The 113,427-nt window shown below is 72.5% G+C and carries 109 protein-coding genes, 3 tRNA genes and 1 other RNA gene (2 of these 113 cut by a window edge); 46 read left to right on the plus strand and 67 right to left on the minus strand.

The genetic code is table 11. The features are described 5' to 3' along the window. Positions 1-103 carry the start of a type IIA DNA topoisomerase subunit B gene (locus tag Cus16_RS02645; RefSeq protein WP_069711028.1) on the minus strand. Its footprint begins 2,015 nt before the window's first position, so 103 of the gene's 2,118 nt are visible here — the first part of the coding sequence; it begins with the start codon at positions 101-103; its stop codon lies beyond the left edge, outside the window. A 179-nt stretch (positions 104-282) separates the two neighbouring features. Here Cus16_RS02645 and Cus16_RS02650 point away from each other — a divergent pair, with 179 nt between their 5' ends. Continuing rightward, a complete protein-coding gene (locus tag Cus16_RS02650) occupies positions 283-507 on the plus strand; it encodes a hypothetical protein (RefSeq protein WP_069711029.1) in 225 nt (74 codons plus the stop codon). Positions 508-592: 85 nt separating this feature from the next. On the opposite strand, the gene Cus16_RS02655 is transcribed toward Cus16_RS02650, so the two are convergent. The 5 genes from Cus16_RS02655 to Cus16_RS02675 form a co-directional block, all read right to left on the minus strand. Further along, positions 593-1,366: a type 1 glutamine amidotransferase gene (locus tag Cus16_RS02655; RefSeq protein ID WP_069711030.1), complete on the minus strand. Its 774-nt coding sequence runs from the start codon at positions 1,364-1,366 to the stop codon at positions 593-595. After that, a complete protein-coding gene (locus tag Cus16_RS02660) occupies positions 1,363-2,622 on the minus strand; it encodes a MurT ligase domain-containing protein (RefSeq protein ID WP_069711031.1) in 1,260 nt (419 codons plus the stop codon). The genes Cus16_RS02655 and Cus16_RS02660 overlap by 4 nt, the downstream gene beginning before the upstream one ends. A 6-nt stretch (positions 2,623-2,628) precedes the next feature. After that, complete coding sequence (locus Cus16_RS02665; protein WP_069711032.1) at positions 2,629-3,936, minus strand: RNA polymerase sigma factor; 1,308 nt, start codon at positions 3,934-3,936, stop codon at positions 2,629-2,631. A 191-nt stretch (positions 3,937-4,127) separates the two neighbouring features. Then, positions 4,128-5,453, minus strand: a complete 1,326-nt coding sequence (locus Cus16_RS02670) for an MFS transporter (RefSeq protein ID WP_069711033.1) — start codon at positions 5,451-5,453, stop codon at positions 4,128-4,130. A gap of 113 nt (positions 5,454-5,566) precedes the next feature. After that, positions 5,567-6,490, minus strand: a complete 924-nt coding sequence (locus Cus16_RS02675; RefSeq protein WP_069711034.1) for a proteasome assembly chaperone family protein — start codon at positions 6,488-6,490, stop codon at positions 5,567-5,569. An 83-nt stretch (positions 6,491-6,573) separates the two neighbouring features. Here Cus16_RS02675 and Cus16_RS02680 point away from each other — a divergent pair, with 83 nt between their 5' ends. From Cus16_RS02680 to sucB, 3 genes are all read left to right on the plus strand, one after another. Further along, positions 6,574-8,055, plus strand: a complete 1,482-nt coding sequence (locus Cus16_RS02680; protein WP_069711035.1) for a leucyl aminopeptidase — start codon at positions 6,574-6,576, stop codon at positions 8,053-8,055. Between the two features lie 152 nt (positions 8,056-8,207). Beyond that, on the plus strand, positions 8,208-9,581 hold the full coding sequence (gene lpdA, locus Cus16_RS02685; protein ID WP_069711036.1) for a dihydrolipoyl dehydrogenase: 1,374 nt from the start codon (positions 8,208-8,210) through the stop codon (positions 9,579-9,581). Positions 9,582-9,654: 73 nt separating this feature from the next. Then, a complete protein-coding gene (gene sucB / locus Cus16_RS02690) occupies positions 9,655-11,175 on the plus strand; it encodes a 2-oxoglutarate dehydrogenase, E2 component, dihydrolipoamide succinyltransferase (protein ID WP_069711037.1) in 1,521 nt (506 codons plus the stop codon). A gap of 102 nt (positions 11,176-11,277) precedes the next feature. Here the strand turns inward: sucB and Cus16_RS02695 are convergent, their stop codons facing one another. Beyond that, positions 11,278-12,177: a hypothetical protein gene (locus Cus16_RS02695; protein ID WP_141718772.1), complete on the minus strand. Its 900-nt coding sequence runs from the start codon at positions 12,175-12,177 to the stop codon at positions 11,278-11,280. 127 nt (positions 12,178-12,304) lie between these two features. Between Cus16_RS02695 and Cus16_RS02700 the strand changes: the two genes are divergently transcribed. After that, positions 12,305-13,018 carry a DUF4191 domain-containing protein gene (locus tag Cus16_RS02700; RefSeq protein ID WP_069711039.1) on the plus strand — a complete coding sequence of 238 codons (714 nt, stop codon included), beginning with the start codon at positions 12,305-12,307 and terminating at the stop codon, positions 13,016-13,018. A 380-nt stretch (positions 13,019-13,398) separates the two neighbouring features. Here the strand turns inward: Cus16_RS02700 and Cus16_RS02705 are convergent, their stop codons facing one another. After that, the gene (locus Cus16_RS02705) at positions 13,399-13,869 is read right to left on the minus strand and encodes an RDD family protein (protein ID WP_069711040.1); all 471 of its coding nucleotides are present in this window, start codon (positions 13,867-13,869) and stop codon (positions 13,399-13,401) included. Between the two features lie 143 nt (positions 13,870-14,012). Here Cus16_RS02705 and glnA (Cus16_RS02710) point away from each other — a divergent pair, with 143 nt between their 5' ends. Beyond that, entirely contained in the window at positions 14,013-15,437 is a 1,425-nt protein-coding gene (gene glnA, locus Cus16_RS02710) for a type I glutamate--ammonia ligase (protein ID WP_069711041.1), read from the plus strand. A 402-nt stretch (positions 15,438-15,839) separates the two neighbouring features. On the opposite strand, the gene Cus16_RS02715 is transcribed toward glnA (Cus16_RS02710), so the two are convergent. The 6 genes from Cus16_RS02715 to Cus16_RS02740 form a co-directional block, all read right to left on the minus strand. Next, positions 15,840-17,261, minus strand: coding sequence for a UDP-glucose dehydrogenase family protein (locus Cus16_RS02715; RefSeq protein WP_069711042.1), 1,422 nt, complete (start codon positions 17,259-17,261; stop codon positions 15,840-15,842). Continuing rightward, positions 17,258-18,838, minus strand: a complete 1,581-nt coding sequence (locus Cus16_RS02720) for a glycoside hydrolase family 26 protein (RefSeq protein WP_069711043.1) — start codon at positions 18,836-18,838, stop codon at positions 17,258-17,260. Before Cus16_RS02720 ends, Cus16_RS02715 begins: the two co-directional genes overlap by 4 nt. Continuing rightward, the gene (locus tag Cus16_RS02725; protein ID WP_069711044.1) at positions 18,831-20,402 is read right to left on the minus strand and encodes a glycosyltransferase family 2 protein; all 1,572 of its coding nucleotides are present in this window, start codon (positions 20,400-20,402) and stop codon (positions 18,831-18,833) included. The genes Cus16_RS02720 and Cus16_RS02725 overlap by 8 nt, the downstream gene beginning before the upstream one ends. A 526-nt stretch (positions 20,403-20,928) precedes the next feature. After that, a complete protein-coding gene (locus Cus16_RS02730; protein ID WP_069711045.1) occupies positions 20,929-23,901 on the minus strand; it encodes a bifunctional [glutamine synthetase] adenylyltransferase/[glutamine synthetase]-adenylyl-L-tyrosine phosphorylase in 2,973 nt (990 codons plus the stop codon). A gap of 22 nt (positions 23,902-23,923) precedes the next feature. Beyond that, complete coding sequence (gene glnA / locus Cus16_RS02735) at positions 23,924-25,261, minus strand: type I glutamate--ammonia ligase (protein ID WP_069711046.1); 1,338 nt, start codon at positions 25,259-25,261, stop codon at positions 23,924-23,926. Between the two features lie 36 nt (positions 25,262-25,297). Beyond that, positions 25,298-25,477 (minus strand): SPOR domain-containing protein, encoded by a 180-nt coding sequence (locus Cus16_RS02740; protein ID WP_069711047.1) that lies wholly within the window; start codon positions 25,475-25,477, stop codon positions 25,298-25,300. A gap of 282 nt (positions 25,478-25,759) precedes the next feature. On the opposite strand from Cus16_RS02740, the gene map reads away from it, so the two are divergent. From map to rnpB, 3 genes are all read left to right on the plus strand, one after another. Further along, positions 25,760-26,623 carry a type I methionyl aminopeptidase gene (gene map / locus Cus16_RS02745; RefSeq protein ID WP_069711408.1) on the plus strand — a complete coding sequence of 288 codons (864 nt, stop codon included), beginning with the start codon at positions 25,760-25,762 and terminating at the stop codon, positions 26,621-26,623. Positions 26,624-26,652: 29 nt separating this feature from the next. Next, positions 26,653-27,402, plus strand: coding sequence for a polyphosphate--glucose phosphotransferase (ppgK, locus tag Cus16_RS02750; RefSeq protein ID WP_069711048.1), 750 nt, complete (start codon positions 26,653-26,655; stop codon positions 27,400-27,402). Between the two features lie 157 nt (positions 27,403-27,559). Further along, positions 27,560-27,914: RNase P RNA component class A (rnpB, locus tag Cus16_RS02755), an RNA gene on the plus strand. Positions 27,915-28,060: 146 nt separating this feature from the next. On the opposite strand, the gene Cus16_RS02760 is transcribed toward rnpB, so the two are convergent. The 10 genes from Cus16_RS02760 to Cus16_RS02805 form a co-directional block, all read right to left on the minus strand. Continuing rightward, positions 28,061-28,795 carry a zinc ribbon domain-containing protein gene (locus Cus16_RS02760; RefSeq protein WP_069711049.1) on the minus strand — a complete coding sequence of 245 codons (735 nt, stop codon included), beginning with the start codon at positions 28,793-28,795 and terminating at the stop codon, positions 28,061-28,063. After that, the gene (locus Cus16_RS02765) at positions 28,792-29,679 is read right to left on the minus strand and encodes a Nif3-like dinuclear metal center hexameric protein (RefSeq protein ID WP_069711050.1); all 888 of its coding nucleotides are present in this window, start codon (positions 29,677-29,679) and stop codon (positions 28,792-28,794) included. Before Cus16_RS02765 ends, Cus16_RS02760 begins: the two co-directional genes overlap by 4 nt. 68 nt (positions 29,680-29,747) lie before the next feature. After that, the gene (locus Cus16_RS16965) at positions 29,748-30,779 is read right to left on the minus strand and encodes a hypothetical protein (RefSeq protein ID WP_069711051.1); all 1,032 of its coding nucleotides are present in this window, start codon (positions 30,777-30,779) and stop codon (positions 29,748-29,750) included. 106 nt (positions 30,780-30,885) lie between these two features. After that, positions 30,886-31,452 carry an RBBP9/YdeN family alpha/beta hydrolase gene (locus Cus16_RS02775; protein WP_069711052.1) on the minus strand — a complete coding sequence of 189 codons (567 nt, stop codon included), beginning with the start codon at positions 31,450-31,452 and terminating at the stop codon, positions 30,886-30,888. Between the two features lie 28 nt (positions 31,453-31,480). After that, entirely contained in the window at positions 31,481-32,446 is a 966-nt protein-coding gene (locus Cus16_RS02780) for a helix-turn-helix transcriptional regulator (RefSeq protein WP_141718773.1), read from the minus strand. A gap of 126 nt (positions 32,447-32,572) precedes the next feature. Then, a complete protein-coding gene (locus Cus16_RS02785; protein WP_083263638.1) occupies positions 32,573-32,986 on the minus strand; it encodes an ATP-binding protein in 414 nt (137 codons plus the stop codon). Further along, complete coding sequence (locus Cus16_RS02790) at positions 32,983-33,321, minus strand: STAS domain-containing protein (protein WP_069711054.1); 339 nt, start codon at positions 33,319-33,321, stop codon at positions 32,983-32,985. The genes Cus16_RS02785 and Cus16_RS02790 overlap by 4 nt, the downstream gene beginning before the upstream one ends. Positions 33,322-33,378: 57 nt before the next feature. Beyond that, entirely contained in the window at positions 33,379-34,593 is a 1,215-nt protein-coding gene (locus Cus16_RS02795) for a multidrug effflux MFS transporter (RefSeq protein ID WP_223246495.1), read from the minus strand. A gap of 150 nt (positions 34,594-34,743) precedes the next feature. Then, on the minus strand, positions 34,744-37,395 hold the full coding sequence (locus Cus16_RS02800; protein ID WP_069711055.1) for a phosphoenolpyruvate carboxylase: 2,652 nt from the start codon (positions 37,393-37,395) through the stop codon (positions 34,744-34,746). A 187-nt stretch (positions 37,396-37,582) separates the two neighbouring features. After that, on the minus strand, positions 37,583-38,281 hold the full coding sequence (locus Cus16_RS02805; RefSeq protein ID WP_069711056.1) for a heme oxygenase (biliverdin-producing): 699 nt from the start codon (positions 38,279-38,281) through the stop codon (positions 37,583-37,585). A gap of 58 nt (positions 38,282-38,339) precedes the next feature. On the opposite strand from Cus16_RS02805, the gene Cus16_RS02810 reads away from it, so the two are divergent. After that, on the plus strand, positions 38,340-39,185 hold the full coding sequence (locus tag Cus16_RS02810; RefSeq protein WP_069711057.1) for a siderophore-interacting protein: 846 nt from the start codon (positions 38,340-38,342) through the stop codon (positions 39,183-39,185). A gap of 50 nt (positions 39,186-39,235) precedes the next feature. Next, the gene (locus Cus16_RS02815) at positions 39,236-39,817 is read left to right on the plus strand and encodes a GIY-YIG nuclease family protein (protein ID WP_069711058.1); all 582 of its coding nucleotides are present in this window, start codon (positions 39,236-39,238) and stop codon (positions 39,815-39,817) included. Positions 39,818-39,874: 57 nt separating this feature from the next. Here the strand turns inward: Cus16_RS02815 and Cus16_RS02820 are convergent, their stop codons facing one another. The 5 genes from Cus16_RS02820 to Cus16_RS02840 form a co-directional block, all read right to left on the minus strand. Next, positions 39,875-41,464: a GMC family oxidoreductase gene (locus Cus16_RS02820; protein ID WP_069711059.1), complete on the minus strand. Its 1,590-nt coding sequence runs from the start codon at positions 41,462-41,464 to the stop codon at positions 39,875-39,877. Beyond that, on the minus strand, positions 41,461-42,801 hold the full coding sequence (locus Cus16_RS02825) for an alpha/beta fold hydrolase (RefSeq protein WP_069711060.1): 1,341 nt from the start codon (positions 42,799-42,801) through the stop codon (positions 41,461-41,463). The genes Cus16_RS02820 and Cus16_RS02825 overlap by 4 nt, the downstream gene beginning before the upstream one ends. Before the next feature lie 73 nt (positions 42,802-42,874). Then, on the minus strand, positions 42,875-43,888 hold the full coding sequence (locus tag Cus16_RS02830) for a zinc-ribbon domain-containing protein (protein WP_069711061.1): 1,014 nt from the start codon (positions 43,886-43,888) through the stop codon (positions 42,875-42,877). A 44-nt stretch (positions 43,889-43,932) separates the two neighbouring features. Continuing rightward, positions 43,933-44,184: a DUF4287 domain-containing protein gene (locus tag Cus16_RS02835; protein WP_069711062.1), complete on the minus strand. Its 252-nt coding sequence runs from the start codon at positions 44,182-44,184 to the stop codon at positions 43,933-43,935. A 27-nt stretch (positions 44,185-44,211) separates the two neighbouring features. After that, a complete protein-coding gene (locus Cus16_RS02840) occupies positions 44,212-45,696 on the minus strand; it encodes a reverse transcriptase family protein (protein ID WP_083263639.1) in 1,485 nt (494 codons plus the stop codon). A 292-nt stretch (positions 45,697-45,988) separates the two neighbouring features. On the opposite strand from Cus16_RS02840, the gene Cus16_RS02845 reads away from it, so the two are divergent. Beyond that, positions 45,989-46,513: a heme-degrading domain-containing protein gene (locus tag Cus16_RS02845; protein WP_069711063.1), complete on the plus strand. Its 525-nt coding sequence runs from the start codon at positions 45,989-45,991 to the stop codon at positions 46,511-46,513. Between the two features lie 77 nt (positions 46,514-46,590). Here the strand turns inward: Cus16_RS02845 and Cus16_RS02850 are convergent, their stop codons facing one another. Further along, positions 46,591-47,553 carry an SDR family NAD(P)-dependent oxidoreductase gene (locus Cus16_RS02850; RefSeq protein ID WP_069711064.1) on the minus strand — a complete coding sequence of 321 codons (963 nt, stop codon included), beginning with the start codon at positions 47,551-47,553 and terminating at the stop codon, positions 46,591-46,593. Positions 47,554-47,706: 153 nt separating this feature from the next. On the opposite strand from Cus16_RS02850, the gene Cus16_RS16515 reads away from it, so the two are divergent. From Cus16_RS16515 to Cus16_RS02865, 3 genes are all read left to right on the plus strand, one after another. After that, positions 47,707-47,970 carry a hypothetical protein gene (locus tag Cus16_RS16515; RefSeq protein WP_069711065.1) on the plus strand — a complete coding sequence of 88 codons (264 nt, stop codon included), beginning with the start codon at positions 47,707-47,709 and terminating at the stop codon, positions 47,968-47,970. A gap of 136 nt (positions 47,971-48,106) precedes the next feature. Then, positions 48,107-49,417, plus strand: a complete 1,311-nt coding sequence (locus Cus16_RS02860) for a PP2C family protein-serine/threonine phosphatase (protein WP_069711066.1) — start codon at positions 48,107-48,109, stop codon at positions 49,415-49,417. A 104-nt stretch (positions 49,418-49,521) separates the two neighbouring features. Then, the gene (locus tag Cus16_RS02865; RefSeq protein ID WP_069711067.1) at positions 49,522-50,409 is read left to right on the plus strand and encodes a family 16 glycosylhydrolase; all 888 of its coding nucleotides are present in this window, start codon (positions 49,522-49,524) and stop codon (positions 50,407-50,409) included. Positions 50,410-50,460: 51 nt separating this feature from the next. On the opposite strand, the gene Cus16_RS02870 is transcribed toward Cus16_RS02865, so the two are convergent. Further along, complete coding sequence (locus tag Cus16_RS02870; protein WP_141718774.1) at positions 50,461-50,670, minus strand: hypothetical protein; 210 nt, start codon at positions 50,668-50,670, stop codon at positions 50,461-50,463. A gap of 42 nt (positions 50,671-50,712) precedes the next feature. Continuing rightward, on the minus strand, positions 50,713-51,054 hold the full coding sequence (locus tag Cus16_RS02875; protein ID WP_069711069.1) for a DUF3140 domain-containing protein: 342 nt from the start codon (positions 51,052-51,054) through the stop codon (positions 50,713-50,715). A 150-nt stretch (positions 51,055-51,204) separates the two neighbouring features. Between Cus16_RS02875 and Cus16_RS02880 the strand changes: the two genes are divergently transcribed. The 3 genes from Cus16_RS02880 to Cus16_RS16520 all read left to right on the plus strand — a co-directional run bounded on the left by Cus16_RS02880 (position 51,205) and on the right by Cus16_RS16520 (position 53,535). Further along, complete coding sequence (locus Cus16_RS02880; RefSeq protein ID WP_069711070.1) at positions 51,205-52,428, plus strand: zinc-dependent alcohol dehydrogenase; 1,224 nt, start codon at positions 51,205-51,207, stop codon at positions 52,426-52,428. Next, positions 52,425-53,333, plus strand: coding sequence for an SDR family oxidoreductase (locus tag Cus16_RS02885; protein ID WP_069711071.1), 909 nt, complete (start codon positions 52,425-52,427; stop codon positions 53,331-53,333). Before Cus16_RS02880 ends, Cus16_RS02885 begins: the two co-directional genes overlap by 4 nt. A 61-nt stretch (positions 53,334-53,394) precedes the next feature. Beyond that, positions 53,395-53,535 carry a hypothetical protein gene (locus Cus16_RS16520; protein WP_189319506.1) on the plus strand — a complete coding sequence of 47 codons (141 nt, stop codon included), beginning with the start codon at positions 53,395-53,397 and terminating at the stop codon, positions 53,533-53,535. A gap of 89 nt (positions 53,536-53,624) precedes the next feature. Here the strand turns inward: Cus16_RS16520 and Cus16_RS02890 are convergent, their stop codons facing one another. After that, positions 53,625-54,041 carry a VOC family protein gene (locus tag Cus16_RS02890; protein ID WP_069711412.1) on the minus strand — a complete coding sequence of 139 codons (417 nt, stop codon included), beginning with the start codon at positions 54,039-54,041 and terminating at the stop codon, positions 53,625-53,627. Between the two features lie 273 nt (positions 54,042-54,314). On the opposite strand from Cus16_RS02890, the gene Cus16_RS16525 reads away from it, so the two are divergent. Continuing rightward, positions 54,315-54,470, plus strand: coding sequence for a hypothetical protein (locus tag Cus16_RS16525; RefSeq protein ID WP_189319507.1), 156 nt, complete (start codon positions 54,315-54,317; stop codon positions 54,468-54,470). Positions 54,471-54,480: 10 nt separating this feature from the next. Here Cus16_RS16525 and Cus16_RS16970 read toward each other — a convergent pair whose 3' ends face one another. After that, positions 54,481-54,609, minus strand: coding sequence for a hypothetical protein (locus tag Cus16_RS16970; RefSeq protein WP_262982030.1), 129 nt, complete (start codon positions 54,607-54,609; stop codon positions 54,481-54,483). Positions 54,610-54,861: 252 nt separating this feature from the next. Between Cus16_RS16970 and Cus16_RS02895 the strand changes: the two genes are divergently transcribed. The 3 genes from Cus16_RS02895 to Cus16_RS02905 are packed head-to-tail and all read left to right on the plus strand — an operon-like array spanning position 54,862 to position 55,765. After that, positions 54,862-55,089 carry an RNA polymerase sigma factor gene (locus tag Cus16_RS02895; protein WP_069711072.1) on the plus strand — a complete coding sequence of 76 codons (228 nt, stop codon included), beginning with the start codon at positions 54,862-54,864 and terminating at the stop codon, positions 55,087-55,089. Then, a complete protein-coding gene (locus Cus16_RS02900) occupies positions 55,047-55,352 on the plus strand; it encodes an Asp23/Gls24 family envelope stress response protein (protein ID WP_141718775.1) in 306 nt (101 codons plus the stop codon). The genes Cus16_RS02895 and Cus16_RS02900 overlap by 43 nt, the downstream gene beginning before the upstream one ends. 59 nt (positions 55,353-55,411) lie before the next feature. Continuing rightward, entirely contained in the window at positions 55,412-55,765 is a 354-nt protein-coding gene (locus Cus16_RS02905) for a hypothetical protein (RefSeq protein ID WP_069711074.1), read from the plus strand. A gap of 335 nt (positions 55,766-56,100) precedes the next feature. Here Cus16_RS02905 and Cus16_RS02910 read toward each other — a convergent pair whose 3' ends face one another. Together Cus16_RS02910 and Cus16_RS02915 are read right to left on the minus strand one after the other, a co-directional pair. Continuing rightward, on the minus strand, positions 56,101-56,505 hold the full coding sequence (locus tag Cus16_RS02910) for a hypothetical protein (protein ID WP_069711075.1): 405 nt from the start codon (positions 56,503-56,505) through the stop codon (positions 56,101-56,103). Positions 56,506-56,699: 194 nt separating this feature from the next. Next, the gene (locus tag Cus16_RS02915; RefSeq protein WP_069711076.1) at positions 56,700-57,089 is read right to left on the minus strand and encodes a MerR family transcriptional regulator; all 390 of its coding nucleotides are present in this window, start codon (positions 57,087-57,089) and stop codon (positions 56,700-56,702) included. Between the two features lie 242 nt (positions 57,090-57,331). Between Cus16_RS02915 and Cus16_RS02920 the strand changes: the two genes are divergently transcribed. The 3 genes from Cus16_RS02920 to Cus16_RS15880 all read left to right on the plus strand — a co-directional run bounded on the left by Cus16_RS02920 (position 57,332) and on the right by Cus16_RS15880 (position 60,826). Next, the gene (locus tag Cus16_RS02920; protein WP_069711077.1) at positions 57,332-58,852 is read left to right on the plus strand and encodes a SulP family inorganic anion transporter; all 1,521 of its coding nucleotides are present in this window, start codon (positions 57,332-57,334) and stop codon (positions 58,850-58,852) included. A 720-nt stretch (positions 58,853-59,572) separates the two neighbouring features. Next, the gene (locus Cus16_RS16170) at positions 59,573-60,322 is read left to right on the plus strand and encodes a hypothetical protein (protein WP_141718776.1); all 750 of its coding nucleotides are present in this window, start codon (positions 59,573-59,575) and stop codon (positions 60,320-60,322) included. Between the two features lie 219 nt (positions 60,323-60,541). After that, the gene (locus Cus16_RS15880) at positions 60,542-60,826 is read left to right on the plus strand and encodes a tyrosine-type recombinase/integrase (protein WP_083263641.1); all 285 of its coding nucleotides are present in this window, start codon (positions 60,542-60,544) and stop codon (positions 60,824-60,826) included. Positions 60,827-60,872: 46 nt separating this feature from the next. Here Cus16_RS15880 and Cus16_RS02925 read toward each other — a convergent pair. Further along, positions 60,873-60,945, minus strand: a tRNA-Val gene (locus Cus16_RS02925). A gap of 94 nt (positions 60,946-61,039) precedes the next feature. Here Cus16_RS02925 and Cus16_RS02930 point away from each other — a divergent pair. Then, entirely contained in the window at positions 61,040-61,372 is a 333-nt protein-coding gene (locus Cus16_RS02930; RefSeq protein WP_069711078.1) for a hypothetical protein, read from the plus strand. Between the two features lie 9 nt (positions 61,373-61,381). Here Cus16_RS02930 and Cus16_RS02935 read toward each other — a convergent pair whose 3' ends face one another. Further along, positions 61,382-62,977 carry a long-chain-fatty-acid--CoA ligase gene (locus Cus16_RS02935; protein ID WP_083263642.1) on the minus strand — a complete coding sequence of 532 codons (1,596 nt, stop codon included), beginning with the start codon at positions 62,975-62,977 and terminating at the stop codon, positions 61,382-61,384. A gap of 456 nt (positions 62,978-63,433) precedes the next feature. On the opposite strand from Cus16_RS02935, the gene Cus16_RS02940 reads away from it, so the two are divergent. From Cus16_RS02940 to Cus16_RS16535, 3 genes are all read left to right on the plus strand, one after another. Continuing rightward, entirely contained in the window at positions 63,434-63,997 is a 564-nt protein-coding gene (locus Cus16_RS02940; protein ID WP_069711079.1) for a MarR family winged helix-turn-helix transcriptional regulator, read from the plus strand. 79 nt (positions 63,998-64,076) lie between these two features. Then, the gene (locus Cus16_RS16530) at positions 64,077-64,226 is read left to right on the plus strand and encodes a hypothetical protein (RefSeq protein WP_182047243.1); all 150 of its coding nucleotides are present in this window, start codon (positions 64,077-64,079) and stop codon (positions 64,224-64,226) included. A gap of 5 nt (positions 64,227-64,231) precedes the next feature. Beyond that, on the plus strand, positions 64,232-64,390 hold the full coding sequence (locus Cus16_RS16535; protein ID WP_189319508.1) for a hypothetical protein: 159 nt from the start codon (positions 64,232-64,234) through the stop codon (positions 64,388-64,390). A 65-nt stretch (positions 64,391-64,455) separates the two neighbouring features. Here the strand turns inward: Cus16_RS16535 and Cus16_RS02945 are convergent, their stop codons facing one another. Beyond that, entirely contained in the window at positions 64,456-66,222 is a 1,767-nt protein-coding gene (locus tag Cus16_RS02945; protein WP_069711080.1) for an AMP-binding protein, read from the minus strand. Positions 66,223-66,292: 70 nt separating this feature from the next. Between Cus16_RS02945 and Cus16_RS16540 the strand changes: the two genes are divergently transcribed. From Cus16_RS16540 to Cus16_RS02985, 8 genes are all read left to right on the plus strand, one after another. Then, on the plus strand, positions 66,293-66,907 hold the full coding sequence (locus tag Cus16_RS16540) for a hypothetical protein (protein WP_189319509.1): 615 nt from the start codon (positions 66,293-66,295) through the stop codon (positions 66,905-66,907). 60 nt (positions 66,908-66,967) lie between these two features. Next, complete coding sequence (locus Cus16_RS02955) at positions 66,968-67,963, plus strand: aldo/keto reductase (protein ID WP_069711082.1); 996 nt, start codon at positions 66,968-66,970, stop codon at positions 67,961-67,963. Then, complete coding sequence (locus Cus16_RS02960) at positions 67,960-68,553, plus strand: hypothetical protein (RefSeq protein WP_141718778.1); 594 nt, start codon at positions 67,960-67,962, stop codon at positions 68,551-68,553. The genes Cus16_RS02955 and Cus16_RS02960 overlap by 4 nt, the downstream gene beginning before the upstream one ends. A 32-nt stretch (positions 68,554-68,585) precedes the next feature. Next, positions 68,586-68,963 (plus strand): holo-ACP synthase, encoded by a 378-nt coding sequence (locus Cus16_RS02965; RefSeq protein WP_069711084.1) that lies wholly within the window; start codon positions 68,586-68,588, stop codon positions 68,961-68,963. Positions 68,964-69,054: 91 nt separating this feature from the next. After that, positions 69,055-69,342 (plus strand): acyl carrier protein, encoded by a 288-nt coding sequence (locus Cus16_RS02970; RefSeq protein WP_220456241.1) that lies wholly within the window; start codon positions 69,055-69,057, stop codon positions 69,340-69,342. Next, positions 69,339-70,616, plus strand: coding sequence for an acyl-CoA dehydrogenase family protein (locus tag Cus16_RS02975; protein ID WP_083263644.1), 1,278 nt, complete (start codon positions 69,339-69,341; stop codon positions 70,614-70,616). The genes Cus16_RS02970 and Cus16_RS02975 overlap by 4 nt, the downstream gene beginning before the upstream one ends. After that, the gene (locus Cus16_RS02980; protein ID WP_223246496.1) at positions 70,613-71,575 is read left to right on the plus strand and encodes an amino acid--[acyl-carrier-protein] ligase; all 963 of its coding nucleotides are present in this window, start codon (positions 70,613-70,615) and stop codon (positions 71,573-71,575) included. Before Cus16_RS02975 ends, Cus16_RS02980 begins: the two co-directional genes overlap by 4 nt. After that, entirely contained in the window at positions 71,572-73,152 is a 1,581-nt protein-coding gene (locus Cus16_RS02985; RefSeq protein WP_069711085.1) for an alpha/beta hydrolase, read from the plus strand. The genes Cus16_RS02980 and Cus16_RS02985 overlap by 4 nt, the downstream gene beginning before the upstream one ends. A gap of 31 nt (positions 73,153-73,183) precedes the next feature. Here the strand turns inward: Cus16_RS02985 and Cus16_RS02990 are convergent, their stop codons facing one another. Further along, a complete protein-coding gene (locus tag Cus16_RS02990; protein ID WP_189319510.1) occupies positions 73,184-74,116 on the minus strand; it encodes an alpha/beta fold hydrolase in 933 nt (310 codons plus the stop codon). Positions 74,117-74,193: 77 nt separating this feature from the next. Continuing rightward, positions 74,194-74,682, minus strand: a complete 489-nt coding sequence (locus Cus16_RS02995) for a peroxiredoxin (RefSeq protein ID WP_069711086.1) — start codon at positions 74,680-74,682, stop codon at positions 74,194-74,196. A gap of 239 nt (positions 74,683-74,921) precedes the next feature. On the opposite strand from Cus16_RS02995, the gene aceE reads away from it, so the two are divergent. The 6 genes from aceE to Cus16_RS03025 all read left to right on the plus strand — a co-directional run bounded on the left by aceE (position 74,922) and on the right by Cus16_RS03025 (position 82,882). After that, entirely contained in the window at positions 74,922-77,666 is a 2,745-nt protein-coding gene (gene aceE / locus Cus16_RS03000; protein ID WP_069711087.1) for a pyruvate dehydrogenase (acetyl-transferring), homodimeric type, read from the plus strand. Between the two features lie 7 nt (positions 77,667-77,673). Then, a complete protein-coding gene (locus tag Cus16_RS03005; RefSeq protein ID WP_069711088.1) occupies positions 77,674-78,903 on the plus strand; it encodes a PucR family transcriptional regulator in 1,230 nt (409 codons plus the stop codon). Between the two features lie 243 nt (positions 78,904-79,146). After that, positions 79,147-80,100 carry an ACP S-malonyltransferase gene (locus Cus16_RS03010; RefSeq protein WP_069711089.1) on the plus strand — a complete coding sequence of 318 codons (954 nt, stop codon included), beginning with the start codon at positions 79,147-79,149 and terminating at the stop codon, positions 80,098-80,100. Further along, complete coding sequence (locus tag Cus16_RS03015) at positions 80,097-81,152, plus strand: beta-ketoacyl-ACP synthase III (RefSeq protein ID WP_411266594.1); 1,056 nt, start codon at positions 80,097-80,099, stop codon at positions 81,150-81,152. The genes Cus16_RS03010 and Cus16_RS03015 overlap by 4 nt, the downstream gene beginning before the upstream one ends. Before the next feature lie 84 nt (positions 81,153-81,236). Further along, positions 81,237-81,485 (plus strand): acyl carrier protein, encoded by a 249-nt coding sequence (locus Cus16_RS03020; protein ID WP_058729431.1) that lies wholly within the window; start codon positions 81,237-81,239, stop codon positions 81,483-81,485. Positions 81,486-81,637: 152 nt separating this feature from the next. Continuing rightward, positions 81,638-82,882, plus strand: a complete 1,245-nt coding sequence (locus tag Cus16_RS03025) for a beta-ketoacyl-[acyl-carrier-protein] synthase family protein (RefSeq protein WP_069711090.1) — start codon at positions 81,638-81,640, stop codon at positions 82,880-82,882. A 190-nt stretch (positions 82,883-83,072) separates the two neighbouring features. On the opposite strand, the gene Cus16_RS03030 is transcribed toward Cus16_RS03025, so the two are convergent. The 6 genes from Cus16_RS03030 to Cus16_RS03055 form a co-directional block, all read right to left on the minus strand. After that, positions 83,073-83,552 (minus strand): DUF3145 domain-containing protein, encoded by a 480-nt coding sequence (locus Cus16_RS03030; RefSeq protein WP_083263646.1) that lies wholly within the window; start codon positions 83,550-83,552, stop codon positions 83,073-83,075. A 195-nt stretch (positions 83,553-83,747) separates the two neighbouring features. Further along, a complete protein-coding gene (locus Cus16_RS03035) occupies positions 83,748-84,599 on the minus strand; it encodes a DUF1684 domain-containing protein (protein WP_069711092.1) in 852 nt (283 codons plus the stop codon). Then, the gene (locus Cus16_RS03040; RefSeq protein WP_223246497.1) at positions 84,596-85,666 is read right to left on the minus strand and encodes an AI-2E family transporter; all 1,071 of its coding nucleotides are present in this window, start codon (positions 85,664-85,666) and stop codon (positions 84,596-84,598) included. Before Cus16_RS03040 ends, Cus16_RS03035 begins: the two co-directional genes overlap by 4 nt. Positions 85,667-85,745: 79 nt before the next feature. After that, a tRNA-Ile gene (locus Cus16_RS03045) sits at positions 85,746-85,819 on the minus strand. A gap of 13 nt (positions 85,820-85,832) precedes the next feature. Then, the gene (locus tag Cus16_RS03050; RefSeq protein WP_189319511.1) at positions 85,833-87,053 is read right to left on the minus strand and encodes a glycosyltransferase; all 1,221 of its coding nucleotides are present in this window, start codon (positions 87,051-87,053) and stop codon (positions 85,833-85,835) included. A gap of 91 nt (positions 87,054-87,144) precedes the next feature. After that, positions 87,145-88,056, minus strand: coding sequence for a multidrug DMT transporter permease (locus tag Cus16_RS03055; protein WP_069711094.1), 912 nt, complete (start codon positions 88,054-88,056; stop codon positions 87,145-87,147). Positions 88,057-88,095: 39 nt separating this feature from the next. Here Cus16_RS03055 and def point away from each other — a divergent pair, with 39 nt between their 5' ends. After that, the gene (gene def, locus Cus16_RS03060) at positions 88,096-88,671 is read left to right on the plus strand and encodes a peptide deformylase (RefSeq protein ID WP_069711095.1); all 576 of its coding nucleotides are present in this window, start codon (positions 88,096-88,098) and stop codon (positions 88,669-88,671) included. Between the two features lie 31 nt (positions 88,672-88,702). Here def and Cus16_RS03065 read toward each other — a convergent pair whose 3' ends face one another. From Cus16_RS03065 to dusB, 11 genes are all read right to left on the minus strand, one after another. Continuing rightward, entirely contained in the window at positions 88,703-89,188 is a 486-nt protein-coding gene (locus tag Cus16_RS03065; RefSeq protein WP_069711096.1) for a hypothetical protein, read from the minus strand. A gap of 185 nt (positions 89,189-89,373) precedes the next feature. Next, a tRNA-Asn gene (locus Cus16_RS03070) sits at positions 89,374-89,446 on the minus strand. A gap of 124 nt (positions 89,447-89,570) precedes the next feature. Next, positions 89,571-90,584, minus strand: a complete 1,014-nt coding sequence (locus Cus16_RS03075; protein WP_069711097.1) for a D-isomer specific 2-hydroxyacid dehydrogenase family protein — start codon at positions 90,582-90,584, stop codon at positions 89,571-89,573. Continuing rightward, a complete protein-coding gene (locus Cus16_RS03080; RefSeq protein ID WP_069711098.1) occupies positions 90,581-91,513 on the minus strand; it encodes an ATP-binding cassette domain-containing protein in 933 nt (310 codons plus the stop codon). Before Cus16_RS03080 ends, Cus16_RS03075 begins: the two co-directional genes overlap by 4 nt. A 146-nt stretch (positions 91,514-91,659) precedes the next feature. After that, complete coding sequence (locus tag Cus16_RS03085) at positions 91,660-93,345, minus strand: ABC transporter ATP-binding protein (protein WP_069711099.1); 1,686 nt, start codon at positions 93,343-93,345, stop codon at positions 91,660-91,662. Further along, positions 93,342-94,340, minus strand: coding sequence for an ABC transporter permease (locus Cus16_RS03090; RefSeq protein ID WP_069711100.1), 999 nt, complete (start codon positions 94,338-94,340; stop codon positions 93,342-93,344). Before Cus16_RS03090 ends, Cus16_RS03085 begins: the two co-directional genes overlap by 4 nt. Before the next feature lie 2 nt (positions 94,341-94,342). Further along, positions 94,343-95,440: an ABC transporter permease gene (locus Cus16_RS03095; protein ID WP_069711101.1), complete on the minus strand. Its 1,098-nt coding sequence runs from the start codon at positions 95,438-95,440 to the stop codon at positions 94,343-94,345. A 71-nt stretch (positions 95,441-95,511) separates the two neighbouring features. Continuing rightward, positions 95,512-97,128, minus strand: coding sequence for an ABC transporter substrate-binding protein (locus tag Cus16_RS03100; RefSeq protein WP_069711102.1), 1,617 nt, complete (start codon positions 97,126-97,128; stop codon positions 95,512-95,514). A gap of 660 nt (positions 97,129-97,788) precedes the next feature. Then, positions 97,789-99,714, minus strand: a complete 1,926-nt coding sequence (dnaG, locus tag Cus16_RS03105) for a DNA primase (RefSeq protein ID WP_069711103.1) — start codon at positions 99,712-99,714, stop codon at positions 97,789-97,791. 123 nt (positions 99,715-99,837) lie between these two features. Beyond that, positions 99,838-101,127 (minus strand): deoxyguanosinetriphosphate triphosphohydrolase, encoded by a 1,290-nt coding sequence (locus tag Cus16_RS03110; RefSeq protein WP_069711104.1) that lies wholly within the window; start codon positions 101,125-101,127, stop codon positions 99,838-99,840. Then, entirely contained in the window at positions 101,124-102,278 is a 1,155-nt protein-coding gene (gene dusB, locus Cus16_RS03115; protein ID WP_069711105.1) for a tRNA dihydrouridine synthase DusB, read from the minus strand. The genes Cus16_RS03110 and dusB overlap by 4 nt, the downstream gene beginning before the upstream one ends. A gap of 47 nt (positions 102,279-102,325) precedes the next feature. On the opposite strand from dusB, the gene Cus16_RS03120 reads away from it, so the two are divergent. After that, the gene (locus Cus16_RS03120; RefSeq protein WP_069711106.1) at positions 102,326-102,808 is read left to right on the plus strand and encodes an aminoacyl-tRNA deacylase; all 483 of its coding nucleotides are present in this window, start codon (positions 102,326-102,328) and stop codon (positions 102,806-102,808) included. A gap of 7 nt (positions 102,809-102,815) precedes the next feature. Here Cus16_RS03120 and Cus16_RS16545 read toward each other — a convergent pair whose 3' ends face one another. From Cus16_RS16545 to Cus16_RS03135, 4 genes are all read right to left on the minus strand, one after another. Continuing rightward, positions 102,816-102,989 carry a hypothetical protein gene (locus tag Cus16_RS16545; protein ID WP_189319512.1) on the minus strand — a complete coding sequence of 58 codons (174 nt, stop codon included), beginning with the start codon at positions 102,987-102,989 and terminating at the stop codon, positions 102,816-102,818. Then, positions 102,986-103,720, minus strand: a complete 735-nt coding sequence (locus tag Cus16_RS03125) for a DsbA family protein (RefSeq protein WP_069711107.1) — start codon at positions 103,718-103,720, stop codon at positions 102,986-102,988. Before Cus16_RS03125 ends, Cus16_RS16545 begins: the two co-directional genes overlap by 4 nt. A gap of 61 nt (positions 103,721-103,781) precedes the next feature. After that, positions 103,782-105,167 carry a glycine--tRNA ligase gene (locus tag Cus16_RS03130; protein ID WP_069711108.1) on the minus strand — a complete coding sequence of 462 codons (1,386 nt, stop codon included), beginning with the start codon at positions 105,165-105,167 and terminating at the stop codon, positions 103,782-103,784. A gap of 114 nt (positions 105,168-105,281) precedes the next feature. Then, positions 105,282-106,331 (minus strand): aminotransferase class V-fold PLP-dependent enzyme, encoded by a 1,050-nt coding sequence (locus tag Cus16_RS03135; protein WP_069711109.1) that lies wholly within the window; start codon positions 106,329-106,331, stop codon positions 105,282-105,284. Between the two features lie 71 nt (positions 106,332-106,402). Between Cus16_RS03135 and Cus16_RS03140 the strand changes: the two genes are divergently transcribed. Further along, positions 106,403-107,305 carry a LysR family transcriptional regulator gene (locus Cus16_RS03140; RefSeq protein WP_069711110.1) on the plus strand — a complete coding sequence of 301 codons (903 nt, stop codon included), beginning with the start codon at positions 106,403-106,405 and terminating at the stop codon, positions 107,303-107,305. 70 nt (positions 107,306-107,375) lie between these two features. On the opposite strand, the gene Cus16_RS03145 is transcribed toward Cus16_RS03140, so the two are convergent. The 5 genes from Cus16_RS03145 to Cus16_RS03165 form a co-directional block, all read right to left on the minus strand. Beyond that, positions 107,376-108,173 (minus strand): isoprenyl transferase, encoded by a 798-nt coding sequence (locus Cus16_RS03145; RefSeq protein ID WP_069711111.1) that lies wholly within the window; start codon positions 108,171-108,173, stop codon positions 107,376-107,378. Then, complete coding sequence (gene recO / locus Cus16_RS03150; RefSeq protein WP_069711112.1) at positions 108,170-109,003, minus strand: DNA repair protein RecO; 834 nt, start codon at positions 109,001-109,003, stop codon at positions 108,170-108,172. The genes Cus16_RS03145 and recO overlap by 4 nt, the downstream gene beginning before the upstream one ends. A gap of 462 nt (positions 109,004-109,465) precedes the next feature. Beyond that, positions 109,466-111,235, minus strand: a complete 1,770-nt coding sequence (gene leuA / locus Cus16_RS03155) for a 2-isopropylmalate synthase (RefSeq protein ID WP_069711113.1) — start codon at positions 111,233-111,235, stop codon at positions 109,466-109,468. 197 nt (positions 111,236-111,432) lie between these two features. Then, positions 111,433-112,833, minus strand: coding sequence for an ABC transporter permease (locus tag Cus16_RS03160; protein WP_069711114.1), 1,401 nt, complete (start codon positions 112,831-112,833; stop codon positions 111,433-111,435). Beyond that, positions 112,830-113,427 carry the 3' portion of an ABC transporter ATP-binding protein gene (locus Cus16_RS03165; protein ID WP_069711115.1) on the minus strand. Its footprint extends 155 nt past the window's final position, so only the last 598 of its 753 coding nucleotides appear in the window; the start codon falls outside the window, past its right edge; it ends in the stop codon at positions 112,830-112,832. Before Cus16_RS03165 ends, Cus16_RS03160 begins: the two co-directional genes overlap by 4 nt.

Raw genomic sequence — 113,427 nt, forward strand, 5'->3', positions numbered from 1 at the left:
GCCCCCGCGAGTCGGTGGACCCGATGTACATACCGGGACGCTTCCGGACCGCCTCGAGTCCCTCGAGGACGGAGAGGTGGCGTGCGGAGTAGTCGGAGCTCACCTCCCGATGGTACCGACGGGCACCGACAGCCTCGGCCCCGGTCAGCGGCGCGCCTCGGACTGGGGACAACCGCTCCGCGGTCAGCGAAACAGGCCGCCCCGGATGCACGTCTCCCAGCCACCTCGTGTTCAAATGAGTGCACGAAGCGCCACCACCTGCGATCCGTGAGGAGCACAGCAATGACCCAGACCGTGCAGGACCTCTCCATCGACGAGACCAGCAGCCACCAGCTCACCGCTGCTGACCGCTGCGACAGCTGCGGAGCGCAGGCCTACATCCGCGCCACCATGGCCAGTGGCGAGCTCTACTTCTGCGCCCACCACGGCGCCGAGTTCAAGGACAAGCTCGCGGCGACCGCCATCGAGTGGCACGACGAGAGCAGCCGACTCCACGAGTCGAAGTAGTCGTCACCCGACGAACGGACGGGAGGCGCGGTGCCAGCTGGCACCGCGCCTCCCGTCCGTTCGTGGTCGGGTGTCGACCGCGCGGTCAGGCGATCCGCTTGAAGGCCTTGTCGACGTAGCGGTCGATCGTCGCGCGCGCCTCGCGCGCGTACCTGTCGACGGCGGCTGTCCGCTCCGCGTCGGGCGTGTACTCGCGGTCGAGCCGCGCGGTGGCTGCAGCGAGGACCGCGTCGGTCAGCTGCGGGTTGAGCGGCAGGATCGGGCCCTGGGTGTGGGTGCCGAACGCGGTGCCGACGATCGCGCCCTCGACCGGGGACCCGGCCTGGTTGCCGCCGCCGGACACGACGTCGGCGAAGGGCTCCACGCCGGCGCCGAGCTCGATGCGGGTGGCGTGGTCCTCGAACCCCGCGAGGCGCGTCGACGCACCGCCGAGCAGCGGGTACCGCGTGTCGAGCACGAAGTAGTTGACCCGTCGCTCAGCGCCGCGGACGGCGCGCGCGTCGAACACCCCGAAACCCGCCACCGGCGCGCCCTCGGTCGGCACGACCTCGTTCGTCGCCAGGTCGAACCCGCCACCGACCGCGACGACCGGGACACCGGCGGCCGCGAGGTCGCGGACCGCACCGCCGACCCGCGTGACGTCGGCGCCGAGCGAACGCATGGCGCTGAGCGGGCCGTTGCCGACGACGACCACGTCCGCCGTCGTGGGCACCGGGTCGCCCGGCGCGTACTCGACGACCTCGGTGGCGATGTCCGCGGCCTCGGCACGGCGGACGAGCGCCGCGACGTTGCCGCGGTCGCCCGAGACGCCCATCTGGCGCGGGTAGACGTGCAGGATGGTCAACCGGTCGGCGGTCATGCCGTCTTCTCCATGTCGCCGTGGCCGAGGGCCTTGCGGGCGATCATCATGATCTCGTAGTTGACGATGAAGTTCTTCGTGCCGCTCGATGTCGCACCGAGACCCTGCATGTGCCTGATGGCGGCCTCGACGTCGGGCTCCACGCGGCCGATGCGCACACCGGCGTGCTCGAGCGCGATCGCGATCTGCCAGGCCTTGTCGCCCGAGACGACGTCGACGTGGTCGAGCTTCGAGAAGTCGATGTCGTAGATCCACGAGATGTCCGGCGTGCCCTCGTCGATCGCCATGAGGACCTGCTCCGGGTGGTCCGGCAGGGCGTCGAGGTTGAGCTGCAGGCTCGCGGCGTTCTTGAACATCGTGAACTCGGCGGACTCGCCCGCGATGGGCAGCCGCTCACCGCGGCCGTACGCCGGCTTCATCGTGCCGAACGCCGTCGTGACGGCGTCCGCGCGGAACTGCGCTCCGAGCGCGGCACTCGCGGTGGCCGTCGCGGCGGCGGCGTCGACCGCGTAGTGCAGCCCCCGCGCCGGCAGGCGGACCGGGATGTCCGTCCCGTCGAACCGCACGGTCGCACCGTCGCCGGTGTTCGTCACGACCTCGGACTCGGCCGGGTTCGGTTCCCCGGCGGTGCGGTCGAAGTCGTCGGCGTTCTGCAGGCCGTTCGGGGCGGCGGCCACGACCTCGGCACTCGCACCGAAGCGGAGCACGCGCTGGCCGGAGCGACCGACGTACGCGTCGAGGAACTGGTCGTCGCGGTTCGTGATGACGTTCGCGGTCGACAGCGCAGCGGTGTCGAGCATCATCGTCGCGACGCGCTCGGTCTCGAAGAACCGGTAGAGCTGGTCGACCTGGACGTTGAGCATCGTCACCGTCGACGGCGACAGGATCCCGGCGAGCTCGACCGCGAAGGCCTCGTCGACCTCGAGGATGCCGATGTCCGCCTTGAGTCGACCGGTCAGCGACACCTCGGACAGGAGCGCCGAGGCGATGCCCTGCGGCAGGTTGGCGCCTGAGGGGTTCGTGAAGACGCGGAGGCCGTGCGCCCGGACGATGTCCGAGATCATGTGCGTCGTCGTGGACTTGCCGTTCGATCCGAGCACGAAGACGACGCCGTTCGGGAACTGCTTCGTCACGTGCTGCAGGAAGTCCGGCACGAGCTTCAGGACGATGTAGCCCGGGTAGGCGGATCCACCGCCCCGCGCTCGTGCGAGGGCGCGGAGGATCCGCCCGACCAGGATTGGGACGAGGAAGCGCATGCCGGCTTACTCGAGGTAGTCGCGGAGCGACTGCGACCGGGACGGGTGGCGGAGCTTCGCCATCGTCTTCGACTCGATCTGCCGGATGCGCTCGCGCGTCACGCCGAACGTGTCACCGATCTGGTCGAGGGTCTTCGGCTGGCCGTCCCCGAGGCCGAAGCGCATGCGGATCACGCCCGCCTCGCGCTCGGACAGGGAGTCGAGCAGGCTCTCGAGCTGCTTCTGCAGCATCGTGAAGCCCACCGCGTCGGCCGGCACGACCGCCTCGGTGTCCTCGATCAGGTCGCCGAACTCCGAGTCGCCGTCCTCACCCAGCGGGGTGTGGAGGGAGATCGGCTCGCGACCGTACTTCTGGACCTCGACGACCTTCTCCGGGGTCATGTCGAGCTCGCGCGCGAGCTCTTCCGGCGTGGGCTCGCGACCGAGGTCCTGGAGCATCTGGCGCTGCACGCGGGCGAGCTTGTTGATGACCTCGACCATGTGCACCGGGATGCGGATGGTGCGGGCCTGGTCCGCCATCGCGCGGGTGATCGCCTGGCGGATCCACCACGTCGCGTAGGTCGAGAACTTGAAGCCCTTGGTGTAGTCGAACTTCTCGACCGCACGGATCAGGCCCAGGTTGCCCTCCTGGATGAGGTCCAGGAACTGCATGCCGCGGCCGGTGTACCGCTTCGCGAGCGAGACGACGAGACGGAGGTTCGCGCCGAGCAGGTGCGACTTGGCGCGCTGACCGTCACGGGCGACCCAGCGGAGCTCGCGCTCCTCGGGCTTCGACAGACCGGTCGAGTGCTGGAGCTTGTCCTCCGCGAACAGGCCGGCCTCGATGCGCATCGCGAGCTCGACCTCCTGCTCGGCGTTGAGCAGCGCGACCTTGCCGATCTGCTTGAGGTAGTCCTTCACCGGGTCGGCGGTCGCACCCGTGATGGTGGTCGAGTAGACCGGTGCCTCGTCGTCGTCGGACTGCGAGATGACGAGCGCACCCGCGGCGACCGCAGCGGCGGCGTCCGGCTTGGCGGTCTTGTCCTCGGTGTCGTCCGCCGTGTCCTCGGCGTCGGTGTCGTCGGGGGTCTCGACGGCGTCGTCGGCGGGCTCGACGGCCGCGTCGTCCTCGTCCTCGTCGTCGGCCTGCTTCTTCGCGCGGGTCGACGCCTTCTTCGGTGCGGCCTTCTTCGCGGCGGTGGTCTTCGCGGCGGTGGTCCTCGTGGCGCGCTTCTTCGGCGCGGCCTTCCCCTCGGCCGCGTCGGCGTCGTCCGCCGCGACGGCCTCGGGCTCGTTGTCCTTCGTGGGATCGATCGTCGTGCTCCGGGCAGCCATGCGATCACCTCTCTCGTCGTGCCACGTTCGTGGGGTCGTGGCCTCCCTCGCCGCCCAGGGCCTGGGCCGCAGTCCCCCGCGTCGTCAGGTCCTACCGTTCCGGGCAGCACGAGGACCCATGTCAAGTCCCCCGACTCCCACGGCGCGGTGCAGTGCCGTGGACATCCGGGGCCCGATGGGTCCGTCCTCCATTATTGCACGGCCTTCTTCCGCAGGCGTGCAACCAGTGCAACCCAGAGCGGGCCCACCCGTATTCCGTCCTGCGCGTGCATGTCCCGCCGGGTCCGCCGGCGGGCGAGCAGGAGCATCACGACGCCGAGGCCGACCACGACGTACTGCACCGTCAGCGCCACGCGGAAGTTCTCCCAGTCGAAGACCGTCCGCCCGGTCGCCCCGGAGACGACGTCGAGCAGGGTGCCGATGAGGAACATCATCACGAAGGCCGCGAGGAAGCCGCCGACGTTCACCACGCCGTTCGCCGAGCCGAGGGACCCGACCGGGTTGAAGCTCCGTGCGAAGTCGAAGCCGATGAGCGACCCGGGTCCCCCGACGCCCATCGCGAGCACGAGGAGCACGAGCAGCCACGTCGGCGGGTGCCCGGGCCAGAGCAGCACGGCCGTCCAGACGACCCCGAGCGCGAGGACGATGCCGAGCACCAGGTTCGACCGGCGGAGCGGGAAGCGCGCGCAGAGCACACCGAGCACCGGACCGGCGACGAAGCCCGTGATGACGATCACCGTGAGGAACCCGGCCGCCTCGCTCGGGGTGTAGCCGAGGCCACGGAGCATCGGGACGCCCCAGAGCAGGGAGAACACCGTGCCCGAGGACTGCGTGACGTAGTGCGACCAGAACCCGAGCTGCGTGCCGGGGCGCCGGAGCGCGTGCCCGAACGTGTGGAACGCGCCGCGCCACGAGTGCGGGAGGGGCAGCGGGATCGTGTCGGTGCGGACCGGCACCGGACCGTTCCGCACGAAGGCCACCGCGAGCAGCAGGCCCACCAGGCTCGCGGCCGCCGCGACGCCGAAGGCCGGCGTCCACCCCGCCGTGTGCAGGAGCACGGCGAACGGGAAGGCCGAGAGGATCTGGCCGACCTGGCCGAGGTTGCCCGTCCACTGCGAGATCTGCGGCAGGATCCGACCACTGAACCACATCGGCACGAGCCGGATGACCGAGATGAACGTCATGGCGTCGCCGGCACCGACGAGCACCCGTCCCGCGATGGCCGGTCCGATCGTCGGCGAGAAGGCCACGACGGTCTGCCCGACCACGAGGAGGGCGGCGCCGAGGAGCACGAGCTTCCGCGGCCCGACACGGTCGAGCGCGATGCCGACGGGGATCTGCAGACCGGCGTAGACGGCGATCTGCACGACGGCGAGCGTCGACAGGACCGCCGCGGAGACCGCGAAGCGGTCCTGCGCGTCGACCCCGGAGACGCCGAGGGACGAGCGCTGCACCACGGCCAGGACGTAGGCGAGCACCGCGACGCCCCAGACGAGGAAGGCACGGCGGGAGTTCACCCGACCAGGGTAGCGACGTGCGCACCGCGCCCGGACCGACCTGTGGAGGACGCGGCGTGCGGGGCGGACGGTGGAGGAGCCTCCCGGCCGCGACCGGTGCCGGCGACGCGCCGTCAGTCCGTGGGGGCGTCCCCGTCGGGTCGACGGTCGGCGAGGAAGCGTTCCAGCTCCGCGGCGATCGCGTCGGCCGTCGGGACCTGCCCGTCGACACCGGTCAGCGGCGACGCGACCGCGTTGCCCTCCATGTAGGTGTCGTGCCGCTCCTCGAGCACGGCGACCAGGCGCTGCAGCTCGGGGTTGCCGGCGACCTGCTCGTCGACGCGCGTGCGGAACTCGCGGTCGGCCTCGCGCAGGGCGTCGGTCGGGAAGATCAGGCCCGTGGCGGCCGAGATGCTCGACAGGCCCGTGACGGCGGCGTCCGGGAACTCGGTGTCGCCGAGGTAGTGCGGCACGAGGAGGACGAGCCCGGTGACCTGCTCGCCGAGCTGCGTCAGCCGGTGCTCGACGAGGTGCAGGACGTTCGCGGGAGCCTGCGTCTCGGGCTTCCACACGCTCATCTGCTCGACGAGGTCGGCCCGGGTGCCGGACACGGTCAGGTTGATCGTCCGGGTGTGCGGCACGGGCATCGGGATGGACTGCAACCACGTCGTGTCCGCGACGCCGAGGTCGTCGGCGAGCCCGGTGACCGCGTCGACGAAGCGGTTCCACTGGAAGTCCGGCTCGTACCCGGTGAGGAACAGGAACGGCTGCCCGAGCTCGTCGCGCACGAGGTGCAGCGCGAGGCGCGGCGGCTCGACGGCCGTGATGTGGTCGTGCTCGAAGGTGATCACCGGTCGCCGGGCGCGCCAGTCGAGGAGCACGTCCGGGTCGAACTCGGCGACCAGCTCGTGGTCGAGCCCGTCGAGGATGGACGACGTCACCTGCGCGACCGCGGACCCGGCGTCCACGAAGCCGGTCAGGCCCGCGACCAGGTGCAGCCCGGCCGGGACGGTCGGTGCGCCGACGGCGACGGTGTACAGGTCCTCAGGGTGGTCCACGTCCCTATGCTAGGCGGCGGCCCCGACCGTCCCGTGCGCGGTCCCGACGCTCTCGGCGAACACGTGCTGGCTAGGCTTGCCGCATGGTCCGACCGACGCTCTCCACCACCTCCACGACCCCCTCCGACGTCGACGCCGACGTCCTCGTGCTCGGCGTCCGCGCCGGCACCGACGGCGGCGCGCCCGCGATCGCGCCGAGCGCGGCGGGCACCCCCGACGCGCTCGCCGACCTCGACCTCGGCTCGATCGGCGTCACCGGCGCGAAGGACCAGCTCGTCCGGCTCCCCGGCACCGGCGTCGCCGCGGCCGGCATCGCGCTGGTCGGCCTCGGATCGGCCCTCGACGCCGCCGCCGTGCGCGCCGCCGCGGGCAGCGCCGTCCGCCAGCTCCCCCAGGTGTCGTCCATCGCCCTCGCGCTGCCGACCGACTCGGCCGAGCTCGTCGAGGCGGCACTCGAGGGTGCCGCTCTCGGTGCGTACGCGTTCACCCGGCACAAGGGGACCGGCACGACCGGCCCGACCCGGGGCGACCAGCGCATCGAGGTCGTCGCGCCCGCCGACACCGCGGCGGACGCGACCGTGCGCCCGGCGATCGTCGCCGACGCCGCGGCGCTCGTGCGCGACCTGGTCAACACCGCCGCCGGCGACCTCGGCCCCGCTGACGTCGCCGACGTCGCCGTCGCCCAGGCAGAGGGCCTCCCCCTCACCGTCGAGGTCCTCGACGAGCACCAGCTCGAGGAGCAGGGCTTCGGCGGCATCGCCGGGGTCGGCCGCGGTTCCGAGCGCCCGCCGCGCCTGGTCGTCGTCCGCTACGAGCCGGCGTCCGCGAGCAGGCACCTCGCCCTGGTCGGCAAGGGGATCACGTTCGACTCGGGCGGCCTCTCGCTCAAGCCCGCCGCGTCGATGCTCGGCATGAAGACCGACATGACCGGCGCCGCGACCGTGCTCGCCGCGACGATCGCCGCGGCCCGCCTCGGGCTCGACACGCGCGTGACGGCCTGGCTCTGCCTCGCCGAGAACATGCCCTCCGGGTCCGCGACCCGTCCGGGCGACGTCCTGACGCTCAAGAACGGCAAGACCGTCGAGGTCACGAACACCGACGCCGAGGGCCGCCTCGTCCTCGGCGACGGCATGGCCGCGGCCTCGCTGGAGCAGCCCGACGCGATCGTCGACGTCGCGACGCTGACCGGCGCGCAGGTCGTCGCACTCGGCGACCGCACCACCGGCCTGATGGGCAGCGACGACCTCGTCGCACGGGTCCGGGCGGTGGCCGACGCCGCCGCCGAGCCGATCTGGCCGATGCCGCTGCCCGAGGAGCTCGACGCACGGCTCGCCAGCGACGTCGCCGACATGGTGAACGCGACCGTCGGCAACCCCGCCGGCGGGATGCTCCTGGCCGGAAAGTTCCTCGAGCGCTTCGTCGGCGAGGGCATCGAGTGGGCGCACCTCGACATCGCCGGCCCGTCCGAGCACAAGGGCGGCGGCTACGGCTGGCTCGGCAAGGGTGCGACCGGCGTCATGGTGCGCACGCTCGTCGGACTCGCAGAAGAGCTCCAGTCCAGGTAGTAGGTTGGACCCGGCGGGCTGCGCACCGACGCGCGCCCGCCGGAACCAGCGGGACGGGACCGGAACCATGCGGTCCGACCGTCGGACGCCGCCGCCGCGGTGTCCAGCGGGGTCCGACCCGGGCCCCGACACGCACGAGGGAGTTGCACCAGGTGACGGAACAGACTTACGACGTCGTGGTCCTCGGTGGCGGTAGTGGTGGCTACGCGGCCGCGCTCCGGGCCGCCGAGCTCGGCATGAGCGTCGCGCTCATCGAGGGAGACAAGCTCGGGGGCACCTGCCTGCACCGCGGCTGCATCCCGACCAAGGCGCTGCTGCACGCCGCCGAGGTCGCCGACGCCACCCGTGACGCCGAGCAGTACGGCGTCATCGCCGAGTTCGCCGGCGTCGAGGTGCCGAAGGTCATCGACTACCAGCAGGGCGTCATCAACTCGAAGTACAAGGGCCTGCAGGGCCTGGTCAAGGCGCGCGGCATCACCGTCGTCCAGGGCTGGGGCCGCCTGACCTCGCAGAACACGGTGCAGGTCGGCGACCAGACGGTCACCGGTCGCAACGTCGTGCTGGCCACCGGCTCGTACTCGAAGTCCTTGCCGGGCCTCGAGATCGGCGGCCGCGTGATCACGTCCGAGACCGCGCTCAAGATGGACTACGTCCCGAACAAGGTCGTCATCCTCGGCGGCGGCGTCATCGGTGTCGAGTTCGCCAGCGTCTGGAAGTCGTTCGGCGCCGAGGTCACCATCGTCGAGGGCCTCCCCCACCTCATCCCCGCCGAGGACGAGTCGATGTCCAAGCAGCTCGAGCGCGCGTTCCGCAAGCGCGGCATCGAGTTCTCGCTCGGCATCCGCTTCGACCACGTCGACCAGCACGAGAACGGCGTGGTCGTCACGCTCGAGGACGGCAAGACCTTCGAGGGCGACGTCCTGCTCGTCGCCGTCGGCCGCGGCCCGCTCACGCAGAACATGGGCTTCGACGAGGTCGGCGTGGCGATGGACCGCGGGTTCGTCACCACGGACGAGCGCCTCGCCACGAACCTGCCGAACGTCTACGCCGTCGGCGACATCGTCCCCGGCCTGCAGCTCGCGCACCGCGGCTTCCAGCAGGGCATCTTCGTCGCCGAGGAGATCGCCGGCCTGAACCCGGTCGTCATCTCCGACACGAACATCCCGAAGGTCACCTACTCCGACCCGGAGGTCGCCTCCGTCGGGCTGTCCCAGGCCAAGGCCGAGGAGCAGTACGGCAGCGACAAGGTCGACACCTACGAGTACAACCTCGCCGGCAACGGCCGCAGCCACATCATCGGTACCTCGGGTGCCGTCAAGGTGGTCCGCGTCGTCGACGGCCCGGTCGTCGGTGTGAGCATGATCGGCGCGCGCGTCGGCGAGCTCATCGGCGAAGCGCAGCTCGCCGTCAACTGGGAGGCACACCCGGAGGACGTCGCGCCGCTCGTCCACGCGCACCCGACGCAGAACGAGGCACTGGGCGAGGCCTTCCTCCACCTCGCGGGCAAGCCGCTGCACGCGCTGTGACCACCACGGCACCCGTGCGCACCGAGACAATGACCACCACCACCACAGCAACCCGCGAACAGGAGCCCACCCGATGAGCGAATCCGTCAACCTCCCGGCGCTCGGCGAGAGCGTCACCGAGGGCACGGTGACCCGATGGCTGAAGAACGTCGGTGACCGCGTCGAGGTCGACGAGCCGCTGCTCGAGGTCTCGACCGACAAGGTCGACACCGAGATCCCGTCGCCGATCGCCGGCACCGTCGAGGAGATCCTCGTCCAGGAGGACGAGACCGTCGAGGTCGGGACGCCGCTCGTGAAGATCGGCGACGGCTCCGGTTCGGGTTCCGACTCCGGTTCGTCCGACGGTCAGGCGGCCGACCAGGGCGCCGACGAGGCAGCAGCCGACTCGAGCGAGCCCGAGACGGCTCCGAGCACCGAGCAGCCCGAGGAGCAGAAGGCTCCGGAGCCGCAGCAGGCCGACCCGGCGCCGGGTGGTCAGACCCAGCCCGCCGCCCCGCAGGCGCCGTCGGCTCCCCCGGTCCCGCAGGCCGCTCCGGTCCCGCCGCCCGCCGCCGTGCCGGCAGCGGTCCCCGCTCCGGCCGCCGCTCCGGCCCCGGCCGCTGCTCCGGCCCCGGCTGCTGCACCCGCGGCGTCCGGCGCGAACGCCTCGGCGTCCGTCCCGACGCCCAACCAGGACGCCTCGGCGACCGGCTACGTGACGCCCCTCGTCCGCAAGCTGGCGAACGAGCAGGGTGTCGACCTGTCGACCGTCACCGGCACGGGTGTCGGTGGGCGGATCCGCAAGGAGGACGTGCTCGCCGCCGCCGAGCAGGCGAAGTCCGCGGGTGCTCCGGCTCCCGCCGCCGCGCAGTCCGGCCCGTTCGTCGCCGAGACCTCGCCGCTCCGCGGGACGCGCGAGAAGATGTCGCGCCTCCGCAAGGTCGTCGCCGAGCGTGCCGTGCAGTCGATGACCTCGACCGCGCAGCTCACCAGTGTCGTCGAGGTCGACGTGACCAAGGTCGCGCAGTTCCGTGACGCGAACAAGGCCGCCTTCCAGGAGCAGACCGGTTCGAAGCTGAGCTTCATGCCGTTCTTCGCCCTCGCGGCGTCCGAGGCGCTCAAGGCCCACCCGAAGATCAACTCCACGGTCGAGGGCGACGAGATCGTCTACCCGGACCACGAGAACGTCGCGATCGCGGTGGACACCGAGCGCGGCCTGCTCACCCCGGTGATCAAGGACGCGTCGGGCCTGTCGCTCGCCGACTTCTCGAAGGCGATCGCCGACCTGGCCGAGCGAACGCGCAACAACCAGCTCAAGCCCGACGAGCTCGCGGGCGGCACGTTCACGCTGACCAACACCGGTTCGCGCGGCGCGCTGTTCGACACGCCCGTCGTGTTCCTGCCGCAGTCGGCGATCCTCGGCACGGGCATCGTCACGAAGCGCCCGGCGGTCGTCAAGGTCGACGGGCAGGAGGCGATCGCGATCCGTTCGTTCGTCTACCTCGCGCTGTCGTACGACCACCGGATCATCGACGGCGCCGACGCGTCGCGGTACCTCGTCGCGGTGAAGAACCGCCTCGAGGAGGGCAACTTCGGCCCGAACCTCGGCTACTGAGTCGACGGTCCGATCCACACCGGACGGCCCCGGTCCCGCGCAGGGACCGGGGCCGTCCGGCGTTCCGGGCGGGGGCACCGGGTCGTCCGGTGTCCGCGTCGGTCAGCGGACACCGACCGCAGCGGCGACCAGCCCGCCCGCCACCACGGTCCCGACGAGCGCGTGCCGGACCGGCAGCCGACGGGTGCTCCCGACCGGGATCCCCCGTTCGACGAGGTCGCGAGCGAGGGCGACGAGCGCAGCCCCGGCGGCGGTGCCCACGGCGGTGCTCGCTGCCGCGGCCCGCGCGTCCTGCCCGGGGACGGCCGTCGCTCCGTCGTCGAAGAGCGCTCCGTCGTCGAAGAACGCACCGAGCGGCCGCGTCCACCGCACCGGCCGCGGTGGTGCCGCCGCGAGCACGAGTGCGAGTGCGGCGCGCACGTCGTCCGCACCACCGTCGACCGCGGCGTGGAGGACGGGGTCGAGGGACTCCCGGACCGGGGCGCGCGCGTCGACGCGGTCCCACACCGTCCGCGCCGCCAGCACGAGCTGCCGCGACCCGTCCGCGTCCCGCGGCGAACGCGTCGGTCGGCCCACCGGCACCGGCACCGACTCGGTCGGCGTGGTGCCCGACGCCGAGTCGTCGCGGCAGGGCGGCACCGCGCCGGGCGGGCGATCGGCGACGAGCACGGCGCCGGCCTCGTCCACGCCGATCTCCTCGACGGAGAGCACCCCGAGCTCGAGGGCCCCGGCCCGTGCTCGGGCGGCCAGCTGCAGCAGCGGCACGGTGAGCGTCACGGCGACGCCCTCGGTCGGGGTGCCGACGACGTCGAGCGCCTCGTCGAGGGCATGCACGGGCGGACGGAGCACCTCGACCGCCGGGTGGCCGCTCGGACAGCGCCCGGCGCGGAGCACGGGCACGAGATGGGCGCCGCACCCCGCGGACCGGTCGGCGAGCCACCGCGCGAAGGCGGGCGGGTCTGCGGCACCGCACCAGTGGTCGGTGGAGTCTTTCGTGGTCACGGTGACCAGCGTGACGGAGCCGGGGCGGGCCTCCCGTCCGCAGGAGCGAACCTGTGGAGGAGCGTGTTCGCCCACAGCCTGAGCAGCGGCGGTCTGCGACGGATGACCGAGGCCGTATCCTGGTCGCATGGCACGCAGCACTCCCCAAGCGCCCAAGGCGAAGGAGCCGGGTCGTCTCAAGCAGATGTACCAGGTCTTCACCATGACCCGTCGGGCCGACCCGAAGTCCGTCTGGTGGTTCCTGCTGGCGTTCGTCGGCCCCGTCGTCCTCGGCGTCCTGCTCGCCCTGCTCCTGCCGGGTCAGAACTGGCTCGCGATCACGCTCTGGATCCTCGCCGGCGTCCTGCTCGGTGTGCTGCTGTTCCTCATCGTCCTCGGTCGGCTCGCCGAGCGCGCCGCCTACTCCCAGATCGCCGGCCAGCCCGGTGCCGTCGGCGCGGTGCTCTCGAACTCCCTGCGTCGTCAGTGGCGGTCGAGCGAGATGCCCGTCGCCGTCCACGGCCGGTCGCAGGCCGCGGTCTACCGCGCTGTCGGCACGCCGGGCGTCATCCTGATCACCGAGGGGCAGCGTGGCAACCTCAAGCGCCAGGTCGACGAGGAGCGTCGCAAGGTGCAGCGCATCGTCCCGAACGTCCCGGTGCACATCGTGCACGTGGACGACGACACGGACGGCGTGACCCTGCACAAGCTGCCGAAGGCGATGAACCAGTACAAGAAGGCGCTGAACCGGAACGAGGTCCTGGCGGTCGCGAACCGACTCGACTCGATGACGCACGGTCCCGCCGCGGCGATCCCGAAGGGCATGGACCCGATGCGTGCGCGCGCCGGGCGTCCCCGCTGATCCGCGTTTCCCTCTTCCGAGCGACGCCCCCGACCGTGCCAGGTCGGGGGCGTCGTCGTGTCACGGGCTCCCGAGTGCCGTCGTCGGTCGTGCACGTGCCTCTTTCGACATCCCGCGCGTCGAGCGACCGGTGCGGTGTCGGACGATGCGCGGGTACCGGGTGCGCATGCATCTTCCGACGTTGCGCGCGTCGATCGACAGCTGCGATGTCGGATCATGCGCGCGTACAGGGTGCACGTGCATCTTCCGACATCCCGCGCGTCGATCGACTGGTGCGATGTCGAAGAGCGCGCGAGTCCCCGCCGCGCAAGTCCCCGCCGCGCGAGCCCGGCCGCGCGAGCCCCGGCCACGCGCAGCCCCCCGCCGCAGCCCCCGCCGGTTCAGCGCCGGACGAGCACCGTCCCGGCGATGCGGTCGTGCGCCCCACGGCTGTCGCGGTCGATGATGAGCGCGGGGACGACCAGGCAGAGCAGGACCGTCCGGACGACCGGCCGCCACACCCCGACGTAGCCCCCGCGGATCGGGACGACCCGCAGGCCGACGCAGACGTGGCCGAACGACCCCGACAGCAGGCAGATGAACAGCACCTGCAGCGCTGCGAAGATCGCGAGCTGGATCCAGGTGTGCGCGATGTCGCCCGAGCCCTCGAGCGGTGACCACACCCCCGTGACGAACGCGACGAGGTCGGCGAGGGCACCGTCGATCAGCAGCGCGACGACCCGGCGACCGATGCGCCCGACGCTCCGTGGGCCCTCCTCGGGAAGCCCCAGGTCCTTGCCCGGCCAGCCGTCCGGGTGCTCCCCGCTCGGGTGTGCGGAGGACGCGGAGGGCGGGGTGGTGCTGCGGGCCATGCCCCCAGGGTAGGCGACCGCACCGACGTAACACGCCCGAAACAATGCAGTCATGTCCGGGAAACCCGGTGTCAATAGCCTCGTCGGAGGGTGCACCTGCGGCACCCATCGACATCACCTACCCCCCCAGGAGATCGACACACATGTTCAGCGATTCCTCCGAGGTCCTGGCCTTCATCAAGGACACGGACGTCAAGTTCCTCGACATCCGATTCACCGACCTGCCCGGTGTGCAGCAGCACTTCAACATCCCGGCGTCCACGGTCGACGAGGACTTCTTCTCGGTCGGACAGCTCTTCGACGGCTCCTCGATCCGCGGCTTCGCGTCGATCCACGAGTCGGACATGCAGCTCATCCCTGACGTGACGACCGCCTACATCGACCAGTTCCGTGCCGAGCGCACGCTGATCATGGTCTTCGACATCTACAACCCGCGGAACGGCGAGATCTACGGCCGCGACCCTCGTCAGGTGGCGAAGAAGGCCGAGAAGTACCTCGCGTCGACCGGCATCGCGGACACCGCGTTCTTCGCCCCCGAGGCCGAGTTCTACATCTTCGACGACGTCCGCTACTCGGTCACGCAGAACAAGTCGTTCTACTCCGTCGACTCGGAGGAGGGCGCCTGGAACACCGGCCGCGAGGAAGAGGGCGGCAACCTCGCGAACAAGACCCCGTACAAGGGCGGCTACTTCCCGGTCTCCCCCGTCGACAAGACGGCGGACCTGCGCGACGACATCACCCTGAAGCTGATCGAGGCGGGCTTCACGCTCGAGCGCTCGCACCACGAGGTGGGCACCGGCGGCCAGCAGGAGATCAACTACAAGTTCGACACGATGGTCCACGCCGCGGACGACATCCTGAAGTTCAAGTACATCGTCAAGAACACGGCCGACCAGTGGGGCAAGGTCGCCACGTTCATGCCGAAGCCGCTCTTCGGTGACAACGGCTCGGGCATGCACACGCACCAGTCACTGTGGAACGACGGCAAGCCGCTGTTCTACGACGAGAACGGCTACGGCGGACTGTCCGACACCGCGCGCTGGTACATCGGCGGCCTGCTGAAGCACGCTCCGGCGCTGCTCGCGTTCACGAACCCGTCGATCAACTCGTACCACCGCCTGGTCAAGGGCTTCGAGGCCCCGGTCAACCTGGTCTACTCGGCCGGCAACCGCTCGGCGGCGATCCGCATCCCGATCACGGGCACCAACCCGAAGGCCAAGCGCATCGAGTTCCGCGCGCCGGACGCCTCGGGCAACCCCTACCTCGCCTTCGCCGCGCAGCTCATGGCGGGCCTCGACGGCATCCAGAACCGCATCGAGCCGCACGAGCCGGTCGACAAGGACCTGTACGAGCTCCCCCCGGAGGAGGCCAAGGGCATCCCGCAGGTGCCGGGTTCCCTCGACGAGGCGCTCGAGGCGCTCGAGGCGGACCACGAGTTCCTCACGAAGGGCAACGTCTTCACCGAGGACCTCATCCAGACCTGGATCGACTACAAGCGCGAGAACGAGATCCTCCCGCTGGCGCAGCGCCCGCACCCGTTCGAGTACGAGCTCTACTTCGGCGTCTGATCCCCGCTGAGCACGAAGGGCCCCGCACCGTCTCGGTGCGGGGCCCTTCCGCGTCGGTCACGCACCCACCGGAGCAGCGTGCGTCCGAGTGCGCAGCCCGGTCGGCTCGCGCCGGGCGGTGCAGGTGACGGTCTGGAGGCCCGGTGCCGGTCCGGCGGACCGACACCGGGCCTCCAGGCCGTCACCGCACCCGCCTGCCCGATCCTTCCCAGGACGGTCGCGATGGCTGGCAGGAACGGGCGTACCCGGTCGGAACGAACGACCAGGCACGCCCGGAACGACCACGTACGCCCGGAACGACCAGGCACGCCGGGCCCACCCGGCGCCGCTGCCGCCCCGCGCGCACGGAGACGGGGCCCGCGCCGCCCCCGGCACGGACCCCGTCTCGCACGGACGCGACGACTACCGCGCTGTCACCAGCACGTCGTTCGCCCCCGCGGCCACGCTCACGGGCGCACCCGTGACCGGCGTGGGCCGCCCCAGGGAACGGACGGACCACCCCGCTTCCACCCAGTCGACGACCGGGAGGCAGTTGCGGGCGTCGATGACGGTCCGGCGCCCGACGAGGGCTCCGAGCGCCGTCGGCGACGCCTGCACGATGTCGTCCCACTCGGTGAGGACGAGGACGACGTCGGCACCCTCGACCGCGTCCTCCTTCGACGCCGCGTAGGACAGCGTCGGGAAGGAGCGCCGGGCGGTCTCGTTCGCCTCCGGGTCCCAGAGCGTGACCTGGGCACCCCGGAGGTGCAGCGCGGCGGCCACGCTGAGGGCCGGCGAGTCGCGCACGTCGTCCGTGAGCGGCTTGAACGCGGCACCGATGACGGCGACGCGACGGTTGAGCACCGAGCCGCCGAGCGCCTCGATGGTCATGTCGATGACGCGCTCGCGCTGCCCCATGTTGATCTCGTCGACCTGCTGCATGAGGCCGACGACCCGACCGGCACCGATCTCGTTCGCACGGTGCATGAGCGCCCGGATGTCCTTCGGCAGGCAGCCGCCCCCGAAGCCGAGGCCGGCGTTGAGGAACTTCCGGCCGATGCGGACGTCGTGCCCGAGCGCGTCGGCGAGCGTCGTGACGTCCGCGCCGGTGATCGCGCACATCTCGGAGATCGCGTTGATGAACGAGATCTTCGTGGCGAGGAAGGCGTTCGCACTGACCTTCACGAGCTCCGCGGTGGCGAGGTCCGTCGTGATGACCGGGGTGCCCTCGGCGATCGGTGCCGCGTAGACCTCGCGCATGACGGCGTCCGCGGCGTCGGAGGCACCGCCCCAGACGAGCCGGTCCGGGTGCAGGGTGTCGTCGACGGCCTTGCCCTCGCGGAGGAACTCGGGGTTCCAGACGAGCTCGGCGGCGATGCCCGACGGCGTGAACTCGCGGACGATGCCGCGCAGCCGTTCGGCGGTGCCGACCGGGACGGTCGACTTGCCGACGATGAGACCGGGGTGGGTGAGGTGCTCGGCGACACCGCGGGTGGCGGCCTCGACGTAGGACAGGTTCGCGGCGTGCGACCCGGCCTTCTGCGGGGTGCCGACGCAGACGAAGTGGACGTCCGCGGCCGCGACCGCCTCGGCGATGTCGGCGGTGAACCGGAGCTTCCCGGTCGCGACGTGCTTCGTGATGAGCTCGGGCAGGCCCGGCTCGTAGAAGGGCACCTCGCCGGCGGACAGCGCCGCCAGCTTGGCCGGGTCGACGTCGACGCCGATGGTGTCGAAGCCCATCTCGGCCATGGCGGCCGCGTGGGTGGCGCCGAGGTAGCCGGTGCCGATGACGGAGATGACGGGGGCCGGGCGCACGTCGGCGCCGTCCTGCTGCTGTTCGCTCACTGTTCCTTCACTTCCTGGAGGTCGTACCCGATGTCGTCGCGCCGGATCCCCGCACTGAACGCCGCGAGGCTGTCCTTGCGGGAGTTCAGGCGCCAGTCGTTGGTCGCACGCTTGCCGTCCGTGACCGAGGTCGCCACCTCGCTGAAGTACGCGAAGCCGATGACGTCGTCGTTCGCGGGGTCGGCCAGGGCGGCGAAGAGCGAGGTGAACCACGCCGCCTTCTGCGACTCCGACACGGCGGTACCGGACTCGGTCGCACCGATCTCGTTGAGCACGATCGGCTTGCCGGGTGCGATCTGCCGGAGCTGCCCGAGGGTGGCGTCGAACGTCCTCGTGAAGGTCGCCGGGTCGCCGGCGTTCCGGTAGTAGCCGCTCATGCCGACCCAGTCGACGTACTGCGCGCCGGGGTAGTACTTCGCCGTGTAGTCGAGGGTGCGGTAGGTGTCGCTGCCGAGCTCGTCGATGCGCGTCGGCGACCAGTTCCAGATGACCTCGTCGTTGGCGCCGTTCGCCTCGAAGACCTGCCAGACGTGCTGCCACATCTGTCGGTACGTGCCCGGGGCGTTCTGCGGCCGCTCCACCTTCGAGGGGTTGTAGGGCTGCTCGGACCAGTTGTACCAGGAACCGTTCATCTCGTGGTCGAGGCGGATGACGATCGGCTGCCCGTTCGCCTTCACGGCCTGCGCGTACTTCGTGAGGTAGGCGTCGAAGTCACCGTCGATGACGTCCTGGTTCGAGTACCCGGGCACGTTCGGCTTGTCGTTGCCGACGTTCAGCGGCTTGGTCTCCCAGGTCATCATCGGGAGTCGGCCGTTCGCCCACGAGCGCTGCACGGCGCTCGCGTTGAAGTCCTGGTCGAAGCCCTGGAAGTACCCGACCATGTTCGAGGCCTTGCCGACCTGCTGCTGGACCTCGTCGTACTCGGCCCAGTTGAAGGGCGCCTGCGCCGTGTAGAGGCCGTACCACCGGGCTTGCTGCGCGAGGACCTCGGCCTTGGTGGGGGCGGCGGGGAGCGTCGGGGACGGGTCCTTCGACGGACCACCGTTGCCGGTGCCGACCGGGTGCGTCGACCCGGACCCGTTCGATCCTGCGACGCCGCCGTGGTCCACGGCGGAACCGGTGCTGCCACCGTTCGTGCCGCTGCCCCCGCCGCTCGTGCCGCCGCCCCCGCCGCCGGCCCCGCTCTTGCCGGCGAGGCCCGCGGCCCGGCTCTTCGCGGCACCGAGCTGCGACTGCAGCGACGCGAGCTGGGCCTTGAGCGTCGTGATCTGGTCGCTCCGGGAACCGGACTGCGCGTCGGTCGACTCGAGCTTGCCCTCGAGCTCCCAGATGCGCTGCTGGGCGGCGTCGAGCTTCGCTGTGAGCTCAGCGGCGGTGGGCTGCGCCGCCTGCTTCTTCGGGGTGACCCCGAGGGCGGTCTGGACGGCGGAGGACACCGGGCCGCTGGGCGAGACCCAGACGGTCCAGGTGATGAGGCCGAGCACGAGGACGATCGCGGTCGTGCCGATCGCGGTCCGTCGGGCGTGCTTGCTGGACTGTGCCCACCAGGTGCTGGTGGACCGGATGAGGTCAGACAATGAGGAACGCCTCCAGGGCGAAGATCGCGAACCCGATGAGGTACGGGATCGCCGCGTAGGGGTTGAGGCGACGACGTGCCGTCGTCGGAGCCGGGCGGGCCGCGGGTGCAGCCGAGGCCGCGACGGCCGCCGAGCGCCGGGTGGCGAGCACCGTGGCGGTCGAGTTCGTGGTGGCGTCGGGTCCGAAGATCTCGTCGAACGCCCGGTCGGCAGCGGCCTGGTCGGTCCGGCCCTGCTCACCGAGGTCCACCGGGCTCACCGGCGGTGCGCCGAGTGCGGCGGGCTGCACGGCGTCGGCGGGGTCCTCCTGCACCGGTCCGCCGGCGTACGCCCCGGCACGGGTGCCCCAGCCGGACGCGTGCGCCAGGCGGAAGAAGCCGATGAGCCGGATCGGCATGAGGAAGAACGTCGACACGATGATGAACATCGGCAGGCGGAAGAAGTCGCTCGGCTTCTCGGCCAGGTGGCGCATCTGTCGGATCGCCATGCTCAGCACGCTCGAGACGACCATCAGGCCGGCGACGTAGACGAAGCCCGTCGAGAAGCCGTACTGCTGCAGGATGCCCTGGTACAGGTTCTCGCCCTGCCCGGTGACCGCCCGGTAGATCCAGCCGGCGATCACGCCGAAGAGCATGAACGGCAGGATGATGTCGGTCAGGAAGAAGACCGCCAGGATCGGCGCGTGGCCGAGCATCCAGGGCAGCATCCGGAGGGTGTTGTACTGCGAGCCACGCGCCCAGCGCAGCTGCTGCTTGAACAGCTTCTTCACCTGCAGCGGAGCGTCCGTGTACACCAGCGAGGTGTACTGGTAGACGGTCCGGTACCCCTCCTTGAGCGTCAGGTTCGTCAGGGTCCGGTCGTCGGACACCTCGAGGAAGACACCCATGAACTCCTCGTGCATGAACCGGTCCATGACGCGGGCCAGGATGCTGCGGCGGAACGCGATGGTCCGTCCGGGCAGGCAGCCGATCTGCCCGAGCACGCTCTGCGCGGGCATCGAGTAGAGCGCCCGCGAGTTCTCGAGCCAGTCCGCCCAGCGGGTGATCCACGAGCGGGTCGGCTCGAGGATGCGCTGCCGGGTGGTCACGCCCCCGACGGACTCGTCGGCGAACGGCTTGAGCAGCTCGTCGAGCGTGCCGGGCGTCCAGACCGTGTCCGAGTCGACGAGGATCGTGATGTCGCCGTTCGACATCTCGGTCCCGACCTTGACGGCGTTGCGCTTGCCGGGGATCGGCGTGTGGGTCCAGCGGACGAGCGGGGCGAACTCGTCGCAGACCCCTTCCAGCGCCTCGTTGCGGGCGCCGTTGATGACGACGATGATCTCGCCGGGACGCTGCTCGACCATGCGGCCGATCACGTCACGGAAGAGGTCGAGCGGCTCGTCCACGACGGGGACGACCACGCTGGTCGTCCCGACGAAGGTGCCGGTGTAGGGGCGGTAGCGGGCCGACAGGATGACCTTGAGCAGCCAGAGCAACCAGATCACCGCGGAGTACACGGCGAACAGGTAGAACTCGGGGTGCCCTTCGACCATCTGCCGGATCTGCAGAATGAAGGTGAACATCGATCCCTGCTTCAACGTTCGAGGTGGGGATTCCGCTTCATCGAGGAACCAGTGGTCGGTTCGGGTGAGGCAATTGAGACAGAAGCCGGGCACCGGCGCAACGCGCCCCTCGTGCGGGGGTACCGTCGCTTCGTTCTGGGGTACACCACTGTCCTCCACCGGCGGTCGCGAGCGTGTCCGCACTGCTGCTGACAGCAGCAGTGCGGACCGGACGGTGGCTCGCGACGCCGCTCGCGGTCGGTCGAGCGGCCGGGAGGCACGACCGCATCACCCGGGGAAAGCCCTGTTCAGGAGAAGGTGCGGTCCGCGCGGCGCTCGCTCAGCGCGCACCCGTCGCCGCGCCGGACCACCCTGTGCCCCCGCTGAACGGAGACATACCGCGGGGGACCCACCGGGGTACGCAGTCTCGGCGACCGGGGTACGGATCCGCCCGTGCGGAAGTCGCTACTGACGACGTGTCATCTTCGTGTGTTCCGCGTCGTCCCGGGCGTGTCGCCGCGAGGTACCGACCGTCGGGGCAGCCTCGTCAGGCGCCGTAGAACTCGCGCTCGAAGACCTGCCGCGCACGCCGCGTGACGCCCAGGTAGTCCTCCTCGAGCAGCGAGGCGGACCCGGGCGGGTACTCCAGGAGCCGGGCGATGCCCTCGAGCTGGACACGGTCCACGGGCAGGACGTCGGTCGTCCGCCCGGACCAGAGCACGAGTGCGCTCCGGGTGCGGGAGGCGAAGCGCCAGGCGGCCTCGAGCCGCTCGGCGTCCTCGGGGGCGACGAGGTCGGCCGCGGTGGCGGCGTGGAGGGCCTCGAGGGTCGACGTCGTCCGGAGGCCCGGGACGGTCGTGGCGTGCTGCAGCTGCAGGAGCTGCACGAACCACTCGACGTCGCTCAGCGAGCCGCGCCCGAGCTTGAGGTGCCGCGCGGGATCGGCGCCGCGGGGCAGCCGTTCGGACTCGACACGCGCCTTGATGCGGCGGACCTCCCGGACCTCGCGGTCGTCGATGTGCTCCGGGTACCGGGTGCGGTCGGCGAGGTGCTCGAAGTCCCGCAGGAGCCGGTCGTCGCCGACGGCACCGCGGGCACGGAGGAGCGCCTGCGCCTCCCACGTCAACGACCACCGCGCGTAGTAGGCGCCGTACGACTCGAGCGTCCGCACCACGGGACCGTTCTTCCCCTCCGGACGCAGGTCGATGTCGAGCTCGAACGGGTGGACGGCGTCGTCGGTCAGCCGCGACAGCTCACGGACGATCCGCTGCGCCGCCCGCGAGGCCTGCTCGGACTCGAGGCCCTCCGGTGCCCGGTACACGTAGAGCACGTCGGCGTCGGAGCCGAAGCCGAGCTCCCGGCCGCCGAACCGACCCATCGCGACGATGCCGAACGCGAGTCCCTCGGGAGCGTCCCGTCGCGCGAGGGTGAGCGCTCCGGTCAGGGTGGCCTCGGAGACGTCCGACAGCGCCGGACCGAGCGCGTCCACGTCGAGGTGTCCCAGGACCGCGGCCATGCCGAGCCGGAGCGTCTCGCGACGTCGGGTGGACCGCACGAGCGCAGCGGCACCGTCGACGTCGTCACCGTGCCGGGCGGTCGTCGCGGCGTGCTCGGCGAGCAGCGACGCCAGCGGCCGGGGCCGGAGGAGCGCCTCCGGTTCGTCGAGCCACGCGACGGCCTCCGGGAAGCGCTCGAGCAGCCCGGCGAGGAACGCCGACTCGGACAGCACGGTCGTCAGGGAGTGCGCCGCGCCGGAGGAGTCGCGGAGCATGCGGAGGAACCAGCTCGACTCCCCCAGGGTGTCGCTCAGGCGCCGGAACGCGAGCAGGGCGCGGTCCGGGGCCGGCCCCTCGGCCATCCAGCGCAGCAGCACCGGGAGCAGGTTGCGCTGGATCGCGGCCCGTCGACTCGTGCCCTGCGTGAGCGCGCGGATGTGCCCGAGCGCGCCCGAGGGGTCCGCGAAGCCGATCGCGCCGAGTCGGTCGGCCGCCTGGTCGCTCGTCAGCACGATCCCGCCGTCCGTCGCCGCCACGGCGGAGAGCAGCGGACGGTAGAACAGCCGCTCGTGCAGCCCCCGGACCTCGAGCTTCACCCCGCGCCAGCGCTGCTCGAGCGCGACGGCGGAGGTCGCGAGGCCGGTCGAACGTGCGAGGATCCGGAGCTCGTCGGGGTCGTCCGGCATGAGGTGGGTGCGCTGCAGGCGCCGGAGCTGGATGCGGTGCTCCAGCAGGCGCAGCAGGGCGTAGTCCGGCCCGAACCGGGCGGCCTCGGGCCGGCCGACGTACCCGGCGGCCGCGAGGGCGTCCATCGCCTCGAGCGTCGACCGCACCCGCACCGTCTCGTCGTCACGCCCGTGCACGAGCTGCAGCAGCTGCACCGTGAACTCGACGTCCCGCAGCCCGCCGGGCCCGAGCTTGAGCTGCCGGTCGACCTCGGCGTCGGGGATGTGCTCGGTGACGCGTTCCCGCATCCGCTGCACCGACTCGACGAACCCGGGCCGCCCGGCCGAGGTCCACACGAACGGGGCCACCGCGGCGGCGTACCGCTCCCCCAGGTCGCGGCTGCCAGCGATCGGTCGCGCCTTCAGCAGCGCCTGGAACTCCCACCCCTTCGCCCAGCGCTCGTAGTACGCGACGTGCGAGTCGAGCGTGCGGACGAGCGCGCCGTCCTTGCCCTCCGGCCGGAGGTTCGCGTCCACCTCCCAGAGCGCGGGCTCCGCCGCGAGGTCGGTGATCGCGTGCGTCGCCGCGATCGCCAGGCGCGTCGCGATGAGCACGGCACGGTCGGTGCCGACGCCCGTGTCGGCCTCGTCGTCGCGCGTCGGTTCGGTGACGAAGATGACGTCGACGTCGCTGACGTAGTTGAGCTCGCGGGCGCCGGCCTTGCCCATCGCGATCACGGCCAGGGGCGTCGCCGCGACGTCCGCGGCCGGGAAGGGCACCTCGCGACGGGCCACGTCCACCGCGGCCTCGAGCGCGGCACCGGCGAGGTCGGCGAGACCGGCCGCGACGGCGGGGAACGCGGCCGTGGGGGCCGGGTGGAGCACGTCGAACAGCGCGATCTGCGCGAGGTGTCGCCGGTAGCGCACGCGCAGGCGGAGCCGGGCGTCCTCCCCGGTGGCGCCGTCGACGGCCTCGGCCAACGACGCGGTGTACTCGTCCTGCGTCCACGGCGGCGTGACCGGGTCGAGCAGCAGCGCGATCTCCGCGGGGCGACGGTGCAGGAACTCCCCCAGCCCGACCGAGGCCCCGAGCAGGCGGACGAGCCGCTCGGTCGCGGCCTCGTCGGCCAGGACGGGGCGGAGCTCGTCCGGCGCGCGGTCGAGGAGCCGTTCCAGCAGGCGCAGCGCGCCGTCCGGGTCGGCCGTCGACTCCCACAGTGCCGGGGCGTCCGCGACCGGCACCCGCTCGTCGGGGCCGGTGCGGGCCTCCAGTCCGGCGATCCGTTCGAGGCTCTCCGACAGCTCCGCGAAGCCCAGGCGGGCCAACTCGGAACGGGACGTCCGCGTCCGACCGGTCATGTGGTGCGCTCCGGGCGTGCTGCTAGAGCGCGCCGAGGTTGGTGTTCAGCTCGAACGGCGTGACCTGGTCGCGGTACGCCTTCCACTCCTGCCGCTTGTTGAGCAGCACGAAGTTGAAGACCTGCTCGCCGAGCGTCTCGGCGACGAGCTCGGAGTCCTCCATCAGGCCGAGGGCGTGGTCGAGGCTCGCCGGGAGCTGCTTGTAGCCGAGGGCCTTGCGCTCGGCGTCGGACAGGCTCCAGACGTTGTCCTCGGCCTCCGGCGGGAGCTCGTAGCCCTCGTCGATGCCCTTGAGCCCGGCGGCCAGCAGGAGCGAGTAGGCCAGGTACGGGTTCGCCGCGGAGTCGATGCCGCGGTACTCGACCCGAGCCGACTGGCCCTTGTTCGGCTTGTACAGCGGGACGCGGACGAGCGCGGAGCGGTTGTTGTGGCCCCAGGTCACGAAGGACGGGGCCTCGTCGCCGCCCCAGAGGCGCTTGTACGAGTTGACGAACTGGTTCGTCACCGCCGTGATCTCGGGGGCGTGGCGCAGCACCCCGGCGATGAAGTGCTTCGCGGTCTGCGAGAGCTGGTACTCGCCGCCCGCCTCGTAGAAGGCGTTCTGGTCGCCCTCGAACAGCGACACGTGCGTGTGCATGCCCGAGCCCGGCTGGCCGGAGAGCGGCTTCGGCATGAAGGTGGCGTAGACGCCCTGCTCGATCGCGACCTCCTTCACCACCGTGCGGAAGGTCATGATGTTGTCCGCCATGGTCAGGGCATCGGCGTAGCGCAGGTCGATCTCGTTCTGCCCGGGACCGGCCTCGTGGTGGGAGAACTCGACCGAGATGCCGAGGTCCTCGAGCATCCGCACGGAGCGGCGGCGGAAGTCGTGCGCGCTGCCGCCGGGGACGTTGTCGAAGTAACCGGCCTGGTCGACGGGCTGCGGCCCGCCGTCCTTCCAGTCGCGGCTCTTCAGGAGGTAGAACTCGATCTCCGGGTGCGTGTAGAACGTGAAGCCGCGCTCGCTCGCCCTGGCCAGCGTGCGCTTCAGGACGTTCCGCGGGTCGGCGACGGCGGGCTGCCCGTCCGGCGTCGTGATGTCGCAGAACATGCGCGCGGTCGGGTCGATCTCGCCCCGCCACGGCAGGATCTGGAACGTCGAGGGGTCCGGGTGCGCGAGCACGTCGGCCTCGTAGCTGCGGGTCAGGCCCTCGATCGCGGAGCCGTCGAACCCGATGCCCTCCGCGAAGGCGCCCTCGACCTCGGCCGGGGCGATCGCGACGGACTTCAGCGTGCCGATGACGTCGGTGAACCAGAGTCGGATGAACTTGATGCCCCGCTCCTCGATGGTGCGGAGCACGAAGTCCGTCTGCTTGTCCATGGACGCCCTTTCCGTGGTGCTGCTGGGGCCTCCAGCCTATTGGTCCCCGTCGTCCCAGCGCTCGTTGTTCGCCTTGATGCGGTCCAGGGCGTGTTGCGCCTCGTCACGCGTCGCGAACGGGCCGATGCGGTCGCGCTGCGGGGACTGCGGGCCCTGCTCGACCTGCCCGGTCTTGTCGTTGAACCACCACTGGGACTCGATGCGTTCGTCGCTCATGGCGCCACCGTACCCACGGGGGCCGGTCCACGCCCGGGCGCGCTGCGCGCGCTGGGCCGAGGCTCGCGCTGGCGGACAGATCCGCGTGTCGGGATCGCGAGTCTCGTCCGCGGGGCCGAGCCTCGTGTGCGCCCCGCGCCCGACGCGACGGCCTGGAGGCCCGGTGCCGACCCGCCGGGCGGCACCGGGCCTCCAGGCGGTCGCCCTGCGGCGGGGCCGGGCCGAGCCTCGCGTGCGCGCGCTCGCGACGGGTCCGCGCCGCACCCGGTTAGAGTGGTCGCCATGCCCCGGGACGCACACGGACACCTGACCGCCGGCCGGACCTCCCCCCAGCGCCCCGTCCCGAAGGACATCGAGCGCCCCGAGTACGTCGGGCGCGCCGAGCCGCACGAGCACGGTCTCGGCGACACCTACACGCCCGACGAGGTCGAGCGGATCCGGGCGGCCGGCCGCATCGCCTCGCGGGCGATCGACGCCGTGGGCGAGGCGATCCGCCCGGGCGTCACCACCGACGAGCTCGACCGCATCGGCCACGAGTACGTCGTGTCGCACGGTGCCTACCCCTCGACGCTCGGCTACCGCGGGTACCCGAAGTCGCTGTGCTCGAGCCTCAACGAGGTCATCTGCCACGGCATCCCGGACGACACCGTGCTGCAGGAGGGCGACCTGGTCAACATCGACGTCACCGCCTACAAGGACGGGATGCACGGCGACACGAACCGCACGTTCGTCGTCGGCGAGGCCTCGCAGGAGGTGCAGGACCTGGTCGACCGCACGCGGCTCGCGCTCGAGCGCGGCATCAAGGCGGTCGCCCCGGGCCGCCAGGTCAACGTCATCGGTCGCGCGATCGAGGCCTACGCCAAGCGCTTCGGCTACGGCGTCGTCCGTGACTACACCGGCCACGGCGTCGGGCGGGCCTTCCACTCCGGCCTGATCATCCCCCACTACGACGCGCCCCAGTACGACACCGTCATCGAGCCCGGCATGGTGTTCACCATCGAGCCGATGCTCACCCTCGGCGGCATCGACGCGGACATCTGGTCGGACGACTGGACCGTCAGCACCCGCGACAAGTCGTGGACCGCACAGTTCGAACACACCCTCGTCGTCACCGAGCGCGGCGCGGAGCTCCTCACCGTCTCCTGACGGACCTCCTCCCCCAGAAAGGCACACCCATGACCACCCTCGCAGTCGGCGTCGACATCGGCGGTACGGGCATCAAGGGCGCGATCGTCGACGTCACCACCGGCGAACTCCAGACCGACCGGATCAAGAAGGCCACCCCCGAGGGCGGCAAGCCCCACGACATCGTCGCCGTGGCGAAGTCGATCCTGGACGAGCTCGCCCCCGCCGCCGACGTGCCGGTGGGCGTCTGCTTCCCCGCGATCGTCCGCGACGGCAAGACCATGTCGGCCGCGAATGTGTCGAAGAAGTGGATCGGCTTCGAGGCCGAGGCGCTCTTCGAGAAGGAGCTCGGCCGCTCCATCCACTTCGTCAACGACGCCGACGCCGCCGGGTTCGCCGAGCAGCAGTTCGGTGCGGCGAAGGGCAAGGACGGGCTCGTCGTGGTCACGACGCTCGGCACCGGGATCGGCACCGCGCTCATCAACGACGGCGTGCTCATCGTGAACTCCGAGCTCGGGCACCTCGAGATCGACGGGCACGACGCCGAGTCCCGCGCGTCGTTCGCCGCCAAGGAACGCGACGACCTGTCGTGGAAGCACTGGGCGAAGCGGCTGCAGAAGTACTACTCGACGCTCGAGGCGCTGCTCTCCCCGGAGCTCTTCGTCGTGGGCGGCGGCGTGTCGAAGCACCACGAGGAGTTCCTCCCGCTGCTCGACCTGCAAGCCGAAATCATCCCGGCGACGCTCCGGAACAACGCCGGCATCATCGGCGCCGCGACCCTCGCGGCCACCAGCAGGTAGTCCGGTCCGGCCCTGCGCGAGCGGGCAGGACACGCCGCATGCGGACCGTCGACCGGGCAGGACCCGTCGGACGGGAGCGCCGAGTGGGCCGCATCCGGCCCGTTCGAGGAGGAGCGAGGAGCCAGGCGCCGGGCGCCCGGTATGCTGGCGGTGCGAACGGGTCGGTGAGACGGTCGCGTCACTCCCCCGGGAGTGCCGAGGAACGTCCGGGCTCCACAGAGCAGGGCGGTGGGTAACACCCACCCGGAGCAATCCGCGAGACAGTGCCACAGAAAGCAGACCGCCGGCGGCGACGTCGGTAAGGGTGAAACGGTGGTGTAAGAGACCACCAGGGGTCCGGGTGACCGGATCCGCTCGGTAAACCTCGCCCGGAGCAAGGTCAGACAGAGGACGACGAGGCTGCTCGCTGAGTCCTCGGGTGGACCGCTGGAGGCCGGCGGCAACGTCGGTCCGAGAGAGATGGCCGTCACCGCGAGAGCGGGACAGAACCCGGCGTACGGCCGGCCCGTTCGCACCACACGCCCGCCGCCGGGTCTCGCGCGCACCGCAGCGGGACTGGCGCAGCGAGACTGGCGCTGCGGCGTGCGCCGGCACGCGCAGACGGACGGGAGGCGCGGTGCCAGCCGGCACCGCGCCTCCCGTCCGTCGCGTGGTCGCGCTACAGGCCGGACTCGGCCGTCCGCACCAGGATCGCGTCGCTGTCCGGGCAGAGCACGACGTCGTCGGGCGCCGCCTGCCGGATCGTCTGCAGGTCGGAGTTCGTGAGCGTCACGCCCGACGCCGTCGACACGCCACCCTGCAGCAGCGACGCGCCGAAGCCGTAGCGGTCCCGCTGCCGGTCGTAGAGCGCCAGCAGGTCAGCGGGCACCTTCGCCGCGACGCTCGCGCGGCTCTGCACCGCGGAGTCCCGGTCGGCCTGCACCCGGGCGATCTCGGCGTCGCGTTCCCCCACGAGCGTGGTGCGGTCGGCCTCGACGCGGGCGAGCTCCGCCTCGATGTCCCCGACGAGGGCGCGGTGCACGTCGAGCTGCTCCATGACCTCGAGCTCGGCGGTCTCGAGGTCGCCGATGCGCCGACGCAGCGACTCCATCTCGCTCTGCAGTCCGGCGACGTCCTTCGCGTTCGACGCGTTCTGCAGCATCGTCGTGTCGCGCTCGATGCGGGCCTGGGCCGTCGCGGTGTCGGACTCGAGCCGTGCGAGGTCGCGCTCGGCGTCCTCCACCTGGCCGGTCGCGGCGGCCAGCTGCGCACGGAGCGACGCCGCGGCGGTGCCGAGCTCGGTGAGCCGGTCGCCCTTCTGCAGCGCGGTGATGCGGTGCGACAGCCGCGTCACGTCGTTGTCGAGGCGCTGGAGGTCGAGGAGGACGACCTGGTCCTCGGGTGCTGCCTTCACGGTCGGTCTCCTTCGGGGGCGGGTGCGGGCGCCGGCTCGGCGTCCGCTGCGGTCGGGTTGGCGGGTCCGGCTGCCGGCAGGACGGCGAAGTCCCAGGGGTCGGTGCGGAGGTCGCTCACGGTGACCCGGACACCCGTCGCGCGACGGAGCTGCTCGGCGGCCACGTCGAGCCACAGCCACTCGGCCGCCCAGTGCGACGTGTCGACGAGCGCCGGGCCGTCCACGAGCAGGGCCTGCTCGCGGAACTCCGAGGCGGGGTGGTGCCGGAGGTCGCTCGTGACGTAGACGTCGGCGGCGCGGACGGCCGGGTTGCCGAGCAGGGAGTCGCCGGCACCGGCGCAGAGGGCGACCGTGCGGACCGGACGGTCGAAGTCGCCGGAGACCCGGACGCCCGTCGCGGTGGGCGGCAGGAGGTCGACGAGCGTGCGGGCGAGGGCACCGAGCGTCGTACCGGCCGGCAGCACGCCGACGCGGCCGATGCCCGTCGCGGCGTCCTGCCCCGGCTCGATGGGCCGCTGCTCGGTGAGGCCGAGCCGGTCGGCCAGCACCGCGGAGGTGCCCGTGGTCACGACGTCGGCGTTCGTGTGCGCGGCGAGCAGGGCGGTGCCGCCCCGGACCAGGGTGGCGAGCACGCGGCCCTTCACGGTCGTCTCGTCGATGGTCGTCACCCCGCGGAGCAGCAGCGGGTGGTGCGTCAGGAGCAGGTCGGCTCCGAGCGCCACGGCCTCGTCGGCGGTGGCCGGCACGGCGTCGACGGCGAGGTGCACGTGCTCGATGGGCTGGTCCGGGTGCCCGGACACGAGCCCGACGGCGTCCCAGGACTCGGCGCCGGCGGCGGGCCACAGGTCCTCGGTGACGGCCTGGAGTTCGCGGAGCGTCGGCATCCCGTCAGTCTACCGAGCCGTCGGCAGCGTGCGGTCCGGCAGCGTGCGAGCCGTCAGCGTGCGAGCCGTCAGCGACGGCCGAACAGGGCACGCAGGCGCGCGACGAGTCGTGTCCACCACCCGGCGTCGGCCGAGGCGTCGACGGTGTCGACGGGTGCGTCCTCCTCCGCGGCGTCGCGCTCGACCGGGAGCGAGACCGCCTCCGGCAGTACAACCGGGGTGCTCGCCGTCGTACCGGCGTGCGCCGTGAGGGCGGCGGCGAACGCGGCACGGTCGATGACGGTCGGTCCGGTCGCGGGCTGCACGAGCGGGGTGGGGCGCGTCGATGCGGAGACCGGCGGGCCGGCCTGGAGGGACAGCGCCGGTCGCACCGGCTCGTCACGGACCGGAGCGGTCGCCTCGGCGCCGGTGGCGATCGTCGTCGGTGCGGTCGCGGCGGGTGCGGGCACCGCGGTCCGCGTCGCACGGGCGGCCGCCGCGTCGCGGACGGGCGTCGGCAGCGGGCCGGTGGCCGCACGCCGGGCGGCGGCGCGCTCGCGTCGCTCGGCCTCGTCGGCGGCGTCGGCGAGCAGGTCGGCGAAGACGGCGTGGGCGAAGGCGCGGGCGGCCTGCACCTCGGCGTCGTCGAGGTCGGCGACCGTGGCCTCCCAGGCGGCGAGTCGGGCGAGGTCCTCGTCGCGGCGGCGGACCTCGTCCTCCAGCAGGACGATGCGCTCGATCGTGGTGCGGCCGCTCGACGCGGCGACCTCGACGGCGAGGTCCTCGAAGCGCAGGGCGATCCGGGCCGGGGGCTCGGGGAACGCGGGGGCGCACGCGGCGACGTGACGGGCACGGTCACGACGCCGGAACGCGGTGGCGTCCGTGCTCGTGACGTCCGCGCTCGTGGCGGTCGCGGACGGGGTCGCCGGTGACTCGACGACCGGCGACGCGGCGGGCTCCTCGGCGGGCACCACCGGCCGCTGCACGGGACCCGTGACCGGCGGCACCACGAGGTCCGCCAGGTAGGGCGACCGGGTGGCCGGGACGTCCCGGAGCCACTCCTCGAGCTCGCGCCCGAAGGGGTCCACGAGGGGGGTGCGTGCGCCGGGCTGGGTCTCCATGTGACGCAGGATAGATATCACGGGCGCGCGAGGGTGGGAGATCCGCGGTGTGTCGCGCATCCCGCCGCGCTGCACGTGACGTGTCGGCCCGGACGTGAGCGGCGTGTCAGCCTCCCACGGCGTCGCGGACGAACCCGTCGAGGAGCCGTCGTCCCTCCGGCCACGCCCCGACGCCGCTCGCCACGTTCACGTGCTGCCGCTCCCCGATCCGGAACACCCGTGCGCCCAGGACGGAGGCGAAGCCCGAGGCCCGCTCCGCCGAGCAGTACGGGTCGTCCTCGCTCACGACGAGGGCCGTCGGCGTCGTGACCGCGCCGACCGGTGGCCCGAAGCCCCGTGCGGCGTCGGGGAAGGCCGGAGCGGCCGGGTCGGGCGGTGCGACCAGGAACGCGCCGGCGGCCCGGCCGTCGTCGTGCGCGGTGAGCCAGCGGGCGGCGGCGAGCACCCCGAGGCTGTGCGCGACGAGCACCGGAGGGCGGGCGCACGCGGCGACCGCGTCCGAGATCGCCCGGTCCCAGTCGTCCGGGTCCGGTGCCGACCACGACGCTGGAGCGATGCGGACGGCCTCCGGTCCACGGTCGTCCTGCCAGCGTGACTGCCAGTGCTCCGGGTCCGAGTCCCAGATGCCCGGCACGACGACCCACGGGAACCGGTCAGCGGGGTGCTCGTGCATCCGGGCAGCGTAGCGGGGACGTGCCGCGTCAGCCGTGCAGGGTGTCGCGGGGGTACTCGCCGAAGCGCTGGTGGTACGCCGCCGAGAAGCGTCCGAGGTGCGCGAACCCCCACTGCACGGCGACGGAGGCGATCGTCAGCTGGCCCGGGCTGCCCGCGACGAGCTCCTCGCGCACGCGGTCCATGCGGATGCCGCGGAGCATCGCGTTCGGTGCCGTGCCGACCTGGCGCTGGAACGCCTGCTGGAGCCCACGGACGCTCAGCCCGACGTGCTCGGCGACGTCCGTCGTGGTGATGGGCGTGTGCGCGTACGCGTGCATGTACTCGACCGCCTCGCGCACGCGGCTGGTGGCCCCCTGCGGCACGGGCGACTCCGGCGCGAGCTGCTGGTGCGGGAACGTGTGCAGCATCGCGAGCGCCGTCTCACGGGCGGTCTCGGCGAGCAGGAGCGGGGAGGGCTCGGCGGGGCCGAGCACGACGCGGGCGGCACGGGCGACCTGGGCGTTCCACCCGCGGAGGTCCTCGGTGCGGGGGCGCTGGGCGTGGTCGAACACGAGCGAGCCGGGCTGGCCGCCGTGCTCCTCGGCGGCGACGCGCTCGAGGAAGCGCCGGTCGAAGTGCACGAGGTTCTGCCGGATGTCCTCGACCTCGAAGACGAACGGCCGGCCGCTCGGGAACACCACGGGCGTGCCGGGCGCGAAGGTCACGTCGTCGCGACCCACGTCCACGGTGCCGCCGCCGTCGGTCGTCCACATCACGACGTACTCGTCGCCGGCGGTGGCCTGCCCGGTGGCCTTCGCGTCGAAGTGCGTCGTCCGCAGGGACATCGAGCCGTCCCCGACCATGCGGAACCGGTACGCGAAGGAGCGCTCCGTGTGCGCCCCGTTGAAGTGCGCACCCTCGTAGGCGTCGGAGAAGAGGTCGAGCGCCGCGGCGAGGTCGGTACCGGACGCCTCGTAGCGCAGTCGTGGGTCCGCGCGGGTCTCGGTGCTCATCAGGGTGAGCGTGTCACCCCGACCGGTCCGGGGCACGGTCGGCTCCGCAGGGTGCGCGGAACGGCTGCCGGAGTGCGTGAACCGGATGGTCGTCCACCCCCGCACGGGGTGCACGTCCGTGCCGTCTCAGTGCCGTCCGCGCCGGACGACCCACTGGTTGCGCCCGTCGACCCGCTCGTAACGCAGGTCGTCGACGACCATCTGCACGAGCGCGAGTCCGCGCCCGCCCTCCGCCATGGCGTCCGGCAGGTGCGCGGCGGACGGGTCGACCGACACGGGGACGCCGTCGTCCACCATCGTCACGACGACGTCGTCCGGCCGGACGGCGAAGCGCATGGAGCACGCGATCCGGCTACCGGCCGCGCCGTGCTCGATGACGTTCGACGCGAGCTCGACGAGGGCGAGTTCGAGCGCCATGCGGTCCTCGACGGACAGGTCCGGCTCGCGGTCCCACACCGAGGACAGGAAGGCGTGCACCGCCGTGACGTCCTCGGGCGGGCAGGCGAGGTCGAGCACGTGCTCGCCCATGGTGACGGTCATCCCCAGTTCGTGACCGCGGCGTCCCCGTCGGGGTACGTCCGCAGGATCTTGTCGATGTTGGACAGCTTGAGGACCATCTGCACCTGCTCGGAGGGCGCCGCGATGCGGAGGTCGCCGCCTGCCTGGCGCGCGGTCTTCAGGCAACCGACCAGCGCGCCGAGCCCGGAGGAGTCCATGAACTCGACGCCGGAGAGCTCGACGACGAGTCGTGCCCGGCCACCGCCGACCACCTTCGCCACGGTCTCGCGGAACGCGCCCGCGCTGACCATGTTCAGCCGGCCGCTGCACTCCAGCACGGCCGTGTCGTCCGTTGCCTCGTGTACGACGATGTCCATGCAGGTGCCTCCTCGGTCCGGAACGGGTGCTCGTTGCAACCTACCGGGTCGGTGCCCTCAGGCGGAACGACCCCGCCGCGTCGCGACGAGCTGGACCACCACGGCCGCCGCGATGAGGGTGGCCATCACGGCCCCCATCGCGGTCGCGGTGCCGCCGAGCGCACCCGCGAGCGGCGTCCCGAGGCCGCCGAGCCCGAAGGTCAACCCGCCCTGCAGCGCCGCCGCCGTGCCCGGGTGGGCCGCGCCGACCGCCTGCGTCCGCGTCATCGCCGCCGGCAGCACGAAGCCCCACGCACCGGTGACGACGGCCAGCGCGCACCAGACCGCCACGGGGCCGGTGCCGGCCACGGCGAAGGCCAGGACGGCCGCGCTGCCGACCGCGCCGACGACCAGACCGGCCGTCAGGAGCGTGTCCTCGGAGAACCGCCCGACGACCCTCCGGAACACCAGCGTCGTGACGATCATCATCGACGCGTTCGTCGCGAACACGAGCGTGTACAGCTGCTCCGAGAACCCGTACTGCTGCTGGAACACGAACGAGCTCGTCGCGATGTAGGCGAAGAACCCGATCGTCGAGAGCACCCCGGTGAGCACGTACGCCCGGAAGCGTCCGATCGCCATGAGGTCGCGGATGCGTCGGCCGTTCGCCCGGAACCCGGTGCCCCCACGCGCCGTCGCGGGCAGGGTCTCGCCGAAGCGGAGCGCCACGGCCGCGGTGAACACGGCACCGAGCACCGCGAGCACGACGAACATGAGCCGCCACGAGCCGACGGTCAGCACGGCTCCCCCGGCGAGCGGGGCGACCACCGGCCCGATGGCGTTGATCGCGGCGAGCGTGCCGAACACCTTCGCGGTGCGCGGCCCCGTCGTCGTGTCGGACACCATCGCACGTCCGGCGACGGACCCGGCGGCACCCGTCAGGCCCTGCACCACCCGCGCCACGACGAGGGTGGTCGCGTCGGGCGCGAGGGCGCAGCCGACCGAGGCCAGGGCGAAGCCGGCGGTCCCGACGAGCAGCAGCGGGCGCCGGCCGATGCCGTCGCTCACCGGGCCGGCGAGCAGCTGTCCGACCGCGAACGCGACGAGGAACGCTGTGAGCGAGAGCTGCACGACGCCGGGCGACGTCCCGAGCTCACGCGCGATCGTCGGCAGCGCCGGGATGTACATGTCGGTCGCGAACGGCGAGACGCCGACGATGAGCGCGAGCGGGACGATCGGCGGCAGCACGCCACTGGTCGCGGGTCGGCCGGTCCGTTCGCGCTCCGTCGTCACGAACGCAACGCTACGCGTCCACGAATCGATTCGACAGGACCGTCGCCGTGGTCGTACCCGACGACGGACGGGAGGCGCGGCACCCGCTGGCACCGCGCCTCCCGTCCGGCACCGGGTCGCGACCGCGACCCGTCGGAGCAACCCGTCGGATCAGCCCGTGTTCTGCAGGCCGGCGGCGATCCCGTTGACCGTCAGGAGCAGCAACCGGTGGTCGCCGTCCGTCGGGTCGGTGCTGCCGGTGGTCCGGATCGACCGGAGCGCCCGGAGCTGCAGGTGCGACAGTGCGTCGACGTACGGGCTGCGGAGCCGGACGGCGCGGGCGAGCACCGGCCGGTCCTCGAGCACGTCGCTGCCGCCGGAGACCCGGAGCACCCAGTCGCGGGTGCGGAGCATCTCGTCGAGGACCTTGGCCGCGAGGTCGTCGCGGTCCGCGAGCTCGAGGTACCGACGGGCGATCTGCTCGTCGGTCTTGGCGAGGGACATCTCGACGTTCTTGATCATCGCGCCGAACAGGGGCCACTCGGCGTACGCGGCACGGAGGACCTCGACGTCGCCGACGGCCTCGAGCGCGGCCCCGAGGCCGTACCAGCCGGCGAGGTTGATGCGCGCCTGCGTCCACGAGAACACCCACGGGATGGCGCGGAGGTCCTCGAGGGACTCGACGCTCAGGCCGCGACGGGCCGGCCGGGAGCCGAGCGGGAGCAGCCCGATCTCCTCCATCGGCGTCACCCGGGCGAACCACGGTGCGAAGCCGTCGGCCTTGACCAGGTCGTAGAACGCCTGCCGGGAGACGTCGTCGAGCTGCTGCGCGAGGTCGGCGAACCGGGTGGCGGCGACCGCCGTCCGGTCCTCGTTCGACGGCGACGACGCGAAGAGCGTCGCCGAGGCCATCTGCTCGAGGTGCCGCGCGGCGATGTCCTGGTCGCCGTACTGGGCGAAGATGACCTCGCCCTGCTCGGTGAGCTTCAGGCGCCCGTCGATGGACCCCGGCGGCTGCGCGAGCACCGCCTCGTTCGCGGGTCCGCCACCACGGCCGAGCGAACCGCCGCGTCCGTGGAAGAGGGTCAGCTCGACGTCGTTGTCCCGCGCCCAGTCGGCGATCCGCGCCTGGGCGTCGTAGAGCGCGAGGTTCGCCGACACCGGGCCGACGTCCTTCGACGAGTCCGAGTACCCGAGCATGACCTCGAGTCGCCGCCCGGTCGCCGCGAGCCGGCGCTGGAACGCTTCGGTGCGGACGGCCTCGTCGAGGATGTCGACGCTCGCGTGCAGGTCCGCGAAGGTCTCGAACAGCGGGATGACGTCGAGCACGGGCGCCGCGTCGCCGCACGCCGCCGTCGCCAGCTCGTGCACGTTCGCCAGGTCGGCGGCGGACTGCGTGAAGGACACGATGTACCGGTGCGCCGACCGCACGCCGTAGCGCTGCTGCAGGTCCGCGACGGTGCGGAACACCGCGAGGACCTCCTCGGTCGTGTCGCTGAGCGGCTCCCCCGAGCGGATCTCGGCGAGGGCGGTGCGGTGGACCTGCGAGTGCTGGCGGACCTCGAGCTCGGTCAGGTGGAAGCCGAACGTCTCGACCTGCCAGACCAGGTTCTGGAGCTCGCCGTTCGCGGTGCGGGCGGCGCCGGCTGCGACGAGCGAGGCCTGGATGACCCGGAGGTCGGCGAGCAGTTCCTCGGGACCGCCGTAGGCCAGGCCGTCCTTCCCGCGTCGGGTCGCACGGATCCGCGCGGCCACGAAGAGCAGCGCCCGCCGGTGGGTCTCGTTCGGCGCGCGCACCCCGATGCGCTCGGCGATGCCCGGGTCGAGCGCCTCCTGCGCGGCGACGAGCGCCTGGAGCCCGGCGTCGGCCGGGGTCTCGGCGGCGTCGAGGGTCAGCGCGGCGCCGATGCGGGTGGCCGCGCGCGACAGGCCGAGCAGGATGTGCTCCGCCGCGATGTCGGCCGCCTGCCGGGTCACGGCCGCGGTGACGTGCGGGTTGCCGTCGCGGTCGCCGCCGATCCACGTGCCGAAGCGCACGAAGGCGGGGGCGGTCACCGGCGCCCGGCCGGCGTCGTCGCCGAGCAGCCGGTCGTCGAGCAAGCGGTAGACCTGCGGCACGATCTCGAACAGCGTCTGGTCGAAGACGCTCATCGCGGTGCGGACCTCGTCGAGCGGGGTCGGTCGCGTGGTCCGCAGCGGCGAGGTGCGCAGGAGCGTCGTGATCTCCTCGAGCAGGCGCCGCTCGTTCTCGGCGCGCGCGGTCGCGTTGCGGGTGTGGTCGCGCTCGTCGATCAGGTCGGTGATGCGGCGCACGGCCGTGGTGACCGCACGGCGGCGGGCCTCGGTCGGGTGCGCGGTGAGCACCGGGTGGAAGCGCAGGTCGGCCAGGCGCGCGGCGGCCTCGTCGGCACCGACCTGCTCGACGAGCGAGGCGTAGGTGGCGGGGAACGAGTCGCCGGCGAGACCGCCGTCGTCGCCGCGGGCCCGGAGCACGCGGACGCGGTGGTGCTCCTCGGCCAGGTTCGTGAGGTGGAAGTAGGTCGTGAACGCCTGCGCCACGGCCTCGGCCCGCTCCGCGGACATCTCGGCGACGATGGCCTCGGCCCGGGCGGCGCCCTCGGCGTCGGACCCCTCGTAGGCGCCGATGACCGCGGCCCGCAGGCTCTCGACGTCGTGGAGCAGCTCGTCGCCACCGGTCTCCCGCAGCACCCGCCCGAGCAGGTTGCCGAGGTACCGGACGTCCGCGCGCAGGTCGCTGTCGACCGCTCCGCTGACGTCGTCCCGTGCGCGCCCGTGGCGCGTCGATCCGTCGATCGCCGTCATGGGTTCCTCTCACGTTGCGCCGGGACCGCGTCCCGGGTCCCCAGCACTGTACCGGCGCACGACGGCACGTGACGACGACCGTCCGGACGGACCACTGCGGGGGTGGGCGCCGGGGCCGCGACGTGTGCGCAGGAGCACCCCTGCACGGCGCGCACACGCCACGGCCCCGACGGGTCGGGGACCGCCGTCAGGCGAGGAGGGGGTGCACGGCGTCGCCGTGCGCCGCGGTCGGGGACACCGGTCGACGCAGCGACGCCACGAGCGCCCGGTCGAGGCGCGCGGCCAGGTCGACCTCCGCGAGGACGGCCTCGCGTTCCGCCGCGGTCCAGGGCGCGGCGTCGAGCTGGGCGCCGTAGGTGTCCTCGAACGCCGCGGGGTCGGCGACCTGGTCGAAGATCGTGAAGAGCACGCCGTTCGTGTCGAAGCCGAACCGCTCCTCGAGCAGCCGCGCGAGCGTCGGTCCGCCGGACAGGTCCCCGAGGTACCGCGTGTAGTGGTGCGCCACGAAGCCGCCCGGGGAGGTCGCGGCGACCTCGTTCAGCCGGCGGACGTACGCCGTCGTCGCGGCCGTCGGGCAGCAGAGCTCGGACCAGTCGGGCCCGACGAGGTACTCGAGGTCGGCGCGGATCGCCGGCATCCGGGTGAGCTGGGTCGTCACGAAGGGCGCGGCGACCGGGTGGTCGGCCATCCGCTCGGCGGCACGCTCGAGCGCGTCGTACACGACGGCGTACTGTCCGAGCAGGTCGGCGTAGTCCGCGACGTCGCAGTCCCCCGCCAGCAGGTCGTGCGCCCCGCCCGCCCAGGCGGAGGCGCCGGCGGTCGCGCCCGCACCGGTGCGGGACCGCCGCCGCAGCAGCTCGGAGAACGGCGTCACGGTCGGACTCATGAGGTGAGGCTAACCTCAGTTGCTGAGAAGGTCGAGCACCGGAAGAGGAAGCCCCACGATGAGCCCGAGCACCAAGCGCACCCAGCACGTCTTCGTCGTCGACCGGACGGAACGGATCACCCCGCACACGGTGCGCGTGCACCTCGGCGGCCCGGCCTTCCGCGACTTCGTCGACGGCGCCGACCCGGACCGGCTCGCCGCCACCGACAAGTACGTCAAGCTCCTGCTCGCCCCGCCCGCGAGCGGCCTCGTGCCACCGTACGACCTCGACGCGCTGCGGGCCGACCTGCCGAAGCACGAGCGTCCCGCCCGCCGCACCTACACCGTTCGCTCGGTGGACCACGAGGCCGGCACGATGGCGATCGACTTCGTCGTGCACGGCGACGAGGGCCTCGCCGGTCCGTGGGCGGCGGCGGCCCGCCCCGGCGACCTCCTCACGCTCTCCGGTCCCGGCGGCGGGTACACCCCGGCCACCGACCCCGACGTCACCCACGTGCTGCTCGGCGACGACAGCGCGCTGCCGGCGATCGGTGCGGCACTCGCAGCGATGCGCGAGGACGCCACCGGGGTCGCGCTCGTCGAGGTCGCCTCCGCGGCGGACGAGCAGCCGCTCGTCCACCCGGCCGGTGTCGACCTGCGGTGGCTGCACCGCGACGCCACCGGCGCGGACCCGGGCACGCTCCTGCTGGCGGCGGCCGAGGCGCTGCCCCGTGCCTCCCGGCCGGTGCAGGTCTTCGCGCACGGTGAGCGCACGGCCGTGAAGGCGATCCGACGGCTCCTGCAGGACGACTGGGGTCTCGAGAAGGCGGACCTGTCCCTGTCCGCGTACTGGGCGCTCGGTCGCGCCGAGGACCGGTTCCAGGAGGAGAAGCGCGAGCCGGTCGGGGTGATCTTCGCCGACTGAGCGGACGGGAGGCACGGGTCGCGTCGGTGGTGCCCGCTAGCGTCCGGCGCGTGGTCACCCCTCCCCCCGCCCCGGTCTGCTGCGTCCCGGGGTGCGACGCACCGTCCGCCGACGGCTTCGCCGCGGTCCTGCCGCTGTGCGGCGGCCACGTCGCGCTCGTGACGGACACGGCGGCCGAGCAGGTCGGCACCGAGGACGCCCTGCCGGGCCCGTGCCCGGTCTGCGGGTCGCGGCTCGGTGTCCGCTGGCCGACCGCGACGACCTGCGCGACCTGCGAGTGGCCGTGGGGTGACGTGCCGGACGGCGAGTTGCCCCCGCCGCGCGTCGACGTCGTGTACTACCTGCGGCAGCGGGACGACTTCGGCGACCGCGTCAAGATCGGGACGACCGCGAACCCCCGGCAGCGGCTCGCCGCGGTGCCGCACCAGGAACTCCTGGCGTTCGAACGCGGCGACCGACGGGTCGAACGCCGCCGGCACGCCGCGTTCGCCCCGGACCGGTACCCGCGGACGGAGTGGTTCCGGACGACGCCGGCGCTGCTGGCGCACGTCGCGACCGTGGCGGCCGGGGTGGAGGACCCGTGGGCGCTGCACGCGCGGTGGACGAGCGAGGCGCTCGCACTGCGCGGCTGAGGCCCGCGCGCAGCCGCGGTCGGGCGACGGGCGACGGTGTGCGCCGCCCGTCTGCCCTCAGGCGGCGACGGCGACCGACCGGGCGCGGTCTGCCGCGGGGTCGTCGCGGAGGAACCGGTCGGCCGTCCGGAGCGAGAGCGCCATGATCGTCAGCGCCGGGTTCGCGATGACGGCACTCGGGAACACCGAGTTGTCGCAGACCCAGAGGTTCGGGACGTCCCACGAGCGCCCGGCCGGGTCGACGACGGACGAGCCGGCGTCCACACCCATGCGCGCGGTGCCGATCGTGTGTGCGGTGCGTTCGAGGACACGGACGTCCGTGCCACCCGCGGCCTCGACGATCGCGGTCATGGTCCGGACGGCGTGCGCCCGGATCGCCTCCTCGTTGGACCCGGGCGAGAACGTCACCCGGGCTCGAGGGACCCCGTGCTCGTCGAGCTCGTCGGAGAGCACGAGCCGGTTGTCGTCGTAGGGCAGGCACTCGGCGTTGATGCCGACCCCGGCCATCCGCGGGTAGTCGCGCATCGCCCGGACGAGCTCGGCGCCCCGCAGCGACCCGCCGCGCACGAGCGACGTCGCGAAGGTCAGGGGCTGCACCCCGAGGCTCTGGATGAGGTAGCCCCCGGCGAAGTCGGCGTCGGCCGGCCGGACGAAGTCCTCGGTGATGATCGACGACGGGTACCCGCGGTACGACCGCATCGACTCGTCGAAGGTCGCCCACACCTGGGTCGCCCCGTGCGCCGTGAAGTTGCGGCCGACCTGACCGCTGCTGTTCGCGAGTCCGGTGTGCAGGAGCAGCCGCGGCGTCTCGACACCACCGGCTGCGAGGACGAGCGAGCGGCACCGCTGGCGCCGTTCGCGGCCGTCACGGGTGTAGAGCACCGCGCACACCTTGCCGTCGGCGTCGAGCTCGATGCCGTGCACGAAGGACTCCGGTCGGATCTCCGCGCCGAAGGCCACGGCGGCGGGCAGGTACGTCGTGTCCATCGAGACCTTGGCGCCGTTCCGGCAGCCCTGGTGGCAGGACCCGCACGACACGCAGGCCTGGCGGAGACCGTGGTGCTCCTGGTGCCGGTCCTCGGTGGTGAGGCCGACGGGGGCGTCCGTCGCGGTGATGCCGAGCGCGGCGGTCCCGCGCATCATCATGTCCGACGAGGCGTTCCGCGGCGGCGGACCCATCCGGTACCGACGGGACGGGTCCCAGGGGTAGTGCTCGGGCCCGGCGACGCCGACCTCGTGCTCGACGCGCTCGATGTACCCGGTGAGCTCGGCGTGGTCGATCGGCCAGTCCTCGCCCTGCCCGCTCTCGGTGCGCAGCCGCAGGTCGTGGACGCTGGGCCGCGGGGTGAACGCGCCCCAGTGCAGGGTCGAGCCGCCCACGCCGGTGCCGCTGTTGTTCGGTCCGAAGGCCGTCGGCGTCGCGCCGCCGCTGATCCGCTCGTCCATCCAGTTGATGTCGGCGGGGGCCTCGACCTCGTCCGGGGTGTGGTCACCCGGCTCGGTGTTGCGACCGGCCTCGAAGGCGACCGCCGTCAGGCCCTCGCGGGCGAGTCGGGCCAGGAGCGGTGCGCCGCCGGCACCGGTCCCGACCACGACCACGTCGACGACCTCGTCGTCCTGGTAGCGCCGCTGTGCGTCGAGTCTCATCGTGCTGCTCCCTCGGGTTCCCATGCTTCCCGTTGCCCGGCACCGAGCACCTGGAAGCCCTGCTTGCGGACGCCGTCGCCACCGTTGGCGAAGCCGTCGTAGTCGATCTCGGACATCGTGGCGGGGTGCGCGAGCCACTGCTTGACCAGGTCCACGCTCGCGTCCTCGAACCACGCGCGGAGCTGCTCGGCGTCGAGCGCGCCGTCCGACCGGTACCGTCCGGCGGCGACGTCCTCGAGCGCGTCGGCCAGGGCGTCGGACCCGGCCGCCGGCGCGAGCACGTCGAGGGCTGCGCGGTACGCCTCGACGTCGGTCGGCATGCCGTCCGGCCGCCACCCGTCGCCCTGGCCCGCCGCCAGCTGCGCGTCGACCCGGAGCGCCAGGTCGACCTCGTGCTCCCCCGGCTGCGGGACGACGATCCGGGCGACCGCGCGGAGCGTGTCGAGCTGCTGCTGGTCGAGCGCGTCCGGGACCGCGGCCGGGTCGTCGGCGAGGGCACGGACGGCGAGCAGCCCGCGGGTCCGCGCGCTCACGCGCGGCGAGGCGATCACGCGGGCGTTGTCGGCGGGGACGACCGGGGCGTGCGCGATGCGCCGGGTCCAGAAGTCACGGACGATCGCGGCCACCTCGACCGGACGCTCCCACAGCAGCAGGTGTGCGGCACCGGCGACCTCGTGCAGTTCGGCGGCGGGCCAGTGCGGCAGGGTCAGCCGGCGCTGGGCGTCGGCGGCGAGGTCGCCGTCCTCGGCTCCGGCCAGCACGAGCGTCGGCACGGGGTTCGGTGCGGCCGTGGCCGACCAGTCCTCGCGGCTGCCGCGGAGCAGCCAGTCGCGCCAGGCGCGGGGGTCGGTCCGGCGGACGTCCTGCACGGCCTGCTCGTGGCGGTCGGGCGGCAGCACCTCGGCGGTGTTCGCGTCGACGAACTCGGCGGCGTTGTCCTGCTCGATCGGTCCGTGCTCGGCCCACGCGAGCATCGACGCGCGGCGCTCCTCGGCCATCGGTTCCGGCGCGAGGGGCGACGGGGCCAGGAGCACGACGGCGCGCAGCCCGAACAGGCCGTTCGCGCCGGAGACGGTCCGGTCGGCGACGACCGTGGCGACCTTCCCGCCCATCGAGTGCCCGACGAGCACCCACTCCGTGGCGCCGCTGGCACCGATCGCACGCTCGACCCGCACGGCCATCTCCTCGACGGTCGTGCCGCCCGAGGCGGGGCTCCGCCCGAACCCCGGCAGGTCGATGCCGACGAGGTCGAGGTCACCGGCGAGCTCCGAGCGGAGGAGCGCGAACTCCTCGGAACTGGAGCCCAGCGCGTGCAGGCAGAAGGCGGTCGCTGTCATGCTTCGTTCCTACCGTCCACGGAACGCGGGACCCAGCGAACCTGTACCCCGGCAATGTACCCCGACGTGGTCGTCACCGTGCGTACGCGTCCACGAAGAGCGGCCCCCGGAGTTCGCGCAGGGTGTCGACGAGCCGTTCGATCGTGCCGCGGGAGATCCCGGACACCTCGAGGTCGTACGGCCCGAGCGCCGGCAGGCGGCCGGTCCGGATCCGGACGACCTCCCACCCGACGGCACGGACGGCGCGGTCCTTCCGCCGGTCGGTGTCCTGCCGCGGACCGACGTGCTCCAGGCCGTGACGACCGGTGCTGTCGTACTCGATCGCGACCCGCAGCTCGGGCAGCACGATGTCCGGCCAGGCCTCGACGTGGTCGAAGAACGGACGGTCGAGCCGGATCGCGGTGTGGTCGAAGGTCAGCGCGAACCGCTCCTGCAGCGCGGCGCGGAGGTCCGCCTCGACCGCCGAGGCCGTCGCGGGCGCGCACCGGCTCGTGAACGACTCCCCCGAGGGCAGTCGCGGGGTCTTCGGGCAGATCGTCCGCGGGACCGGCTGCGCGACCCGACCGGTCCGCGACCGACCGGGACGGGCGCGAGCGCTGGCGACCGCTCCGGTGGGCACGGCACCGGCGCTCGGGAGCCCGGCACCCGGGAACGCTCCCTGCGCCGGGACCGCTCCGCGCGCCGGGGCGGCGGGGAGCGTCTGCCGCCCGCGGACCCGCTCGGCGCGCTGCGGTGCCGGGACCGCGCTCGGCCAGTCCGCCGGCAGCACCGGCCAACGACGTGGGGTGGCCTGCAGCTGGCACTCCGGGCACCAGACCGAGCGCCGCCGCTCACGCCCGGGGCGCGACCGCTGCTCGGCCGGCGTCGCGACGAAGACGTGACCGACGTCGCACTCCCAGGTCAGCAGGACCTCGGCGAGCGGCGGGACCTGCGTGAGCACGACGCCGTGGTTCCGGTCAGGGTGGTACTGCCGGACGAGCACCGGGTACGACGCCCACGCCGAACGGAACTCGCCGACCGCGTACGGCACCGCCGTGCCGCGGGACCACTGCCTCCGCCGCCACCACGCCTCCACGGGTTCGACCACGGCACCACGCTAGGCAGCGCCACCGACAACCCGGCAGCGGGGCGTCAGTACCCGAGGGCGTTCCGGACGTACCCGACGACGGCGTTGGCGTGTCCGTGGCCGAACCCGTGCTCGTCCTTGAGCCAGGCCACCACCTCCATGTGGCGGTGGTCGTCGAGCCGGTCGGCCACCAGGTCGAGCCACTCCTGCACGGGGCGGCCGTACGTCTGCTCGATGCTCGGGAAGTACGAGGCGGGCCCCTTCGGCTTCGAGCCGTCCGCCGGGAGCGCCGGAGCGGGAACGCGGTGCGTCGTCATGCGCGTCAGGGTAGTCGTCCGCGCGGGTCACCAGCGGATGCGGTCGAACTCCTCGCGCAGGCGTCGCGCTCGGCCCGGGTGGACCTGCTCGACCCACCCGATCCGCCCGAGCAGGTGCCCGCGGAAGTCCGGGTGGCCCGTCCGGTCCTGCGACGCGGGCCCGTGCACGGCGGCGTTGTGCAGCAGCGCGTGCAGCCGGTCGACCTCACGCCGGCCCGGGGACGGTCGGTCGTTGACCACCACGCCCGTGACGGACTGCCGGCTCCCCCGACGCCGGACCCGCGACTTGTGCGGGGCGAGGCGGTACCCCTGGTCGTCGACGATGCGGCCGACGCCCCGGAGGAAGGCCTCGGGCCGCGCCGCGAGCCGGTCGCCGCCGCTGAAGGTCAGGTCGTCGGCGTACCGCGTGTAGACCGCGTCGCTCGCCGCCGCCCACCCGGCTAGCCGGGCGTCGAGGTGCCGGAGCGCGGTGTTGGCGAGCGCCGGCGAGGTGGGCGCGCCCTGGGGCAGGTGGGCGACGGCCAGCGACCGACGGAGCGCCGCGCGGTCCTCGGGACTGCCGCCCGGGGGCATGCCGGTCAGCACGTGCGGCGGCACCCGGTGCGTGCAGAGCCCGGTGAGGACGTGCGCGAGCGGTTCCGCGAAGCCCGCTGCCCGGAGGACGCCGTACACGGTCGGCGCGGTGACGCTCGCGAAGAACGAGGTGAGGTCCGCGGTGACGACGACCTGCTGCCGGGTGTGCACCGCGGCGCCGGTCACCACGCTCCGTCCGGGCACGAACCCGTGGGCGGCGTCGTGCACCGGCAGGGCGACCAACAGCTCGTCGAGGAGGGTCCGCTGGGTCCGCCGGAGCAGGTCCATCGGCTTCTCGAGCAGCCGCGGGACGCGACCGGGACGCGCCACCCACCCGTAGCGGTAGTGGTGGAGCGGGCTGGACGGCCCCGCGTGCCGGTTCCAGGCCCGCGTGTCGGCGAGCCAGAGCAGTCGGCCGAGCGTGACCCCGAGCGCCCGGGCCAGCTCCGGCAGGGTGTCGACGAGCAGGGGGCTGGCGGTGTCCGGACGGGCCCGGACGGCGGTGGCGCGGCGGGCGAGCACCCGGACCGGACGACGCGCGGCGCGGACCCGGTGCAGTTCGGCGAGCCGGGCATCGTCGGCGAGCACGGCGGCGAGCTGCCGCGGTGCGTCCTCCGGCGGCCGCGGGTACGTGCGGAGGGCCGCGTCGACCGCGAGCCCGACGACGGCGCGCTCGACCCCGAGCACCGCCCATCCGGCGGCGGTCAGTTCGTCGGGCGCCCACCGCTCGGCGGTGAGGAACGCGTCGGCGAGCGCCGTGGCGACCTCGGCGAGGGGCGTGGGGTTCCCGGGGGACCCGTCGGTGCCTCCGTGCGGCGTCGCGCGCGGAGCGCGCCGTCCCGCTCGGGGCGTGTCGTCCTGCTGGTCCTGCGTGCCCCGGGGTGACCCCGGAGAGGTCGACGCGTCGCGCGCGCCGGCCGCCTCCCCCGGGAACTCCACGCGCTCACCCTACGGCGACGGACCGACGGACGGGAGGCTCGGGGCGGGGCCGGCACGCGCCTCCCGTCCGGCGGTCGTGGACCACACCCCTGCGGCCCGGCCGGGCGAGCGGGCAGGACATGCCGCGCGCGGTCCGCCGAGCGGGCGCGACCCGTCGTCAGCCGTCACCGACCGTGACGGATGCGGCCCGGCGACGGAACACCCGGCCGGGTGCCGGAGCACCAGGCCGGGTGCCGGGTGCCGCGGCCCGGTAGCGTGACGGACGACACCGACGTCCCCCGTGAGGAGCACCATGTCCGATCCCACCGGCGCCCGGTACCGCGACCTGCGGACCGAGGAGAAGCTCGCCGTCCTGCTCGCGGAGGAACGCGAGCTCGACCTCGGCTCGTTCGACCTCGACGACGCCTGGGCGGTGGGGTCCTGGCTCCGCGCGACCGCCCTCGACCGCGGCCTCGGCGTGGCCGTCGCGGTGTCGTTCGGGGAGCAGCGGGTCTTCCACGCGGCGACGCCCGGGTCGGGCGCGGTGAACGATGCCTGGCTCGACCGGAAGTTCCGGGTGGTGCGGCACTTCGCGCACGCGACGCTCACGGTCCGGACGCAGTACGAGGCGGGCGGGTCGACGTTCGACGAGGCGGCGGCCCTCGACCCGCGGCGCTACCAGGCGGCCGGCGGCGGCTTCCCGCTGGTGGTGCGCGGGAACCTCATCGGCGCGGTCGGGGTCAGCGGCCTCGAGATGCACGACGACCACGCGCTCGTGGTCGAGGCCCTGCGCGCGCACCTGGCGCAGGGCGGTCGGCGCGCGACCACCGGCGACTGACGGCGAGGCCCGACCGCAGATGGACGGGAGGCGCGGTGCGGGTCCGCACCGCGCCTCCGGTCCGTCCGGTGGGTGCGTCAGCGACGCGGGCGGCCCAGCACGACCGTGCCGACGACCGCGGCGATGCCCGCCCAGACGAGCGGCCGGGTGACCCGGCGACGCTTCGCGACCCAGCCGCCGTCGGTGGCGTTGCCGGCGTCGGCCGGGGCGTAGAGGTTCCCGTCCGTGGGGGCGCCCTTGCCGCGCAGGGCGAAGGTCTCGACCATGGGCTTGGTGATCTTGTGGAACAGCCCCGGGAACACGTACTGCAGCGGCACGAGGGACGCCTGGATGCGCCCCACGAAGCGGTAGCGCTTCGGGTGCAGGGCGGCCTGCACGACGGCCTTCCCGGCGCGCTCGACGGAGACCGTCGGCGGCAGCGGGTGCGAGTTCTTCCCGGTGTAGTTGGCGCCGTTCTGGTAGATCGGCGTGTCGATCGTCGAGGGCAGCAGGGCGGTGAACTCGATGTCGGTGCCGGCGAACTCGTCGCCGAGGACGTCGCCCAGGCCCAGGGCGGCGTGCTTGCTCGTGACGTACGCCGACTGGTACGGCGCCGAGAGCAGCGACTGGATCGACCCGACGAGCACGTACGTGCCCTTCCCGCGCTGCTTCCAGTGCGGCAGGAGCGCGGTGATCGCGTGGAGGTGTCCGTAGAGGTTCGTGTCGACGACGCGCTTGAACGCCTTCGTCGGGGTCTGCTCGAAGAGCCCGTAGATGAACAGTGCGGCGTTGCCGACGAAGACGTCGATGCGGCCGAACCGGGTGGTCGTGGTGGCGACGAGGTCCTTGACGGCGTGCTCGTCGGCGACGTCGGTGGGGATCGCGATCGCCTCGGCGCCGAGCTTCCGGCACTCGGCGGCGGCGGCCTCGAGGGACTCGTGCCCGCGTGCGGCGAGCACGAGGGTGGCGCCCTGCCGGGCGAACTCGTGGGCGGCGGCCCTCCCGATGCCGCTCGATGCTCCGGTGACGACGACGATCTTCCCGCGGAAGCGCTTTGACATGTCCTCGTTGCTACCCGGTGTCGGCTGCGGTCTCCCCCAGGCCGGCGGGTGCCCGGGCTCCCGGCCGCTGTCTCGGCTCCGGTGTCGGCCGCGGTGTCGGCCGCTGACCGCAGGCTCTTCCGGACGACGTCGTGCAGGTGCGACGATGGGCCCATGCCGAAGGACGAGCTCACCGTCGAGGAAGCCACGGCGATCGCCGAGCACGCCCGCTCCGGCTCGCTGCCGCTCGAGGACCCCGAGGTCCGGAGGGTGGTCGAGCAGGCGAACCGCACCCTCGTCCGCGCGCAGATGTGGGGCGAGGACCGCAGCCCGAAGCTCCGTCGGCGCCGCCGGTGGCTCGCGGTCGGGGCCCTCGTCATGGTGCTCGTCTGGGTTGCCGGGCTGCTCGTCCCGCTCGCCCTCCGCCTCGGACTCTGACGGGGGCTCTGACGCGCTGCCGCGCCGTGGAAGACGTCGTGCTGCGACGATCCGTCCTGGACAGCGAGCGCGGCGGCGCGCCCGGCCCTCGGAGTGGGGTTGCTCCCGCGGGCCGCACCGAGGTTGACTCGATTCCGTGACGAGCACCGCGGACCGCCCGTCGTCGACGCGCACGTGGACGACCACCGTCCGCGACGACACGGGTCCGATCGTCCTCGCGGGCATCCGGACGTCGTGGGCCCCGCTGGCGAAGCAGACGCTCATCACCGCGCTCGTCGTCGGGGCGGCCGTCGCGAGCAGCCTGTCGCCCTGGCTCCTCGTGACCTCGGCACCCTGGATGTGGACCGGTGTCGCGATCGCCGTCGCCGCCCTCGCGGCCGCAGCGGTGCCGGCGCGGTGGCCCGGCACCATGCGCCTGGAGCTCCTCGTCCCCGCGCTCGACTTCTTCGCCGTCGGCCTGCTCCGGTACGGCACCGGCGACAGCCGGTCGGTCTTCACCACCATCGTGGTGCTCCCGCTCATCTGGGTCGCCGCGAACCCCGGCCGGTGGAACGTCCTCTGGCCGGTGCTCGGGACCGCCGGGGCACTCCTGCTGCCGTACCTCATCGCACCGACGGAGGCGCAGGGCAGCGAGTTCGTCCGCCTGTTCACCGTGGTGATCGTGTTCGGCGCGACCGCCGCCGTGACGAACGAGCTCGCGCGCCAGGCGAGCCTGCAGCTCGCCGCGGTGCAGCGCCGCCGCCGCGTGGCCGAGGGCGAGATCGACCGTGCCGCCCTGGTGCAGCAGTCGCTCCTGCCGACGACGACCGCCGGCCTGCCGGACGAGGTCCGCGCGGTGGGCGTCTGCATCCCGGCGCGGACCGTCGGCGGCGACTTCTACGACTGGTTCGCGACCCCCGGCGGTGCGGCGTTCACCCTCGGGGACGTCATGGGCAAGGGCGTGGGCGCCGGCATGATCGCCGCCGCCGTGCGCTCGCTCATCCGGAGCACCGTCGACGAGACCGACCCCGCCGTCGCGGTGCGCCGTGCCGCGACCGGCCTCGCCACGGGCGCCGCCGACCTCACCAGCGGCCAGTTCACCACGTGCTTCCACGTCCGCGTCGACCGCGACGGCCACGCCCGCTGGGTGGACGCCGGGCACGGGCTCACCCTCCTCCGGGGAGCCGACGGCAGCGTCCGACCGCTCCGGTCCGGACACCTGCCGATCGGTGTCGGCACGAGCTGGACGGCGGAGGACACGTTCCTGGTGCCGGGTGACGTCATCGTCGCCGTCAGCGACGGCGTGCTCGACCTGTTCGGCGGCGACCTCGACTCGCTCGACCGCTTCGAGGCGTGGGTCGCCGAGCGTCCCGATCCCCAGCAGGTCGTCGCCGGCATCGCCGACCTGGCCCACGCCGGTGAGCACCCGGACGACGTCACGGTGCTCTGCGTCGCCTACCGGCCCTGACCGCGGCCGCGTGCCCCCCGAACTGCGGACTGGCGGTGGCGCGCCCGGCGGGTGATGATCCAGTGCCCCGTCCGTTGGCGGGTCCGCCGACCCGGGACGACCTGATGACGAACGACCCCACACCCGCGCACGACGACGCAACCGTCGCCCACCGCGACGACCTCGGCCGACGCCGCTTCCTGTCGCTCGGCCTGACCGGCGCCGCCGCTGCGACCGCCGCCGCCGGTGCCGTCCTCGGCGCCGGCGCACCCGCCGAGGCCGCCACGAGCGGTGGCACGCTGCTCGCCGCCGACGAGTTCGACGGCGCCGCGGGCAGCGCACCGAACCCGGGCATCTGGCGCTTCGACACCGGCGCCGGGGGCTGGGGCAACGCCGAGCTGCAGACCTACACCGACTCCCGTCGCAACAGCGCCCTCGACGGCGCCGGCAACCTCGTCCTCACCGCCCGGCGCGAGGCCGACGGCTCGTACACCTCCGCCCGCCTGAAGACCGAGGGCACGTTCACCGCGCAGTACGGCCGCATCGAGGCGCGCATCCGGATCCCGCGGGGCCAGGGACTGTGGCCGGCGTTCTGGATGCTCGGCGCCGACATCGGCCAGGTCGGATGGCCGGCGTGCGGCGAGATCGACGTCATGGAGAACGTCGGGTACGAGCCCGCCGTGGTCCACGGGACCGTGCACGGCCCCGGGTACTCCGGCGCGCAGGGGCTGACGGCGTCGTACACGCAGCCGAACGGTGCCGCCTTCGCGGACGACTTCCACGTCTACGGGGTCGACTGGCGCCCCGGCTCCGTCAGGTGGACGGTCGACGGGGTCGCCCGTCGGACGGTCACCCGCGCCGACGTCGGATCGGCGCCCTGGGTGTTCGACAAGCCGTTCTTCGTGGTGCTCAACGTCGCGGTGGGCGGCACCTGGCCGGGGTCGCCGGACGCGACCACCCGCTTCCCGCAGCAGATGACGGTCGACTGGGTGCGCGTCTGGCAGCAGTCCTGACGGACGGGAGGCGCGGGGCCACGCCGCCACGCGCCTCCCGACCGACGGGGGTCAGCGACGGGCGCGGGCCAGCAGCCAGAGGTAGGTCGCGTGCCCGACCAGGGCCAGACCGAAGAAGACCGCGCCGACCGCGTAGACCCGGTCGAGGTCGCCCTGCCCGATGACGAGCATCACCACGCAGAACAGCACGGCGGCGGCGAGCACGCCCACCTGGATCGTCGACCAGATGCGACGGAAGCGGGGCATGCCGGAGTCGTCCACGGACCCATTCTGCCGCAGGCCGTCCGGGATCACTCCTCGGGCTCACTTCTCCGGGTCGTGGCCCCAGTTCATGAGCGACCAGCGCCACTTCGAATCGTGGGAGTCGCCCTTCGGCTCCTGCTTCGCGTGCCGCGCCACGTACCCGACGACCTTCCGCATGTGCGCGTAGTCGTCGTCCGTGTAGTCGCCCTGCTTCTTCTCGAGGATGGCGACGATGTGCCGCCCGCTCTCGTGGCCGGTGGACTCGCCGCCACCGGCCGGCTTCTGCCCGACCTCCTTCGACTCGTCGGTGTCGAGCCACTCCTTCAGCTGGGACGCGGTCATGTTGACGGCGTCCGCGAAGTCGTCGCGGGTCTGCTTCTCGTCGTGCTGGTCGTCGCTCATGCGCGCCAGCGAACGCGCAGCGCCTGGGCGGGTCCGCAGGAGCCGCTGTCCCCCGGTCCGGTGCGCAGACCGGACGGCGCTCCGCGAGCGTCCAGGGCCGGGCGCGTTGTGTGTCCCCCGAACACCCCACGACAGGAAAGCGAGAGCGACATGCGCGCAGTGGTCTGGCACGGCATCGGGGACATCCGTCTCGACGAGGTCCCGGAGCCCACCATCCAGCACCCGGAGGACGCGATCGTCCGGATCACCCGCAGTGCGATCTGCGGCACCGACCTGCACTTCGTGCGCGGCACCATGGCGCCGATGCAGGAGGGCACGATCCTCGGGCACGAGGCCGTCGGCGTCGTCACCCAGGTCGGCGACGCCGTGCGTGGCTTTTCCGCCGGCGACCGCGTCGTCATCAACTCGACGATCTCCTGCGGCGCGTGCCGGTACTGCCGGATGGGCAAGACCGCGCAGTGCGACGTCGCGAACCCGAACGGTCCCCAGGCGGGCACGAGCTTCTTCGGCGGCCCCGAGTCGACCGGCCCGGTGAACGGTCTGCAGGCCGAGTTCGTCCGCGTGCCCTACGCCCGCAACACGATGCACCCGCTGCCCGAGAACGTCAGCGACGAGCAGGCGATCCTGCTCTCCGACATCTTCCCGACCGGGTGGTTCGGTGCCGAGCTCGCCGGGGTCACTCGCGGTGACGTCGTCGTCGTCTTCGGTGCCGGCATCGTCGGCCAGTTCGCCGCCGCGTCGGCGTACAAGCTCGGCGCCGCGCGCGTCATCGTCGTCGACGGTGAGGAGACCCGTCTCGCCGCCGCACTCGCGCAGCACTGCGAGGTCGTCGACTACAACAGCGAGGACCCGGTGCAGGCGATCATGGACCTCACCAACGGCATCGGTGCGGACGCCGTGATCGACGCCGTGGGCGTGGACGCCGAGCGCCCGAAGCGCGGCCCGGCCGCGGTCTCCGACGAGCAGGCCCGGCAGTTCGACGCCGAGGTGCAGCAGGTCGCGCCCGACGCGTCCCCGGACGGCTTCGGCGAGCAGCAGCAGTGGAAGCCCGGCGACGGTCCGTCGCAGGTCGCGCAGTGGGCGGTCGCGTCGGTCGCGAAGTACGGCCGCATCGGCATCATCGGCGTCTACGGTCCGACCGCGCAGTCGTACCCGATCGGCGAGGCGATGAACAAGAACCTGACGATCCGGATGGGCAACTGCGACCACCACTCGGTGACGCCGCCGCTCATCGACCTGGTGGCCTCGGGACAGTTCGACCCGACCGCGCTCATCACCGAGCACGAGCCGATCGGCTCGGCGATCGAGGCGTACGAGGCCTTCGACCGCCGCGAGCCCGGCTGGGTCAAGGTGGAGCTGGAGGCGACCCGATGAGCACCTCGCCGGTCGACCAGTACGCCTTCGGCGACCCCCGGAGCCGCTACCCCGACGTCTCCCCCGAGCCGCAGACGCAGGAGGAACCGGGGCTGCAGTCGCAGATGACCCCGGTGCCCGACCTGGGCGAGTCCAGCTACCGCGGCACCGGGCGGCTCGAGGGCCGCAAGGCCGTGATCACCGGAGGGGACTCGGGCATCGGCGCCGCCGTGGCGATCGCCTTCGCCCGCGAGGGTGCCGACGTCGTCCTGGCCTACCTGCCCGAGGAGCAGTCCGACGCCGACCACGTGATCGAGCAGATCGAGGCCGCGGGTCGCAAGGCCGTCGCCGTCCCCGGGGACCTCCGCGACAAGGCGTACGCCGGGCAGCTCGTCGAGCGCGCCGTCGCCGAGTTCGGCGGGATCGACGCCCTCGTCAGCGTTGCGGGCAAGCAGCGCTGGCAGCCGGACCTGCTCGACATCACGGACGAGCAGTTCGAGGCGACCTTCGACGTCAACGTCTTCGGCCTGTTCCGCCTCGTGAAGGCCGCGCTGCCGCACCTGCAGCCGGGCTCGACCGTCACCACGACGGCCTCGATGGAGGCGTACCAGCCCGCTCCGGACCGCCTCGACTACGCGGCGTCGAAGGGCGCGATCAACAACTTCTCGAAGGGCCTGTCGCAGCTGCTCGTCGAACGTGGGATCCGGGTCAACATCGTCGCCCCGGGCCCGACGTGGACGGTCCTGCAGCCGAGCGGCGGCGTGGACCCGGAGTCGCTCCCCGAGTTCGGCAGCAGCGAGTCCCCCATGGGCCGTGCCGCCCAGCCCGCCGAGCTCGCCCCGGCGTACGTGTTCCTCGCCTCGCAGGAGTCGAGCTTCGTCGCCGGGGAGACCCTCAACGTCAACGGCGGCATGGTCACGCCCTGATCGGGAATGCCGGACGGCCGTCCGGTGTCGAACTGTCCACACCACATGCGAAGGAGCACTCATGAGCCTCGACCTCCACGAGGGGACCGGCGTCGACACCGAGCGGCACTGCGTCCCGACCAGCACCCTGAAGGCGCTGCACGACGACCAGCAGGAGCCGGCCTTCGGCCGCTGGCTGGGCCAGATCAACGGACACCGGTGATCTGATGCTCCACGGCACGCCCAGGGCGTGACGACGGACGGGAGGCGCGGTGCCGGCTGGCACCGCGCCTCCCGTCCGTCCGTGGTCGGTCAGCCCGCGGCGCCGCTGATGTTGACGAGCCAGGTGACGCCGAAGCGGTCGGTGAGCATCCCGAAGGTGTCTCCCCACGGAGCCGTCGTCAGCGGCTCCACGACCGTCGCCCCCTCGGCCAGCCCGTTCCAGTAGCCGGTCAGGATCTCCTCGTCGTCGCCGCTGAGCGACACCGAGATGCGGCTCTCGGTCGGCGTCGGCATGCTCGCCGGGGCGTCCGAGGCCATGAGCAGCAGGCCGGAGTCGGTCTGGATCTGCCCGTGCATCACCTTGTCGGCGTCCGCGGGGTCCTGCGCCATGCCGCCCTCGGCGAAGGTCATCGACTTCAGCTCGCCGCCGAGGACGCCGTGGTAGAAGTTGAGCGCCTCGCGCGCCTGGTCACGGAAGCCGAGGTAGGGGTTCAGGAAGACGGACACGGGTGCTCCTTCGGGTCGTGCGGACTCCGTCGTCCGCGTCGGCACGATCATGGCAGACGGCCGTGCACCCGTGGTGGTCGGACCACACGGGACTCGATCCGACCCGGCCTGCGGTCCGACCCGGACCCCCTCTGCCGGTCGGACGCGTGAAGTGGACGTGCACCGGTGGGACCGGCCGGTACCCGTGACCACGGCACGGCACGGCGGGCACCGGGACAGTGTGGACGGTGCCGTCCCAGCGGGCGGACCATCGACGAGGAACGGAGACGACCGGTGCGACCGAACCTCGCCGCCCTGCACGCCGAGCCCCGGGAGTGGCACCGTCGCGGCCTCCGGCACCCCGACGAGATCGCGTCGATGGTGCACGCGCGGCTGCTCGCCGACCTGCCCGCCGACCCGTGCTACCGCCACTTCTTCGTCGCGTCGTGAGCGTGGGTCGTCAGAGCTCCCGGAGCATCCGGCCCGCCACGGCGTCGTTCCAGGACGTCGTCGCACCGTCCTCGGCAGCGACGTGCATGCCGGCGTGCCCGGCGTCGAGTCCGCAGCGCCACCGGTCGAAGACGCTCATGCACAGGGTCCGGCCCGACCGGGTGGGTGGGACGACCGACGCGTCCGGAGGCGGACCGGCGGGCTCGTCGTGCGGTGGTGTGGTCGGGGGTGTTGCGGTGGTTTCGTCGTGCATCTCACCAGTGGGACGTCCCGGGACGCCGGTTTGTCACGAACCGGACCCCTCGACCATGCTCGGACGCGCACTGCCGTCGCGGTGCATGCTCGGGGTGGACCGGCCCGTCGGCCGGCGCTCGACGGACGGAAGGCGCCGATGAGCGGCGGAGGACCCCTGAAGGACGCCTCGGACGCGACGCTCGTCGCCCGTGCGTCCGACGGTGACGTCCCCGCGTTCGAGGTGCTCGCCCGGCGCCACGGTCCGCTCATGCGCGTGTACGCGGAACAGGTGCTCGGCTCGAACGACGAGGCCGACGATGTCGTGCAGGAGTCGTTCCTGACGTGCCCGTGGCGCACCCGGACCCCCGACTGCGGCTCGCGCTGACCGAGGCGGCCGTCCGCGGGCTCGTCCGCCGGGCCGGTGACACGATGGGCGGCGTCGTGATGGGCCGCTGCGTCCTCGCGGGCGACCTCGAGCAGCCCGGCGCCACCGTGCGGATCGACGTGACCGCCGGCCTGGCCTACGGCGAGCCGGCGGAGCCCACCGCCGAGCGGCTCCGTCGGACCGTCACCGAGACCGTGCAGCGGCACACGGGACTGGTCGTCGAGGCCGTCGACGTCCGCTTCGACGACGTGTACCTGCCCTGACCCGGCGACCCTGAGACTCCGACCGACCCTGACACGCGTACCGAGACCGAGGAGTGCGGATGGACGACGAAGCGCTCGCGCGCACCCTGACCGAGGCCGTCCGGGCGGTGTCCGGCGTCACCGGGGTCTACTCGGCACGACCGCTCGCGGCCGCCGCCGGGGCGGTCGCGGAGGCCGTCGCACCGGCGCTGACGCTCCCGGAACCGGACGTCCTGGTCGACGTGGACCGCGGTGGCGGACGCGTTCACGTCAGAGCCGGGATCGCCGTCTCCGGCGAGCGCCCGGCCTGCGACACGCTTCGCGCGGTGGGCGAACGCCTGCGCGACGCGCTGGACGCGGCGGTCCGGCCGTCGGTGGACCTGGTCAGCGTCACCGTCCGGCTCGTCGAGGACCCGGTGCGACCGGCGTCCTGACCGGTCGTCCACCGCAGAGGGCGGCGACCCGGTGACGGACGGGAGGCGCGGTGCGGGCCCGTGTCGTGCCTCCCGTCCGCCGGGTGGGGACGCGGTCGTCGTCGGCTCCCTGAGGCTCGGTACCGCTGGCGCTGCGTCACGAGCGCACCGGTGAGCGGACGTCGCCGTCGAGACCGACCGGAGCGGGGGTGTGGTGCCGGCTGTCCCGGCGCGACCGGAGCGGTCGCAACCGGTCGGGTGCGACACCGGCACCACGTCACCGTCCTACCGGATGACGGGCCGGATCAGCGCCGGTCTACCCGACGACTGGGGTAGACCGGTGCGGTACTGAACCGTCACCCGTCGATCCAGACCGACGACCGCCCACCGCTGCGGCACTGCAGGGCGGACCCGAAGCGCACGTCGGTCCAGGTCAGGTCCACGGTCTCCTCGTGCAGTCGTCCGCCGACGGCGTCGAACAGCGCGACCCGGGCGGGACCGTCGGGCGTCCCGTCGAGCTCGACGATCCAGGCCCCGTCGTCCCGCTCGGTCGTCGCGTCGCGGGAGGAGGGGGCGCAGTCCGTTCCCGTGCAGAGCGCCACGGCCGCGACCGGGGTCCCGTCGACGTGTGCGTCCGGCACGTGCACGGCGACCGGGTTCGGTTGGTCGTAGTCGGGACACACCGACGCGGGGTCGGACGCGCAGCCCACGAGCACGAGAGCCGAACAGAACGTCGTGAGCACCCCGCCGGCCTTGAGCATGACTCGACGCTAGCAGCGTCGCTGTCGCGAGGACCCGATGCGGGATCCCGCGCCGCATTGGCGTCGTGCGGGAGGACGACATCGACGACGTCCGCAACCGCCGGCAGCACAGCGCTGCACCCGACCGCCGCACGGCCCGGGTGACCCGCGGCAGCGGCCGCAGTGCCGCGGGAGAGCGGTCGAGGACGCGCCGACTACCGAGCGCGGAGGATGCCGAGGAACTCGTCGGCCATGGCGAGGTGCTGTTCGAGCTTCGCCCGACGTTCCTCGGTCTCGCGGACGTACTCGTCGAGCTGCCCCCGGAGCGCGTCGCGGCCGTCGTCGTCGGTGTTGGCCCCGAGCGCATCGACGACGGCGAGGAGCTCGGCCATCTGCTCGAGGGAGAACCCCAGGGGCTTCATCCGCCGGATGATGAGCAGCCGGGTCAGGTCGGTGACGGTGTAGAGCCGGAATCCGCCCTCGGTCCGGGCGGACGGGTGGAGGAGCCCCACCTCGTCGTAGTGCCGGATGGTCCGGTGCGAGAGACCCGTGCGCTCGGCGAGCTCACCGATGTGCATGGTCTCCGTGGCCGCCGGTCGCGTCATCCGCCGTCCCTCCTGAACGCTCAGTCGCCCCGTGAGCGTAGCGGCACTGCGCGCCGGAAGTGCTTCAGGCCATCGCTTGCGCGCGAACCCTTCCGTTGCGTTAGAGTCAGATCACTCCAACCCTCTCGCAACGGGAGGGTCTGGACCGGCCGGACGCTCCGACGCCGCCGGCCCTGCGCGATGACGCGCCCCACGACAGCTCTCGCGGGCGCAGCGCCCGCACCCCCATCCGAAGGAGACCCGTGACCACCGTCACGCAGTCGGTGCCCGCCCAGGTGCACCACAGCCCCACCGTCCTGTCCGCACTGCGGAACCCGAAGATCCTGCTCCGCGAGGTCCTGGCCGGCCTCGTCGTCGCCCTCGCCCTCATCCCCGAGGCGATCTCGTTCTCGATCATCGCCGGCGTCGATCCCCGCGTCGGCCTGTTCTCGGCCTTCGTGATGGCCGTCGTCATCTCCTTCGTCGGCGGCCGCGCCGCGATGATCACCGGCGCCACCGGCGCCATCGCCCTCGTCGTCGCCCCCGTGATGCAGGAGTACGGCCTCGACCACCTGATCGCCACCGTCCTCCTCGGCGGGATCCTCCAGCTCGTCCTCGGCGGACTGGGCGCTGCGAAGCTGATGCGGTTCGTGCCCCGGTCCGTGATGATCGGCTTCGTCAACGCCCTCGCGATCCTGATCTTCACGGCGCAGCTGCCGAACATCATCGGCGTCCCCTGGCTCGTCTGGCCCATCGCCGCTGCCGGCATCGCGATCATCGTCCTGCTGCCCCGGCTCACGAAGGCGATCCCTGCACCCCTGGTCGCGATCGTCGTCCTGACCCTGGTGACCGTGTTCGCGTCGCTCGCCGTGCCGACCGTCGGCGACGAGGGCAAGCTGCCCGACAGCCTCCCGACGCTCTTCATCCCGAACGTCCCGGTGACCCTCGAGACGCTCACGACCATCGCCCCCTACGCCCTCGCGATGGCGCTCGTCGGACTCCTCGAGTCGCTGATGACCGCGAAGCTCGTCGACGAGGTCACCGACACCGGCTCCCCGAAGACCCGCGAAGCGCTCGGCCAGGGCATCGCGAACATCGCCTCCGGGTTCTTCGGCGGCATGGGCGGTTGCGCGATGATCGGCCAGACGATGATCAACGTCAAGGCATCCGGCGCCCGCACCCGCATCTCGACGTTCCTGTCCGGTGTGTTCCTGCTCGTCCTGGTCGTCGGGCTCGGTGACGTCGTCGCGATCATCCCGATGGCGGCCCTCGTCGCCGTCATGGTGATGGTCTCCGTCGGCACCTTCGACTGGCACAGCATCAAGCCCTCCACCCTCAAGCGGATGCCGATCGGCGAGACGCTCGTCATGGTCCTCACCGTCGTGATCGTCGTCGCCACCGACAACCTCGCCATCGGCGTCATCATCGGCGTCATCGCCGCGATGATCGTCTTCGCCCGCCGCGTCTCCCACTTCACCACCGTCGACCGGTCGATCGAGACGCTCAGCACCGGTGAACAGCACGCGCGCTACACCGTCGAGGGCGAGCTGTTCTTCGCCTCCTCCAACGACCTCACCACCCAGTTCGACTACTCGGGCGACCCGGACCTCGTGATCATCGACATGACCAGGTCGCACGTGTGGGACGCCTCCACCGTCGCCGCGCTCGACGCGATCGAGACCAAGTACCACCAGCACGGCAAGCGGGTCGAAATCCGCGGCATGAACGACGCCAGCCAGGCCTTCCACGGCCGCCTCGCCGGCAACCTCGGCGCCGGCCACTGAGACCCGCTGGCGCTGACCGAGCGCATCCGTCCTGTGGGCCCTGCCGGGATCGAACCGACGACATCCACGGTGTAAACGCTGTCGCGGCGGGCACTTCCCATATAGCTACAGGGCTCCGGTGTTGCTGACGTTGCACCGGACTCCCCCTGTGTCACCCTAGGGGACACCACAGGGACACGCGACACGCCCGGGCTCATGTCTAGCTTTGAGGAGATTCTTTGACATGAGCCTGTGGCAGCGCTTCACTGGCTAAAGCACCGTATGTGACCCAATGTGCTCGCACGGACCCGTACGGACTGTTTAGAGAGCGAGGCGTGTGGGACCTACCCACGGCTTTTTTGACATGGCCATGTCAAACGGAAAAGCCGGGGACGGCTCCTCGACGTAGTGTGAAAGGGCCGAAGCAACCGCTCCGGCCCTGACACCCGAGACCGGACAAGCCTGGCAGCACATCGGTCTCGAACAAGCGCCCTGTTGGAGGTCACTTGAACTCACACCCTAGCCCACGTCCGAACCACTGGCCCGTCATCGTCGGCGCGGTTACCGGGGTCCTACACCTCGGAGCCGCGACTGTCGAACTCCTGACGGTCCTGTTCCACTGACACCGAACGGCCTCGTCTCGTTGGAGGCGGGGCCGTTCGGCGTCTACAGCGGCGTGGCCGCGAAGCACACCGACGTGCAGCGTGAGGGTCGGACCATACGTCGGGCAGTATGGACCGCGTGTCGTCTGCTGAAGCCCTCTCACTTGCCGGTGTCATCGTTGCTGCCATCTCTGCACTAGCAACAGGTGTGTCCGCCATAGTCATCGCAATCCAGTCCAAGCACACCCGCGCATCGGCCGAGGCATCGCAAGCGGCAGTAGTCGTTGCGCACGAAACATTGCGGGAGGCGCAGATTGCACGGCTCGACGCCATAGCACCTCAGGTGTTGGTCGAAACCTATGACTTCGTTGTCGACATACCCACGGCTGCCCCCTCGAAACAGGGGCAAGCCGTGCCGGAAGACGGAATCCTGCGACTCACCCGAGACGGTGAGCTTCGGATCACGTGCGCTGTTGGACTGCGTGTTCGTAACGAGGGGAATCGCAGCGTCCCGCTCGCATTCTCTTCCCCTTTTTTCCTCGATGGCAAATCGTACGGCTTCGTGCAGCAAACTCTTAAGCCCGCAGAAGAAATTGCAGGCCGCTACCACGTGACGCAAACCTTCGCCGAGTGGGTGAACCGAGCCCAAGCATCACTCGACGGCGGAATCGGGGACACCGACACGTTCGAAATAGCGTATTCAGGACCGGGAGATTCCGACCTGTCGGAATATCACCGAATCCAAACGAGCGGCTATCCAATTATCAAGGTCGTCAATCAGGACAGCGCTTGGACCCTGGGCGAACTTTTCACCACTGAGGTCAAGGTCGAAGCGCTGCCCCTGGAACGTGTCTATTGGAGATCGCGGAAGCGCGGCGAGAAGTTTTAAATTAAGCCGGTCCGAGGCAGCTGACCGTGCACCAGGCGTCGTAGCCGTTGGTACCGAGGTTCGCGCTCTGCGCTCCGAGCGCCTGCACGCGGAGCGCGTCACCCTTCCGGAGCGCGACCGCACCCGAGACGCCAACACCACCGGTCCGGCTCCCGTGGTCTCACGCTTGAAGAGCGTCCCGGGGTAGGTGGTGTCGGTGTTCGTCCCCGGGGCGGGCGACTGAACGGGCCGAACTGGAAGCGAGCGGTCGGCTGGTCCACGCACTCACGCGGACGCCGTGAGCATGACCTCCGCCATACCGCCGCGACCCTGTGGCTGCAAGCGGGCATCGACATTAAAACGGTGCAGGCCTGGCTTGGGCACTCCACCGCGAAGCTGACGCTGGACACGTACTCGCACTGGATGGGGACAGACGCCGACGCTGCGGCTCTTGCCCGCGTCAACGCGGCATTGGCCGGGGACACCTCAGGGACACGCACCCCGAGCCTGACAGCGGCGAAGTAGCCCGAGACGCAAGAAAGCCCCGGCTCTGACCGGGGCTTTCTTCATGTGGGCCCTGCCGGGATCGAACCGACGACATCCACGGTGTAAACGTGGCGCTCTACCAGCTGAGCTAAAGGCCCCTGCCCTCGATCCTAGAGGGTCCTCCGACCCACGTCCCCCGGCCGTAGACACCGGACCGGTGCGGTCCCGCCCACGATCCGCCATGCTGGCACCGTGCCGACTCCCCCGCTCGCCCCACGCCGACCCGACGACCTCCGCGGTCTGCGGGTCGCCGGCACGGTCCTGCTCGCGCTCGCGGTCCTGTCCTGGGCCGCGTCAGCGATCTGGCTGCGAGCCACCGCGGGCGCCGAGGGCGGCGTGGACTTCGGGCCGATGTGGCTCGTCCTGGCCGCCCTGTTCACCGGTGTCCCGGGACTCGCGTTCCTCGCCGTCGCCGCAGCCGCGACCAGTCGTGACCGCCAACGCGACCGCGGCAGCGACCGCAACCGCAACCGCGGTAGCGCCCGCGACCGCGCGCACCGGTCACCCGACGGCGCCGGACGCTGACCCGACCCCTCAGCCGAACCGCTCGACGAACTCCCGCTTGAGCACCTTCCCGCTCGGCCCCAGCGGCAGCGCGTCCACGACGTGCACGATGCGCGGGTACTTGTACACCGCGATCTCGTCCGCGACGAAGCGGACGAGCTCCTCCGGGGTCACGGTGGCGTCGGGACGGAGCACGACCGCTGCGGCGACCTCCTGGCCGTGCACCTCGTGCGGGACACCGAACACGGCCGCCATGGTGACGTCCGGGTGCGTGGCGAGGACCTCCTCGACCTGCCGCGGGTACACGTTGTAGCCGTTGCGGATGATCATGTCCTTCGTGCGGTCGACGATCGTCAGGTAGCCGTCGTCGTCCTTCGTCCCGAGGTCCCCGGTCCGGAACCAGCCGTCCACGATCGCGGCGGCAGTGGCGTCCGGCCGGTTGAGGTAGCCGTTCATCAGGTTGTGTCCCCGGATGACGAGCTCGCCGATCTCCCCGCGCGGCAGCAGCACCACGTGGTCGGCGTCCTCCGGGTCGGCGATCTCGATGTCGACGCCCCAGATCGGGGTGCCGATGGTGCCGGGTCGGGGCGCGGTGCCCACGTGGTTGAACGACGCGACCGGTGAGGTCTCGGTGAGCCCGTACCCCTCGTGCACCGGGGCGTCGAAGACCTCCTGGAAGCGTTCGAGGACGGCGAGGGGCAGCGACGCGCCGCCGGAGATGGCGTAGCGCAGCCGCGGCCGGGCCTCGGTGCGGGTCGCTGCGTCGAGGAGCGCGATGTACATGGTGGGCACCCCCATGAAGATCGCCGTTTCGTGCTCGACCATCGCCGCCAGGGCGGCGTCGCCGTCGAACTTCGGCAGCATGACGATCGTGGCCCCGGCGCGGAAGCCGGTGTTCATCGTGCAGGTCTGGCCGAACGTGTGGAAGAGCGGCAGCGCGCCGAGCAGGACGTCGCCCCGGCGCATGTCGAAGGTGGTGAGCAGGCTCGTGTTCACCTGCTCGAGCAGCGCGAAGTGCGAGCCCTCGGCACCCTTCGGCTGTCCCGTCGTGCCGCTCGTGTACAGGATCGTCGCGGTGTCGAACGGGTGTCGCGGGACGTAGGTGGTCAGCGGCTCGCTCGTCGCGGCGAGGGCCTCCAGGCGGTCCGGACCGGCTTCGGTGTCGGCCGGCGCGAGCACGCTGAGGAGGTCGACGCCCGCGAGCTCGGCACCGGCACCGCCCTCGCCGAGGAGCGGGGCGGCGCACACCATGAGCGCGGCGCCGCTGTCCTGCAGCACGAACTCGATCTCACGACGCTTGAGCAGCGCGTGCACCGGCACGACGACGGCTCCGAGCGCGAGCACGGCGTAGTAGACCCGGGCGAAGTCGGTCACGTTCGGCACGAGCATCGCGACGCGGTCGCCCTCGCCGATGCCACGGGCACGCAGCGCCCCGGCGTACGCGAGGGTCTCGCGCCACAGCTCGGCGTAGGTCGTCCGACGGTCGCCGACCACGACGGCGACGTCGTCGGGGAACCGTGCGGCGGACTCGGCGAGGATCGCGGCGACGGAGGCCGTGGCCTGGGTCGACCGTGTGCCGTCGTCGGCTCCGGTGGCGGGGTGGCTGCTGGTGGTGGTGCTGGTCATGCCGGCCTTCCGTCTCCCGTGACGAGTACTCCTCAGCGAGCCTACGACCCGCGACGGCGACGGGTCCGGGACGCGCCGGAGCGCCCCCGCGACGGGGGTGGTGGTCCGCCGGACCGCCCCCGATCCGGTGCGTCCTGTGGCTGATCGGGCGCGTTGTCGGTGGCATCGTGTTCAATCGGAGCGTCGCGGCACGGGTCAGGTGCCACGGCGCCGGCGGTCGGTCTGTGTTCGGGTCACGGATCGGCCGCCGCCCCATGCGCTGGCCCCGGCCACCGCGGGTCGCCCACGGACCGCGCGGCGGACGGGAGGCGCGGGGCGGGGCCCGCCCCGCGCCTCCCGTCCGCCGCTCACCCACCGCTGTTCCGAACTGCGCGAGCGGTCTGTACCCCGACGCACGGTCCCGATCGCGAGGCACGCTCGGTACGGTCCCACCCAGACGGGACGAGGAGGTGTGCGATGACCGAGGACGGCACGCACGGGACGTCGGGGTACTGGTACCCCGACCGGCAGGAGCAGGCCGGGGTCGGACTGCTCTCGCTCATGCGGCGGTACCGCGCGGCCGAGGTGGCCATGCGCGAACGCAAGCGGCGCTCGATGCAGATGAACGCGACCGACATGGAGGCCGTGCGCTTCCTGCTGCGCGCCGGCGAGCAGGAACGACCGGTGCGGCCCGGCGACCTCACGGCCCACCTCGGCATCACGTCGGCGTCGACGACGGCGGTGGTGAAGCGGCTCGTGGCCTCCGGGCACGCCGAACGCCGACCCGACCCCGCCGACGGCCGCGGTGCGCTGCTCGTCGCCACGGTCCGCAGCGACGACGAGGTCCGGTCCGAGCTGACCGACGTGCACGCGCGGATGATCGCCGCGGCGGACCGGCTGTCACCGCAGACCGTCGCCGAGATGAGCGCCTTCCTCGCCGAGATGATCACCGTCATGGAGGCCGACGCCCCCTCGGTGGAGGCTGACGGCGCCGACCGACCGCGGCCGATGTCCGAGATGCGTACGCATCCAGATCGGTAGTTAGACAAACTAGAGAGACCGGAGCAAGCTGGTGCCAGTCGCCGAACGGTGACGACCGACGTCACGGGAAGGGCCGGCCATGAGCACCATCGACGCAACACACTCGCAGTTCTCCGAGGTCCGGGAGACAGCGCGTGGCCGCCTGCTCGCCGTCGTGGCGACCAGCCTCGGCATCGTCGCCGTCACCGTGGCCACCGCCGCCGTGACCGTCGTCACGCTGGGGGCCTGAGCACGATGAGCCTCCGCGACCTCCACGAGCTCCAGCGCAACCCACACGAGTGGCACCGCCGCGGTCTGCGGCACCCCGACGAGATCGACGCCCTCGTGCACCACCGCACGCACGGCGACGTCCCGCCCGAGCCGACCTACGGCGACTTCTTCCGCGCCGCCTGACGCCCGACGGACGCTCGACCAGCGTCCGACGGCCGTCCACCCGCCGTCCGGAGCCCGCACACCGTTCAGTCGGTGCGCGGGCTCCGCTGCGTCGCCCGACGGCCCACGGCGCGGAGCTCCGGGAACTGCTCGTCCCGCCACTCCCCCTCGACCCGGGCGCCGGCGGTCGCCGCCCGCTCCTCGCGCTCGCGGAGCTCGACCCGCCGGATCTTGCCGGAGATCGTCTTGGGCAGGGGACCGAACTCGACGCGGCGGACGCGGGCGTACGCCGGCAGGGCGGTGCGCGCGTGCTCGAGCACCGCGCGGGCGGTGTCTGCGGTCGGCTCCCACCCGGCGGCGAGCGTCACGTACGCCTTGACGACGTTGAGCCGCGCCTCGTCCGGAGCGGGCACGACGGCGCTCTCCGCCACGGCGTCGTGGCGCAGGAGTGCGCTCTCCACCTCGAACGGCGAGACCTTGTAGTCCGACGACTTGAAGACGTCGTCGGTGCGTCCGATGAACGTGAGCTGGCCGTCGGCGTCCCGGCTCGCGACGTCGCCGGTGCGGAAGAAGCCCTCGCGCATGGCGTCGGCGGTGCGCTCGGGGTCGCCGAGGTAGCCGGCCATGAGGTTCGTCGGCCGCTCGGTGAGGTCGAGGCACACCTCGCCCTCGTCGCCGGCACGTCCGGTCACCGGGTCGAGCAGCGTGACGGTGACGCCGGGGAGCGGCCGCCCCATCGCGCCGGGGGTCACCGGGGCGCCGGGCACGTTGCCGACGATCGCGGTCGTCTCCGTCTGCCCGTAGCCGTCGCGGATGGTCAGTCCCCACGCCGCCTGCACGCGTGCGATCACCTCGGGGTTGAGCGGCTCCCCCGCTGACACGACCTCCCGCAGCGCCCGCGGCTTCGGCCCGAGGTCGGCCTGCAGCATCATGCGCCACGCGGTCGGGGGCGCGCAGAAGGTGTCCACGCCGGCCTCCTCGAGCTGCGCCAGCAGTCCGGCGGGGTCGAACCGGGGGGTGTCGTACACGAAGACGGTTGCCTCGGCGATCCACGGAGCGAAGAAGCAGCTCCAGGCGTGCTTGCCCCAGCCGGGCGAGCTGATCGCGAGGTGGACGTCGCCGGGCCGGAGGCCGAGCCAGTGCATCGTGCTGAGGTGCCCGACGGGGTAGGAGACCTGCGAGTGCACGACCATCTTCGGCTTCGAGGTCGTGCCGGAGGTGAAGTAGACCAGGCACGGGTCGCCGGTGCGGGTGGTGACCACCGGTCGCACCTCGCCGGCCGGTGCCGGGTCGCCGAGGTCGTCCGGGTAGGTCGTCCACCCGTCCGCGGTGCCCCCGACCACGATGCGGGACGGCGCCCCCGTGACACCGTCGAACTTCGGCGTCTCGCCGTGGTTCGTGACGACGTGGGCCACGCCGCCGCGGTCGATCCGGTCCTGCAGGTCGGCGGTGTCGAGCATGGTCGAGGTCGGCAGGATCACGGCGCCGAGCTTCATGACCGCGAGCATCGTCTCCCAGAGCTCGAGCTGGTTGCCGAGCATGAGCAGCACGTGGTCGCCCTTCCGCACCCCGAGCCGGTCGAGGTGCACGGCGAGGCGGTCGGACCGCGCCGCCATCTGGGCGTAGGTCGTCCGGGAGCCGCCGTCCTCGTCGACGATCCACAGCGCCACGCGGTCGTTCCCCCGCGCGACCACGTCGAACCAGTCCGTCGCCCAGTTGAACGTGTCGCCGAGGTCGGGCCACCGGAAGGCACGGCGGGCCTCCTCGGCGCGCACCGGATCACGCTCGTCGAGGACGGCGAGCAGTTCGTCGCGGGCGGCGCGGTAGACCTGGGTCGGGTTCGAGGAGGGCACCGGTCGATCATGCCGGATCGGCGGCGGACGTGCAGCGTGCGGTCGTCGGGAGCGCGTAGCGTCGCTCCTCGTGGACAGGGTCGGTGTGGTGGACGAGGCGGGACGCCTGCGGCTGCTCGGCAGCGCGGTCGCGGGCGCGGCCTTCGGGGTCGTGCTCGCCGTGCTCGTCGCGTCCTCGTGGGCCACGACGACCAGGGGCCTCGTCGTCGGGGTCGGCGTCCCCGCGGCCGTGCTCGGCGGCGCCGTGGGCGTCTGGACGCAGCTGCGCTCCTGGCGCGCGGCGGGTGGCTACGAGCACGCCGTCGCCGTGCAGCGCTGGGTCGCCGAGGGGCGGGTCCCGCTCGGCGTCCCCGCCGAGGAGTGGGTCCCGGCCCTGCAGGCCCAGGCGGCCCGCGAGGCCGCGGGGTGGGGCAAGGTCGTGCTCTGCGTCCTCTGGACCGCGATGACGCTGTCGATGGCCGACCAGCACGGACCGGTCCTGACGACGCTGCTCGCCGCGCTCTGGATCGGCATGGGGACCTGGTCGGTCGCGTGGGTGATCCCCCGCGCCCGTGCGGCACGGGCGCTCCTCCAGCGCGCGGGCGCCGCCCTGCCCGGCCCCGTCGAGCCCGGCGCGGTCGAGCCCGGTACCGGGCCCGGCTCCGTCGGTCCCGGGTCCGTCGGGCCCGGCCCCGTCGACCGCTGACGGCGGCGGCGGACGGACAGGCCGGGGACGCGCACCACCCCGGTGACTACGCTCGGTCCCATGCAGAGTCGCACCCTCGGCCGTACCGGCCGCCCCGTGTCCGTCGTCGGCCTCGGCACCTGGCAGTTCGGCGGTGACTGGGGTCCCGTCAGCGAGCAGGACGCGAACGCCGTGATGGACGCCGCCGTCGAGTCCGGCACCACGCTCTTCGACACCGCCGACGTGTACGGCGACGGCCGGAGCGAGCAGCTCATCGGGGCGTGGCGGCAGGCGAACCCGGACGTCCCGCTCACGGTCACGACGAAGATGGGCCGCCGAGCCGACCAGGTCCCGTCGAACTACGTCGCCGCGAACTTCCGCGAGTGGGTGGACCGGTCCCGGCGGAACCTGCAGCAGGACACGCTCGACCTCGTCCAGCTGCACTGCCCGCCGACGCCGGTCTTCGAGGACGACGCCGTGTACGACGCGCTCGACGCGCTCGTCGCCGACGGATCGGTCGCCGCCTACGGCGTCTCGGTCGAGACCGCCGACCAGGCGCTCACCGCGATCGCCCGCCCGCACGTCGCGAGCGTGCAGGTCATCCTCAACGCCTTCCGCCTCAAGCCGCTGGACCGCGTGCTGCCGGCCGCACGGGAGGCGGGGGTCGGCATCCTCGCGCGCGTCCCGCTGGCATCGGGGCTGCTCTCCGGCAAGTACACCACCGACACCACGTTCAGCGAGGGCGACCACCGCAACTACAACCGGCACGGCGAGGCGTTCGACCAGGGCGAGACCTTCAGCGGCGTCGACTTCGAGGACGGCGTGCAGGCGGCGCAGGCCTTCGCGGCCGCGCTCCCCGAGGGGGTCTCGGTGCCGCAGGCAGCCCTCGCGTGGATCGTCGCGCAGGACGGCGTGACCGCGGCGATCCCGGGCGCCCGCAACCCGGAGCAGGCCCGCTCGAACGCCGGGGCCGCCGACCTCGTCGACGGCGGTGCGCTCGACCTCGGCGTGCTCGCCGTCACCGTGCACGAGCTCTACGACCGGTGGTTCCGGGCCGCGGTGCACGACAAGTGGTGAGTGCCCGACCGCCGCGCGGCGCGCGCACCACGGCACCACGCGGTGTCGTCGTGACGCTCGTCGCGGCGGTGGCGGTCGTCCTGCTCGCCCTCTGCACGGCGCCCGCGACGGGCACGACCCGCACCGCACCTCCCTGGCCGGCGCCCACCGACCTCGAGACGCGGGCCGAGGCGGCGGGGCTGCGGAACGTCTGGGGCGAGCCCCTGGCGGAGCACGTGCACACCCACCTGACGGTGCTCGACGGTGCGACCCCGGTCACGGTCCCCGGTGACGTCGGCCACTCGGCACGCCGGCACTTCGCCGCCGAGCTGCACACGCACGACACCTCGGGCATCCTGCACGTCGAGTCGCCCACCCAGCAGACGTTCACCCTCGGGCAGTTCTTCGACGAGTGGGACGTCTCGCTCGGCGCCGGCCACGTCGGTGGGCTGCGGGGCGAGCTGACGGTGTGGGTGGACGGCCACCGGTACCTCGGCAACCCGCGGTCGATCGAGCTGACGAACCGTCGGCAGGTCGTGCTCGCGGTGACGACGGTCGGCGAGGTCGCGCACCGGCCGGCCCCGTTCGACTGGCCGCCGCAGTACCGCTGAGCGGCGTCCCCGCCTCCCCGTACGCTGCCTGCATGACGACGATCCGGACCGGCACGGACCTCGCGGCGGTCGACGACGTCGTCGCGGCCGTCGCCGCGCACGGCGAGCGGTACCTGTCCCGCGTGTTCACCCCGCGGGAGCGCGCCGACGTCGGCGACGACCCCGAGCGGCTCGCCGCGCGCTTCGCCGGCAAGGAGGCCGTGCTCAAGCTCCTGCGTCCCGGACGCGACGAGGCGGTGCCGCTGACCGACGTCGCGGTCGTGCTCGACGCGTCCGGCGCTCCGCTCGTCGAGCTGTCCGGACGGGCCGCCGAGCTCGCCGCGGCGATCGGTTGCGGCCCCGTCGCGGTGTCGTTGTCCCACGAACGGGGGCTGGCGATCGCCACCGTCGTGGCCCTGTCCGAGCACTGAACGCCGCCGCGACGGTTCTTGCGGCCCGCGTGCGGGTTCGCGCACCCGCACGGCGGTTTTCCGGGCCGCCGCGCTCCTTATGGTTGCCCACATGCACCACGAACCGACCTCCGCAGCGACCGCCGTCGCACTCGCCGCCCCGATCGCCGAGCAGGCGGTCCGCCGTGCCCTCGCCGCCCACGGACGCCTCAGCGTCGACGCGTCCACCGTGGCCGCCATCGCCGACCTCTACGCCCTCGGCCTGACGTCGCACGCGTCCGTCACCGTGATGCTCGCGGTCGAGGACGAGCTCGACGTGGAGTTCCCCGAGTCCGCGCTGCACCGCTCGACCTTCGCCACGATCGAGTCGATCACGGCCGCCGCCGAGGCCGCCGCGTGACCGCCCCGGTCACCACCGACGAGGCGGACGCCCGACCCCTCACCGAAGACGGAGCCGGACCCGCGACCGCACACGGACACGGACACGGACACGGCCCCGCCACGGTCGTCGACGACACCACGGCGGGCGCCGACCGCTTCGCCGCCCCCGCCGCCCTGGTCGCCGAGGTCGCCGCCCGGTTCGCCGAGGAGGTCGACCGCGACGCCCGTCCCCCGCGCGAGGCCATCGCCGCGATGCGGGAGCACGGCCTCCTCGCCGCAGCGGTGCCGGTGGCCCTCGGCGGTGCCGGTGCCTCGCTCGCCGAGCTCTCCGCGATCGCCACCACCCTCGGTCGCGCCTGCGCCGCCACCGGCATGGTGTTCGCGATGCACCACGGCCAGGCCATGGCGCTCTGGCGGCACGGCGGGGTCGGGCTCGGTGTCTCCGAGATGACCGAGGCCGTCCGCGGCGGTGCCCTCGTGGCGTCCTCCACCACGGAGAAGGGCATCGGCGGCGACGCCCGCCGCAGCACCTGCGCGGTCGAGGTGTCGTCCTCCGGTCGGATCCACCTGCGCAAGGACGCGCCGGTGATCTCGTACGCGACCGAGGCGGACGCCGTGTTCGTCACCGCGCGACGCGACCCCGATGCGGCCCCCTCCGACCAGCGGCTCGTGATCTGCCTGCCCGCCGAGACCACGCTGACGCAGACGTCCACGTGGGACACGCTCGGGCTCCGCGGCACGTGCAGCAACGGCTGGGTGCTCGAGGCCGACACCCACGAGGACCGGGTGCTCCGCGACGACTACGCCACGATCTCGGCGCAGACCGTCCTGCCGGTCTCCCACGTGCTGTGGGCGTCGGTGTGGCTCGGCATCGCCGCCGACGCCGCCGACCGTGCGCGCCGGACGGTGCGCCGGCAGGCACGCGCCGCGGTGGGGACGACCCCGCCCGGCGCACTCCGGCTCGCCGAGCTCCTCGTCGAGCTGCAGACGTTCGGCGATGCCGTCCGGCACGCCGCCGAGCGGTTCGACGCGGTCGCGGACGACCCGTCGGTGCTCGAGTCCACGTCGTACGCCCTGGCGGCGAACGCGCTGAAGATCAACGCGTCCGAGCAGGTCGTCGACATCGTGACCACGGCGATGCGGATCATCGGGATCGCGGGCTTCGCGGCCAGCGGCCCGGCGAGCGTCGCCCGTCACCTCCGGGACGCCCACGGTGCCGCCGTCATGGTGAGCAACGACCGTCTCCTCCAGAACGATGCAGTACTGGCCCTCACGAGCGGAGCGATCCTGTGACCATCACCGACCCCACCACCACGACCACCGAGGGCGACACCGCCGCCGCCCTCGCCGCCGCGCGCGCCGACCTCCGCGGTCGCCTGCTCGCCGACGGGGTGCTCATCGACCTCGGGTCCCCCGGCCTCTACGGCCGCACCGGCGTGTTCGAGCGCGTGTACGCGGCCGTCGACGCCGCGGCCGTCCGGAGCCAGGCCGACCTCGACGCCGAGGTCCTGCGCTTCCCGCCCGTCGAGCCCCTGGCCGCGTTCGAGCGGACCGACTACATCGCGTCCTTCCCGGACCTCGCCGCGTCGATCTCCGGGTTCACCGGTGACGACCGCACCCACCGCGCCCTGCTCGCGGCCCGGGAGCGCGGCGAGCGCTGGGAGACCTTCCTGCAGCCCGCCGACCTCATGCTCACGCCGGCTGTCTGCCACCCGGTGTACGGCCTGGTCGGCGACACCGTCCCCGAGGGGGGTCGCACCTTCGACATCGTCGGCGACTCCTTCCGCCGCGAGCCCTCGCTCGACCCGATGCGGCTGCAGGCGTTCCACATGCACGAGTTCGTGCACATCGGCACGCCGGCGTCGGCGAAGACGCACCGCGACGGCCGGATCCCGGGCATGCGCGCCCTGCTCGAGTCGTTCGGGCTCGCGATCGAGGTCGTGCCCGCGAACGACCCCTTCTTCGGTCGCGTCGGCCAGATGCTCGCGCGCAACCAGGTCGAGCAGGCGCTCAAGTTCGAGTTCGTCACCACCGTGTACGGCCCGGACCACGACGCGACGGCGATCTCGTCGGCGAACCTGCACGAGGACCACTTCGGCACCTCCTTCGGCCTGCGCACCGCGGACGGCGCGGTCGCCCACAGCGCCTGCATCGCCTTCGGCCTCGAACGGATCACCATCGCGCTCTTCGCCGCCCACGGCACCGACCCCGACCGCTGGACGTCCGACGTCCGTGCGGCGCTGGCGCTGTGAGCACCCACCACGGCTGGTCCGGCGCACCGGCGCTGCGCGTCGCCGTCCAGCTCCCGCGGTCGGCGCGCGCCGGCGTCGTGCTCTGCCCGCCGCTCGGGCAGGAGGGCGTGATCGCCTACCGCACGCTGCGCCTGCTGGCGGACCGCCTGGAGGCCCGTGGCGTGGCCTCGGTGCGCTACGACCCGTCCGGACGTGGGGACGCCGCCGACGACGACGCGCCCGACGCGCAGGTCCGGTCGGCACGGCACGCCGCGGCGCTCCTGCGTCGCTCCGGCGTCGACCGCGTGGCGTTCGTCGGGCTCGCGTCGGCCGCGCTCGTCGCCGCGGCGGCGGCCGACGACGAGGACGCCCTCGTCGTCTGGGACGCCCCGGCGTCCGGCCGCGCGTGGCTGCGGGGCCAGCGGGCGCTCGCCGCGATCACCATCGGCGCGGACCGCGTGGTCGACGGCGTCGAGTCCCTGGTCGGCATCGACCTCCCGCCGGCCGAGCTCGCCGTCCTCGGCGCGCTCGGCTTCGCACCGCGGACGGGTCCCACGGTCGCCGTCGTCCGACCCGGTGCCGCGGCCCCGCGGGCGCTCGGCGCCGTCGAGGTGCTCGAGGTGCCGGGGACCGCCGAGCTCCTCGACGGCACGAGCATCGACGCCCGGATCCCGGAGGCCGCGGTCGACCGGATCGCCGCCCGCCTGGACGAGTGGGCACCCGTGTCCGCCTCCCCGACGGTGCCGCCGGCGCTCGTCGAGGTCCTCGACGTCGACGAGCGCGTCTCCGAGCGGATGGTCCGCATCGGCCCGAACGGGCTCTTCGCCATCGAGACCGTCTCGTCGGCGCAGGACGAGGACGCCCCGGTGGTGCTGCTGCACAACGGCGCCGCCGAGCACCGCACCGGCGCCGTGGACTACCAGGTCGCCCTCGCGCGCACCCTGGCCCGCGACGGCGCCCGCGTGGTGCGCGTCGACCGTCGGGGCACCGGCGAGAGCTCGGCGGTCCGGGCGGACGAGGACACCTTCCTGTTCGCGCAGGAGTGGGTCGACGACCAGCACACGGTCGTCGCCGAGCTGCGGATCCCGTCCGAGCGGCTCGCGATCGTCGGCATGTGCGCCGGGGCGTGGATCGCCGGACGTGCGGTCGACGACAACCCGCGGCTCGTCGTCGAGATCAGCCCGAACGACTACCGCCGCACGCCCGCTGCGCCCGGCTCGTACGCGGAGTCCGCGCAGGCGGTGGCGGACGCCTCCCCGCTGCGCCGGGCGCTCCGCGGGCCGTACAACCGTCTCGTCCCCGCCCGGGTCCGGGACGCGATCGCCCGTCGGGGCTCGCTCGGCGGTGTCGTCGGGCACCTGGACCCGATCGTCGAGCACGGCACCGACGTGGTCGTCGTCGCCGCTCCCGAGGACATCGAGCGGTTCGAGCGCTACGGCGGCCGCCGCGCCGTCCGACGCTGGGGCGTGCGGGTCTCCGTCGTCGAGGTGCCGGACGGTGACCACGCGCTGTTCTCCCCCGCCATGCGCCGTGCGGTCGTGGCCGAGGTCCGCTCGCGGGTGGCCGCGACCTTCCCCACGCGGGTGCCGGTGGGCTGAGCGTCGCCGACGGGAGCAGCGTCGCCGGCGCTCAGTCGGCCGTCGCCGTGAGGAACGCGGCGACGGCGACGGGTCGCTCGACGTGGGCGAAGTGCCCGCAGTCGTCGAGCACCGCGGTCCGCACGCCGGGCAGCAGCCGTCGCAGGTCGTCGAGGTCGGACGTCCGGGCGAACACGTCGTCGCGCCCCAGGACGGCCGCGACGGGACACCGGACGCCCCGCCAGCGGTCGACGTCGTAGTCGGCGGCGGCCCGGGCGGCGGCGGTGAACAGCGCGGGGCGGAACTCGTCGACGAAGGCGGCGAGCACGCTCCGGTCGAGTCGCCGCACGTGCGCGAACACCGGCGCCGCCACGAGCGGCAGCAGGCCGGTGCGTGCGATGCCCCGGAGCAGGCCGTGTGCCGCGCTGCCGGTCACGAGCAGCCCGGCGCGCAGCAGCGTGAACGCCGGGAGCGTCCCGATCGCGCGCCACGGGTGCCGCGCCGCACGGGCGGTCGCGGTGGTGGTGCCCGAGACGAGCCCCAGGGACCGGACGCGCCGCGGGGCGACGAGGGCCAGGTGCAGGCCGACGAAGGCACCCATCGAGTGGCCGACGACGTCGACGCTCGGGAGCCCGAGCGCGTCCAACACCTCGACGAGCACGCGGGCGCCGTCGTCGACGGTGAACGGCGTGCCGGGCGCCGGGGACGACCCCCAGCCCGGCAGGTCGACGAGCACGAGCCCGCGGGCGCCGAGGCCGTCGGTCGCGGCGAGGAACGGCGTCCACGTGGTCCACGAGCCGGCGACACCGTGCAGCAGGAGGACGGGGTCGGGTCCGGCGCGGTGGTGCACGACGACCGGGCCGACGGCCGTCGCGACGGTGGTCCCGGTCAGCGACCACCTGCCGGCGTCCTCCGTCACCGGCCAGGGTGCGTACGCACGGGTGGCGACCGTCTGCCGGACCGGTGCGGTGTCGGTGCCGTCCACCGGGCCTCCCGTCCGTGCTCGCGGGCGCGGCTGCGCCCACCGCTCCTTCGGAGCCGGCGGCGGTGTGGAGGGCCCGGTCAGCCGACCGGGACGGGCGCGGTGCACGCCGCGAGGCGGTCGAGCGCCTCGCGGTACTCGGCCACGTCGCGCTGCAGGCCGGGCTCGGTGATGATCGAGGCCTTGATGCGGCCCTGCACGTCGATCACGAAGGTCGCGCGGGTGGCGAAGCCCTTCTTGTCGAGGAAGACGCCGTACTCCTTCGACACCGCGCCGTGCGGCCAGAAGTCGGCGAGCAGCTCGAAGTCGTACCCGTGGGTGTCGGCGAAGGACCGCAGCGTCGCCTTGGAGTCGACCGAGATGCCGATGAGCTCCACGCGCTGGTCCTGGAACATCGCGATGTTGTCCTGCAGGGTGCAGAGCTCGTTCGTGCACCCCGACGAGAACGCGAGCGGGAAGAAGACGAGGGCGACCGGGCGGACGCCCCGGAAGTCGCTGAGGCGGACGTGCTCACCGAACTGGTTCGGGAGTTCGAAGTCCGGCGCGAGGGAGCCGATCTCCAGGGCCATCGGTGCGTTGCTTCTTCCTCGGGCGTGGGAGGTGCCCGTGTCACGTGCACACCCGCGGGTCACGCGTGCACGATCGGCCATCGTACGCCGCTGTCACCCGAACGCAAGTACCACCGGCGCACGGCACCATCAGCCAGCGGGTCGGTCGTGGGGCCTAAGGTGGTGTGGGCCCCAACCGGTCGTGACCCGACCACCGGTGGCCCCCATGTCCACCACCACGAGAACGAACGAGGTCAAGGGTGACGGTGAACGACCAAGACCCGCGCAGCACCGCAGGGACCGACCAGGACCCGGAGGAGACCGCAGAGTGGCGTGAGTCGCTCGACGGACTCGTCGCGACGCACGGCCACCAGCGGGCGCGCGAGATCATGCAGAGCCTGCTGAAGCGCTCGAACGAGCTGCACCTCGGCGTGCCGATGGTCCCGACGACCGACTACGTCAACACGATCGCGCCCGAGGACGAGCCGGAGTTCCCCGGTGACGAGGAACTCGAGCGCCGCTACCGCCGGTGGATCCGGTGGAACGCCGCGATCACGGTGCACCGCGCCCAGCGCCCCGGTGTCTCGGTCGGCGGCCACATCTCGACCTACGCGTCGAGCGCCGCGATGTACGAGGTCGGCTACAACCACTTCTTCCGGGCGCAGGACCACCCGTCCGGTGGCGACCAGGTGTTCTTCCAGGGCCACGCCTCCCCCGGCATGTACGCCCGCGCCTACATGGAGGGACGCCTCAGCGAGGACCAGCTCGACGGCTTCCGCCAGGAGCAGTCGCACGCCGGCGGCGGCCTGTCGTCGTACCCGCACCCGCGCCTGATGCCGCACTTCTGGCAGTTCCCGACCGTGTCGATGGGCATCGGCCCGATCAACGCGATCTACCAGGCGCAGCAGGCCAAGTACCTGACGAACCGCGGGATCAAGGACGCCGGCGACCAGCAGGTCTGGGCGTTCCTCGGCGACGGCGAGATGGACGAGGTCGAGTCGCGCGGGCAGCTGCAGGTCGCGGCGAACGACGGGCTCGACAACCTGAACTTCGTCATCAACTGCAACCTCCAGCGCCTCGACGGCCCGGTCCGCGGCAACGGCAAGATCATCCAGGAGCTCGAGGCGTTCTTCCGCGGTGCGGGCTGGAACGTCATCAAGGTCGTCTGGGGCCGCGAGTGGGACGACCTGCTCGCCCGTGACACCGACGGCGCGCTCCTCAACCTGATGAACGCCACGCCGGACGGTGACTACCAGACGTACAAGGCCGAGAACGGCGCCTACGTCCGCGAGAACTTCTTCGGGCGCGACCCGAAGGCGCTCAAGCTCGTCGAGGGCTACTCGGACGACCAGATCTGGAACCTCAAGCGCGGTGGCCACGACTACCGCAAGGTCTACGCCGCGTTCAAGGCCGCGACCGAGCACAAGGGCCAGCCGACCGTCATCCTCGCGAAGACGGTCAAGGGCTACGGCCTCGGCCCGAGCTTCGAGGGCCGCAACGCGACCCACCAGATGAAGAAGCTCACGCTCGACAACCTCAAGCAGTTCCGCGACGAGATGCGCATCCCGGTCTCCGACGCGCAGCTCGACGAGAACCCCTACACGCCGCCGTACTACCACCCGGGCAACGACGACGAGGCGATCCAGTACATGCACGAGCGCCGCCGCGCGCTCGGCGGGTACGTGCCGGAACGCCGGACGAAGTACACGCAGTTCACGCTGCCGGACGAGTCCAAGTACCAGGTCGTCAAGAAGGGCTCCGGCAAGCAGGAGGTCGCCACGACGATGGCGTTCGCCCGCCTGCTGAAGGACCTGCTTCGCTCGCCGGACTTCGGCGACCGCGTGGTGCCGATCATCCCGGACGAGGCGCGCACGTTCGGCATGGACGCGTACTTCCCGACCGCGAAGATCTACAACCCGAACGGCCAGCACTACACGTCGGTCGACCGCGAGCTCCTCCTGGCGTACAAGGAGAGCCCGCAGGGCCAGATCGTCCACGTCGGCATCAACGAGGCGGGCGCCCTCGCGGCGTTCACCGCCGTCGGCACCTCGTACTCGACGCAGGGCGAGCCGCTCATCCCGGTCTACGTCTTCTACTCGATGTTCGGGTTCCAGCGCACCGGCGACGCCATCTGGGCGGCGGGCGACCAGATGGCCCGTGGCTTCATGATCGGTGCCACGGCCGGCCGCACCACCCTGACCGGCGAGGGCCTGCAGCACGCCGACGGCCACTCGCCGCTCCTCGCGGCGACGAACCCGGCGGTCGTGGCGTACGACCCGGCCTACGGCTACGAGATCGGGCACATCGTCAAGTCCGGCCTCGACCGCATGTACGGCACGAACGAGGACGGCTCGCCGGCGCACAGCGACCCGAACGTCATGTACTACCTCACGGTCTACAACGAGCCGCTCGTGCAGCCGGCCGAGCCCGAGGGCGTCGACGTCGAGGGCATCGTCAAGGGCATGTACCTGCTCCAGCCGAGCGAGCACGACGGCCCGAAGGCCCAGCTGCTCGCGTCCGGTGTCGCGGTGCCGTGGATCCTCGAGGCGCAGCAGCTCCTCGCCGAGGACTGGGGCGTGTCCGCCGACGTCTGGAGCGTCACGAGCTGGGGCGAGCTGTACCGCGACGGTCTCGACGCGGAGCAGCAGGCGTTCCTCAACCCGAACGAGCAGCCGCGCACCCCGTACGTCACCGAGCGCCTGCTCGGGACCGAGGGCCCGGTCGTGGCGGTGAGCGACTTCATGCACGCCGTGCAGGAGCAGATCCGCCCGTTCGTGCCGACCGACTACGCCACGCTCGGGGCCGACGGCTTCGGCTTCTCGGACACCCGCCCGGCGGCCCGCCGCTTCTTCCACATCGACGGCCCCTCGGTCGTCGTGCGGACGCTGCAGCAGCTCGCGAAGCAGGGCAAGGTCGACCACGCCGTCGTCCAGCAGGCGATCGACAAGTACCGCCTGCACGACGTCAACGCCGGCACCACCGGCAGCGCGGGCGGCGAGAGCTGATCTGCGCGTGAGCACACCCCGCACCGACCCTGCCGTGGGCCGGGAGAACGACCGCGAACGCGCGCTCTCCTGGCTCCGGCAGGTGTCGGGCGAACTCTCGACCGCCACGATCAAGCGGCTCGAGGACACCCTGCCCTGGTACAGCGAGATGCCGCCGGGGCGCCGCTCCGCCGTCGGGCTCGTCGCCCAGGCGGGCATCACCTCGTTCATCTCGTGGCTCGAGGGCAGCGCCTCCACCCCGTGGATCGCAGCCGCCGACGTCTTCGGCTCGGCACCCCGCGAGCTCCTGCGCTCGGTGAGCCTGCAGCAGACGCTGCAGCTCATCCGGGTCGTCGTGACCGTGGTGGAGGAACGCGCCAAGGACGACGAGATGCTGCAGGAGGCGATCCTCAAGTACTCGCGGGACATCGCCTTCGCCGCGGCCGACGTCTACGCCCGCGCCGCCGAGGCACGCGGGCTGTGGGACGCGCGGCTCGAGGCACTCGTGGTCGACTCGATCCTGTCGGGCGAGTACGACGACGAGCTGCCCTCCCGCATCGCCGCGCTCGGCTGGCACGGCCACGGCGAGGTCGCGGTGATCGTGGGGAACGCCCCGCGGCAGCTCGAGGTCGACCAGATCCGCCGGACCGCACGGCACATGGACGCCGACGTGCTCGTCGGCGTGCAGGGCTCCCGCCTCGTGGTCGTCATCGGGCGCGCGACGCCGCGCGACGACGTGCCCGAGGGCGAGGAACCCGTCTCGTTCACCGCGATCGCGCAGGCCCTCGAACCGTCCTTCGGCGAGGGCCACCTGGTGCTCGGCAACGAGGTCCCCGGGGTCGTCGACGCCTCCACCAGCGCGAAGGGCGCCCTCGCCGGGTTCGCCGTGGCGCGGGCCTGGCGCGGTGCCCCCCGTCCGGCCCTGGCCGACGACCTGCTGCCGGAACGCGCACTGGCCGGCGACCCGCTCGCCCGGTCGGCCCTCGTGCAGCGGATCTACGTGCCGCTCAAGGACCAGTCGACGGAGCTCCTCCAGACGCTCTGGTGCTACCTCGACACCGGGCGGTCCCTCGAGGCGACGGCACGGGAGCTCTTCGTGCACCCGAACACGGTCCGCTACCGCCTGCGCCGCGTCGCCGACGTCATCGGGTGGGACGCCACGCACGCGCGGGACGCCCTCATCGTGCAGTCGGCGCTCATCCTCGGCGCGATGTCGGAGTCGAGCGCCGGACGTCGGCGCATGCCGAACCGCCGCTGACCGCGCTCGACCGCGCTCGTCCGCGGTCGCCCACGCCGCTCACGCCGCTCCGCGGTGTGGAACCACGGTTGCGACGTCGAACCGACCACACGCGCTGGTTCGACGTCGCTTCCGTGGTTCGAAGCGCGTCCGACCCGCGCCGCCCCCGCCGATCCGCGCCGGTGGGGATCGCACAACGACTCCGCCGCATCTGTGTGGGATGTCCACACGGGTGCGGAGCCTGTCGACGGGAAGGATTGACCGGTGATCGTCGTCGTCGCGCCCGGACAGGGCTCCCAGACCCCCGGCTTCCTCGCCCCCTGGCTCGAGGACTCCGCCGTCCGTGACCGCGTCGGAGCGTGGTCCGAGGCGATCGGCGTCGACCTGGCGCACCACGGCACCGAGTCGGACGCCGACACCATCAAGGACACGGCGCTCGCACAGCCGCTCATCGTCGCCGCCGGCCTCGTGACCGCGGACGCCCTGCTCGCCGACGGCCGCCGCTCCCTCGTCGGCGGTGTCGCCGGCCACTCGGTCGGCGAGTTCACGGCCGCTGGTGTCGCCGGCGTCCTCGAGCCCACCGACGCCGTGTCGCTCGTCGCCGCCCGCGGCCGCGCGATGGCCGACGCCGCGGCGCTCGAGCCGACCTCGATGGCCGCCGTCCTCGGCGGGGACCCCGACGCGGTCGCCGAGGCCCTCGCGCAGCACGGCCTCGTGCCGGCGAACCACAACGGCGGCGGGCAGACCGTCGTCGCCGGCCCCGCCGACGGCATCGCCGCCCTCGCCGCCGAGCCGCCCGCGAAGGCGCGGGTGATCCCGCTCGCGGTCGCCGGCGCCTTCCACACGCGCTTCATGGCGCCCGCGGTCGACCGGGTCGCCCCCGTCGCCGCCGCCACCACCGCGCAGGACCCCACGCTGCCGATCTGGACCAACGCCGACGGCTCCCGCGTGGACGACGGTCGCCGCTTCGTCGACCTCATGGTCCAGCAGATCGCCAACCCCGTGCACTGGGACGCCGTGATGGAGTCGTTCGCGGCCGCCGGCGTCACCGGCATCATCGAGCTCGCGCCGGCCGGCGCCCTCGTCGGCCTCGCCAAGCGCGGCCTGCGCGGGACGCCCTCCGTCGCCATCAAGACCCCCGACGACCTGCCCGCAGCGATCGAGCTGCTGCAGCGCGACAGCGAGACCGCAGGCCAGGAAGCAGACGCACCCGCATGACCGACAGCACCACCCCGACCACCGCAGCCGACGGGGCGGCCACGAGCCGCGCCTCCCGGCCGATGCTCCAGCAGCGTCGCGGCCACGAGTTCACCCGCATCCTGGCGTTCGGCGCCGCCCGCGGCGAGAACGTCGTGCCGAACGACGACCTCGTCGGGCCGATCGACTCGTCCGACGAGTGGATCCGGCAGCGGACCGGCATCGTCACGCGCAAGCGCGCCGGCGCCGACGTCGAGGCCGTCGACCTCGCCGAGGCCGCCGCGCGCGAGGCGATCGAGAAGGCCGGCATCACGCCCGACCAGATCGGCGTCGTCCTCGTCAGCACCGTGACCCACACGGTCGCGACGCCGTCGATGGCCTCGCTCCTGGCCGAGCGGATCGGCGCGACGCCCGCCGCCGCGTACGACGTCAGCGCCGCGTGCGCCGGCTACGCCTACGGCATCGCCCAGGCCGACTCGTTCATCAAGTCCGGGCTCGCCGACCACGTGCTGGTCGTCGGCGCCGAGAAGCTGAGCGACGTCGTCGACCCCACCGACCGGTCGATCTCGTTCCTGCTCGGCGACGGTGCAGGTGCCGCGGTGGTCGGCCCGAGCGACTTCCCGGGCATCGCCCCGACGATCTGGGGCTCGGACGGCTCGAAGTGGGACGCGATCGGCATGACCGCGACCTACAACGAGTGGGCGGCCGGCGCCCCGCGCCCCACCATGCGCCAGGCCGGCCAGACGGTCTTCCGCTGGGCGGTGTGGGAGATGGTGAAGGTCGCCCGGGAGGCCCTGGAGACCGCGGGCGTCCGTCCGGAGGACCTCGCCGCCTTCGTGCCGCACCAGGCGAACATCCGCATCATCGACGAGTTCGCCAAGCAGCTCGGCCTCCCCGACACGGTGACGATCGCCCGCGACATCACCACGACGGGCAACACGTCCGCCGCGAGCATCCCGCTCGCCACGCACCGGCTGCTCGAGGAGCACCCGGAGCTGTCCGGCGGCCTCGCGCTGCAGATCGGCTTCGGCGCCGGTCTCGTCTTCGGCGCGCAGGTCGTCGTCCTCCCCTAGTCCCCCGCGCCTTCCGGGCGCGGGCGGTGCCCGTGCCCTAGGCTGGTCCACGGTCAAACGACACCCCCCTCAAGGAGAACACCCATGGCCCTGTCCAACGAAGAAGTCCTCGCCGGCCTGGCCGAGCTGATCAACGACGAGACCGGCATCGCGACCGACACCGTCGCCGCCGACAAGTCGTTCACCGACGACCTCGACATCGACTCCATCTCGATGATGACCATCGTCGTGAACGCCGAGGAGAAGTTCGACGTGAAGATCCCGGACGAAGAGGTCAAGAACCTCAAGACCGTGGGCGACGCCGTCGACTACATCACCAAGGCCCAGGCCTGACGCGAGCTTCCTGAGCGCCGCGGCCGCGGACACCCCGCGGTCCGCGGCGCTCGTCTCGTTCACCCCAGCGGTCGCGCGCCGACCCGCGCTCGACCGAACGGACGGGCGTCCACCGGCGCCCGGCCAGTCCACACGAAAGAACACGTCGTTCCATGACCAACAAGACCGTCGTCGTCACCGGGATCGGTGCGATCACACCCCTCGCCGCGACCGCCCCGGAGACGTGGGAGGCGCTGCTCGCCGGGAAGTCCGGCATCACCCGCATCGAGGACGAGCGCTACGCCGACCTCGAGATCCCCGTCGAGTTCGCCGGCCAGGCGCGCCGCTTCCTCACCGACCAGCTGACGCGCCCCGAGTCGAAGCGTCTCGACCCCTCGTCGCAGCTCTCGCTCGTCGCCGCGCGTGAGGCGTGGGCCGACGCGGGCATCGACCCCGAGACCGTCGTCCCCGAGCGTCTCATCGTCGACTGGGCGACCGGCATCGGCGGCGTCAACACGTTGCTCGACGCCTGGGACACCCTCCGCGAGAAGGGCCCGCGCCGCGTCCTGCCGATGACGGTCCCGATGCTCATGGCGAACGGCCCCGCCGCCGCCATCGAGATGGAGTTCGGCGCCCGTGGCGGTGCCCGCACGTACCTCTCCGCCTGTGCCTCGTCCACCGAGTCGCTGGCGGAGGCCTACCGCCACGTCGCGAACGGCGAGGCGGACATCGTCATCGCCGGTGGCGCTGAGGCCGCGCTGCACCCGCTGCCCCTCGCCGCGTTCGCGTCCATGCAGGCGCTCTCGCGTCGCAACGACTCCCCCGAGACCGCCTCGCGTCCGTACGACGTGACGCGTGACGGCTTCGTCCTCGGCGACGGCGCCGCGGCGCTCATCCTGGAGTCGAAGGAGCACGCCGAGGCGCGCGGCGCGAAGATCTACGCCGAGGTCGCCGGGTCCGGCATCACCTCGGACGCGTTCCACATCACCGCTCCGGACCCGGAGGGCAGCGCCGCCGCCCGTGCGGTGATCACGGCCCTCGAGCACGCCGGTGCCGCCCGCGAGGACGTCATCCACGTCAACGCGCACGCCACGTCGACCCCGGTCGGTGACGTCGCGGAGTACCACGCGATGCGCCGGGTCTTCGGCGACCACCTCGACGACATCGTCGTGTCAGCCACGAAGGCGTCGACCGGGCACCTGCTCGGTGGCGCCGGCGCGATCGAGGCCGTGTTCACCGTCCTCGCCCTGCACGAGCGCGTCGCCCCGCCGACGATCAACCTCACGCAGCAGGACCCGGAGATCGTCATGGACGTCGCGACCGCGCCGCGCGAGCTGCCCGCGGGCGACCTGCTCGCCGTGAGCAACTCGTTCGGCTTCGGCGGACACAACGCCGTGGTGGCGTTCCGCACGGCCTGAGCACGTCCGCGGTCCGTCCGCGACGGCCGGGAGGCCCGTCCTGCGTCCGCAGGGCGGGCCTCGGTCGTCCCATGGCGGGCTCAGGCGGGGAGGGGACGCCCGAGTCTCGCCGTGTGCGACACCGCTCGTGCTGCTGCGCCCGAGGAGTGTCGCGCAGACCGAGTCTCGCGGCGGCACCGCGGACGGCGGGTCAGCCGACGCGGTGGAGCCAGACGACGGGGTTGCCCTCGGCGGCGTGGCGGAACGGCTCGAGCTCGTCGTCCCACGCCTGGCCGAGCGCGAGCCGGAGCTCACGATGCAGTTCGAGGGCGTTGCTGCCCGCGACCTCCATCGCGTAGCGGACCCGGTCCTCGGGCACGACCATGTTGCCGGACACGTCCGTCTGCGCGAAGAACACGCCGAGGTCCGGTGTGTGCATCCAGCGCCCGCCGTCGGAGCCCTCGGTGGGTTCCTCGGTCACCTCGTACCGGAGGTGCTCCCACCCGCGCAGGGCAGAGGCGATCGCCGCACCGGTACCGACCGTCCCCGTCCAGGTGAACTCGGTCCGACGGGAACCGTCGAGCGCCGGCTGGTCGAGCCACGAGAAGTTCACGGCACGGCTCATCGCGCGACCGGCCGCCCATTCGACGTGCGGGCAGAGCGCGCGTGGTGAGGAGTGCACGTAGAGCACTCCTGTCGTCGTTCCGTTCACGATTCCTCCGCTTCGTCAGGTGCGACTTCCCCATCGACCTGTGGTGCGGAGTCCCGGTACGGAACTTCGGTATCTGATTGTGATGTCCTCGCGGACACGCCCATTATGCAGCGTCCGGGCTGGGAGCGCCACACCCGGGCGACGCGTGGGAGGGCCGGATCAGTGCGGGACCGGTCAGTGCAGGACGGCGCCGGACGCGTCGACGGGGTGCCGCTCCCCCGCGGTGAGTGCCACCGGCATGCGGTTCTCCTCGGGCGGGACGGGGCAGGCGTACTGGTACGAGAAGGCGCAGGGCGGCAGGACGAGGCGCTCCCAGTCGAGCGTCACGTCGTACCGACCGGAGTCGGCGGGCCGATCGGGCTGCGCAGACTGATCGGGCTGCTCTGGGTCGTCGAGGTACAGGAAGCGTCCCATCGAGTACGAGCTCCCGGCGTCGTCCTCGGTCAGCGTGCTCGTCGTGTCCTGCACGATGAGCTGCAGCCGGCGTCGGCCGTGGAACGGCGCAGACCGGACCGCCGTCATGCGCACCGTGGCTCCGTCGATCGTGGTCTCGATCGTGCCCGCGACCGGCAGCGGGTCGCCGGCGGCGTCGGTGAGGTGACCGGGTGCCTCCCGGTCGGACCAGGGTTCGTACCGGCCGCGCGTGACCCAGCCGCCAGGCCGGGGCGCGAAGCGGTCGATGCGGGCGAAGCGGGCGACCGCGTCGGAGGCGGGGTCCCAGACCCGCAGGGTGGTGCCGTGCACCGTCCCGGCGAGGCCGTCGCGGAACACGACCGTCGACGGCACCACCGCGGTGTCACCGGCGACGAGGACCGTCCCGTCCACCGGGTCCCCGTCGACGACGACGCCGTCGTCGATCGCGGCCGTCACGGCGAGGCCACCGACCGCCGGGGCCCAGGTCCCGGCGACCGGCCACACCGGCTGCGGTCGGTCGACCGCCTGCGCGTTGACGAGCGCGAGGGGTCCGCGAGCGCTGCGGGCCCAGGCGTCCCGGGCGGCGACGTGGTCGCCGAGGGTCTCGGTCACGCCTGCTCCTGTCGGGGGTAGATGACCTTCTGCACGATGATGATCGCCGAGGCGGCTGCCGGCACCGCGACGAGGGCGCCGAGCACGCCGCCGATCGTCCCGCCCGCGACGGCCGCGATCACCACGAGGGCTCCGGGCACCTGCACGGCGCGTGACATGATGCGCGGGGAGATGACGTACGCCTCGACCTGCATGTACACGAGGTAGTAGATCGCAGCGGCCAGCGCCGTGGCCGGCGAGGCGAACAGGCAGAGCAGCGAGATGACGGCTGCTGCGGCCACCGTGCCGACGAGCGGGATGAGCGAGCCGAGGAACGCGAAGGTCGCCAGCAGCACCGGCAGCGGCGCGCCGATGACGAGCAGGAAGACCAGGCTGAGGATGCCGTTGATGAGCGCCTGGCTGATCTGCCCGACGACGTAGCGGCCCACGGCCTGGGTGATCTGCTCGCTGACGTCGACGAAGTTCTGCCGGCGCGACGCCGGGACGAAGCGGTAGGTCATCGACTTCAGGCCGCGCATCGACGCCAGGAAGTACAGCATCAGGATGATGACGATGACGGCGCCGGTCAGACCGGACAGGATGCCGCTGCCCACCGCCAGGATGCCGCCGCCGAGGCTGAGCAGGTTGCCCGGGTCCTCGACGAAGGACTGCAGCGACTCCAGGGAGTGGTTGATGTCGAACGACCCGGCGAACTGCCGCGACAGGTCCTGCACCCAGTCCTGCCGCGAGATGTCCTGCACGATCTCGGGGAAGTTCTGGATCAGGTTCGTCGCCTGCTGGATGAGGATCGGCACCACCGCGAACACCACGCCCGCGAACGCCGCCAGGACGCCGACGACGACGATCGTGATCGCCGACCAGCGCGGGATGAAGCGCTCGAGGAACGAGACGAGCGGGTCGATGCCGAGCGAGAGGAACAGTGCGACGCCGATGTAGACCAGCACCGTGCTGAGCTGGTGCACGATCGAGCCCGCGACCAGGGCGATGAGCACGCCGAGGGCGCCCATGAAGCCGATCCGGAAGGCGTTGACGCGCACGCCGGTGCCCGCCGACGTCGTCTCGAACACCACGTTCGGTGTCGGGCTGTGGTCGTCCGGGGCCGGGCCTTGCGCGGCCGGGGCGTTCCGTTTCCTGGGCAGGTGCACGTAGGGCGGGCGGGACTTGAACCCGCGATCGTTCGGTTATGAGCCGAGTGCCTTGACCAGCTTGGCTACCGCCCCTCGCCGGCGACCCTCAGGCCACCGGCTCCCCACGATACAGCGCCTCGAACGTCGCGAGCGTGCGGTTGATGTCGTGCGCCTCGATCATCGTCAGGCTGCGCGCGCGCATCGCCTCGTACTCCTCGTCCGGAGCGGTCAGCACCTGCGTCAGCTTCGCGGCGAGGTCGTGCACGTCGCCCGGACGGAACAGGTAGCCGTTGCCGTCGATCAGGTGCGGCAGTGCCATCGAGTCCGCGGCGACGACGGGGAGCCCGGACGCCATCGCCTCGAGCGACGAGATGCTCTGCAGCTCGGCCGTCGACGGCATCGCGAAGACGGTGCCGTTCGTCAGCGCCCGACGCTTCTCCTCGTCGGAGACGAACCCGGCGAACCGCACGCGGTCCTCCAGCCCGAGCTCGCGCACCAGGGCGGTCAGCTTCGGGATCATCTCGCCGCCGCCGACGATCGTCACCGTCGCGTGCAGCTCGGCCGGCAGCAGCGGCAGCGCCCGGATCAGCACGTCGAGGTTCTTCTCCGGGGCGACCCGGCCGACGAAGACGATGTCGTTGCCCGCCGGACGCCCGCTCCGCGCGGTGTACCGGGTGGCGTCGATGCCGCACGAGATCGCGAGCACCTGCTGCCCGGCGATCGCGTCGCGGAGGTAGTCGGCCGCGAGCACCGTCGGCGCGGTGACCGCGTCGGCGAGCCGGTAGGTCTTCGCGGCGTCCCGCCAGGCGATGTTCAGCGCGACGGGCAGCGTGCGCGGCCCGAACGGCATGTAGTCGAGCAGGTTCTCCGGCATGAAGTGGTTCGTGCCGATGATCCGGATGCCCCGGGCGTGCGCCTCCTGCACGATGCCGCGACCGACGAGGAGGTGCGACTGGATGTGGACGACGTCGGGCCGCACCGCGTCGAGGATCGGTGCGGTCCGGGGGCGGATCGTCCACGGCCACACGAAGCGGAACCAGGCGTGCCACGGCCACTTGTGCGACCTCAGCCGGTGCACGGTGAGCGTGACGCCGCGGTGCTCCTCGTCGAAGCTGCCGTGGTGCGGGGTCGGCGACGGGGCGACGACGTGCACCTCGTGCCCGCGTTCGGCGAGACCGACGGCCAGCTGCTCGGCGAAGGTCGCCGCGCCGTTCACGTCGGGCGGGAAGGTGTCCGCCGCGATGAGGACGCGGAGCGGTCGGGTTCCGCCGGTCGCACCCGTCGCGTGGGCGGTGGCGGTGGTGGCGTCCTCTGACACGGCTGGCATCGTCCTCTCGTGGGCGGTTGCTGGTCGGTCCTCGACGGTACCGCACGGTCCCGGCAGGCCGGGTCCGCCCCACGGCGGGTCCCGCGGCCGGTCAGCTCCGGGTCTGCGGGTGGTGCTTGGCGAGCAGGAAGACGCCCGTGATGGCGATCACCGCGGCGACGAGGAACCCGAGGACGGCGATCCACGGCGCACCGGCGGCCTCGCCGAGCACGATCACGCCGATGCCGACCGCGACGATCGGGTCGATCACCGTCAGGCCCGCGATGACCAGGTCCGCGGAGCCGCTCGAGTACGCGTTCTGCACGAAGTACCCGCCGAGTGCCGCGGCACCGATCACCCCGACGACCGCGATCGCGGTCAGCCAGTCGAAGGTGCCGCTGAGGAAGCGGTTGAGCACGACCTTGGCGAGCGTGGCGACGAAGCCGTAGAGCACACCGGCGCCGACGATGTAGTACAGCGCGCTGGCACGCTTCGCCGCGAAGCGGAAGGAGACCAGGACGACGACGAGGACCACCGCCAGGACCACCAGGATCGTGACGAGCTGCTGGCGGCTGATCGCGCTCTCGCGGCCGACGACCGCGGCGATGCCGACGAAGATGCCGACACCGACGATGCAGGTCCACACCGCGCGACGAGCCTGCTGCCCGAGGGGCACGCCGGTCGACCGCGACGAGAACCACGTGGTGATGACGAGCGCGACCGCACCGAGCGGCTGCACGACGATGAGCGGCGCGTTCGTGATGCTGATGAGCTGCAGGACGACCGCGAGACCGAGCATGAGGGTGCCGAGCACCCACCAGCCGCTCGTCAGCAGCCCGACGACGTGCCGGACCGAGAGCCCCTTCGACTGGCGACCGAGCCGCGCCTCCACCCGCTGCACCCCGCGGCTCTGGTACTGCGCACCGAGGGAGAGGAAGACGGCGCCGACGAGCGCGACCGGGATCATCAGGGCCTGGAACGGGGTCAGGTTGACCGCTTCCGGGATCGGCAGGTCCGTCGTCACGCGACGAGGCTACCGGTGCTGCCCGGATAACCTGGGTGAATGCCCGTCCTCCCCATCCGCATCACCGGTGACCCCGTCCTCCACGAGCGTGCCGCCGAGGTCACCGAGTTCGACGACGACCTGCGCGCGCTGGTCGACGACATGTTCGCGACCATGGACCTCGCACCCGGCGTGGGGCTGGCCGGGCCGCAGGTCGGCGTCGGCAAGCGGCTCTTCGTGTACTCGTGGACTGACGACGACGAGGTCCTGCACCGCGGCGTCGCGGTGAACCCGGTCCTCTGGACGACCCCTCTCGTGCCCGAGTCGGTCGAGGAGCTCGACGAGGACGACGAGTCCGAGGGCTGCCTCTCGATCCCCGGGGAGCGCTTCCCGCTCCGCCGCGCCGAGGGCGTCCTCCTCCGCGCGGTCGACGCCGACGGCACCCCGTTCGAGGTCGAGGCGCACGGTTGGCTCGCGCGCATCTTCCAGCACGAGTACGACCACCTCGACGGTGTCCTCTACGCCGACCGCCTGGTGCACCCGTACGCCAAGCAGGCGGTCAAGGCGGTCCGGAAGAGCAGCTGGGGCACGCCCGGCAAGTCCTGGCTCCCCGGGCGCGACCACCCCGAGGGCTGACGGCGCGCAGCCGGCGGACGGGAGGCGCGGCTCAGCCCCGGTAGGTCGCCAGCGCCCGGCGCAGGTGGTCGTGTTCCGGGTGTCCGGGGCAGTACTCGAGGAGCCCGGCCGCCAGGTGTGCCTGCTCGTCCGTGGTGACCGCCGTGTCCCACGGCGCGACACCGCGCTCCGCGCAGGTCGCGGCGAGCTCCCGCAGGTCGACGTGGTCGTCGGTGGCCCGGACGGCGGCCTGCTGCTGCGCCGACATCCCGGACCCCGTGATGGGCTTGGCCGTGCAGTCGGCCCGCTCCGCCTCCCACGCCGCGGCGTACGTCGTGAAGGTCTCCGTCGCCTCACCGGCATCGGTCGAGCAGACGAATGCGAAGACGATCGGGGCGCTACCGGAGGCCGAGACCTCGGCCTGGGTGGTGCCGTCGAGCGACTCCTCGGGCTCGGTCTGCCCCGTCGTGCACGCGCTCAGGCCCAGGGCGCCGAGGACGACGAGTCCCGCGGCGAGGGCTCGACGGGCGGTGATCACCTGTGAACGCTAACAGCTTCCGGCCGCGTCCCACCTGCGAAGGCCGGAAGCCGAGCCTCGGCTCCGCGGACGTCTTCGCGACTCCTGGACCGCGAGAGTGTCCGCAGGGGCGAGGCTCGCCGCCGCGTCGGCCCACGGGACAGACGAGAGGCCCCCACCGTGAACGGTGGGGGCCTCGTCTCCTGCTCCCCGAGTTGGACTCGAACCAACAACCTGCCGGTTAACAGCCGGCTGCTCTGCCAATTGAGCTATCGAGGATCACTGTCCGCTGGCGAATGTCGTGCGAACAACGGGTAACAGCATAGCAGCACCCCGAGCCCTGTCCGTGCATCCGCCGCGCATCCCGGGCGCGCCGTGTCCACCGCGGCCCGCTCGGGGTCGGTCAGTAGCCGGCGGTCGGGTCCACCACCCCGACGAAACCGTCTCCCGTGCCGGACAGGAACGCTCCGGTGTTCGTCCGCACCCGCTCGGCGAGGAGCGGCGCCACCATGTCCGGCGTGTCCGCCTGGTGCGGCGTGATGATCGCCCCGGGCTCGCTCCAGAGCGGGTGCCCGTCGGGCAGCGGCTCGGGGTCGGTCACGTCGAGCCCCGCTGCGGCGATCTGCCCCTCGCGGAGCGCGGTCACGAGCGCGTCGGTGTCGACCAGGCCGCCGCGGGCGATGTTCACGAGCCGTGCGGAGGGCTTCATGATGCGGAACTGCTCCGCCCCGAACAGCTTCGACGTGCCCGCGGTCATCGCCGCGGCGACCACGACGACGTCGGCGTCCGGCAGCACGTCGTCGAGCGCGTCGGTCGTCACCGTGCGGTCGGCGCCCGGCACCGGGTCCGACGACCGGCGCACCACCGTGACGGACACCTCGAACGGCGCCACCAGTCGGATGTACTCGAGCGCGATGCCGCCCGCGCCGACCACGACGACGTTCCGCCCGTAGAGCGAGACCCCCTCGGGCTCGGTGGCCCACGACGTCGCCCGGGCCCGCTGCTGCAGCACCCGGAGGGTCCCGAGCGTCAGCGCGAGCGCGTGCTCGGCGACGGGTTCCGCGTAGGCGCCCTTCGCCGAGGTGAACAGCACCCGGTCACCGTGCTCCGCGATGAGGTGCGCGAAGGCGTCGACGCCGGCGAAGGGCAGCTGCACCCAGCCGACCCCCGGAGCGCGGGACAGCGCTGCCGCGAGCCCGTCGGGGTCGCGCGCGTCGAGCCACACGATGCCGCGGGTGTCGTCGCCGAGCTCCCCCACCGTGCCGCCCGCCGTCCGGACCGCCTCGACGTGCAGGTCGGCTGCCCGCGGCAGGATCGCCACCGGCCCGGCCGTCGGCGCGTCGACCGGCAGCGGCGCCCCGGCGTCGGTGACGACCGCACGGTGGCCGCGGGTGCCGGACGGGGCGGTGGGGCTCATGCGTTCTCCTGACGGTCGGAGCGGGGACCGGTGCCCGCGGCGACCGGTCGACGCGGGGCGGACGAGCGACGGGGTGCGGCCGGGGCGGCGGGCCGACGCTTCACCGGTCGCGCGGCGGTCGCGGCGAGGGTCTTGACGTAGGGGTCGACGGGGTTGTCGAGGACCTCGTCGAAGGTGCCGAGACCGACCAGGCGGCTCTCGGCCATGATGCCGACGCGGTCGGCGAGGGCACGGGCCTCGCGGAGGTCGCTCGACACCACCACCGCCGAGAACTGTCGCCCGACCTGCAGGTTCGCGAGTGCCTCGAGCACGGACTGGCGGACGAGGACGTCGACGCCGCGCGCCGGTTCGTCGGCGACGAGGAGCTGGGGCTCGAGGACGAGCGCACGGGCCAGGGCGACGCGCTGCCGCTGTCCGCTCGAGAGCTCCCACGTGTTGAGGCGCATGACGCCGAGCGGCAGGTGCACGGCGTCGACCAGGCGCGCCACCATGAGGCCGGCCTGCTTGCGGTCGAAGCGGCGGTCCCGCACGTAGATGGGCTCCGCGATGGCCTCGCCGACGGTCAGGTCGGGGCTGAGCCGGTCGGCGGCGTCCTGCGGCAGGTACCCGATGCGGCCGGTCAGGCGCTGCGCCTTGCGTGACGCCGGCCGGAGCCCGCGGACCTTCTGCCCGAGCACGGTGAGCTCACCGCCGACGACCTGGCGACGGTGCGCGCCCTCGCCCTCGCCGGTGGCTCCGAGCTGCCCCGCGACGGCGGCCGCGAACGTGGACTTCCCGGACCCGGACTCACCGAGGAGCGCCAGGATCTCGCCCTGCCGGACGGTGAGGCTGACGCCGTCCACCGCTCGGATCGGTGCCGAGCCGCGCACGCCCCGGTACTCGATCGACACGTCGTCTGCGACGACCGCCGGGCCGTTCACCGCGATCATGGGTCCCCTTCCGCGCCGCCCCTGGCGACGGTGTGCGACGGACCGGGATCAGCGGACACGTCCTGTGTGGTGCGGTGGAGCCGACGGACGGGAGGCGCGACGCGCGTCGACGACGCGGGTCGCGCCTCCCGTCCGGTCACGTCGGGTCAGGACCCGGCGTTCTCCAGTTCGACCAGCGTACGCCGTCGCTCCGCCTGTTCAGCCGGGTCCGGCACGGGCAGCGACGCCAGGAGCCGCTGCGTGTAGGGGTGCTGCGGTGCGCCGAGGACCTGGGCCGTCGTACCGGTCTCGACCAGGTCGCCGCGGTAGAGCACCGCGATCCGGTCGGACAGGGCCCCGACGACGGCGAGGTCGTGGCTGATGAACAGCGACGCGAACCCGAGGTCCTGCTGGAGCTCCAGGAAGAGCTCGAGCACCCGCGCCTGCACCGACACGTCGAGCGCGCTCGTCGGTTCGTCCGCCACGAGCAGCTTCGGCCGGAGTGCGATCGACCGCGCGAGCGAGGCGCGCTGCCGCTGCCCGCCGGACAGCTCGTGCGGGTACCGGTCGCCGTAGGACGCCGGCAGCTGCACCATCTCGAGCAGTTCCCCGACCCGCTTGCGGGCGGCACGCGGGTTCCGCACCTCGCCGTGCACGACGAGCGGTTCGGCGACGCACTCGGCGATGGTGAGGAGCGGGTTGAACGAGGTCGCCGGGTCCTGGAAGACGAACCCGATGTCCTTGCGGTGCCGCTTGAAGTCCCGCTCGCGGTACCCGAGCATCTCGGTGCCGAGGACGTCGAGCGACCCGCCGGTGATCCGGGTCAGGCCCGCGATGGCCCGGCCGATCGTGGTCTTGCCGGAGCCCGACTCCCCCACCAGGCCGAGCACCTCGCCGGGACGGATGTCGAGGTCGACGCCCTTGACGGCCCGGAAGGCCGGCGCACCCAGGCGCCCCGGGTACTCGATCTCGAGGCCCTTCGCGCTGACGAGCGGCGCGACCTCGGACGCGATCGCGGCACGGCGGGCGGTGCCCGTCGACGCCTCGAGCCGGGGCACGGCGGCGAGCAGGCGCTTCGTGTAGTCCGCCTGCGGCGACGCGAACAGCTGCGCGACGGGCGCCTCCTCGACGACCTCGCCCTGGTACATGACCGCGACACGGTCGGCGAGGTCGGCGACGACGCCCATGTTGTGCGTGATGATCACGATCGCCGCGCCGAACTCGTCGCGGCAACGCCGGAGCAGGTCGAGGATCTCGGCCTGCACGGTGACGTCGAGTGCCGTCGTGGGTTCGTCGGCGATGATGACGCTCGGCTCGAGGGCGAGCGCACTCGCGATGACGACGCGCTGCTTCTGCCCGCCCGAGAACTGGTGCGGGTAGTGGTCGACCCGCTTCTCCGGGTCCGGGATGCCGACGCGGCGCAGGTAGTCGATCGCCTTCGCGCGCGCCTCCTTCTTGCCGACGCCGCCGTGGGCGCGGAGCCCCTCGGCGATCTGCCACCCGACCGTGAAGACCGGGTTGAGGGCGGTCGACGGTTCCTGGAAGACCATCGCGCCGGCGGTCCCGCGGAGCTCGCGGAGCTTCGCGGCACCGACCGACACGACGTCGGTGCCGTCGAGGTACACCGCACCGCCGAGCGTCGCGGTCTCGGGCATGAGCCGCAGCATGCTGCGGGCCGTGACCGACTTGCCGGACCCGGACTCGCCGACGAGGGCGAGGACCTCGCCCGGGCGGACGTCGAGGCTGACGCCCTTCACCGCGTCGACGGCGCCGTTGTCGGTCGCGAAGGTGACGGTCAGGTCGTCGACGACGGCGACGGGACCGCCCTGCTGGTCGTGCGTCGCGTCGGTCATGCCGCCGCTCCTTCCGTGCCGGTGCCCCGCTGCTTCGTCGACACCAGCTGCTTCAGGCGACGGCGTGCGCGCAGGCGCGGGTCCGAGATGTCGTTGAGGCTCTCGCCGATGAAGGTCACGCCGAGCACGAGCACGACGATCGCGACGCCCGGGAAGACGCCCGTCCACCAGACGCCCGACGCGACGTCGGACAGGGCGCGGCTGAGGTCGTAGCCCCACTCCGCGCCGGCGGTCGGTCCGATGCCGAAGCCCAGGAAGCCGAGGCCCGCCAGGGTCAGGATCGCGTCGCTCGCGTTGAGCGTGAGGATGAGCGGCAGCGACCGCGTGGAGTTCCGGAGCACGTGCCGGGTCATGATGCGCCACGGGTTCGTGCCGATCACCCGCGCCGACTCGACGAACGCCTCGTTCTTCAGGCGCACCGCCTCGGCCCGGACGACCCGGAAGTACTGCGGCACGTACACGACGGTGATCGAGATCGCCGCCGCGACGATGCCGCCGGTGTAGCTCGAGTTGCCGCCGGAGATGACGATCGAGACGACGATCGCGAGCAGCAGCGACGGGAACGCGTAGATCGCGTCCGCCACGACCACGAGGACGCGGTCGAGCCAGCCGCCGATGTAGCCGGAGACCATGCCGAGGACCACGCCGACGCTGATCGAGACGACCACCGCGACGATCACGACGAGGACCGCGGTGCGAGCGCCGAACACGGTGCGGCTGAACACGTCGAACCCGCCGACGGTCGTGCCCCAGATGTGCTCGGGGCTCGGCGGCGCGGTCCGCGGGAAGCCCTGGCCGTCCGCGCCCTGCAGCTGGCCGAAGCCGTACGGGGCGATGAGCGGCGCGGCGATCGCGACGACGAGGTACAGGGCGCAGATGACCACGCCGGTGACGAGCATGGCGCGCTGCCAGCCGGTGCTCCTGCGGAGCTGGACCACCACGGGCAGCCGCTTCCAGAGCGGCTCGTGGCGGTCGACGAGCGAGGTGTCGGCCATCGCTAGAACCTCACTCTCGGGTCGATCAGGGCGGCCACGACGTCGACGACGAAGTTCGTCACGGCGACGATCACGGCGAGCATCGCGACGATGCCCTGCACGGCGACGAAGTCGCGGGCCGACAGGTACTGGTTCAGCTCGAAGCCGAGCCCCCGCCAGCCGAAGGTGGTCTCGGTGAGGACCGAGCCGCCGAGCAGCATGGCGATCTGCAGCCCCATCACGGTGATGATCGGGACCAGCGCCGGACGGAACGCGTGCGTCCGGACGAGCCGCGCCTCCCGGACCCCGCGCGAACGTGCGGCGTCGACGTACTCGGACCCGAGCGTGCCGATCATGTTCGCCCGGACGAGGCGGAGGAAGATGCCGGCCGTGAGCAGACCGAGGGTCAGTGCCGGCAGGACGGCGTGCGACAGCACGTCCCCGATGACCTGGGCGTTGCCGGTGCGGAGCGCGTCGACGATGTAGATGCCGGTCGCGCCGGGGATGTTGTCGAGGATCAGCGACACCCGCGTCGAGGCGCGGTCGCCCAGCGGCAGCCAGCCGAGCCACACCGAGAAGACGAGCTTGAGCAGCAGACCGCCGAAGAACACCGGGGTCGCGTAGGTGAGGATCGCGAGGGCGCGGAAGAGCACGTCCGGCCACTTGTCGCGGACGTAGGCGGCGAGCATGCCGAGCGGGATGCCGAGCACGAGGGCCACGATGAGCGCCCAGAACACGAGCTCGGCGGTCGCCCCGCCGTACGTGACGATGATGTCGGTGATCGGGCGGTTGTCGGTGGACGTCGTCCCGAAGTCACCGCGGACGATGTTGCCGAGGTACTCGAGGTACTGCACGAACACCGGGCGGTCGTACCCGGCGGCGTGCAGGCGTTCCTGCAGCTGCGACGGCGTGAGCCGACCGCCGACCGAGGCCGTGATCGGGTTGCCGATGACGCGCATCAGGAAGAAGACGAGCGTCACCAGGATGAACACCGTCGGGAAGATGAGGAGGAACCGGACGAGGATGTACCGGCCGAGCCCGCCGCCACCGCCCCCGGCACGTCGCTGTGCCTGGGGTTTCGTGGGCTCGGACTCGATCGCCTCCGGAGTGGTGAGGGTCACGGGGTTGATGCCTTTCGGGACGTGACCAGGGGGCGTTCCTCGTGGGAACGCCCCCTGGTGTCCGGTGGGTGTTACTTGCTGAGCGTGGCGTAGCGGAACTTGTACGAGGAGTCGAGGGTCAGGCCCTTGACGTCCTTCGACGCGACCGCGACGGACTTCCCCTGGAGCAGCGGCAGCGTCGAGATCTGCGTGGCCTCACGCTCCTGGGCCTGCTCGATCAGGTCGGCGCGCTTGTCCTTGTCGGACTCCTGCTGCTCCTGCGCGATGAGGTCCTGGATGGTGGCGTCGTCGTAGTGGTTCTGCACGAAGTTCTCCTTCGTGAAGAACGGCGCCAGATAGTTGTCCGCGTCCGAGAAGTCCGGGAACCAGCCGAGCTGGTACACGGGGTAGGCGTCCTTCGTGCGCTCCTGCGCGTAGGTCGTGTAGACCGTCGACTGGATGTTCACGGTGAAGAGGCCGGAGTTCTCGAGCTGCGTCTTGAGCTCGGCGTACTCGTCGTCCGACGTCGAACCGTAGTGGTCCGGCGCGTACTGGATGTCGAGCTGCACCTTGCCGGTGACGCCCGCCTTCGACAGGGTCTCCTTCGCCTTGTCGACGTCGGGGCCGCCGCTGCCGTTGCCGTAGAGCTCCTCGAACGGCTTCGCCGCACCGGTCAGACCGTCCGGCACCATCGAGTAGACCGGCGAGTACGTGTTGTCGTAGACGTCCTTCGCGATCTTCTCGCGGTCCACGACGTCCGCCACGGCCTGGCGCACGGCGAGGGCCTTGGTCTCGTCGGCGTCGGACTGCTTCGCACCGAACGGCTGCGTGTTGAAGTTGAAGACCAGGTACCGGATCTCGCCACCGGGGCCGTCGTACACCTTGACCTTGTCGTCCTTGCGGAGGTCGGAGATGTCCGTCGGCGTGAGGGAGCGGTACGCCACGTCGACGTCGCCCTCCTGCACGGCGAGCTTGAGGTCGGTCTCCTTGGTGTAGTAGCTGGCGGTGACCTGGTCGGTCTTCGCCTTGCCGAGGAGCCCGTCGTAGTTCGGGTTCGCCTTGTACTGGATCGTGTCGTTCTCCTTGTACGAGGAGATCTCGTACTGCCCGGCGAACGCCTTGCCCTTGACGATGTCCGCCGCCGGCGTCAACTCGTCGGCGGAGAAGACCTGCTCGTCCACGATCGGACCGGCGGGGCTCGAGAGCACCTGCGGCCAGGTCTGGTCGGCGTGGTCGAGGTTGAACACCACGGTCGTGTCGTCCGGGGTGTCGATGCTCTTGAGGTTGGCGAGCAGGGACTGCGGGCCGTTCTCGTTGTTGATCTTGAGCTCGCGGTCGAACGAGAACTTCACGTCGCTCGACGTGAGCTCGTTGCCGTTGGCGAACTTCAGCCCGCTCTTGAGCTTCACCGTGTAGGTCGTGGGGTTCGTGAACTCGGCGCTCTCGGCGATGTCCGGCTCGACGTCGGGGCTGCCGACGGGGGTGTTCATCAGGAACGGGAACACCTGGTTCTGCACGGCGAAGGAGCCGTTGTCGTACGAGCCGGCCGGGTCGAGGGACGTGATCTTGTCCGTCGTGCCGATGCTCATGCCGTTCAGTTCGGTGTCGGAGACGCTGCTGCTCGCGCAGCCGGTCAGCACCAGCGCCGTCGCTGCTGCACCGGCGCCGAGCGCGATGCCGCGCTTGCCCCACTTGGTCACGGATGCCATGTCCGCTCTCTCTCTCGGTGATGGTTCGCAAGGGGTCCTCGGCGGGCGGTGGTTCGACTGTGAGGCCCGACGAGAACGCTCATTGCTACCACCCTGACACGGAATGCCGCGATTCGAGGGACATTTGTTTACACCCTTGTAATGCGCGGAGCCGCTCCTTGACGCATGATGCGCGCGCCGCACCCCGGCGTGTCACGCAGTATTGTTGCGTGCTGCAACGGCGGGGTCCGGAGGGGGTCGGCTCGGCGAGCGGGCCAGATCCGTCACGCTCGACGCCGTCACCCGACGACTCCCGCCCGCCTGGCACCTCGCACGCGGCATGTCCTGCCCGCTCGGCGCTGCGGTCCGCCCCGTCCGGCGGACCCGCCGCACCTCCCGGCCGGGAGGCGCGCCCCACCTCCGCCCCGCGCCCGCGCCCCGCCCAGCCCAGCCCATCCACCCAGCCCACCCGACCGGCACACCCAGCGGGCACCATCCGTCACCCCCGGTGTCGTCAGCCGACGACTTCCGCCCGCCCGGCGTCACGCACGCGGCGTGTCCTGCCCGCTCGGCGAGCAGGACGCTGGCTCCGCCGTCGCCGTCGCCGTCGCCGTCGACGTCGCCGTAAGCTCTGCCGTCGCGGTCGCCGTCGGCTCCGCCGCCGACCCCGGCGAGGACGGGTCAGCCCTGCGCTGCCGCCTCGGCGTCGGCGCGGAGCCGCATGCGCTGCGCGTCGATGTCGACGAGCTGGCGCTGGATCTCGGCGCGTCGGTCGGCCTGCTCGTGCGGGTCCGCACGCTGCAACTGCCCGAGCAGCGAGGCCTTGCGCGCGAGCAGGTCCCGCTCCACGAGTGCGACGACGATGCTCCGGGCGTAGAGCGCGAGGTCCTCGTCGGTCCGGGCGGGGATCGGTGCGAGCGCGAGCTCCTGCACGAGCCCGCGGAACGGTGCCGGCACGTCCTGCAGCAGCCGGTCGAGCCAGTCCCCCGCGCCGATCGACTGGACGTTCGCCACGACGGCGTCGCGCACGACGGCGAGCATCGGTGCCGAGAAGGTCGCGCCGGCGGCAAGCCAGATGAGCGGCTCGCTGACGTAGGTCGGCTGCTGCACCATTGCCATCACGGCATCGCGTTCCATGCGGGTGATCGGGTCGTTCGGCAGCAGGCGCAGCCCGGCCACGGGCTCCTCGGGCGGGGCGACCAGCTCGCCGCCGGGACCGGCCTGACCGACCGGCACCGAGCCTCCCGTCCGGTCCTGGCGCGCAGCGCCCGCTCGCTGCCGTGCCGCGTCGACGGCACGGCGGACGTCGGGCATGTCCATGCCGAGCCACCCGGCGAGCTCCCGCACGTACCCCTGCGTGAGGGAACGGTCGCGGATGCCGGCGAGCACCGGTGCGGCGGCGCGCAGGGCGTTCACCCGACCCTCCACGGTCTCGAGGTCGTGCCCGTCGAGGTTCCGGCGGATCATGAACTCGAACATCGGGCGCTTGGCGGTCACGAGGCGGCGGATGGCGTCGTCACCCCGGGCCAGCCGGAGGTCGCACGGGTCGAGTCCGCCGGGCGCGACCGCGACGTACGTCTGCGCCGCGAAGCGCTGCTCCTCAGCGAAGGCCCGCGACGCCGCACGCTGCCCGGCCTCGTCCGGGTCGAAGGTGAACACGACCTCGCCGTTGGCGTTCGGGTCGGCCCCGCTGACGTCGCCGAGCATCGGTCGCAGCACCTTGATGTGGTCGACCCCGAACGAGGTGCCGCACGTCGCGACCGCGGTGGTCACGCCGGCGAGGTGACACGCCATCACGTCGGTGTACCCCTCGACGATGACGACCTGCTTCTGCTTCGAGATGTCCCGCCGTGCCAGGTCGAGTCCGTAGAGCACCTGGCTCTTGTGGTAGATCGGCGTCTCGGGGGTGTTGAGGTACTTCGGCCCCTTGTCGTCCTCGAGCAGCCGGCGCGCGCCGAACCCGATCGTCGCGCCGGTGACGTCGCGGATCGGCCACGTCAGACGTCCCCGGAAGCGGTCGTACGGTGAGCGGTCGCCCTGACCGGCCAGCCCCGCGGCCAGGATCTCGTCCATCGAGAAGCCCCGGCTGCGCAGGTGCTCCCGCGTCGCGTCGTACGACTGCGGCGCGAAGCCGACGCCGAAGTGCTGCGCGGCCGCCGGGTCGAACCCGCGCTCCCCGAGGAACCGACGGGCGGGCTCGGCAGCGGCGGTGGTGAGCTGCGACTGGTAGAACTCGAGCGCAGCCTCGTTCGCCGCGATCAGCCGGGCGCGCTGGTTGTAGTCGGTGCGGGGCCCGTCGCCCTCCTCGTAGTGGAGGGTGAACCCGATCTTCGCCGCCATCCGCTCGACGGCTTCCTGGAACGTCGTGTGGTCCATCTTGATGATGAACTCGAAGACGTCGCCGTCCTCGCCGCAGCCGAAGCAGTGGTACCGCCCGACCTGGGGCCGGACGTGGAAGGACGGGGAGCGCTCGTCGTGGAACGGGCAGAGACCCTTGAGGGAGCCGACGCCCGCCGACTTCAGCGTGACGTGGTCGCCGACGACGTCGGCGATGTTGACACGCGAGCGGACCTCGTCGATGTCGTTCCGCGCGATCCTGCCAGCCACCCCATGATCCTAGTTCGTGCGGGTGGCACCGACGGACGGATCACGTCCGCCCGTGGAGAGCACGCCGGCCTGGAGGCGCGGTGTCGGCCCGACCGTCGGCGCATCACCACGACGGCGCGCGGCTCAGACGAGGACGTGCACCGGTTCGCGGTCCCCCACCACGAGCCGCTTGTGCCACGCCAGGGCCCCCTGGTCGGTCAGGCTCGCGACCTGGTCGACCACGGCCCGCAGCCGCCCGGCGTCGTCGGACGCCGCGAGCCAGTCCGCCGCGAACCCCGGTTCGAGGTCCGCGCTCCCGGTGGCGGCCAGGGCGTCGAGCAGCTCGGTGAGGATCCGGCGCTGGTCCTCGTACACCGGCTGCCGGTTGCCCTGCGTCATCACGAACGCCGCGACGATGCCCTTGAGCACGGCGATCTCCCCGATGATCTCCGGCGGGGTGACGACCGATGCCGCGAACCGCACGAGGGACCCGGACGCGTAGGACTCGCGCGTCGCCGCGGTCGCGGTCCGCGCGAACCGCCCGATGAGCTGCGAGGTGAGGTTCTTGAGCCGCGCCATGTCCCGCCGCGACCCGTCGTACGACGTCATCCACAGCGGCAGCGACCGCAGCCGGTCGAAGGCCTCGAGCAGTTCGTCGCGGCTGAGGTCGGACCCGACCCAGGCGTGCATCGCCGTCACGATGTCGTTCTCGCCGACCCGGTCGCCGAGTGCGGCGACGTCGATGAACCCCGCGACGACGGCGTCCTCGAAGTCGTGTACCGAGTACGCGATGTCGTCGGACAGGTCCATCACCTGCGCCTCGATGCACCGCTGCCGGCGGGGAGCGCCGGCCCGGAGCCACGCGAAGGCGTCGTGGTCGTCGTCGTAGAACCCGAACTTGGTGCGTCCGGACGAGGCCTCGGCCACGCCCTGCGCCGCCGGCCACGGGTACTTGCAGCTCGCGTCGAGCGACGCACGCGTCAGGTTGAGCCCGTAGGGGCGGTCGTCGTCGGGGCCGTCCCCGTACACCTTCGGCTCGAGCCGGGTGAGCAGTCGGAGCGTCTGCGCGTTCCCCTCGAACCCGCCGATGCCCGCGGCCCAGGCGTTCACGGCGGTCTCGCCGTTGTGCCCGAACGGCGGGTGGCCGATGTCGTGCGCCAGGCACGCGGTGTCCACCACGTCGGGGTCGAGCCCGAGCGAGTCGGCGAGCTCCCGGCCGACCTGCGCGACCTCGAGCGAGTGCGTCAGGCGGTTCCGGGCGAAGTCGAGCCCGGTGGTCGGGCTGAGCACCTGCGTCTTCGCGGCCAGCCGGCGGAGGGCGCTCGAGTGCAGCAGCCGCGCGCGGTCACGGGCGAAGTCCGACCGACGGTTGCCGTGGGTCTCGGGCAGCCAGCGCTCGGCGTCGGCGGGCCCGTACGAGGCGGTGGCGCTCATCCGCCGCTGTGGTGCAGCTCGGCGGCGGCGAGCACCTTGCGGAACTCGGCGTCGACGTCGCGCGACTCGAGCCAGCGGTCCGGCAGCGCCGTGCGCTTCGGGTGTCCGGCACGGCCGCGCGGGCCCTCGACGTCGGCGCCCGGGTACGGGGCCGACCAGTCGATCTGCCCGAGCAGGTCGTCGATCTCCTGCAGGCTCGACGCCATCGAGAGGGCCGACCGGACGTCGCCGCCGATCGGGTACCCCTTGAAGTACCACGAGACGTGCTTCCGGGCGTCGCGGCAGCCGTGCTCCTCGGACCCGAAGAACTCGACGAGCAGTTCGGTGTGCCGGCGGAAGGCGGTGGCGACGTCGCCGAGGGACGGCATCGCGCGGACGTCCTCGCCGCGGAACGCCGCCGCCAGGTCGCCGAACAGCCAGGGCCGGCCGAGGCACCCGCGCCCGACGACGACGCCGTCGCAGCCGGTCTCGTCGACCATCCGCAGGGCGTCGGCGGCGGACCAGATGTCGCCGTTGCCGAGCACGGGGATGTCGGTGATCGCTTCCTTCAGCGTCGCGATCGCCGACCAGTCCGCGTGGCCGGAGTAGTGCTCGTTCGCCGTGCGGGCGTGCAGCGAGACCGCGGCGACACCGGCGTCGCGGGCGATGCTCGCCGCGTCGAGGTAGGTCAGGTGGTCGGCGTCGATGCCCTTGCGCATCTTCACCGTCACGGGGACGTCACCGGCGGCCTTGACCGTCTTCTCGACGAGGTCCTTGAAGAGGTCGGTCTTCCACGGCAGTGCGGCTCCGCCGCCCTTCCGCGTGACCTTGGGCACCGGGCACCCGAAGTTCAGGTCGATGTGGTCGGCGCGGTCCTCGGCCACCAGGATCGTCGCCGCCTCGGCCACGGTGTTCGGCTCGACGCCGTAGAGCTGGATCGACCGCGGGGTCTCCGACTCGTGGTGCTGGATGAGCTGCATCGACACCGGGGTGCGCTCGACCAACGCGCGCGAGGTGATCATCTCGCAGACGTAGAGACCGGCGCCGTACTCGCGGCAGAGCCGGCGGTAGGCCATGTTCGTGATGCCCGCCATCGGGGCGAGCACGACCGGCGCCTCGACCTCGATCGGGCCGATGCGCAGTGGCTTCGGGAGTGTCTGCGTGATCGTCATACCGGTTCCATCCTCCCACGTCGACGCGCGACGGTAGCGTTCTCCACATGTCCGACACCGCGATCGCCCGCTTCGACGCCGACGCCGCCGCCCGCGGCCTGCAGGTCGAGGTGGTCGAACGCCCCGCGGCGGGCTCGCTCGACGAGGCCGCGGCGCTCCTCGGCATCGGACCCGGCGACGTCGTCAAGACCCTCGTCGTGAAGCGGCACGACGGCGGCTTCCTCCTCGCACTGGTCCCCGGGGGCCGCAGCATCGCGTGGAAGAAGCTCCGCACGGTCGTCGGGGTCAACAAGCTGTCGATGCCCGACGCCGCGACGGCCCTCGAGGCCTCCGGCTACGAGCGCGGCACGATCACGCCCATCGGCGCGACCGGTGACCTGCCCGTGTTCGCCGACGAGCGGGTGCTCGGCCGCCGGATCGCCCTCGGCGCCGGACGCCACGGCGCGAGCGCCTTCGTCGACGGCGACGCACTGGTCGCCGCCTACGGCGCGACCGTCGCCGACATCACCGACGAGGAACCCGTCCGCTAGCGCCGGGTCAGTCGGGGACCTCGGTCCAGTCACCCTCTGCGCCGGGCACGAAGCACGAGTCGCCCTCGCAGACCGGCGCCCCGCCGGGCGTGACGAGCGTGAGCAGGGCGGGTCGCGCCTCCAGCCCGTCGCCGGACGGGAGGCGCGGCCCGGCCGGGCCGCCGAGCCGGACGTCCGTCACCGGGTCACCGCCGTGTCCGCTGCCGCGTCGTCCGCGGCGCGCTGCTGCTGCTCGGCGAGCTCCTCGGGCGTGCTGTCCCGCAGCGCGACCACCTGGCGGAGCACCTGCTCGAACGACGCCGGGTCCTGCGCCCCGGAGACGCCGTACTTGCCGTCGATGACGAAGAACGGCACCCCGTTGATGCCGAACGCCTGCGCCTGCGCCTGGTCGGCACGGACCGCGGCGAGCTGCGTGTCGTCACGGAGCGTCGCGAGGACCTCGTCGCGGTCCAGCCCGATCTCCTCGGCGAGCGACGCCAGGGACTCGTCCTGCCCGACGTGCTCGCCGCGCTCGAAGTACGCGGTGAAGAGCCGCTCGACCATCTCGAGCTGCTTGCCGTGCTGCTTGGCCAGGTGGATCACCTGGTGCGCCTTCACGGTGTTGGTGTGGCGGAGGGCGTCGTAGTCGTAGTGCAGGTCCACCGAGGCCGCGATGCCGGCGACCTGGTCGATCATCTGCTGGGCCTGCTCGACGGGGAGCCCCTTGTGCTGCGAGAGGAACTCGGCCTCGGTGCCCTCGAAGTCGACGGGGGTGTCCGGGCTCAGCTCGAAGGAGTGGTACTCGACCTCGACCGGCTGCGCCTCGGGCGACGCGGCGAAGGCGGCGACGCCGGCCTCGAACTTCCGCTTGCCGATGTAGCACCAGGGGCACGCGATGTCGGACCAGACATCGACCTTGACAGAGTCGTTCATGCCCGGTGCAACGCGTCGCCCCCGGCGGTATTCCGGCGCGCCGCAGCGCGGGGCCGACGCCCTACGCGCCGAGCAGCCGCTGCGCCAGGTAGCCCTGCAGCTGGTCGAGCGAGACGCGCTCCTGCGACATCGTGTCGCGCTCCCGCACGGTCACGGCCTTGTCCTCGAGCGTGTCGAAGTCCACCGTGATGCAGAACGGCGTGCCGATCTCGTCGTGGCGACGGTAGCGACGGCCGATCGCACCGGCGTCGTCGAAGTCGACGTTCCAGTACCGGCGCAGGTCGTCGGCGAGCCCGCGGGCCACCGGCGAGAGCTGCTCGTTCCGGGACAGCGGCAGGACGGCGGCCTTGACCGGCGACAGGCGGGGGTCGAGCCGGAGGACCGTGCGCTTGTCGACGCCGCCCTTCGCGTTCGGGGCCTCGTCCTCGTGGTAGGCGTCGAGCAGGAAGGCCATGAGCGCACGCGTGAGCCCGAAGGACGGCTCGATGACGTACGGCACGTACTTCTCGTTCGCGGCCTGGTCGAAGAACCGGAGGTCCTTGCCGGACGCCTCGATGTGGTTGTTCAGGTCGAAGTCGGTGCGGTTCGCGACGCCCATGAGCTCGCCCCACTCCGAGCCCTGGAAGCCGAAGCGGTACTCGATGTCGGCGGTCGCGTCGGAGTAGTGGGCCCGCTCGCCGTCCGGCACGTCGAAGCGGCGGAGGTTCTCCGGGTCGATGCCGAGGTCGGTGAAGAACGCGACCGAGTCGGCGATCCACTGCTCGTAGTGCTCCCCCACCGACGCCGGCGGCACGAAGTACTCGATCTCCATCTGTTCGAACTCGCGCGTGCGGAAGATGAAGTTGCCGGGCGTGATCTCGTTGCGGAACGCCTTGCCCACCTGGCCGATGCCGAACGGCGGCTTCATGCGACTGGTGGTGACGACCTGCGCGAAGTCGACGAAGATGCCCTGCGCGGTCTCGGGGCGGAGGAAGTTCAGCCCCTCCTCCGACTCGACCGGGCCGAGGTAGGTCTTGAGCATGCCGGAGAACTCCCGGGGCTCGGTCCACTCGCCGCGGGTGCCGCAGTTCGAGCAGGCGATCTCGGCCATGCCGCCCTCGGGCGCACGGCCCTTCTTCGCCTCGAACGCCTCGATGAGGTGGTCCTCGCGGAACCGGTGGTGGCAGTGCAGGCACTCGACGAGCGGGTCGGTGAAGGTCGCGACGTGCCCGGAGGCCTCCCACACCTTGCGGGGCAGGATGACGGCGGAGTCGAGGCCGACCATGTCGCCGCGGCCGCGGACGAACCGCTGCCACCACTGGCGCTTGATGTTCTCCTTGAGCTCCACGCCGAGGGGCCCGTAGTCCCACGCCGAGCGCGATCCGCCGTAGATCTCCCCCGACTGGAAGACGAAGCCGCGGCCCTTGGCCAGGGCGATGACGCTGTCGAGACGGGAGGACGGTGCCAAGAGGGACTCCTGTGGTCGCCGGACTGGGTGCCCGGTGCGGGAACGGTACCGGGCAAGCGTACCGGCCCCACGGCGGCCTCCGGTCGGGAGGCGCGGCACCGGTGGACACGTGCCTCACCCCACAGGTCTGAAGCCGTCCACCGCCCGCAGCACGTCCGCGACGCGCGTGACGTCGTCCTCGTCGTTCCACAGGTGGAAGGCGAGCCGCAGGCGGCCGGCCCGCCCGCTCGCGGTCACGCCCGCGGTGCCGAGCGCGGCGAGCGCCGTACCGTCCGGGTCCGGGAAGGTCGTGATCGCCTGCCCGCGCGCTGCCGCACCGAGCGCGGTGGCGAGCCGGTCGGCGAGACCGGTGGCGTGCCTCCAGGCCGCGGCGCGGTCCACGGACGCGAGGTGCCGCAGGGCGGCGACCGCGCCGGGCCAGGCCGGCCACGCCGGGGAGACGTCGAACCGCCGTGCGTCGGCGGCCAGCCGCATGTCCGGGCCGTAGCAGGACGACCAGACGTCCTCGCCGGCGTACCAACCGGCCTGCACGGGGCGGAGCTCCGCGAGCGCCCGGTCCGAGAACGTGGCGAAGGCCACCCCGCGCGGAGCGCAGAGCCACTTGTACGCGTGCGTGACCGTGACGTCGAACGGGGCGGCCGACACCGGCAGCACACCCGCCGCCTGGGTGAGGTCGCACAGCGTCAGGGCGCCGACCGACCCCGCCGCGGCGAGCACCGGCGCCGGGTCGATGACCACCCCGGTCGCGGACTGCACCGCCGACCACGCGACCAGCGCGGTCCCCGTGCGGACGGCGTCGGCGAGGCGCTCGAGCGGGACGCTCCGCACCGTCACCCCGCGGTGCGCCTGCGCGAGGAACGGGAACACGACCGAGCTGAAGTCGCCGTCGGGGACGACGACCTCGGCGCCGTCCGGCAGCGACGCGGCGACGACCGCGACCATCGCCGACGTCTGCGACCCGGTGGCGACCCGGGCCGGAGTGACGCCCACGACGTCGGCGAAGAGCGCGCGGCCCTCCTCGACCAGGGCGCCGTACGTCGTCGGCGAGGTCCCGGCACGTGCCCACGCCTCGAGGTCCGCGCGCTGTGCGGCCAGCGTGCCGTGCGTGGGGAGTCCGGCGGTGCACGCCGCGAGGTAGCCCGAGCCGTCGACGAAGGAGTCCATGCCCTCCAGGCTCGGCGGCCGGTCGGCATCACACCAGGGCAGGTTCCTTCGCGGGCCCATAACATCGTGTTGTGGAGACGATCGACCCGCAGCTGCTCCGGATCCTGCTCGCCGTACGCGACGCGGGGTCCATCAGTCGTGCCGCCGCGACACTGGGCTACAGCCAACCCGCCGTCAGCCAGCTCCTCGTCCGGGCCGAGCAGCGACTGGGGCACGACCTGGTCCTGCGGGGCGGTCGTGGCGCGACCCTTACCGAGTCCGGGCGCGTGCTCGCCGACCACGCGCTGCACGTGGAGGCCGCCCTGGCCGCCGCCCGGGAGGACCTGGACGCCGTCGGCGGGCTCGCCCGTGGTCGGGTGCGCTTCGCCGGGTTCCCGAGCGCGTCCTCGACCCTCGTCCCGCCCGTGCTCGCCGCGATGGCGGCGTCGAGTCCCGGGGTCGCGACCTCGTACGTCGAGGCCGAACCGCCCGAGGCGATCGAACTGGTCCGCCGCGGCGAGGTCGACGTCGCGCTGACGTTCTCGCACGCCCTGCAGGACGACACCGGCGCGGATCCGACGCTCACCACCGAGGGCATCGGGCGCGACCCGCTCGCCCTCGTGACGCCCACAGTGGTCAGCGGAGCCGTCGCCGACCTGTCGGCCTTCCGCGACGCGCGGTGGATCGGCGGGTGCCCGCGCTGCCGGGGACACCTGCTCGCCTCGTGCGCCGCCTCGGGGTTCACCCCGGACATCGTCCTCGAGACCGACAACGCCGCGGCGGTCGTCGGGCTCGTCGCGGCCGGCCTCGGCGTCGCGCTCCTCCCCCGGCTCGCGCTGACCACGACGGTCGTGCCGCCCGGCGTCCACGCGACCCCCGTGGGCGACGAGCTCGCCCGCCGCGTCGAGGTCGTCGTCGCACGTGGCGCCGGTCGGGTGCCGAGCGTCCGCGCGGCGCTCGCCGCCGTCCGCGGCGCGGCGCACCTGCTGGGCTGAGCGCGCAGGCGGCCAGCGGCGGGCAGCGGTCGCCCGGGAGGCGCGTGGCAGCTCCGCCCCGCACCCTGCCTCAGGCGGTGGGCGCGTCCACGGCCCCGCCGTAGCGACGGTCGCGGCTCGCGTACTCCTCGATCGCTCCCCACAAGTCGGTGCGTCGGAAGTCCGGCCAGAGCCGGTCGAGGAACACCATCTCGGCGTACGCCGACTGCCACAGCATGAAGTTCGACGTCCGCTGCTCCCCGGAGCTCCGGAGGAACAGGTCGACGTCGGGCAGCTCCGGCACGTACAGCCGCTTCGCCAGCGCCTTCTCCGTCACCTGGCTCGGCTGCAGGCGTCCGGCGGCGACGTCCTCGGCCATCCCGCGCACGGCGTCGACGATCTCGTTCCGGCCGCCGTAGTTGACGCACATCGTCAGGGTGCACACGTCGTTGTCCGCGGTCATCCGCTCCGCCGTCTGCAGCTCGTCGATCACCGACCGCCAGAGCCGGGGCCGGCGACCGGCCCAGCGCACGCGCACGCCCCACTCGTGCAGCTGGTCGCGACGGCGGCGGATCACGTCACGGTTGAAGCCCATGAGGAAGCGGACCTCCTCCGGCGAGCGCTTCCAGTTCTCGGTCGAGAAGGCGTACGCGGACACGTGCCGGACGCCGATCTGGATCGCCCCGGCGACGACGTCGAGGAGGGACGCCTCGCCGGCCTTGTGCCCCTCGACGCGCGTGAGCCCGCGCTGGTTCGCCCACCGACCGTTGCCGTCCATCACGATGGCGACGTGCTGCGGGACGAACTGCGCCGGGATCGCGGGCGGCTGCTCCCCCGTCCAGTCGACGGGCAGGAACGGTTCGGCGGCGGCGGACCGGCGTGGGCTCATGCAGGGCTTCCTTCGGGGTCGGACGGGACGGGCACGGCGGGCGCCGGGGTGGCGGCGACCGCTGCCGGCACCCCGCCCGGTGCGGGTGCGACCGGCGCCGGGTGCTCGCTGCGGTCGACGTGCGGCAGCGACCGGAGCGATCGTTCCAGGTGCCACTGGGCGTAGGCCGCCACCACGCCGGACGCCCGGGAGCGGGTGCGCTCGTCCGAGGCGTCGACGGTCGCCCAGTCGCCGGCGAGCAGGGCGCCGAGCAACCCGAGCGTGCCGGTGTCGAGGCGCGGGGTGCCGGGCGGAGCCGCCCGGTCGGCGACGACCCCGCCGAGCTGCACGACGAACGCCGTGTGCGGTCCGGGCTCGCCCGTCACCGCGCAGTCGCCGAACGAGGGTGCCCACCCGGCGATGCTCATCGCCCGCAGCAGGTAGGAGTCGAGGGTGGCGCTCACCACGTGCTCCCGGCGCGACAGCGACCGGAGCGCGCCGACGAGCAGCAGGTACTGCTGGAGCCCGGCGTCCGCCTCGCTCAGCCGGTCCGCGGTCTCGACCATCGCACTCGCGGCCGTGTACGCGCCGTAGTCCGTGACGATCTGCGCGCCGTACGACCCGAGGCTCTCGGCCTGGGTGACGATGTCGAGCGACCGGCCCTCGTAGAACTGGGCGTCGACGACCATGAACGGCTCGAGGCGCGACCCGAACTTCGAGGCCGTCCGCCGCACGCCCTTCGCGACGGCGCGGATCTTGCCGTGCTGCCGGGAGAGCATCGTCACGATGCGGTCCGCCTCACCGAGCTTGTGGGTGCGCAGCACGACGCACTCGTCCCGGTACAGCGGCATGTCCCCAGTATCCCCCGCGCCGCCGACAGCTCGGGCCCGTACCCCCGTCGCGTCGCTGCCCGTCCCGTCCCGTCCTCTGCACCGTCCCGTGCACCGGCCTGTGCACCGAGCGGGCAGGACACGCCGCCGGGGTGACGCCGACCGTGCAGGACCCGTCGCAGACGGGCGCCGAGTGCGCCGGAGAAGGCCCGCTCGGGGCGGCGGCCAGCTGGGGCGGGTCGCCGCCTCATCCCGTCCTGGCCCCTCACCGAGCGGGCAGGACACGCCGCCGGGGTGACGCCGAGCGCGCAGGACCCGTCGCAGCCGGGCGCCGAGCGGGCCGGACAAGGCCCGCTCGGGGCGGCGGCCGGGACCGTGCTGGCTAGGCGGGGCGGCCGGGCTGGCCGGTCGGTCTGGCGCACTGACGGACGGGAGGCGCGGTGCGGGTCGGACCCGCACCGCGCCTCCCGTCCGTGGTGCGGACTACGCCGTGACCAGCTCCGGCGCACCGGTCGCAGCACCGGCGCGCACCGCGCGGTTCACCGCGGACACGATCGCCTTGAGTGACGCCGTCGCGATGTCCGCGTCGATGCCGACGCCCCACAGGCGAGTGCCGTCCACGTCGAGCTCGACGTACGAGGCGGCCTTCGCGTCGCCCGAGGCGCTCATCGTGTGCTCCGAGTAGTCGTACAGCGTGACGTCGACGCCCTGGTCGCGCATGACCGACAGGAACGCGTCGATCGGCCCCGTCCCGACGGCGTCGGCGTCCACCGAACCGTCGTCGACCCGCAGCGCGACCGCGAGCTTCGTCGTGCCGTCGAAGTCGCTCGACGTGGCCGTCTTCGTGATCTCGTAGCGGCCCCACTTGTCGGACTCGTCGTCCGCGGGCAGGTACTCGTCGCGGAACAGGTCCCAGATCCGCTCGGACGAGAACTCCCCGCCCTCGGTGTCCGTGCGCTGCTGGACCACCCCGGAGAACTCGATCTGGAGCTTCCGCGGCAGGTCGATGGCGTGGTCGGTCTTGAGCAGGTAGGCGACGCCGCCCTTGCCGGACTGCGAGTTGACCCGGATGACCGCCTCGTACGAGCGGCCGATGTCCTTCGGGTCGACCGGCAGGTACGGCACGGCCCACGCGATCTCGTCGATCGAGGTGCCCGCGGCCTCGGCCTTCGCCCGCATCGCGTCAAAGCCCTTGTTGATGGCGTCCTGGTGCGAGCCGCTGAACGCCGTGTAGACGAGGTCGCCAGCCCACGGCTGGCGCTCGGGCACCGGCAGCTGGTTGCAGTACTCGACCGTGCGCTTGACCTGGTCGATGTCCGAGAAGTCGATCTCCGGGTCGATGCCCTGCGTGAACAGGTTCATGCCGAGGGCGACCAGGTCGACGTTGCCGGTGCGCTCACCGTTGCCGAACAGGCAGCCCTCGATGCGGTCGGCACCCGCCATGTACCCGAGCTCGGCGGCTGCGACCGCGGTGCCGCGGTCGTTGTGCGGGTGCAGGGACAGGATGACGTCCTCGCGGTGGTCGAGGTTCCGTGACATCCACTCGATCGAGTCGGCGTAGACGTTCGGCGTCGCCATCTCGACCGTGGCGGGCAGGTTGATGATCACCTGGCGCTCGGGGGTGGGCTCGAAGACCTCGAGCACCGCGTTGCAGATGCGCGCCGCGACCTCGAGCTCGGTGCCCGTGTACGACTCGGGCGAGTACTCGTAGAACACCGTCGTGTCGTGCTGCAGCCGGGCCTCGGCCGCCTTGCACATGCGCGCTCCGGCGACCGCGATGTCGACGACGCCCTGCTCGTCCGTCCGGAAGACGACCTCGCGCTGGACGATCGACGTCGAGTTGTACAGGTGCACGATGGCCTGCTTCGCCCCGTCGATCGCCTCGTACGTGCGGTCGATGAGGTGCTCGCGCGCCTGGGTCAGCACCTGGATGGTGACGTCGTCCGGGATCGCGCCCTCGTCGATGAGTGAGCGGACGAAGTCGAAGTCGGTCTGCGAGGCGCTCGGGAACCCGACCTCGATCTCCTTGTAGCCCATCCGCACGAGCAGGTCGAACATGGCGCGCTTGCGCTCGGAGTCCATCGGGTCGATGAGGGCCTGGTTGCCGTCGCGCAGGTCGACCGCGCACCACCGCGGCGCGCGGTCGATGCGCTTCGTCGGCCAGGTGCGGTCCGGCAGGTCGACGCGGATCTGCTCGTGGAAGGGGACGTACTTGTGGATCGGCATCCCGGAGGGGCGCTGCGTGTTCTGCATGGTCGTCGCTTTCGTCGTCTCGCCGGCATCGGCGCTGGTGGGGGCCACGACGGACTCCGCGACGAGGTGGGCCGTGTGTCAGGCCTCGTCGCGGCAGCGAAGGAGGAGGAGCGCCGAGTGCATCACGGCCACCGTAGCACCGGTACACCAGCGTCGGCGAGCACGTGACGCCGGCGCCCCTCCCGATCCGAGCCCGCTCAGTCGACCGCGAGCGCCGCCGTCGGGGACACCCGCATCGCGCGCCGCACCGGGGCCACCGTCGCGACGACGGCGAGCACGAGCGCCCCGACCACCACGACCACGACCGTCGACAGCGGCAGCAACGGGGTCACGACCGAGCCGAGCGACCCGAGGAGCGTCTGGCCGCCGACCCAGCCGTAGACCGTCCCGAGCACGAGCCCGGTGACGACGGCCGCGACGACCATCTGCACGGCCTCGGTCACGATCATCCGGCGGACCTGGGCGCCGGTCAGCCCGAGGACCCGGAGCAGCCCGAGCTCACGCCGGCGCTGCAGCACGCCGAGCGCCAGGGCGTTCACCACGCCGACCGCAGCGATCACGGCGGAGAAGCCGACGAGGACGCTCACCACGGCGTTCACCTGCGCGTCGAAGTCCCGCTGCTCCTGCACCATCGCCGGGGTCACCGAGCCGTCGGTCACCGCTGCCGTCTCCGCCTCGAGCACGTGCTGCATGATCCCGAAGGCCACCGCGAAGGTGACGAGCAGGGTCACGCCGATGACGAGCCCGATCGTCGCCCGCGAAGTCCGGGCCGGTGCCCGCAGCGCGTTCCGCCCGGCGAGCAGGACGACCGGGTCCCGGGACCCGATCCGACCGATGAGCGCCAGGACGGGCGGCATCACGATCGTCGCGCCGACGGCGACACCGGTGAACGAGACGAAGCCGCCGAGTGCCGCGGGCAGCACCGCCAGCACCGACACCGAGCTGACCACCAGCCCGAGCAGCATCAGGAGGACCCCGCCGACGATGAGCAGCACGGCCCACACCCGTCGCCCGGTCCCCGCCCGGAGGTCCTCGTGGCTCGGCTCGACCGTCACGGACAGCGCCTGGAGCGGGGTCACGGCGAGGACCCGGCGCGACCCGGACGCGAACGCACCCCAGGTCGCCAGGACCACGGCGACGAGCGGCAGGGCGAGCTCCCACGGCACGAGCGTGTACCGGGTGTCGGGCAGGAACCCGGACCCCCGGAGCACGGCGACGAAGAGCGCCGTGAGGCCGGTGCCCAGGACGGTCCCGAGCAGGCCGCCGAGGAGGCCGACGAGCAGCCCGGTGCGGGTGATGCGGGCCCGGAGACCCGCACCGGTCGCGCCGACGAGCCGCTGGAGCGCGATCACCCGGGTCTGTCCGGCGATGAGCGTGGCGCAGGTGTTCGCCGTGACGATCGCCCCGACGTAGAGGGCGATGCCGAGGAAGAGCCAGCCGATCACGGAGAGGATCGCCCGGACCGTGGCGACGCCGTCGAGTCCGGACGTCGCGAGCGCCTCGGCCACGATGCCCGGCGCGATGACGAGCGCGGAGCCGAAGGTGGTGCCGAGCGCGGCGACGAGGATCGTCGGCGCGAAGGCGCGCAGCCCGTTCACGCCGCCGCCTCCATCCCGAGCATCGTCGCCGAGATGTCGGCGGCGTCCATCGCGGGCCGGTCGTCGACGATCCGACCGTCGGCGAGGAACAGGATGCGGTCGGCGTTCGCGGCGGCCGTCGGGTCGTGGGTCACCATGACGACGCTCTGGCCCCACTCCCGCACGGCGCCGCGCAGGATCGCGAGCACATCGCGGCCGGTCCGGGAGTCCAGGGCACCCGTGGGCTCGTCCGCGACGACGACGGCGGGGCGCGAGGCGAGGGCTCGGGCGATCGCGACGCGCTGCTGCTGCCCGCCCGACAGCTGGTGCGGCCGGTGGGTGAGACGGTCGCCGAGTCCGAGCTGGTCGACGAGCCGGTCGATCCACGCCGACTCGTCGCGCGACGGCCGCTTCCCGCCGAGCAGGAACGGCAGCCGGATGTTCTCGCGCACGTCGAGCGTGGGCACGAGGTTGAACGACTGGAAGACGAAGCCGATCCGCCGACGACGCAGCTCGGTCAGCTCGCGGTCCCCGAGCCCGGTGATCTCCACCCCGTCGATGGCGACGCTGCCGGCGCTCACGGCGTCGAGACCGGCGGCGACGTGCATGAGGGTC

Source organism: Curtobacterium sp. ER1/6, from assembly GCF_001742745.1.
Lineage (GTDB): Bacteria > Actinomycetota > Actinomycetes > Actinomycetales > Microbacteriaceae > Curtobacterium > Curtobacterium citri.

Excerpts from the sequence above, each read along its gene's own strand:
- Cus16_RS02650 (WP_069711029.1), top strand. The coding sequence starts at position 283 with ATGACCCAGACCGTGCAGGACCTCTCCATCGACGAGACCAGCAGCCAC.
- Cus16_RS02655 (WP_069711030.1), bottom strand. The coding sequence starts at position 1,366 with ATGACCGCCGACCGGTTGACCATCCTGCACGTCTACCCGCGCCAGATG.
- Cus16_RS02660 (WP_069711031.1), bottom strand. The coding sequence starts at position 2,622 with ATGCGCTTCCTCGTCCCAATCCTGGTCGGGCGGATCCTCCGCGCCCTC.
- Cus16_RS02665 (WP_069711032.1), bottom strand. The coding sequence starts at position 3,936 with ATGGCTGCCCGGAGCACGACGATCGATCCCACGAAGGACAACGAGCCC.
- Cus16_RS02680 (WP_069711035.1), top strand. The coding sequence starts at position 6,574 with ATGGTCCGACCGACGCTCTCCACCACCTCCACGACCCCCTCCGACGTC.
- sucB (WP_069711037.1), top strand. The coding sequence starts at position 9,655 with ATGAGCGAATCCGTCAACCTCCCGGCGCTCGGCGAGAGCGTCACCGAG.
- Cus16_RS02700 (WP_069711039.1), top strand. The coding sequence starts at position 12,305 with ATGGCACGCAGCACTCCCCAAGCGCCCAAGGCGAAGGAGCCGGGTCGT.
- Cus16_RS02705 (WP_069711040.1), bottom strand. The coding sequence starts at position 13,869 with ATGGCCCGCAGCACCACCCCGCCCTCCGCGTCCTCCGCACACCCGAGC.
- glnA (WP_069711041.1), top strand. The coding sequence starts at position 14,013 with ATGTTCAGCGATTCCTCCGAGGTCCTGGCCTTCATCAAGGACACGGAC.
- Cus16_RS02725 (WP_069711044.1), bottom strand. The coding sequence starts at position 20,402 with ATGTTCACCTTCATTCTGCAGATCCGGCAGATGGTCGAAGGGCACCCC.
- Cus16_RS02730 (WP_069711045.1), bottom strand. The coding sequence starts at position 23,901 with ATGACCGGTCGGACGCGGACGTCCCGTTCCGAGTTGGCCCGCCTGGGC.
- glnA (WP_069711046.1), bottom strand. The coding sequence starts at position 25,261 with ATGGACAAGCAGACGGACTTCGTGCTCCGCACCATCGAGGAGCGGGGC.
- Cus16_RS02740 (WP_069711047.1), bottom strand. The coding sequence starts at position 25,477 with ATGAGCGACGAACGCATCGAGTCCCAGTGGTGGTTCAACGACAAGACC.
- map (WP_069711408.1), top strand. The coding sequence starts at position 25,760 with ATGCCCCGGGACGCACACGGACACCTGACCGCCGGCCGGACCTCCCCC.
- ppgK (WP_069711048.1), top strand. The coding sequence starts at position 26,653 with ATGACCACCCTCGCAGTCGGCGTCGACATCGGCGGTACGGGCATCAAG.
- Cus16_RS02765 (WP_069711050.1), bottom strand. The coding sequence starts at position 29,679 with ATGCCGACGCTCCGCGAACTCCAGGCCGTCACCGAGGACCTGTGGCCC.
- Cus16_RS16965 (WP_069711051.1), bottom strand. The coding sequence starts at position 30,779 with ATGGAGACCCAGCCCGGCGCACGCACCCCCCTCGTGGACCCCTTCGGG.
- Cus16_RS02775 (WP_069711052.1), bottom strand. The coding sequence starts at position 31,452 with ATGCACGAGCACCCCGCTGACCGGTTCCCGTGGGTCGTCGTGCCGGGC.
- Cus16_RS02780 (WP_141718773.1), bottom strand. The coding sequence starts at position 32,446 with ATGAGCACCGAGACCCGCGCGGACCCACGACTGCGCTACGAGGCGTCC.
- Cus16_RS02785 (WP_083263638.1), bottom strand. The coding sequence starts at position 32,986 with ATGACCGTCACCATGGGCGAGCACGTGCTCGACCTCGCCTGCCCGCCC.
- Cus16_RS02790 (WP_069711054.1), bottom strand. The coding sequence starts at position 33,321 with ATGGACATCGTCGTACACGAGGCAACGGACGACACGGCCGTGCTGGAG.
- Cus16_RS02800 (WP_069711055.1), bottom strand. The coding sequence starts at position 37,395 with ATGACGGCGATCGACGGATCGACGCGCCACGGGCGCGCACGGGACGAC.
- Cus16_RS02805 (WP_069711056.1), bottom strand. The coding sequence starts at position 38,281 with ATGAGTCCGACCGTGACGCCGTTCTCCGAGCTGCTGCGGCGGCGGTCC.
- Cus16_RS02810 (WP_069711057.1), top strand. The coding sequence starts at position 38,340 with ATGAGCCCGAGCACCAAGCGCACCCAGCACGTCTTCGTCGTCGACCGG.
- Cus16_RS02820 (WP_069711059.1), bottom strand. The coding sequence starts at position 41,464 with ATGAGACTCGACGCACAGCGGCGCTACCAGGACGACGAGGTCGTCGAC.
- Cus16_RS02825 (WP_069711060.1), bottom strand. The coding sequence starts at position 42,801 with ATGACAGCGACCGCCTTCTGCCTGCACGCGCTGGGCTCCAGTTCCGAG.
- Cus16_RS02835 (WP_069711062.1), bottom strand. The coding sequence starts at position 44,184 with ATGACGACGCACCGCGTTCCCGCTCCGGCGCTCCCGGCGGACGGCTCG.
- Cus16_RS02845 (WP_069711063.1), top strand. The coding sequence starts at position 45,989 with ATGTCCGATCCCACCGGCGCCCGGTACCGCGACCTGCGGACCGAGGAG.
- Cus16_RS02850 (WP_069711064.1), bottom strand. The coding sequence starts at position 47,553 with ATGTCAAAGCGCTTCCGCGGGAAGATCGTCGTCGTCACCGGAGCATCG.
- Cus16_RS16515 (WP_069711065.1), top strand. The coding sequence starts at position 47,707 with ATGCCGAAGGACGAGCTCACCGTCGAGGAAGCCACGGCGATCGCCGAG.
- Cus16_RS02865 (WP_069711067.1), top strand. The coding sequence starts at position 49,522 with ATGACGAACGACCCCACACCCGCGCACGACGACGCAACCGTCGCCCAC.
- Cus16_RS02875 (WP_069711069.1), bottom strand. The coding sequence starts at position 51,054 with ATGAGCGACGACCAGCACGACGAGAAGCAGACCCGCGACGACTTCGCG.
- Cus16_RS02880 (WP_069711070.1), top strand. The coding sequence starts at position 51,205 with ATGCGCGCAGTGGTCTGGCACGGCATCGGGGACATCCGTCTCGACGAG.
- Cus16_RS02885 (WP_069711071.1), top strand. The coding sequence starts at position 52,425 with ATGAGCACCTCGCCGGTCGACCAGTACGCCTTCGGCGACCCCCGGAGC.
- Cus16_RS16520 (WP_189319506.1), top strand. The coding sequence starts at position 53,395 with ATGAGCCTCGACCTCCACGAGGGGACCGGCGTCGACACCGAGCGGCAC.
- Cus16_RS16970 (WP_262982030.1), bottom strand. The coding sequence starts at position 54,609 with ATGAGCGTCTTCGACCGGTGGCGCTGCGGACTCGACGCCGGGCACGCC.
- Cus16_RS02895 (WP_069711072.1), top strand. The coding sequence starts at position 54,862 with ATGAGCGGCGGAGGACCCCTGAAGGACGCCTCGGACGCGACGCTCGTC.
- Cus16_RS02905 (WP_069711074.1), top strand. The coding sequence starts at position 55,412 with ATGGACGACGAAGCGCTCGCGCGCACCCTGACCGAGGCCGTCCGGGCG.
- Cus16_RS02910 (WP_069711075.1), bottom strand. The coding sequence starts at position 56,505 with ATGCTCAAGGCCGGCGGGGTGCTCACGACGTTCTGTTCGGCTCTCGTG.
- Cus16_RS02915 (WP_069711076.1), bottom strand. The coding sequence starts at position 57,089 with ATGACGCGACCGGCGGCCACGGAGACCATGCACATCGGTGAGCTCGCC.
- Cus16_RS02935 (WP_083263642.1), bottom strand. The coding sequence starts at position 62,977 with ATGACCAGCACCACCACCAGCAGCCACCCCGCCACCGGAGCCGACGAC.
- Cus16_RS02940 (WP_069711079.1), top strand. The coding sequence starts at position 63,434 with ATGACCGAGGACGGCACGCACGGGACGTCGGGGTACTGGTACCCCGAC.
- Cus16_RS16530 (WP_182047243.1), top strand. The coding sequence starts at position 64,077 with ATGAGCACCATCGACGCAACACACTCGCAGTTCTCCGAGGTCCGGGAG.
- Cus16_RS16535 (WP_189319508.1), top strand. The coding sequence starts at position 64,232 with ATGAGCCTCCGCGACCTCCACGAGCTCCAGCGCAACCCACACGAGTGG.
- Cus16_RS02955 (WP_069711082.1), top strand. The coding sequence starts at position 66,968 with ATGCAGAGTCGCACCCTCGGCCGTACCGGCCGCCCCGTGTCCGTCGTC.
- Cus16_RS02965 (WP_069711084.1), top strand. The coding sequence starts at position 68,586 with ATGACGACGATCCGGACCGGCACGGACCTCGCGGCGGTCGACGACGTC.
- Cus16_RS02970 (WP_220456241.1), top strand. The coding sequence starts at position 69,055 with ATGCACCACGAACCGACCTCCGCAGCGACCGCCGTCGCACTCGCCGCC.
- Cus16_RS02995 (WP_069711086.1), bottom strand. The coding sequence starts at position 74,682 with ATGGCCCTGGAGATCGGCTCCCTCGCGCCGGACTTCGAACTCCCGAAC.
- Cus16_RS03015 (WP_411266594.1), top strand. The coding sequence starts at position 80,097 with ATGACCGACAGCACCACCCCGACCACCGCAGCCGACGGGGCGGCCACG.
- Cus16_RS03020 (WP_058729431.1), top strand. The coding sequence starts at position 81,237 with ATGGCCCTGTCCAACGAAGAAGTCCTCGCCGGCCTGGCCGAGCTGATC.
- Cus16_RS03025 (WP_069711090.1), top strand. The coding sequence starts at position 81,638 with ATGACCAACAAGACCGTCGTCGTCACCGGGATCGGTGCGATCACACCC.
- Cus16_RS03050 (WP_189319511.1), bottom strand. The coding sequence starts at position 87,053 with ATGCCAGCCGTGTCAGAGGACGCCACCACCGCCACCGCCCACGCGACG.
- def (WP_069711095.1), top strand. The coding sequence starts at position 88,096 with ATGCCCGTCCTCCCCATCCGCATCACCGGTGACCCCGTCCTCCACGAG.
- Cus16_RS03075 (WP_069711097.1), bottom strand. The coding sequence starts at position 90,584 with ATGAGCCCCACCGCCCCGTCCGGCACCCGCGGCCACCGTGCGGTCGTC.
- Cus16_RS03080 (WP_069711098.1), bottom strand. The coding sequence starts at position 91,513 with ATGATCGCGGTGAACGGCCCGGCGGTCGTCGCAGACGACGTGTCGATC.
- Cus16_RS03085 (WP_069711099.1), bottom strand. The coding sequence starts at position 93,345 with ATGACCGACGCGACGCACGACCAGCAGGGCGGTCCCGTCGCCGTCGTC.
- Cus16_RS03090 (WP_069711100.1), bottom strand. The coding sequence starts at position 94,340 with ATGGCCGACACCTCGCTCGTCGACCGCCACGAGCCGCTCTGGAAGCGG.
- Cus16_RS03100 (WP_069711102.1), bottom strand. The coding sequence starts at position 97,128 with ATGGCATCCGTGACCAAGTGGGGCAAGCGCGGCATCGCGCTCGGCGCC.
- Cus16_RS03110 (WP_069711104.1), bottom strand. The coding sequence starts at position 101,127 with ATGAGCGCCACCGCCTCGTACGGGCCCGCCGACGCCGAGCGCTGGCTG.
- dusB (WP_069711105.1), bottom strand. The coding sequence starts at position 102,278 with ATGACGATCACGCAGACACTCCCGAAGCCACTGCGCATCGGCCCGATC.
- Cus16_RS03120 (WP_069711106.1), top strand. The coding sequence starts at position 102,326 with ATGTCCGACACCGCGATCGCCCGCTTCGACGCCGACGCCGCCGCCCGC.
- Cus16_RS03125 (WP_069711107.1), bottom strand. The coding sequence starts at position 103,720 with ATGAACGACTCTGTCAAGGTCGATGTCTGGTCCGACATCGCGTGCCCC.
- Cus16_RS03135 (WP_069711109.1), bottom strand. The coding sequence starts at position 106,331 with ATGGACTCCTTCGTCGACGGCTCGGGCTACCTCGCGGCGTGCACCGCC.
- Cus16_RS03145 (WP_069711111.1), bottom strand. The coding sequence starts at position 108,173 with ATGAGCCCACGCCGGTCCGCCGCCGCCGAACCGTTCCTGCCCGTCGAC.
- recO (WP_069711112.1), bottom strand. The coding sequence starts at position 109,003 with ATGCCGCTGTACCGGGACGAGTGCGTCGTGCTGCGCACCCACAAGCTC.
- leuA (WP_069711113.1), bottom strand. The coding sequence starts at position 111,235 with ATGCAGAACACGCAGCGCCCCTCCGGGATGCCGATCCACAAGTACGTC.